At 35.2% G+C, this 113,414-nt stretch carries 92 protein-coding genes, 1 other RNA gene and 1 pseudogene (1 of these 94 only partly in view); 34 read left to right on the top strand and 60 right to left on the bottom strand.

Annotated features, from left to right (window positions below; genetic code table 11):
* From EV142_RS11110 to EV142_RS11090, 5 genes are all read right to left on the bottom strand, one after another.
* On the bottom strand, window positions 1-701 hold a 701-nt coding region (locus tag EV142_RS11110), incomplete at its 3' end, for a 6-phosphogluconolactonase (RefSeq protein ID WP_209443529.1).
* 462 nt (window positions 702-1,163) lie between these two features.
* Window positions 1,164-2,537: a sugar MFS transporter gene (locus EV142_RS11105; RefSeq protein WP_132035526.1), complete on the bottom strand. Its 1,374-nt coding sequence runs from the start codon at window positions 2,535-2,537 to the stop codon at window positions 1,164-1,166.
* A 34-nt stretch (window positions 2,538-2,571) separates the two neighbouring features.
* Window positions 2,572-3,498: an NAD-dependent epimerase/dehydratase family protein gene (locus tag EV142_RS11100; protein WP_132035523.1), complete on the bottom strand. Its 927-nt coding sequence runs from the start codon at window positions 3,496-3,498 to the stop codon at window positions 2,572-2,574.
* Window positions 3,499-3,503: 5 nt separating this feature from the next.
* A complete protein-coding gene (locus tag EV142_RS11095) occupies window positions 3,504-4,607 on the bottom strand; it encodes a phosphotransferase enzyme family protein (protein ID WP_132035520.1) in 1,104 nt (367 codons plus the stop codon).
* A gap of 1 nt (window position 4,608) precedes the next feature.
* A complete protein-coding gene (locus tag EV142_RS11090) occupies window positions 4,609-5,517 on the bottom strand; it encodes a sugar phosphate nucleotidyltransferase (protein ID WP_132035518.1) in 909 nt (302 codons plus the stop codon).
* A gap of 319 nt (window positions 5,518-5,836) precedes the next feature.
* Between EV142_RS11090 and EV142_RS11085 the strand changes: the two genes are divergently transcribed.
* On the top strand, window positions 5,837-6,877 hold the full coding sequence (locus EV142_RS11085; RefSeq protein ID WP_132035515.1) for a LacI family DNA-binding transcriptional regulator: 1,041 nt from the start codon (window positions 5,837-5,839) through the stop codon (window positions 6,875-6,877).
* 193 nt (window positions 6,878-7,070) lie between these two features.
* Here EV142_RS11085 and EV142_RS11080 read toward each other — a convergent pair whose 3' ends face one another.
* The 4 genes from EV142_RS11080 to EV142_RS11065 form a co-directional block, all read right to left on the bottom strand.
* Window positions 7,071-7,706, bottom strand: a complete 636-nt coding sequence (locus EV142_RS11080) for a carbohydrate-binding family 9-like protein (protein WP_132035512.1) — start codon at window positions 7,704-7,706, stop codon at window positions 7,071-7,073.
* Window positions 7,707-7,782: 76 nt separating this feature from the next.
* On the bottom strand, window positions 7,783-9,642 hold the full coding sequence (locus EV142_RS11075) for a T9SS type A sorting domain-containing protein (protein WP_132035509.1): 1,860 nt from the start codon (window positions 9,640-9,642) through the stop codon (window positions 7,783-7,785).
* A gap of 672 nt (window positions 9,643-10,314) precedes the next feature.
* Entirely contained in the window at window positions 10,315-11,007 is a 693-nt protein-coding gene (locus EV142_RS11070) for an SIMPL domain-containing protein (protein ID WP_132035506.1), read from the bottom strand.
* Window positions 11,008-11,060: 53 nt separating this feature from the next.
* Window positions 11,061-11,699 carry a rhomboid family intramembrane serine protease gene (locus EV142_RS11065; protein ID WP_132035503.1) on the bottom strand — a complete coding sequence of 213 codons (639 nt, stop codon included), beginning with the start codon at window positions 11,697-11,699 and terminating at the stop codon, window positions 11,061-11,063.
* Between the two features lie 111 nt (window positions 11,700-11,810).
* Between EV142_RS11065 and EV142_RS11060 the strand changes: the two genes are divergently transcribed.
* Window positions 11,811-12,686, top strand: a complete 876-nt coding sequence (locus EV142_RS11060) for a lysophospholipid acyltransferase family protein (protein ID WP_132035500.1) — start codon at window positions 11,811-11,813, stop codon at window positions 12,684-12,686.
* Window positions 12,687-12,882: 196 nt separating this feature from the next.
* Window positions 12,883-14,367, top strand: coding sequence for a glycosyl hydrolase (locus EV142_RS11055; RefSeq protein WP_132035498.1), 1,485 nt, complete (start codon window positions 12,883-12,885; stop codon window positions 14,365-14,367).
* An 88-nt stretch (window positions 14,368-14,455) separates the two neighbouring features.
* Here the strand turns inward: EV142_RS11055 and glmM are convergent, their stop codons facing one another.
* Entirely contained in the window at window positions 14,456-15,844 is a 1,389-nt protein-coding gene (gene glmM / locus EV142_RS11050) for a phosphoglucosamine mutase (protein WP_132035495.1), read from the bottom strand.
* Window positions 15,845-16,093: 249 nt separating this feature from the next.
* On the opposite strand from glmM, the gene EV142_RS11045 reads away from it, so the two are divergent.
* The 5 genes from EV142_RS11045 to uvrA all read left to right on the top strand — a co-directional run bounded on the left by EV142_RS11045 (window position 16,094) and on the right by uvrA (window position 24,167).
* Window positions 16,094-16,678, top strand: coding sequence for an acyl carrier protein phosphodiesterase (locus EV142_RS11045; RefSeq protein ID WP_132035493.1), 585 nt, complete (start codon window positions 16,094-16,096; stop codon window positions 16,676-16,678).
* Window positions 16,675-18,360, top strand: coding sequence for a gamma-glutamyltransferase (ggt, locus tag EV142_RS11040; RefSeq protein ID WP_132035490.1), 1,686 nt, complete (start codon window positions 16,675-16,677; stop codon window positions 18,358-18,360). Before EV142_RS11045 ends, ggt begins: the two co-directional genes overlap by 4 nt.
* 74 nt (window positions 18,361-18,434) lie before the next feature.
* Window positions 18,435-20,219, top strand: coding sequence for a chloride channel protein (locus EV142_RS11035; protein WP_132035487.1), 1,785 nt, complete (start codon window positions 18,435-18,437; stop codon window positions 20,217-20,219).
* Between the two features lie 62 nt (window positions 20,220-20,281).
* A complete protein-coding gene (locus tag EV142_RS11030) occupies window positions 20,282-21,235 on the top strand; it encodes a Fic family protein (RefSeq protein WP_132035484.1) in 954 nt (317 codons plus the stop codon).
* 100 nt (window positions 21,236-21,335) lie between these two features.
* On the top strand, window positions 21,336-24,167 hold the full coding sequence (gene uvrA / locus EV142_RS11025) for an excinuclease ABC subunit UvrA (protein WP_132035481.1): 2,832 nt from the start codon (window positions 21,336-21,338) through the stop codon (window positions 24,165-24,167).
* A gap of 22 nt (window positions 24,168-24,189) precedes the next feature.
* On the opposite strand, the gene EV142_RS11020 is transcribed toward uvrA, so the two are convergent.
* The 3 genes from EV142_RS11020 to EV142_RS11010 all read right to left on the bottom strand — a co-directional run bounded on the left by EV142_RS11020 (window position 24,190) and on the right by EV142_RS11010 (window position 25,861).
* A complete protein-coding gene (locus EV142_RS11020; RefSeq protein ID WP_132035480.1) occupies window positions 24,190-24,852 on the bottom strand; it encodes an ATP-binding cassette domain-containing protein in 663 nt (220 codons plus the stop codon).
* Window positions 24,853-25,130: 278 nt separating this feature from the next.
* Window positions 25,131-25,541 (bottom strand): hypothetical protein, encoded by a 411-nt coding sequence (locus EV142_RS11015; RefSeq protein ID WP_132035477.1) that lies wholly within the window; start codon window positions 25,539-25,541, stop codon window positions 25,131-25,133.
* A gap of 71 nt (window positions 25,542-25,612) precedes the next feature.
* Window positions 25,613-25,861 carry a hypothetical protein gene (locus EV142_RS11010; RefSeq protein ID WP_132035474.1) on the bottom strand — a complete coding sequence of 83 codons (249 nt, stop codon included), beginning with the start codon at window positions 25,859-25,861 and terminating at the stop codon, window positions 25,613-25,615.
* Between the two features lie 190 nt (window positions 25,862-26,051).
* Between EV142_RS11010 and EV142_RS11005 the strand changes: the two genes are divergently transcribed.
* The 5 genes from EV142_RS11005 to EV142_RS10985 all read left to right on the top strand — a co-directional run bounded on the left by EV142_RS11005 (window position 26,052) and on the right by EV142_RS10985 (window position 33,647).
* Window positions 26,052-26,393, top strand: a complete 342-nt coding sequence (locus EV142_RS11005; RefSeq protein WP_132035471.1) for a helix-turn-helix transcriptional regulator — start codon at window positions 26,052-26,054, stop codon at window positions 26,391-26,393.
* Between the two features lie 300 nt (window positions 26,394-26,693).
* Complete coding sequence (locus tag EV142_RS11000; RefSeq protein WP_132035468.1) at window positions 26,694-27,053, top strand: cupin domain-containing protein; 360 nt, start codon at window positions 26,694-26,696, stop codon at window positions 27,051-27,053.
* A 213-nt stretch (window positions 27,054-27,266) separates the two neighbouring features.
* The gene (locus tag EV142_RS10995; RefSeq protein WP_132035465.1) at window positions 27,267-27,995 is read left to right on the top strand and encodes an LOG family protein; all 729 of its coding nucleotides are present in this window, start codon (window positions 27,267-27,269) and stop codon (window positions 27,993-27,995) included.
* A gap of 272 nt (window positions 27,996-28,267) precedes the next feature.
* Window positions 28,268-31,048 (top strand): gluzincin family metallopeptidase, encoded by a 2,781-nt coding sequence (locus EV142_RS10990; protein ID WP_238698695.1) that lies wholly within the window; start codon window positions 28,268-28,270, stop codon window positions 31,046-31,048.
* 187 nt (window positions 31,049-31,235) lie between these two features.
* Window positions 31,236-33,647, top strand: a complete 2,412-nt coding sequence (locus EV142_RS10985; protein ID WP_132035463.1) for an alpha-ketoacid dehydrogenase subunit alpha/beta — start codon at window positions 31,236-31,238, stop codon at window positions 33,645-33,647.
* Between the two features lie 99 nt (window positions 33,648-33,746).
* Here EV142_RS10985 and kdsB read toward each other — a convergent pair whose 3' ends face one another.
* The 3 genes from kdsB to EV142_RS10970 all read right to left on the bottom strand — a co-directional run bounded on the left by kdsB (window position 33,747) and on the right by EV142_RS10970 (window position 36,999).
* A complete protein-coding gene (kdsB, locus tag EV142_RS10980; protein ID WP_132035460.1) occupies window positions 33,747-34,481 on the bottom strand; it encodes a 3-deoxy-manno-octulosonate cytidylyltransferase in 735 nt (244 codons plus the stop codon).
* A 110-nt stretch (window positions 34,482-34,591) separates the two neighbouring features.
* The gene (gene ygiD, locus EV142_RS10975) at window positions 34,592-35,422 is read right to left on the bottom strand and encodes a 4,5-DOPA-extradiol-dioxygenase (RefSeq protein WP_132035457.1); all 831 of its coding nucleotides are present in this window, start codon (window positions 35,420-35,422) and stop codon (window positions 34,592-34,594) included.
* Between the two features lie 152 nt (window positions 35,423-35,574).
* Window positions 35,575-36,999: an ATP-dependent DNA helicase gene (locus tag EV142_RS10970; RefSeq protein ID WP_132035454.1), complete on the bottom strand. Its 1,425-nt coding sequence runs from the start codon at window positions 36,997-36,999 to the stop codon at window positions 35,575-35,577.
* A 253-nt stretch (window positions 37,000-37,252) separates the two neighbouring features.
* Between EV142_RS10970 and EV142_RS10965 the strand changes: the two genes are divergently transcribed.
* Together EV142_RS10965 and EV142_RS10960 are read left to right on the top strand one after the other, a co-directional pair.
* Window positions 37,253-38,074, top strand: a complete 822-nt coding sequence (locus EV142_RS10965; RefSeq protein WP_132035451.1) for a DUF3822 family protein — start codon at window positions 37,253-37,255, stop codon at window positions 38,072-38,074.
* Window positions 38,071-38,676: an RsmD family RNA methyltransferase gene (locus tag EV142_RS10960; protein WP_132035448.1), complete on the top strand. Its 606-nt coding sequence runs from the start codon at window positions 38,071-38,073 to the stop codon at window positions 38,674-38,676. Before EV142_RS10965 ends, EV142_RS10960 begins: the two co-directional genes overlap by 4 nt.
* Before the next feature lie 52 nt (window positions 38,677-38,728).
* Here the strand turns inward: EV142_RS10960 and EV142_RS10955 are convergent, their stop codons facing one another.
* Complete coding sequence (locus EV142_RS10955) at window positions 38,729-40,843, bottom strand: outer membrane beta-barrel family protein (RefSeq protein WP_132035445.1); 2,115 nt, start codon at window positions 40,841-40,843, stop codon at window positions 38,729-38,731.
* Between the two features lie 136 nt (window positions 40,844-40,979).
* On the opposite strand from EV142_RS10955, the gene EV142_RS10950 reads away from it, so the two are divergent.
* Together EV142_RS10950 and EV142_RS10945 are read left to right on the top strand one after the other, a co-directional pair.
* Window positions 40,980-42,338 (top strand): sensor histidine kinase, encoded by a 1,359-nt coding sequence (locus EV142_RS10950; protein WP_132035442.1) that lies wholly within the window; start codon window positions 40,980-40,982, stop codon window positions 42,336-42,338.
* An 11-nt stretch (window positions 42,339-42,349) separates the two neighbouring features.
* Window positions 42,350-43,030, top strand: a complete 681-nt coding sequence (locus EV142_RS10945; protein WP_132035439.1) for a response regulator transcription factor — start codon at window positions 42,350-42,352, stop codon at window positions 43,028-43,030.
* A 12-nt stretch (window positions 43,031-43,042) separates the two neighbouring features.
* Here EV142_RS10945 and EV142_RS10940 read toward each other — a convergent pair whose 3' ends face one another.
* Complete coding sequence (locus EV142_RS10940) at window positions 43,043-43,702, bottom strand: hypothetical protein (RefSeq protein WP_132035436.1); 660 nt, start codon at window positions 43,700-43,702, stop codon at window positions 43,043-43,045.
* Window positions 43,703-43,705: 3 nt separating this feature from the next.
* Window positions 43,706-44,254 (bottom strand): hypothetical protein, encoded by a 549-nt coding sequence (locus EV142_RS10935; RefSeq protein ID WP_132035434.1) that lies wholly within the window; start codon window positions 44,252-44,254, stop codon window positions 43,706-43,708.
* A gap of 172 nt (window positions 44,255-44,426) precedes the next feature.
* On the opposite strand from EV142_RS10935, the gene EV142_RS10930 reads away from it, so the two are divergent.
* Window positions 44,427-44,621, top strand: coding sequence for a hypothetical protein (locus tag EV142_RS10930; protein ID WP_132035431.1), 195 nt, complete (start codon window positions 44,427-44,429; stop codon window positions 44,619-44,621).
* Here the strand turns inward: EV142_RS10930 and EV142_RS10925 are convergent.
* From EV142_RS10925 to rnpB, 3 genes are all read right to left on the bottom strand, one after another.
* Window positions 44,618-45,556: a ketopantoate reductase family protein gene (locus tag EV142_RS10925; protein ID WP_132035428.1), complete on the bottom strand. Its 939-nt coding sequence runs from the start codon at window positions 45,554-45,556 to the stop codon at window positions 44,618-44,620. The two genes, EV142_RS10930 and EV142_RS10925, sit on opposite strands and share 4 nt — an antisense overlap.
* Before the next feature lie 145 nt (window positions 45,557-45,701).
* Entirely contained in the window at window positions 45,702-46,952 is a 1,251-nt protein-coding gene (locus EV142_RS10920; RefSeq protein WP_132035425.1) for a cation:dicarboxylate symporter family transporter, read from the bottom strand.
* 31 nt (window positions 46,953-46,983) lie between these two features.
* Window positions 46,984-47,299, bottom strand: an RNA gene (gene rnpB / locus EV142_RS10915) — RNase P RNA component class A.
* Between the two features lie 124 nt (window positions 47,300-47,423).
* Here rnpB and EV142_RS10910 point away from each other — a divergent pair.
* Entirely contained in the window at window positions 47,424-47,717 is a 294-nt protein-coding gene (locus EV142_RS10910; RefSeq protein WP_132035422.1) for a hypothetical protein, read from the top strand.
* A 217-nt stretch (window positions 47,718-47,934) separates the two neighbouring features.
* Here EV142_RS10910 and EV142_RS10905 read toward each other — a convergent pair whose 3' ends face one another.
* The 5 genes from EV142_RS10905 to EV142_RS10885 all read right to left on the bottom strand — a co-directional run bounded on the left by EV142_RS10905 (window position 47,935) and on the right by EV142_RS10885 (window position 50,716).
* The gene (locus tag EV142_RS10905; protein WP_132035419.1) at window positions 47,935-48,306 is read right to left on the bottom strand and encodes a LysM peptidoglycan-binding domain-containing protein; all 372 of its coding nucleotides are present in this window, start codon (window positions 48,304-48,306) and stop codon (window positions 47,935-47,937) included.
* 6 nt (window positions 48,307-48,312) lie between these two features.
* On the bottom strand, window positions 48,313-48,792 hold the full coding sequence (locus tag EV142_RS10900; protein ID WP_132035416.1) for a BON domain-containing protein: 480 nt from the start codon (window positions 48,790-48,792) through the stop codon (window positions 48,313-48,315).
* 223 nt (window positions 48,793-49,015) lie between these two features.
* Complete coding sequence (locus EV142_RS10895; protein ID WP_132035413.1) at window positions 49,016-49,738, bottom strand: endonuclease/exonuclease/phosphatase family protein; 723 nt, start codon at window positions 49,736-49,738, stop codon at window positions 49,016-49,018.
* A 1-nt stretch (window position 49,739) separates the two neighbouring features.
* Window positions 49,740-50,189, bottom strand: a complete 450-nt coding sequence (locus EV142_RS10890) for a GNAT family N-acetyltransferase (protein ID WP_132035410.1) — start codon at window positions 50,187-50,189, stop codon at window positions 49,740-49,742.
* A gap of 77 nt (window positions 50,190-50,266) precedes the next feature.
* Window positions 50,267-50,716 (bottom strand): nuclear transport factor 2 family protein, encoded by a 450-nt coding sequence (locus EV142_RS10885; RefSeq protein ID WP_132035407.1) that lies wholly within the window; start codon window positions 50,714-50,716, stop codon window positions 50,267-50,269.
* A 283-nt stretch (window positions 50,717-50,999) separates the two neighbouring features.
* Between EV142_RS10885 and dnaX the strand changes: the two genes are divergently transcribed.
* Window positions 51,000-52,085 carry a DNA polymerase III subunit gamma/tau gene (gene dnaX, locus EV142_RS10880; RefSeq protein WP_132035404.1) on the top strand — a complete coding sequence of 362 codons (1,086 nt, stop codon included), beginning with the start codon at window positions 51,000-51,002 and terminating at the stop codon, window positions 52,083-52,085.
* 398 nt (window positions 52,086-52,483) lie between these two features.
* On the top strand, window positions 52,484-52,771 hold the full coding sequence (locus EV142_RS10875; protein WP_238698694.1) for a DNA polymerase III: 288 nt from the start codon (window positions 52,484-52,486) through the stop codon (window positions 52,769-52,771).
* Between the two features lie 169 nt (window positions 52,772-52,940).
* Here EV142_RS10875 and EV142_RS10870 read toward each other — a convergent pair whose 3' ends face one another.
* The 13 genes from EV142_RS10870 to pyrR all read right to left on the bottom strand — a co-directional run bounded on the left by EV142_RS10870 (window position 52,941) and on the right by pyrR (window position 64,095).
* Entirely contained in the window at window positions 52,941-53,519 is a 579-nt protein-coding gene (locus EV142_RS10870; RefSeq protein ID WP_132035399.1) for an NAD(P)H-dependent oxidoreductase, read from the bottom strand.
* A 57-nt stretch (window positions 53,520-53,576) separates the two neighbouring features.
* Window positions 53,577-54,137, bottom strand: a complete 561-nt coding sequence (locus EV142_RS10865; RefSeq protein WP_132035396.1) for a Crp/Fnr family transcriptional regulator — start codon at window positions 54,135-54,137, stop codon at window positions 53,577-53,579.
* A 32-nt stretch (window positions 54,138-54,169) separates the two neighbouring features.
* The gene (locus tag EV142_RS10860) at window positions 54,170-54,727 is read right to left on the bottom strand and encodes a hypothetical protein (RefSeq protein ID WP_132035393.1); all 558 of its coding nucleotides are present in this window, start codon (window positions 54,725-54,727) and stop codon (window positions 54,170-54,172) included.
* Window positions 54,728-54,825: 98 nt separating this feature from the next.
* A complete protein-coding gene (locus EV142_RS10855; protein WP_132035390.1) occupies window positions 54,826-55,401 on the bottom strand; it encodes a TMEM175 family protein in 576 nt (191 codons plus the stop codon).
* A 310-nt stretch (window positions 55,402-55,711) separates the two neighbouring features.
* On the bottom strand, window positions 55,712-56,602 hold the full coding sequence (locus tag EV142_RS10850) for a Ppx/GppA phosphatase family protein (protein WP_132035387.1): 891 nt from the start codon (window positions 56,600-56,602) through the stop codon (window positions 55,712-55,714).
* A complete protein-coding gene (ppk1, locus tag EV142_RS10845) occupies window positions 56,602-58,716 on the bottom strand; it encodes a polyphosphate kinase 1 (protein WP_132035385.1) in 2,115 nt (704 codons plus the stop codon). The genes EV142_RS10850 and ppk1 overlap by 1 nt, the downstream gene beginning before the upstream one ends.
* A 5-nt stretch (window positions 58,717-58,721) precedes the next feature.
* Window positions 58,722-59,207 carry a SixA phosphatase family protein gene (locus EV142_RS10840; RefSeq protein ID WP_132035382.1) on the bottom strand — a complete coding sequence of 162 codons (486 nt, stop codon included), beginning with the start codon at window positions 59,205-59,207 and terminating at the stop codon, window positions 58,722-58,724.
* Window positions 59,208-59,537: 330 nt separating this feature from the next.
* Window positions 59,538-60,041, bottom strand: coding sequence for a CAP domain-containing protein (locus EV142_RS10835; RefSeq protein WP_132035379.1), 504 nt, complete (start codon window positions 60,039-60,041; stop codon window positions 59,538-59,540).
* 174 nt (window positions 60,042-60,215) lie between these two features.
* A complete protein-coding gene (gene pdxH, locus EV142_RS10830) occupies window positions 60,216-60,860 on the bottom strand; it encodes a pyridoxamine 5'-phosphate oxidase (protein ID WP_132035376.1) in 645 nt (214 codons plus the stop codon).
* A 121-nt stretch (window positions 60,861-60,981) separates the two neighbouring features.
* Complete coding sequence (locus EV142_RS10825; RefSeq protein ID WP_132035373.1) at window positions 60,982-61,890, bottom strand: ribonuclease Z; 909 nt, start codon at window positions 61,888-61,890, stop codon at window positions 60,982-60,984.
* A gap of 100 nt (window positions 61,891-61,990) precedes the next feature.
* Entirely contained in the window at window positions 61,991-62,323 is a 333-nt protein-coding gene (locus EV142_RS10820) for a ribonuclease Z (RefSeq protein WP_132035370.1), read from the bottom strand.
* A 204-nt stretch (window positions 62,324-62,527) separates the two neighbouring features.
* Complete coding sequence (locus EV142_RS10815) at window positions 62,528-63,454, bottom strand: aspartate carbamoyltransferase catalytic subunit (protein WP_132035367.1); 927 nt, start codon at window positions 63,452-63,454, stop codon at window positions 62,528-62,530.
* Between the two features lie 101 nt (window positions 63,455-63,555).
* Window positions 63,556-64,095, bottom strand: coding sequence for a bifunctional pyr operon transcriptional regulator/uracil phosphoribosyltransferase PyrR (gene pyrR / locus EV142_RS10810; RefSeq protein ID WP_127338774.1), 540 nt, complete (start codon window positions 64,093-64,095; stop codon window positions 63,556-63,558).
* A gap of 232 nt (window positions 64,096-64,327) precedes the next feature.
* Between pyrR and EV142_RS10805 the strand changes: the two genes are divergently transcribed.
* From EV142_RS10805 to EV142_RS10780, 8 genes are all read left to right on the top strand, one after another.
* Window positions 64,328-64,957, top strand: coding sequence for a class I SAM-dependent DNA methyltransferase (locus tag EV142_RS10805; RefSeq protein WP_132035364.1), 630 nt, complete (start codon window positions 64,328-64,330; stop codon window positions 64,955-64,957).
* A 20-nt stretch (window positions 64,958-64,977) separates the two neighbouring features.
* Entirely contained in the window at window positions 64,978-65,571 is a 594-nt protein-coding gene (locus tag EV142_RS10800; RefSeq protein WP_132035361.1) for a dihydrofolate reductase family protein, read from the top strand.
* A 65-nt stretch (window positions 65,572-65,636) separates the two neighbouring features.
* On the top strand, window positions 65,637-66,182 hold the full coding sequence (locus EV142_RS10795) for a PH domain-containing protein (RefSeq protein WP_132035359.1): 546 nt from the start codon (window positions 65,637-65,639) through the stop codon (window positions 66,180-66,182).
* Window positions 66,183-66,318: 136 nt separating this feature from the next.
* Window positions 66,319-66,492 (top strand): hypothetical protein, encoded by a 174-nt coding sequence (locus EV142_RS24150; protein WP_164502527.1) that lies wholly within the window; start codon window positions 66,319-66,321, stop codon window positions 66,490-66,492.
* Window positions 66,493-66,842: 350 nt separating this feature from the next.
* Entirely contained in the window at window positions 66,843-69,920 is a 3,078-nt protein-coding gene (locus EV142_RS10790) for a SusC/RagA family TonB-linked outer membrane protein (protein WP_238698693.1), read from the top strand.
* An 11-nt stretch (window positions 69,921-69,931) separates the two neighbouring features.
* Complete coding sequence (locus EV142_RS24385; protein WP_238698692.1) at window positions 69,932-70,234, top strand: hypothetical protein; 303 nt, start codon at window positions 69,932-69,934, stop codon at window positions 70,232-70,234.
* Window positions 70,235-70,252: 18 nt separating this feature from the next.
* Window positions 70,253-71,332: a RagB/SusD family nutrient uptake outer membrane protein gene (locus EV142_RS10785; RefSeq protein WP_262710765.1), complete on the top strand. Its 1,080-nt coding sequence runs from the start codon at window positions 70,253-70,255 to the stop codon at window positions 71,330-71,332.
* Window positions 71,333-71,458: 126 nt separating this feature from the next.
* Entirely contained in the window at window positions 71,459-72,703 is a 1,245-nt protein-coding gene (locus EV142_RS10780; RefSeq protein ID WP_132035356.1) for an amidohydrolase family protein, read from the top strand.
* A gap of 150 nt (window positions 72,704-72,853) precedes the next feature.
* On the opposite strand, the gene EV142_RS10775 is transcribed toward EV142_RS10780, so the two are convergent.
* Window positions 72,854-74,473 (bottom strand): ABC-F family ATP-binding cassette domain-containing protein, encoded by a 1,620-nt coding sequence (locus tag EV142_RS10775; RefSeq protein ID WP_132035353.1) that lies wholly within the window; start codon window positions 74,471-74,473, stop codon window positions 72,854-72,856.
* A 370-nt stretch (window positions 74,474-74,843) separates the two neighbouring features.
* Entirely contained in the window at window positions 74,844-75,761 is a 918-nt protein-coding gene (locus EV142_RS10770; protein WP_244606815.1) for a TlpA family protein disulfide reductase, read from the bottom strand.
* A 418-nt stretch (window positions 75,762-76,179) separates the two neighbouring features.
* Between EV142_RS10770 and EV142_RS10765 the strand changes: the two genes are divergently transcribed.
* Complete coding sequence (locus EV142_RS10765; protein ID WP_127339308.1) at window positions 76,180-77,442, top strand: site-specific integrase; 1,263 nt, start codon at window positions 76,180-76,182, stop codon at window positions 77,440-77,442.
* A 5-nt stretch (window positions 77,443-77,447) separates the two neighbouring features.
* Here the strand turns inward: EV142_RS10765 and EV142_RS10760 are convergent, their stop codons facing one another.
* Entirely contained in the window at window positions 77,448-77,654 is a 207-nt protein-coding gene (locus EV142_RS10760; protein ID WP_127339307.1) for a hypothetical protein, read from the bottom strand.
* Window positions 77,655-78,113: 459 nt separating this feature from the next.
* Here EV142_RS10760 and EV142_RS10755 point away from each other — a divergent pair, with 459 nt between their 5' ends.
* Both EV142_RS10755 and EV142_RS10750 read left to right on the top strand, forming a co-directional pair.
* Complete coding sequence (locus EV142_RS10755) at window positions 78,114-78,506, top strand: single-stranded DNA-binding protein (protein WP_127339306.1); 393 nt, start codon at window positions 78,114-78,116, stop codon at window positions 78,504-78,506.
* Between the two features lie 45 nt (window positions 78,507-78,551).
* Window positions 78,552-78,950: pseudogene (locus tag EV142_RS10750) on the top strand (DUF932 domain-containing protein); the annotation flags it as partial.
* 125 nt (window positions 78,951-79,075) lie between these two features.
* Here EV142_RS10750 and EV142_RS10745 read toward each other — a convergent pair.
* From EV142_RS10745 to EV142_RS10670, 17 genes are all read right to left on the bottom strand, one after another.
* Window positions 79,076-79,471 (bottom strand): DUF4861 family protein, encoded by a 396-nt coding sequence (locus tag EV142_RS10745; RefSeq protein WP_132035350.1) that lies wholly within the window; start codon window positions 79,469-79,471, stop codon window positions 79,076-79,078.
* Window positions 79,472-79,483: 12 nt separating this feature from the next.
* Window positions 79,484-80,275 (bottom strand): gluconate 5-dehydrogenase, encoded by a 792-nt coding sequence (locus EV142_RS10740; RefSeq protein WP_132035347.1) that lies wholly within the window; start codon window positions 80,273-80,275, stop codon window positions 79,484-79,486.
* A 50-nt stretch (window positions 80,276-80,325) separates the two neighbouring features.
* Window positions 80,326-81,588 carry an MFS transporter gene (locus EV142_RS10735; protein WP_132035344.1) on the bottom strand — a complete coding sequence of 421 codons (1,263 nt, stop codon included), beginning with the start codon at window positions 81,586-81,588 and terminating at the stop codon, window positions 80,326-80,328.
* Window positions 81,589-81,744: 156 nt separating this feature from the next.
* Window positions 81,745-81,894 (bottom strand): glycoside hydrolase family 2 protein, encoded by a 150-nt coding sequence (locus EV142_RS24680; protein ID WP_158286324.1) that lies wholly within the window; start codon window positions 81,892-81,894, stop codon window positions 81,745-81,747.
* A gap of 74 nt (window positions 81,895-81,968) precedes the next feature.
* Window positions 81,969-83,561 (bottom strand): hypothetical protein, encoded by a 1,593-nt coding sequence (locus tag EV142_RS10730; protein WP_132035341.1) that lies wholly within the window; start codon window positions 83,559-83,561, stop codon window positions 81,969-81,971.
* A 230-nt stretch (window positions 83,562-83,791) separates the two neighbouring features.
* Window positions 83,792-86,338, bottom strand: coding sequence for a beta-mannosidase (locus EV142_RS10725; protein ID WP_132035338.1), 2,547 nt, complete (start codon window positions 86,336-86,338; stop codon window positions 83,792-83,794).
* A 125-nt stretch (window positions 86,339-86,463) separates the two neighbouring features.
* Window positions 86,464-87,864: a right-handed parallel beta-helix repeat-containing protein gene (locus EV142_RS10720; RefSeq protein WP_202978501.1), complete on the bottom strand. Its 1,401-nt coding sequence runs from the start codon at window positions 87,862-87,864 to the stop codon at window positions 86,464-86,466.
* A 131-nt stretch (window positions 87,865-87,995) separates the two neighbouring features.
* Window positions 87,996-89,741, bottom strand: a complete 1,746-nt coding sequence (locus EV142_RS10715) for a RagB/SusD family nutrient uptake outer membrane protein (RefSeq protein ID WP_132035335.1) — start codon at window positions 89,739-89,741, stop codon at window positions 87,996-87,998.
* A gap of 25 nt (window positions 89,742-89,766) precedes the next feature.
* Window positions 89,767-92,658, bottom strand: coding sequence for a SusC/RagA family TonB-linked outer membrane protein (locus EV142_RS10710; protein ID WP_132035332.1), 2,892 nt, complete (start codon window positions 92,656-92,658; stop codon window positions 89,767-89,769).
* A 46-nt stretch (window positions 92,659-92,704) separates the two neighbouring features.
* Window positions 92,705-94,507, bottom strand: coding sequence for a RagB/SusD family nutrient uptake outer membrane protein (locus tag EV142_RS10705; protein WP_132035329.1), 1,803 nt, complete (start codon window positions 94,505-94,507; stop codon window positions 92,705-92,707).
* An 11-nt stretch (window positions 94,508-94,518) separates the two neighbouring features.
* Window positions 94,519-97,809 (bottom strand): SusC/RagA family TonB-linked outer membrane protein, encoded by a 3,291-nt coding sequence (locus EV142_RS10700; protein ID WP_132035326.1) that lies wholly within the window; start codon window positions 97,807-97,809, stop codon window positions 94,519-94,521.
* Between the two features lie 529 nt (window positions 97,810-98,338).
* On the bottom strand, window positions 98,339-98,554 hold the full coding sequence (locus EV142_RS10695; RefSeq protein ID WP_132035323.1) for a hypothetical protein: 216 nt from the start codon (window positions 98,552-98,554) through the stop codon (window positions 98,339-98,341).
* A 630-nt stretch (window positions 98,555-99,184) separates the two neighbouring features.
* Window positions 99,185-101,998, bottom strand: coding sequence for an AraC family transcriptional regulator (locus tag EV142_RS10690; protein WP_132035320.1), 2,814 nt, complete (start codon window positions 101,996-101,998; stop codon window positions 99,185-99,187).
* A 385-nt stretch (window positions 101,999-102,383) separates the two neighbouring features.
* The gene (locus tag EV142_RS10685) at window positions 102,384-104,438 is read right to left on the bottom strand and encodes a DUF2264 domain-containing protein (RefSeq protein ID WP_132035317.1); all 2,055 of its coding nucleotides are present in this window, start codon (window positions 104,436-104,438) and stop codon (window positions 102,384-102,386) included.
* A 58-nt stretch (window positions 104,439-104,496) separates the two neighbouring features.
* Window positions 104,497-105,783 (bottom strand): polysaccharide pyruvyl transferase family protein, encoded by a 1,287-nt coding sequence (locus EV142_RS10680; protein WP_132035314.1) that lies wholly within the window; start codon window positions 105,781-105,783, stop codon window positions 104,497-104,499.
* A gap of 7 nt (window positions 105,784-105,790) precedes the next feature.
* Window positions 105,791-106,957: a glycoside hydrolase family 88/105 protein gene (locus EV142_RS10675; protein ID WP_202978500.1), complete on the bottom strand. Its 1,167-nt coding sequence runs from the start codon at window positions 106,955-106,957 to the stop codon at window positions 105,791-105,793.
* Window positions 106,958-107,007: 50 nt separating this feature from the next.
* Window positions 107,008-108,801, bottom strand: a complete 1,794-nt coding sequence (locus tag EV142_RS10670) for an endo-1,4-beta-xylanase (RefSeq protein WP_132035311.1) — start codon at window positions 108,799-108,801, stop codon at window positions 107,008-107,010.
* 1,210 nt (window positions 108,802-110,011) lie between these two features.
* Here EV142_RS10670 and EV142_RS10665 point away from each other — a divergent pair.
* Both EV142_RS10665 and EV142_RS10660 read left to right on the top strand, forming a co-directional pair.
* The gene (locus EV142_RS10665) at window positions 110,012-111,982 is read left to right on the top strand and encodes a glycosyl hydrolase family 95 catalytic domain-containing protein (protein WP_158286323.1); all 1,971 of its coding nucleotides are present in this window, start codon (window positions 110,012-110,014) and stop codon (window positions 111,980-111,982) included.
* Window positions 111,983-112,038: 56 nt separating this feature from the next.
* On the top strand, window positions 112,039-113,414 hold the 5' portion of the coding sequence (locus EV142_RS10660) for a glycoside hydrolase family 30 protein (RefSeq protein ID WP_127340744.1). The gene runs 28 nt beyond the window's last position; 1,376 of the gene's 1,404 nt are visible here — the first part of the coding sequence; it begins with the start codon at window positions 112,039-112,041; its stop codon lies beyond the right edge, outside the window.

Below are 113,414 nucleotides of genomic sequence, written 5' to 3'. Positions count from 1 at the left end.
ACTGATCTTTTTACCACATTTGCTTTTCCTTCTCCCCAGGCCAGCAGGATGACTCTTTTGGCTTCCATGATTTTTTTCACTCCCAGTGTAATCGCAGTTCTGGGCGTATTGCTTAGTCCGAAGAAATCTTTACTGGCGGCAACTCTTGTAATATGATCTAAAGCTACCAAACGTGTTTTGGAGTTTTGAAGTGAACCGGATTCGTTAAAACCGATATGTCCGTTTCCGCCAATTCCCAGAATCTGCAAATCGATTCCGCCAAGCGCTTCAATTTTAGCTTCGTAATCGTGGCAGTAATCGGCTATTTGTTCTTTTGATAAAAGTCCGTCCGGAACATGAGCGTTTTCAGGTAAAATATCGACGTGGTCAAACAACAATTCTTTCATAAAACGAACATAACTGTTGATCGAATTGGGTTCCATCGGATAATATTCGTCCAGATTGAAACTGATTACGTTTTTGAAACTCAATCCTTCTTCCTTATGCAGACGAACCAGTTCCGCGTACAATCCTTTTGGGGAAGATCCTGTGGCAAGACCTAAAATACAAGGTTTATTTTCTTTTTGTTTTGCCTGAATTAAGACTGCAATTTCTTTGGCAACTGCTTTTGAAGCTTCATTTGAATTTTCGAAAACAACGGTATTAATATTTTCAAATCGTTTTTCGAAACCTGTTGCTTTGTCTATATTACTTTTTATCATTTTGAAATATATTTTATTGTGTTTTTCTTTATTTTAAAACAGCCTTTTGGCTAAAAAAAAGCATAAGTTGCCCCGGAGCACATCAAATAGTAATTGGAGTACTTAGTTGTGATCTGAAAATCAGATCGATGAATAAATATTATGTTTATCTGAACTTTGTCATTTTTGAATAGCCTCCCGCTTTAGCCGGAGGTTTAAAAAAGGTAGTCAAATTGGCTTTAGCCGAATTAAAAGTTAGGCTAAAGCCAAGACAGATCAAATGTAATCCGTTAGTTAAAAAAAAAGGCTATTCAAAAAACTTAATTGAATTCCTTTGTCGATTTTCTAGTATGATCTTTCGACTTGTTTCAGGAGGCCAACTTTGGCGAAACTTCTAGAAACCTGAAACTTGAAACTTGAAACCCAAAACTGAAAACTGAAAACTGAAAACTGAGACTGAGACTGAGACTAAAAACTTCCCCCTTACCATTTCCTGTACTTATGCCCTTTGAAGGCAAAAAATACGATCATAAGATAGGCCGGTACTAATATTAAATAGGCCAGTTGGTTTCCGCTTTTTGCTGTTGCTACGGTACCTGCCGCTATATTTGCCGTATTGATATTATCTGCCAGCAAACCATAGAATAAAGGAAAAACCGCACCGCCTATGATTCCCATAATCAGTACTGCACCACCAATTTTAGTAAATCCACCAAGATCCTGAAGTGCCATTGGCCAGATGGCCGGCCAGCAAAGTGCATTGGCCAATCCTAAAAGTGCAACCAAAATAATGATTAACGGTAATTGTGGAATTCCAGGTAACTGAATCATTATTTTTGGAGAAAGTATCACGATTAAGACCACTAAAACAAGACCTAAAAACCCGGATACTTTTAAGGCAAAAACCTGCGAAACATATTTGGGAATAAGTGTAATTCCTAAAATATAACCAATAACCATTGCAGTCATGGTAAATGACGTCAGTTTTAGGTAAAAAGAACCATTCTCTCCATAAACGCCCAATTGTTTTCCGAAACCTCCAATTGAATCTCCGGCCAGAACTTCGGCAGCAATGTACACCATTAGCGTAATCACACCAAAAACCAGTTGCGGATGTTTGAAGGCTTCTTTTATTTGTTTGAAAATACTCAGATGTGCTACTTGTCCCTCATTGTCCAAATTGATTTCGGGAAGCGGGGAAAACTTTACCAAAACTGCCAGAACCAGCATAATTCCCGCCATGTACATATAAGGTGTCTGCAGTTGCAAAGCCAGTAAATCGAGCGCGCTTTCTTTTTGAACCGAAGTCATTACGGCAATTTTATCTGCCGAATAATCCCCAATATTTGACAAAACCAATGACGTCAATAGTAACGGAGCCAGAAAACCTGCCAGTTTATTGGCAATTCCAAGTACGCTGATTCGTGCCGCAGCACTTTCGCGCGGGCCAATGACAACAACATACGGATTGGCTGCTGTCTGTAAAACGGCCAAACCGGTTCCCATTACAAATAAGGCGATTAAGAACAGCCCAAAAGTACGGGCTTCGGCTGCCGGATAAAACAATAATGCTCCAACGGCAATCACCAGTAATCCTAATGAGATTCCGTTTTTGTAGCCTACTTTTTCGATTAAGAAAGAAGATGGAATTGCCATGACGAAATAAGCAATATAAAACGCAAAGGTCACGAAATACGATTGTGATTCGGTTAACTCACAAGCTAATTTAAAAAATGGAATTAGCGGTCCGTTGAGCCAGGTTACGAATCCGAAAATAAAAAATAAGGAGGTTAAAATAACCATGGGAATCAAAGTACTGCTTTGTTCTTTTTTTAAAGTAATATCGATTTCTGACATAGTATTGGTTTTTGGGTTAGTGATCTTCTGCTGCTTATTTACGCACCAATTCCTGATGGTAAAAAAGAATGGTTTCTTCTAAGGCTTTATCAATGGTATATTCCGGTTTGAAGCCCAATTGATTGAATTTTTCAGGATTGGCTTTCGAATGTTTGATGTCTCCGGGTCTTTCTTCGAGAAATTTTATCTGCGACTTTGAATTGGTAATTTTTATGATTTTTTCGGCCAATTCTAAAACCGAAGTGCTGTGTCCCAGTGCTACATTGTAGGTTTCAGTTCCTTTTTGGGAAGCCAGGATATTCGCTTTTACGACATCTTTAACATAAATAAAATCTCTGGTTTGCGAGCCGTCGCCATAAATAGTGATGGGTTCGTTCTGAAGTGCTTTATTAATGAAAATAGGCACTGCCGCCGCATACGCCGATTCGGGGTTCTGGCGTGGACCGAAAACATTAAAATAACGTAATGATGCCGTTGGAACCTGATACTGATCGAGATACATTTTTAAATAATATTCTCCATCGAGTTTTGTAATGGCATAAGGCGTCATGGGTTCCGGAAACATGGTTTCTACTTTTGGCAAAACAGGATTGTTGCCGTAATTCGCTGCCGATGTTGACAACACCACTTTACAACCTGTATTATTTCTCGCGGCCTCCAGAATATTGATGGTTCCGACAGTATTGATTTCGATACATTCTTTAATTTTCAACAACGATTCAGGAACGCTGACCAATGCTGCCAGATGAAAAATTCCGCTTGCTCCGCTTACCACTTCATTTACTACATTTTCATCGCGAATATCTCCTTTTACAAAATCAACATTTAATCCGTTTAGGTTGTGTTCGAATCCAGTTCTTAGGCTATCAAGTATCGTAACCTGATGTCCTTCTTTGGATAAATACTCGGCGATGTGGCTTCCTATAAAACCGGCACCTCCGGTAATGACATATTTTTTCATTTGTATTATTTTAATGATCCGATAAAATTCAGATTGTAATCTTCCATTTCCTTAAATTGTTCCGAAAGACTTTCAATCAGTTTGAATTGATTTTTGGAGCGATCCAGATTGTGTTCCGGATATTCGGTTTTATAGTATATATCGTCATTTAAGAAGTCTGTCAGAAAGCGCAGGGCCATGATAAATACCATCGTCTTGGCACCAAGCGGCAGATATTTTATCTCTAATAAGGAGAGGGACGAATTTGTTTTTTCCAGAAAACCTTTTACATAGGCTTTATAATACTGTAAATTGAAATTAACAAGTTCCAGGTTTTTTTCATCTTCGGCAGCCGTATTACAAATGGTTCGTATGGCATCTCCGAAATCATAATGAATAATTCCCGGCATCACCGTATCAGTATCAATGACACATAGTCCTTTTTTATTGGTATCAAAAAGTGCGTTTGATATTTTGGTATCGTTATGCGTTACTCTCAGTTTTATTTTCCCGGTATCTTTTAAGTTTTGCAGAACATGCATTTCCTGTTTAAGTTCATGAACCAGATTAATGCAGGTTTTGGCTTGTTCTATTCGTTGTTCTGAAGCTTCTTTTAAAGCAATATCAAACTGCGCATAACGAAAAGCCATATTATGGAAATTCGGAATTACCTCTGTTAATTTTCTGGCATCAAAATCACTGGTAAGATTTAGAAATTCCCCAAATAATTTTCCGCCTTCATAGGCAATTTCTTCATTATTCACGGTTTCAAAAGTCAAACTGCCTTCTATATAAACCATCACATTCCAGAAATTCCCGGCTGCATCCTGATAATAAAAAACACCTTTTTTGGTGCCGATAAAAGTTAAAACACGACGTTTTAGTTCTTCTTCAGATAAATGTTTTAATTTTTTCAGCAAATGTTTACTTACGCTCACCTTATTGCCAATAAGGCCGGGAACGTCTTTAAAAACGCCATCGTTAATACGCTGCAGAATAAACTGTTTACGGCTATCAGTTGTTATCAAATAAGTATCGTTGATGTGACCGGAGGCCAACTCTTCAAAATTTTTGAAAACCTCGATATGGTCGAACTGGTCGAATATATATTTTAAATGTTCTGCTGCCATATTACCAGAGATTTGTTGGATAAACTTTTTGGGCTCTTAATTTTTCGATTTCTTTTTTTACGATTTCCTTATCTTCCTTGTAAGTAACTCCAAACCATTTGGCATTCGACTGAAGTACTTCAAGCGAGGCGTTATCTGATTTTAGAATTTCATTTACAACCGATGTAATAAAGAATTCAGCTTTTAGATCGTGTTCGTTTTCTTTCAGGAATTCTTCAAAAAGAGCACCTCCAAATTCAAAACATTTTGGTGTAAAACCCCAGAAATTCATCGAAACAATTGTGTTTTCATCAATCGGGATAAAATCACCATTATCCTCTTTTCGCATTAGTCTGCCCTTAATTTTTTCGATGTGCGTACGTTCGGTAACATCTGTCAGATAATTATTTTCATCGACCTGACATTCTCCTCTGGACACAAAACCATGATCGGAAACCGTATTTTTAAGCAAATAAGCCATCATATTAAAATGATAAGATTCTTTGTCCATTTCGGTTAAGGCTTTTGCCATGATCTCAAAAGCTTCTTTTCCGTAAAAATCATCGGCGTTTATGATCGCAAAATTTTCGGTTACCTCATCCTTTGCCATTAGCAAGGCATGCCCGGTTCCCCAGGGTTTTTTTCTTTCCGGATTTTGATATTGTTTCGGTACATTATCAATTTCCTGAAAAACATAGCCTACATCTGCTTTTCCTTCCAGTTTTTTATTAAAGATTTCTTTGCATTCTTCTTCTATATTTTTACTTATAATAAATACAAATTTTCCAAAGCCTGCCTGCAATGCGTCATATATCGAAAAATCCATAATGGTATCTCCTTCCGGAGTAAACGTATCTAACTGTTTTAATCCTCCATATCGACTTCCAATACCTGCCGCCAAAATCACGAGAGTAGGTTTACTTTTGCTCATTTAAATAGTATATTAATGGGTTTATTATTTTAATTGTTTTGGTCGTGTTTTATTTTTTCAATTCGTTCTAAAAAAGCAATCTTCAAAAATGGAATTCAATATTAAAAACTTCTCTTATAAATTGAAAAATAAATATTAATCTGACAATAATTACGTTAATATCATAAACTATATGATTAATATTCGGCTAAAATATATATTAATATTCTATAAAAAAAGAAAATTGTGTTAAAATGTGCTCGAACACAATTAAAATGTTTTCGAACACATTAAATTTAATATTTTCTCATATTCGATTTTTATATATATTTGTTTTTATATGGAAAAAATTTATACAATTAAGGATATTGCAGAACTTGCAGGTGTTTCTAAAGGCACTGTAGATCGCGTTTTGCACAAAAGAGGAAAAGTCTCGCAGGATGCTCTTGACAGGGTGAATGAAGTTTTGGATAAAATTGATTATCAGCCCAATTTAATGGCCCGAAGTTTAAAAAAGACACAAATTTATTCCATATGTGTTTTATTGCCGGATTCTCAAAACGATCCGTACTGGCAGCCGTGTATCGATGGTATCAATGAAGCCAAAAAAGAGTTTAAATCTTTTAATGTTAAGGTTGAAATTTTCTTATTTGATGCCACAAGTACGGCTTCTTTTGTAGAAACGAATAAAGCGGTTTTAAATGCATCTCCGGATGCGGTTCTTCTTGTTCCTTTATTTCATAAAGAAGCTATTGACGCCATTGAAACCTATAATTCTAAAGGTATAATTTCCAGTATTTTTAATAACCAGCTTAAATCGAGTTCCATAAAAAGTTTTGTGGGTCAGGATTTATTTCAAAGCGGAAGAATTGCCGCAAGGTTATTGGATTTATTGCTTCAAAAAGGAACCATCGCTATCATTCATATTGATGAAGATTATGAAAATGCGATTCACATGCAGGAAAAAGAAAAAGGGTTCAGGGATTATTTTGATCAGCTGGAAAACAGAGCATTCGAAATCAAAACTTTTAAAGTAAAACATCCTCAGTTTAAAACGACCCTTAAAGAGTATTTAGAGTCAAATCCAACTATTAGCGGACTTTTTGTAACGACTTCGAAAGCTTATCAGGTGGCAAAAATTATTGCTAAAAATCCCGAAAGAAAAATTGCGCTTGTGGGTTATGATTTATTAGAGAATAATCTTGAATATTTAAATAATAAGACCATTGACTTCCTGATTCACCAAAATCCGAAACGACAGGCTTATCTTGGAACAACAAATTTAATAGAACACTTTATTTTCGAAAAAGAAATTACTGCCGAAAAGCTTTTGCCAATTGACATTATAAATACCGAAAACGCCAAGGATTATTTTTTATAAACTATTGAGCGTAATTTAACCGCAAAGTGCGCTAAGGTTTACGCAGGGTTTGCAAAGCTTTAAAAAAAAATCTCGCAAAGGCGCAAAGAAAAACTAAAAAAAGAAAAACTTTGCGACTTTGCGAGAAATAATATAGCCTGCTTTTGCGTAAACTTTAGCGCACTTTGCAGTTCAATCAGCATTCAGCTAATTTTTAAATTAAAGTCAAAGTACCAAAAGAACTGGCAATATGAAAATTAGGTGTTTCGGTATTCGGATTTACCCATGAAATCCAGATGGGTTCAAAAAGATTATTAGCGGCTTTTATATACTTTGCCCTGTAAATTCCGGCTTCGATATTATTGTCTTTAATCAAATGAAAGTTTTTTAAAGACTGAATGCTGATCGCTATTTCAACAACAAAATAATTTTCCTTGATATTTGATTTTACAGTAATATCATTTTCAGGCCAATTCCAGTCAAAATCAAATCTTTTCGCCGGAGATGCTTTGAAATCCATAATTCTTGGCGTTGGGTCAATTTCTAAACAATAGTAGGGATTTAGGGTTGCGTCTGTCCTGAAAAAAATCTCTACCCGGTCTGATTCTCCAATACTGTCAATAGAATCATCTTGCCTGTCAATATGAACATTATCATCATGAACAATGTAACAAAAATAAATATTTTCAGTATCCCATAATGCTCTAAACTCCATCCTGTCAGCACTTAACTCATTCCAGGGCGAAGTAAAATCGGTTAGAATTTCTGCTTTATCCCAAAAAGGATTATCTCCCAGGCCATTTATTTGCAAAATGTTTTTTTCGATACGGTTTACTGCATAATTTTTCATTTTAAAAAGGTACGGATTTTTTAAAAATAAAAAGGGAGCAAAAGAAGAATATCTCCCTGCTCCCTAAAAGTATTAATTATTTAAGGTATATCTTATTGTTGCTGATTTCGTTATCGGCATTAATTTGAAGAATAACCAATTGTGATTTTTTCAGATCCGAAACATTAATGGTTGCTGTACTGGTAGCATTATATTCTTTTCTTACAAGTACCCGGCCATTTAAATCTAATACTGAAATACTTGCTGAATTGATATTTTTTCCAAAGTTAACATTGATTTCTTCTGACGCCGGATTAGGATAAATAGAAAAGCTTGGGGCAATTTCCTGAGCTGCTTTAACTACAGCTACTGATTTAGCCGTTGATCCTGTTTGCAGTTCTGAGCATCCTATATCAATTCTTCCATTTCTCTTGCGAATATCATCATCAAAATCTAAGGTGCCGGAATATGTGCTATTATAAGTTGGATCGCCTTTATCAGTAGCAAAAGCGCCTGATGCTAAAGTGAAATTAAAAGCAGCAGCATTTACAAATCCCGGTAATCCAACTACAGAATTAATATCCTGACTCGTTGCTGTTGCAAATTGTGCTGGATTATAAGAGCCTGTTGCTGAACTTCCGTTGAAACTAACTCCCGTTAAATCGATAATGAAATCTGTATTTCCTTCTCTGTAAAACAAATTATAATTAGATACAAAACCCGAAACGGTGTAACCATAAGAAGCTAAAAGTGCTTTTTTACCCGTTGTAGCATACAAAATATTGTTTTTGAAAGTAATTCCGGAACTGTTTTGCAAATGCACTTCACCACCGTAAATATCAGCAATCGTTCCCACAGCAACACCGGCAATGGTAGTAACACCATTAATAACGGCTCCGGTTCTGTTTTTATAAAAAGTGTTATTGTAAATTTTTGTGTTGCCAACGCTTGTTGTATAGCCGCTTCCGATCACACCGCCAAAAATAGCTCCCGTGACAACATTATTATAAACCGAATTATTGTTTACGATATGTCCGGTAGACTGACCTCCATTTCCGGTAGCTGTATTTTGTTCAGAGCCTACAGCAATTCCGACGCCACACTTATACACTTCATTTCTTTGTACCTTAACATTTAAAGCGCCATCTACATAGATACCGGCGCTATTGGCAACAGCGCTCATACAATTAAAAACTTCATTGGAAGTGATAACTCCATTCCTTGCCTGGTTGTTACTTGTTGCTCCTGTTGAAGTATAGTTTCCGGCAGCTACAATTCCGATATTGGCAATATCATAAACCGTATTTCCTGAAACCGAGAAACCATTTACATTTCCGGTTACGGTCACCGCTTCTCCCCAGCCTGTGGCACAATTCGCTACTTCATTGTTTTCAATTTTAACATTAGTAATTGCATACGTGGCATTCCCTCCGTCTACTTTGATCGCGTTGGCTACAATTCCGCTATTGGCAGGAATTGACGAAAGATTGTTGCTGATCCATCCGATATTTTTTACAATACAGTTTTTGATCGTGATGTTGTTCAGATTAGCCGTTGCTCCGGAATTGGCTAAAATCCATATTCCCTTACTTCCGTTTGCAATTTTGTTTGAAATAGTCAAACCATCAACGGTCACGCTGCTTGTATTGACAATTCCCAATACATAAGTATCCGTACTTGTCCATCCCGAAGCGTTGATTACTACAGCAGCTGAACCACTTTTTTGAATAGTCAGGGGTTTCCCGACAAAAATAGGTCCTGTAACAGGATAAGTTCCTGAAAGCACCAATACCGTTCCGCCAGATGGGGCCGCCTGAACTCCTTTTACAATTGTTTTAAATGGTAAAGCAGCCGTTCCTGTTCCTGTTACGTCATTTCCGGTTGTCGAGACATAGGTCTGAGCAAAGCCCTGTACAAAACACAATAAAGTAATAAATGTAATTTTCCTGATTTTCATAATTTTAATAATTTAGGTTAGTGATTAAAAATATTTTAAGACTATATACAATCGAAATAGAAATCGTTCAAGATTACATTGCTGTTTTTTATTAAAATCAAACTGCGCAGTATGTTATTTATGGTGGAAAATTTCAAATTAAAAAAATCCCTTTTTTGATAAAAAAAGCTTTTAAAAATCTAATTTGAAACTAAAATAAATAATGTAATTCGAATAACAATAAAAAATGTGCTCGAGAACAAAAATATATTACTATTTTGCATTTAAATAAGTTTTTACTTATTTTAAACGCGTTTTAAAAAATGTGCTTGAACACAAATACTAAAAATAGTACATAAATTTAAAAAAGATATTTTTGTGTGAACCTTAAATCAAGTTGAGCCGGAACAGCTGTAAAAGGAATTATGAAGACTCTTAAGGTACAAACCAGAGTACAAACATTTTTTAAAATAGAGTAAAAAAATAAATTCTAAATTCCGGTTTTAACCGTAAAGCACACAAGGAAAAAAACGCAAGGTTCGCAAAGTTTACTATTTAAGCTTTGCGAACTTTGCGTATCAGGATAACTACAGTATTGTGTGCATTGCGGTTAAACACGACACGATAATAAATAAAAAATCCCAAACTCCGGATTTGGAATTTGGGATTTTTAACTATTGTTATTTTAAAACTTTAGTCCAGAATAAAACTAACCGTTACGTTTGCTAAAATCTCGATTTCACCAATTGCCAAAGTCTCGTTTGCCGCTCCGGCTGTATCTGCAGATTCTTTCATTCTCATGGCTGCATACATAGGTTGTGGATGATATACCTGAGAATTATCAGAAATCGTATAGGCTTTACCTACTTTTTGACCTAAAACGGAAACATAATCTTCAGCTTTTGCTTTTGCGTCTTTAATGGCCAATTTTCTGGCTTCTGATTGGTATTGTGCTAATTTAGACGATTCAAAAGAAACGTTGTCCAGACGGTTAATACCCTGGCCTACCAAACCTTCCATTAATTCATCGTATTTTGCTAAATCTTTCAATACAATTTCTACCGTCTGAGCAGCATTGTAAGTGGTTTTCTTTTTCTCGTAATCGTATATCGGATTCAGAGCTACTTGTTTTGTTTTGAAATCTGCTGTTGGAATATTCATTTTTTTGATGAATTTCAAAACAGCATCCATTTTTTCGTCATTTTGCTTTTTGACGTCTTTAGCATTATTCCCTTTTGTTTCAACCGTAGCTGAAATACAAACCTGATCAGGTGCTACTTTTACTTTTCCTTCTCCATTTACATTAATTTGCGGAATTTGTTTGATTTCCTGGCCGTAAGACATAGTCATAAACATGATTGTTAAAAATAATACTAGTTTTTTCATTTTTGTTATATTTTAAATTGTTTGATAGTTGCATTTCAAAAGTTATGCCAGCATTATAATTTACCCAATTTTGCCATTCCGAAAAGTATTACAATCGGAATAGCCAACAGAATCACCATTAAGGTATGATCTGCAAATAACGCAGGCACTTTTATCAAAGTAATCAGATAACCGCCTATTGCGCCGCCAAAATGTGCCGTATGCCCGATGTTATCATTTTTAGCCTTCATTCCGTAAATAGAGTATAATAAATATAAAATTCCGAAGAGATAGGCCGGTATTGGAATGACAAAAAAGATACCCAGCATCATATCCGGCTGTAATAGAATCGCAGAATACAAAACACCCGTTACGGCTCCGGAAGCACCGACAGCCCTGTAGCTGTAATCATTTTTATGAAAAAGCATAGTAAGTAAACTTCCAAAAATCAAACTTCCAAAATAAACCAGAACAAAAGAGAAATTCCCCAGCCAGTTCAAAACTACAGGAGCAAAAAACCAAAGTGTCAGCATATTAAAAATCAAATGCATCATATCTGCATGCAAAAAACCTGAGGATAACATTCGGATTTGCTCTCCGGAACGAATACTTCCGACATGAAATTCGTATTTTCTAAAAAAGGCAAAATCATTAAAACCTTTGTAGCTTATAAGTGCATTGGCAACTATTATCCCAATCAAAATGGTATTCATAAAAAATATTTAATGTGAATTGTAAATATAATCATTCTTCAAGATAAGTCAGTAACAAACCAAAATATCGGTCGTTATTCATTTTTACTTTATATTTGTAAAAAAATTTACATGCAATTTCTCGTTTATATTTTAGCCTACCCTATTCTTTGGCTTATCTCTATACTTCCTTTCCGAATATTTTATTGGTTTTCTGATTTTGTATTTTTTCTGGTGTATTATGTTTTAGGATACAGAAGAAAAGTGGTACGTGAAAATCTGGCTTTGGCTTTGCCGCATTTAGATGAGGCTGAAAGAAAAGTAATCGAAAAGAAATTCTATCAGCACATGTGTGATATGTTTCTTGAAACAATTAAGACGATGGGTATTTCACCGGAAGAAATGGATAAAAGATTTCAAATTACCAATCTTGATATCGTAAAGGAATATGCAAAAAAAGGCAAAAGCGTTATTCTAGTAGCGTCACATTATGCCAGTTATGAATGGCTTTTAACAATGAACACTAAAATTGATTTTAAAGGAATTGCTGTTTATAAAACACTTGCAAATCCTTATTTTGACAGATTGGTTCGAAGAATTCGTTCCAGATATGATACTGAATTAATTGAAACCCGAAAAGCAATTCCATTGATGGCCCAAAATCAACGTGAAGGAATTTTAAGCATGTACGGTTTAGCCAGTGATCAGTCTCCAAAACTGGACAGGATTTTTCACTCGATGAAATTTATGGGTGTTGAAGTTCCAGTGCATACCGGCGCTGAAATGCTGGCCAAAAAATATGATTTAAGCGTTATAATGGTAAAGGTAAAAAAAGTAGCAAGAGGTTATTATGAAGCTACATTCCTGCCTATTGCAGAAAACCCACACGATTATGCCAATTTTGATATTACCGAGAAATATTTAAGGGAAGTAGAAAAACAAATTCTTGAAACTCCTGAATATTATTTATGGACACACAAAAGATGGAAACACAGAGTTGAAAAATAATTCTATGATGAAATTAAAAATCCAAAAAGCGACAATTGCTTTTTGGATTTTTTTCGTTTAAAGCAATTCAGAAAACCATAAAACAGATTTTGATGGGTTTTTGTACTGTTTTTTTTGCTAAGATAATGATGACAAATCAGCCAACAACAATATCTTTGAAGCTGATAAAAATTTTCCCAAATCTAATTATCTACCTATGACAAAAAACCTATCTTTTACAGTATTGCTGTTATGTTTTTCAATGGCTGTTTTTGCTCAAAGTCCAAAACGCGGAATCGCTTACGGCTATCACTCCCAGGAAGATTTACTTGCGCTCAAACCAGGTGTTTCCTGGTGGTACAACTGGAGTCCCTCGCCAGACCAGGCTATTGAACCCAATTACGAATCTATCGGTGTTGAATTTGTACCCATGGCCTGGGGTAAAATTTCAGACGCCGATGTCCAGACCTTCATTAACAAAATAAAAACCGGTGCTAAATATTTATTGGCTTTTAATGAACCTAATTTTAATGATGGCGCAAGACTAACCCCTCAGGAAGCAGTAAATGCGTGGGCCAATATCGAAAAAATTGCAACGGCAAAAAATCTGGAAATCGTGAGCGCAGCACCAGCGTTTAATGGCTCCAATAATTATGGCGGATACACCAGCCCAATTGCCTGGCATGATGAGTTTTTTCTTTTATGTCCAAATTGTAAAGTCGATTATATTGCTTTTCATACGTATGATGCCACATCAGGATCTGTTATTGGCGTTACGGGGATTCTGAAAAAATACAATCGCCCGGTTTGGGTTACAGAATTCGCTAACAGGGTAATTCAAACCGCAGAGCAAAAAACTACGTTCATGAAAGAAATCATAACCAGTTTTGAAAACGATCCTGACATTTACCGCTATTCCTGGTTTAGCGGGAGAGTTAACCCGTTATGGACAGACATGTTGGAAGGACAATTGTTTGCGCCGGAAAGCGGTGTTTTAAAACCAATAGGTACAGCGTACGTAAACACATCTTATACCACAAAAAAAATGACGGTTCCCGGAAGAATTACCGCCAATAAACATTATCGCAGAAAAGGAACCACTTTATCAAACACTACAGATTCCGGAACCGGTCAAAATGTTTCTTCGATCAGCAACGGAGACTGGAATGAATTTATGCTAAATGTTGCTGATGCCGGAACCTACAAACTTACTTTTCGTGTGGCTTCTGCAAGTATTCCCGGAAAATTCGATATTTACGTCAATGACGTAATTGTAAAAACAGATGAAACTTTTTCAATTACAGGAGGAGCACAAACCTATGTTGATAAAATTGTAAACGGAATTGTACTGCCAAAAGGCGAAGTGTATCTGAAAATTAAGTTCAAATCAAACGATATGAATTTTAACTATATTGATGTGGCAACGAAAACCTTAGGCGTAAATGATCCTGCATTAGAAAAAGATTCTTTTACCGTTTATCCCAATCCGATCAAGGACCAGGCAACACTTCAGATAAAATCGGAAACGACAGAACCGTTAAGCCTGAAAATTATCGACTCAAAAGGAAGTATTTGTTATGCTTCATCTGCTTATTTTACCAATGAAGAGATCAAGATTGGTGATAAGCTTTCCAGCGGAATCTATATAGTAACCGCTCAATATGGAGCTATTAAGAAGTCGATCAAAATCATCAAAAACTAATATTTTAATTCTTTCAATATCGTTCAAAAAAAAATACCTCTTTCGAATAAAGAAAGAGGTATTTTTTATTTTATGAAACAGCTGAAAATCAGATTCCCGCAATCGCTTTGATTTCATCAATGATACGAAGTGCCAAAACATCGGCTTTTTCCTGAGAAGGAGCTTCTGTATAAATTCTGATGATTGGTTCTGTGTTTGATTTTCTTAAATGAACCCATTCTGTTGCGAAATCAATTTTCACACCATCAATTGTAGTAATATCTTCGTTTTTATATTTTTCTGTCATCGCAACCAAAATAGCATCAACATCAATTTGTGGAGTCAATTCAATTTTATTTTTACTCATGTAATATTCCGGATAGGAAGCTCTCAAAGCCGAAACTGACATTTTCTTATTTGCCAGATGTGTTAAGAATAAAGCTACTCCTACCAAACTATCACGTCCGTAATGAGATTCAGGATAGATAATTCCACCATTACCTTCACCACCAATAATGGCGTTATTTTTTTTCATCAATTCCACTACATTCACCTCACCTACCGCGCTTGCTTCGTAGTTTCCGTTATGTCCAACTGTTACGTCACGCAATGCACGTGAAGACGACATATTAGAAACGGTATTTCCCGGAGTTTTACTCAATACATAATCTGCACAAGCGACCAAAGTATATTCTTCTCCAAACATTTCTCCATCTTCACAAATAAATGCTAAACGATCTACATCCGGATCTACTACAACTCCTAAATCAGCTTTTTCTTTTACGACCAATTCAGAAATGTCTGTCAGATGCTCTTTTAAAGGTTCAGGATTATGAGGAAAATGTCCGTTTGGTTCGCAATACAATTTCACTACTTCAACGCCCATTAACTCCAGCAATCGCGGAATAATAATTCCCCCTGATGAATTCACCCCATCCACAACAACTTTAAACTTTGCCGCTTTTACGGCTTCAACATCTACTAAGGCTAAGTTTAAAACCTCGTCGATGTGAATATCCATGTATGCATCGTTTATTGTGATTTCTCCCAAGTTGTCTACATCAGAAAAGTCGAAAGCTTCGGCTTCAGCAATTTCAAGAATTTTCGCCCCTTCAGCCCCGCTTAGGAATTCGCCTTTTTCATTTAGTAATTTCAGGGCATTCCATTGTTTTGGATTGTGAGAAGCCGTCAGGATAATTCCGCCATCTGCTTTTTCCAAAGGCACTGCAATTTCTACCGTTGGTGTAGTCGAAAGTCCAAGATCAATTACATTAATTCCTAAACCAATTAAAGTATTTACTACAAGATTATGAATCATCGGGCCTGAAATCCGGGCATCACGACCAATTACAACCGTCAGTTTCTCTTTAGAAGTATTATTTTTAAGAAAAGTTCCGTATGCCGATGCAAATTTCACAGCATCAACAGGAGTCAGGTTATCTCCTACTTTTCCACCAATAGTTCCACGTATACCTGAAATAGATTTTATTAAAGTCATTTTTTTGAGTTATGGTTACCAATTACAAATATAGAAAAGTTAGTAAGGTTCTTAGGTGCTTAGAGGTTAAGATTTTCTGAAAAAGTTGCTGAAGGCTAAGTCTCTGACGTACTGAGATTTTAATGGAGCATTAAATCATTGTTTAAATGATATAAAAAAGTTTTCATACATTTACTACAATAAACTTAGCGTCTTACTACCTAAGAGCCTTGGCACCTTAGTACCTAAGAAACTTAGCACCTCAAAAAAATGAATTTTCTAGCACACATTTATTTGTCAGGAGACAATGATCTGATCAAAATTGGTAATTTTATGGCCGATGGAATCCGCGGAAAACAATTTGAACATTTTCCGGAGGATGTCCAGAAAGGAATTATTTTGCACCGCTCTATAGATACTTATACCGATTCGCATGATATTTTCAGACAAAGTACCAAGCGGCTACACGAAAAATACCATCATTATTCCGGAGTGATTGTAGACATTGTTTACGATCATTTTTTAGCTAAAAACTGGACGAAATATTCTGATGAAAAACTGGAAAATTTCATTGACCGGTTTTACAGATCTCTTCATGAAAACTACGAAATCCTGACGGAGAAAACACAGGATTTAATGCCGTATATGATTCAGAGAAACTGGCTTTTGAGCTATCAGACTGTTGAAGGAATCCATCAGATTTTAACGCAAATGGACCGAAGATCAAAAAACGAATCAAAAATGCAGTTTGCCAGTGCCGAATTAAAAGAATATTACGTCGAATTCGAACAAGAATTTACGCTCTTTTTTGAAGATATAAAAGAGCATGCAAAACAAAAACTACTCTTACTATGAGAAACATTACGCTTTTATTTACCTTCATTTACATTAGTTGCGCAGCGCAGCAAACCCCGGCAAAACCAACAGGATTAGTATTTACAAAAGCTATGGTTGTTTCTGCCCGTGAAGAAGCATCGAAAATTGGTGTTGAAATCATGAAAAAAGGCGGTAATGCTTATGATGCGATGGTAGGTACTGAACTGGCTCTGGCAGTTGCTTTTCCGTTTGCAGGAAATATTGGCGGCGGCGGATTTATGGTTTACAGAAAAGCAAATGGCGAAGTCGGTTCTTTAGATTATCGTGAAAAAGCGCCGTTAGCAGCTACAAAAGACATGTTTTTAGATAAAGACGGGAACGTTATTAAGGGAAAAAGCACCGAAACAGCTTTGGCAATTGGAGTTCCGGGCACTATTGCAGGTGTTTTTGCTGTTCATAAAAAACTGGGATCATTGCCTATGTCCGAGATTTTAAAGCCTGTAATTGCCCTCGCAGAAAGAGGTGTGATTGTAACGAGAAAACAGGAAAAAAGCCTGAAAGATTACAAGACAAGTATTGTCAGAATAAATGGAGACCAAACACTTCTGGCAGCTGACTTCAAAGAAAATGATACGATTAAATATACTGCTTTGGCTGAAACTTTAAAAAGAATTCAGAAAAATGGAAGGGATGAATTCTACAAAGGCAAAACTGCTAAAATCCTGGTGGATTATCTTAAGAAAAAAGGAGGAATTATAACGCTTGAAGATTTGGCTAAGTACGAGGCGAAATGGAGAAAACCACTTCAATTTACCTACAAAGATTTAAAATTAACTTCAATGTCTCCTCCCAGCAGTGGCGGAATTTGTCTGGCGCAAATTTTAAAAATGGTAGAACCTTACGATTTATCTAAACTGGGTCACAATACACCTGAATCTATTCAGATCATTGTTGAAGCCGAAAGAAGAGCTTATGCGGACAGAAGTCAATACTTAGGCGATCCTGATTTTGTAAAAATTCCGATTAAAGCTTTAATGGCCGACGCTTACCTAAAAGACCGAATGTCTACTTTTAATCCTGAAAAAGCGAGTTTATCCTCTGAAATAAAAGAGGGAAAAGTGACGTACAATGAAAGTACTGAAACTACCCATTATTCTATCGTTGACCAATTTGGAAATGCTGTTGCGGCAACCACAACTTTAAATGATGGTTATGGTTCTAAATATTATTGCGACGAACTAGGTTTCTTTTTAAATAACGAAATGGACGATTTTAGTGCAAAGCCGGGATCTCCGAATATGTTCGGCTTAGTAGGAAATGAAGCCAATAGCATAGCACCACAAAAACGGATGTTAAGTTCTATGACACCCACAATTGTGGAGAAAAATGACAAATTGTTTATGGTAGTCGGTACGCCGGGCGGTTCAACTATTATTACCTCTGTTTTACAAACTATTCTTAATGTTTACGAATACAACTTAAGCATGCAGGACGCAGTAAACGCACCACGCTTTCACCATCAATGGCTGCCTGACCTCATTAATTTTGAACCTGATACTTTCGATGCTAAGACTATCGAAAAACTAAAATCAAAAAATTATCTGATCAACGAAAAATCGAGTCCTATTATTGGTAAAGTTGATGCCATTTTGGTTCTTCCCAATAAAAATCTGGAAGGTGGCGCAGACTTCCGTGGTGATGATAAAGCAGTAGGCTTTTAATTTAGTTCTCTTTTTTTAATAGTTTTTTAAAGATTATAATTTAAATTTGTGGTATCCGTAATTTTTAAGACAGAATGCTAAAAAAATATTTCAGAAGACTCGAAAGCATTATTGCTTTGGCGCAATCCTTAATGACACCAAAGCAATTTATTTTTTTATCAAGTGTTTTAATCGGCATTTCCTGTTCTCTTGCCGTAATTATTTTAAAGACGTTTGCACACAGCGTTTTTTCGTTTGCAACCTATATTAATGGAATTCTAAAATTAAGTTTCATTAATAGTTTACTTCCCATCATTGGAATTTTACTTACTGTTTTGGTTGTAAAAAAAGTACTAAGCGGAAGTATTCAAAAAGGCACCTCTCAGATACTTTATGCTGTTGCCAAAAAAGCAAGTATAATTCCTAAAAAACAGATGTATGCACAAATCGTGACCAGCTCGCTAACCGTTGGTCTGGGGGGGTCTGCAGGTTTAGAGAGCCCGATCGTGATAACAGGAGCTGCATTTGGATCTAATTTTGCCCAGAATTATAAATTACCTTATAAAGACAGAACATTACTGATTGGCTGTGGCGTTGCTGCCGGAATATCAGCAGCATTTAATGCGCCCATTGCAGGAGTTCTTTTTGCAATTGAAGTATTATTGGTGGATGTCAGTATTTCAGCTTTTACACCGATTATGATTTCTGCCGCAACCGGTGCTATCGTATCTGCCATTTTATTAGACGAAAGTATCTTATTATCTTTCAGACAACAACAAACTTTCAATTATCACAATACTCCGTTCTATGTAATATTAGGCATACTAACCGGACTAATGGCGATTTATTATTCCCGAAATTTCCAGAAAGTAGAACATTATTTTTCAAAACTGGAAATGGGACCTTATAAAAAAGCATTAATAGGATCTTCAATACTGGCCATTTTGATTTTTATCTTTCCTACTCTTTTTGGCGAGGGTTACGAAAGTATCAAAACCCTGTCAGAAAATGATCCCGGAAGATTATTAGACAACACCTTATTTAGCGATTACAGGGACAATAATTGGGTTTTACTGGTTTTTGTGGGATGTACTTTAATGATAAAAGTTCTGGCTACAGGTTTAACAATAGGAAGCGGAGGAAACGGAGGAAATTTTGCCCCTGCCTTATTTATTGGTTCTTATCTGGGCTATTTTTTCTCTAAATTGATTAATATGACAGGACTCACCAATCTGCCTGTCAGCAATTTTACTATGGTTGGAATGGCAGGAATTCTTAGTGGTTTGTTTCACGCACCATTGACAGCCATCTTCCTGATTGCCGAAATAACGGGAGGTTACGGCTTAATGATTCCGCTGATGATTATTTCCTCTATAAGTTTTGCGATTTCTAAAAAATTCGAAAAGCATTCCCTTGATGTAAAAGGACTAGCCAAGAAAGGTCATGCTTTTACCAGTAATAAAGATTCTAATATTCTTTCGACTTTAGACATTGATTCCATTATCCAGACTGATTATTTAACTGTTCATCCTGATGAAAATCTAACCAAACTGGTTGATCTTATCTCCCATTCCAATCAGGTTGTTTTTGCAGTTGTCAATAACGACAGGGATCTTGTTGGAGTAGTTCATTTTAATGACATTCGGGAGATTATTTTCAATTCGTACCGGGTGAAATATACCGTAATCAGAGACGTAATGAAAACGCCTGCCGCCACAATTTCATCCTACGACAGTATGGAAATCGTGATGAGTAAATTTGAAAATACCAAAACTGCCTTTATTCCTGTTTTACGAAATGAAAAATATTACGGATTCATTTCCAAATCTATAGCACTAGAAGCCTACAGAACCAAACTGCGTGCCATGACCATTGAATAAAATTAATATCGGATAGGTTAAAATTTCATATATCCGATATTAAGAAGTACATTTGTGGGGAAATGTGGAAAATAGACCTTACATACAGAACCGAATTTCAATCAACTTTTGAGCGATTGTACAAAAAAAGACAGGATTTGCAAACCAGCAGACCTCTGCCCAATATCGCTTTGCATAAAATTCGCGAAAGTCTATCGCTGGAATGGACCTACAATTCTAATAGTATAGAAGGAAATACCATGAGTCTGCGTGAAACTCAAATGGTTATTCAGGAAGGTATTACCATAAAAGGAAAATCATTAAGAGAACATTTTGAAACTCATAATCACGATAAAGCGATTGATTATTTATACAAGATTGTCAATGACGAATACCGACTCAGAAGTATAGACATACTTTCGATTCATGGTTTAGTATTACGTTCTATCGAAGATGATTTTGCGGGGCGTTTACGAAATGGCGGCGTTCGCATTTCGGGAGCCAATTTTATGCCTCCAAATGCCAATAAAGTTTCAGACTATCTGGATGAATTAATTGATTTTATCAATACAAATCCGTTAGGGCTTAATGATATTGAGCTGGCCACTATTTACCATCATAAATTAGTCTGGATACATCCTTTTTTTGATGGAAATGGCCGTACAGTTCGTTTAAGCATGAATTTATTATTGATGCGTTGTGGTTTTCCGCCTGCCATTATTCTTAAAAATGACAGAAAGAAATATTACGAAGCGCTGAATCAGGCTAATAATGGCAATTATCAAAAATTAATCCTTTTGATGTGTCAGGCATTAGAACGCACGCTTAATATTTATCTGAATGCCATGCCGGATAATGATAACGACTTTCAAAAAATATCTGATATTGTCAGTGAGCCTGAAACTCCTTATGGTCAGGAATATGTTAGTTTATTAGCACGAACAGGGAAAATAGACGCTTATAAAGAGGGTCGAAATTGGTATACCACCAAAGAAGCCATTGAAGAATATATGATCACCCGAAAAAGAAAACGCTAATTTATATTAGCGTTTTTTGTTACTAATTGTAACATAAAGTTTTGTACTCTAGTACTAAAAGAACAAATCAAAGTGGTAACTTTGCGTTTTGCTCAAAATTATGTTAGAAAAAGACAATACTATTGAAGTTCTTGGTGCAAGAGTTCATAATCTAAAAAATATAGACATTTCAATTCCGCGTGAAAAACTGGTTGTTATTACCGGTTTATCGGGCTCAGGAAAATCATCATTAGCATTTGATACCATCTATGCTGAAGGGCAGCGTCGCTATGTTGAAACTTTTTCGGCGTATGCCAGACAGTTTCTTGGCGGTTTAGAACGTCCGGACGTTGACAAAATCGACGGACTTTCACCCGTAATTGCGATTGAACAAAAAACAACCAGTAAAAGTCCGCGATCGACTGTAGGAACTATTACTGAAATTTATGATTTCCTGCGACTTCTGTATGCCCGTGGCGCAGATGCTTTCAGTTATAATACCGGCGAGAAAATGGTTTCCTATTCTGACGACCAAATTAAAGATTTGATTATTCAGGATTTCAACGGGAAACGCATCAATATTCTTGCTCCTGTAATTAAAGCCAGAAAAGGACATTATGCCGAATTATTTCAGCAAATCACCAAACAAGGCTTCCTGAAAGTCCGCGTAAACGGAGACGTACAGGATTTGGTTTCAGGAATGAAATTAGACCGTTATAAAACACACGACATCGAAATCGTAGTTGACAGAATGCTAATCGAAGATAGTGCTGACAATCAAAAACGACTGGCTGAAAGCATCAATACCGCGATGCATCACGGTGAAAATGTATTGATGATTTTAGATCAGGATACGAATGAAGTACGCTATTTCAGTAGAAATTTAATGTGCCCTTCAACGGGAATTTCATATCAAAATCCGGAGCCGAATTTATTTTCTTTCAACTCTCCAAAAGGAGCTTGTCCGCATTGTAACGGATTGGGAACGGTTCATGAAATCAATGTAAAAAAGATTATTCCAAATGCTAAATTATCTATTAAAAGCGGTGGTTTTGCTCCGCTTGGTGAATACAAATCATCCTGGATTTTTAAGCAATTAGAAGTTATTGGAGAAAAATTCAGTTTTAAGATTACAGATCCAATCGAGAAAATTCCGGAAGAAGCGATGCAAATGATTCTTCATGGCGGGAAAGATAAATTCACTGTAAATTCAAAAGACTTAGGCGTTACGCGAGATTATAAAATTGATTTTGAAGGAATTTCAAATTTCATTAAAAACCAATACGACGAAAGTGCTTCAACCACTATAAAACGCTGGGCAAAAGATTTCATGGACGAAGTAAATTGTCCGGTTTGTGAAGGCTCCCGTTTGAAAAAAGAAGCCTTATTCTTTAAAATCAATGGCAAAAATATCACCGAATTGTGTGATATGGATATTTCAGATTTAACCACCTGGTTTCAGGATTTAAACAATCATTTGTCAGACAAACAGCTTTTGATTGCTTCTGAAGTGGTCAAAGAAATCAAAGACCGTCTGAACTTTTTGATGAACGTTGGATTGGATTATCTGGCTTTAAGCCGAAGTTCAAAATCTCTTTCGGGAGGTGAAGCACAACGTATTCGTCTAGCCACTCAAATTGGCTCGCAATTGGTTGGCGTTTTATATATTCTGGATGAACCTAGCATTGGTTTACACCAGAGAGACAATGAAAAACTGATTCATTCGCTAGAACAATTACGTGATATCGGGAATTCGGTTATTGTTGTTGAACATGACAAAGACATGATTGAACGTGCGGATTATGTTATTGATATTGGTCCAAAAGCCGGAAAATACGGCGGAGAAATCATCAGTATCGGAACTCCGGCAGAAACTTTAAAATCGAATACGATTACTGCTCAATATCTGAATGGTACCATGAAACTGGAGATTCCTTCAGCCCGTCGTAAAGGAAATGGTAAATTTCTTAAACTAACAGGCGCAACCGGAAATAACCTTAAAAATGTTTCGATAGAATTGCCTTTAGGACGATTAATATGCGTTACAGGAGTTTCGGGAAGTGGTAAATCGACTTTGATAAACGAAACCCTCTACCCTATTCTGAATGCTTATTATTTTAACGGCGTAAAAAAACCACAACCTTACAAAAAGATAGAAGGTTTAGAACATATTGACAAAGTAATTGATATCGACCAAAGTCCGATTGGAAGAACACCGCGTTCGAATCCGGCGACTTATACCGAAGTTTTCACAGAAATCAGAAACCTGTTTACGATGACTTCTGAAAGTATGATTCGGGGTTATAAAGCAGGACGTTTTAGTTTTAATGTAAAAGGCGGACGCTGCGAAACCTGTGAAGGTTCCGGTGTGAGAACAATCGAAATGAACTTTTTACCGGATGTTTATGTTGAATGTGAAACTTGCCAGGGAAAACGCTTTAACAGGGAAACTTTAGAAATCCGTTACAAAGGAAAATCTATTTCGGATGTATTGAATATGACGGTGGATGAAGCGGTTCCGTTTTTTGAGAACATACCTAAGATTTACCGAAAAGTAAAAACGATTCAGGACGTTGGTTTAGGCTATATTACACTTGGTCAGCAAAGCACAACGCTTTCGGGTGGTGAGGCACAACGTATCAAACTGGCAGGAGAATTGTCTAAAAAAGATACCGGAAATACGTTTTATATCCTTGATGAACCGACTACAGGTTTACATTTTGAAGACATTCGTGTTTTGATGGATGTGATCAACAAACTGGTTGATAAAGGGAATACCATTCTGGTTATCGAACATAATATGGATGTAATCAAACTTGCCGATTACATTATTGATATTGGCCCTGAAGGCGGAAAAGGCGGCGGAGAATTGATTGCCAAAGGAACTCCGGAAGAAGTGGCAAAAAATAAAAAAAGTTATACGGCTCAGTTTTTGAAAAAAGAATTGGAATAAAGAGATCTTAAAATGTAAATTTTTACTGAGATAAATATCCATGATAAACTAAATCATTTTTGTCATGAATATTTATCTTATCCCCTTTCTTTATTAAAAATATTTTGTTTGCAATTTGCATAGCATCTTCATAATAATGATCCGTCAAAATTATTCCTTTCGTTTCTTTTATATTATTTAAAAAATCTTTAATTATTTCAACAAATAAAGGTTCAACCATAGAAAACGGCTCATCTAATAGTAAAAAATTATGATTTAAATTACCTAGTAAAATAATTTCCAAATACCTTCTTTCTCCAAGAGATAATTCCCAAATTTTACGATTTTGTATATTATTAATTCGAGGAGCATAAAATATTTTATCTTGTTTATTTTCTTCATTAAAATACATGAAAATTATTTCTGAGACTTTTAATCTTTTAGGTAAGAAATCTTTTTGTGGTAAATAACCAATTCTATTATCCAAAATTACGTTATTCTCTTTTATGAACTCTCCATTGATTCTAATCTCTATGCTATCCGATTTTAAAGTTCCATAAATAAGTTTTAAGAGAGTCGATTTACCACTACCATTTCGTCCAAAAATTGCATTTATTTCACCTGTACAAAATTGAAATGACAAATTTTTTAAAATTTGTTTTTCTTTAAAAGATTTATTTACATTTTTAATTTCTAAAACATTCATTTTATTAGCTGATAAGTTATGGAGACAATAATCGAAATAAAAACATTCAAAAACAGAACAATCAAATTTAATCTCTTTTTAGTAAATCCTTTATTATGATAAAAATAATATTCATTACCATAAAAATACTGAAAGCTTAAAACACCCAAAATCGTTCCAATGCTGGCAAAAATAATTGGCATGAAATAAAAATTAAAAAATAATAGACTTAGTAGAAAAGAATAAATAAGGTTAAAAAAATTAACATCAAAATAGTACTTAAATATCATTTTTACCATCTATTTTAAACGATTAAAAATATATAATTGGCTTTGAGAGTTTTTATTTAAAGAAAAAGCCCTGGGCTGTTCTTCAAATTCACCATGAAAAAATTCTATTTTCATTTTATCCGAGTTAATAAAATGCAACAGTCCTAGTATTTTAGCTTCAATACCATTCTTCTCAACCTTCATATTTATCCGGACTGGTTCTTTTGTAAAATCTGTAATAAATAAAAACGGAGGGGACTGCTTTTCGCCTTGAAATAATATTGCTATACTATCATTTTTAAATTCTATATAATTGATATCTGAGTAATCTTCATTATTTACCCATTTTCCCATAAGTCTGCTGTCTTGTGAAAAAACATTATAATTACATAAAGTAATTAAAAGTAGTAAAAAAAATATTTCTTTTATTTCAATTTTCATATTTAGAGTTTTTATTGACAAAAAACAGCTATAATGAATTATAGCTGTTTAAATAATTCTTTTTAAATAAATTAGATCGGTTGGCAATGCATATTAAATAGCCAGCATACAAACCCGGCAAAATCACTTTTTTCTCTATAACACTTTTCATTAAATTTTAAATCTACATTCTCAGTTTTATCAGAATATTTTAATCTGATTATCTCAGTATTTTTATTTTCTTTTAAAGTTAGAATTCGAATATGATTTTTTTTAATGTTTCCCATAGAAACAGTTATAAATAACATCATAACAACAGTTGAACAAATCATTTTTTTCATTTTTAAAATTGTTTAAATTAATAATTTAAAATATTACACAAACTCCCGCGAAAAATTTTGTAAGACAAATTTCACTTTTTAAATTCTAATTAAAAATGTGAACATACAAAATAATATGTGAATCGAACCATAAAATATAAATATAATCCTACTTTATTGTTAATTTTGTTAAATTAAAAATTTTGGATAAATGATAAAAAATAGATTAAAAGCCGAAAGAAAGGAGAAAAAATTATCTCAGGAACAGATTGCAGAACTACTATTTATGGATCAATCCCAATACAATAGAAGAGAAAAAGGTCTTATAAAAATTTCAACAGAAGAATGGAAAAAAATGGCAAAAATATTAAATGTTAAAGTTGAGGATATTTTTGAAAGCGATGATACTTTATTTAGTATCAACACTAATGATAGAGAAAAAGGTAAATCCAAAAATGGTATAAAAATCAAGATTATAATACCACCGAGCGATCTAAATGAATTATACAAAAAACTTGAAGAATTATTAATTATTTTAAAAAACAAGATTTAATAAAAAATCTCTTTAAACCAAAAAAAAATAGAGATTAAATACATACTTATCTTTAAAATTAATTAAACACAACCCTAAACTGGCAGAAGATCCTGCGACGTGACAACAGATATTAATTCGTATTCCTTACAATAACTTATTCTATTGATAATGAAACCCCAACCAAAACCAAACCTTTAAAAATGTTACAATTCAATTAATAAACCCACATTTTTATAACAATTCTCAAAAAAAGGATTAATTTAGTACGCCCATTTTGTCAACGTTTTTTTGATTTTGACAAGTACTAAGATAAAATCTATGAATCTAAAAGAAAAATTCAGTACTGTAGACCACTATTTTTCGCCTAAAATAATTGACGAAGTAAACGATCAGTATATTAAAGTGGCTAAAATAAAAGGTCAGGAAGTGCCGTGGCACAATCATGAAAATGAAGACGAATTATTTTATATTGTCGACGGGGAACTTTTAATGGAAATTGAAAACAAACCATCATTCATCATGAGAAAAGGCGATTTATTCGTTGTGAAAAAAGGCGTAAATCACCGGGTTTCATCAGTTGAAGAATGTTCTATAATGCTGATTGAATCTAAAACCACAGAACATACCGGAAAAGTTAAAAGCAACATTACCAAGTCAATTGAAGAACAGTCGTATTAAATAAAGAGTTTCTTCTTTTTATTAAACGATGTTTCAATTGAAAGCGATTGCCCTAGCCCTGATGGGAGCGGCATCCTTTTTCTGGCTTCTTTAGCCAGGAAAAGATACAGCGGACAGCAGGATTAAGCTCCTCACTTCGAGTATGTTCAGTGTGACAACCTGATTCAAAAATAAAGACACAACTTAAGAATATAAATAATTAAAATACCTAAAATGAGATTAGAAGATTTTGATAATGATGAGGATAAAGTAATTCAGGACCGTTTGAAACAAAAAACGTGGAATGAAATCAGAACCAATGACAGCTGGGCGATTTTTAAAATCATGGCCGAATTTGTAAATGGTTACGAAAGCATGGGACGTATCGGTCCGTGCGTATCGATTTTTGGATCAGCAAGAACAAAACCAGAAGATAAATATTATTTACTGGCGGAGAAAATTGCCTATAAAATTAGTAAAGCCGGTTACGGTGTAATTACAGGAGGTGGTCCCGGAATCATGGAAGCCGGAAATAAAGGCGCGCATTTAGGAGGCGGAACTTCGGTTGGACTGAACATTGAATTGCCTTTTGAACAACATTTCAACCCTTATATTGATCACGATAAAAACCTGAATTTCGATTATTTCTTTGTGAGAAAAGTAATGTTCGTAAAATATTCGCAGGGATTCGTAGTGATGCCGGGTGGTTTTGGAACTTTAGATGAAATGTTTGAAGCGATTACTTTGATTCAGACGAAAAAAATTGGAAAATTCCCAATTATATTAGTGGGTGTTGAATTTTGGTCGGGACTGATCGAATGGGTAAAAACGGTACTTGTTGAAAAAATGCAGACGGTAAGCCCGGAAGACCTTAACTTATTTAAGATCGTAGATACTGAAGATGAAGTTGTTGAGGCTCTGGATAAATTTTACAAAAAATATGATTTGAGTCCGAATTTCTAAAATATTTTTAAACCGTTTAAGCTATTTGAATTCATTTAAGTCTGAAGCAACAAAAGTAAAATTTATATGAACTTAAATAACTTAAATGGTTAAATTACATCAACATATTGCAAAAAATTAAAGCTGTTTTTTTTAACAGCTTTTTTTATACTATTTTTACAAAAATCCAAAACAGTTCAAAGCTCGTAAATAAAGATATATTCTAAAAACATAAGCACCTATTGAGATCATTTTATAAAATAATCTTTTTCCTTTTCGTTTTATTCAGTTCAATGAAACCATACGCGCAGCATCATTCAAAGATAGAAGCTGCGGTAAATTTTGAATTGAAAACACTGAATATCAAACAGGACCTTACATTTTATAACACTTCTAACGATTCTCTGGATTCGATTGTGCTAAATGACTGGAACAATGCCTTTTCAAACAAAAATACTCCGTTAGCCAAACGTTTTTCAGACGAATTTTATCGTGGTTTTCACCTGGCCAAATCCGAAGAAAGAGGAAACACCACTATTCTGAATCTGACAGATTCTGCTGACTTCGCCCTTGAATGGGAACGGACCGATAAAAATCCGGATTACATTGTCATAAAACTAAAACAAAAGCTTCCTCCGAATCAAAAAATGGAACTGCACATAAATTATATTGCCAAGATTCCGAGTGATAAATTCACCGATTATGGTTTTGACCAAAATGGCGGAATGAATTTGAAAAACTGGTATTTAAGCGTTGCCCGTTTCGAAAATCATACTTTTATAAAATATAATAACTTCAATCTGGATGATATTGCAAATGCGACGACTAATTATGAAATCGCAATAAAAATTCCGAATGGTTATTCGATTACAACCGATTTAAATTCGGTTTCTACAGATCTGACAAATCCACAGTCGGCCATTTATTCTTTTTCAGGTAACAACAGGACTGATTTCAACTTATTTATCGAAAAGCAAAATAGTTTCAAAAGCTATCAAAATGGGTCAATCGAAGTTCTTTCCAACCTAAAGAACAAAAAACTCAGTGATATCCAGCAGGCAATCATCATTAATAAAGTGGTCAATTTTGCCAGTGCTTTTATCGGAAAGTATCCTCATGAGAAAATTACGGTTTCACAGGTCGATTATGACCGGAATCCTTTTTACGGACTAAATCAATTGCCGTCGTTTATTAGTCCGTTTTCAGATGATTTTATATTTGAAATTACTTTTTTAAAAACCTATCTCAACAATTATTTAAAGAACAGTCTGCGTTTAGATCCCAGAAAGGATAACTGGGTTTACGACGGGATTCAGATTTACAGCATGATGAAATTCATGGAAGAAAATCATTTGGATCAGAAGATGCTGGGAAGTCTTTCGAACATGAAACTCTTCAAGAGTTACAATATTGCTAATCTGACTTTTAACGAGCAATACAGTTATTATTATATGCTCATGGCCAGAAAAAATCTGGATCAGCCTCTTGGAGACCCCAAAAACACCCTGATAAAATTCAACGAACAGATTGCAAGTAAGTACCGTGCAGGTTTAAGCCTGAGTTATTTAGATGATTATCTAAACCATGATATTCTTCCGGAGAGCGTTCAGGAGTTTTATGATTTAAATAAAACCCAACAAGCCGACAGATCTGATTTCGAAACAATACTAACCAAAAACAGTCCAAAAGATATCCGGTGGTTCTTTAAAACCATTATTGATTCCCGTGATATTATCGATTACAAATTTTCAAATGTATCCAGAACGAAAGACAGCATACAATTTTCGATACGAAACAAGACCAATGTATTTACTCCAATTCCGGTGTATGGAATCAGAAAAAATGAAGTTGTTTTTAAGAAGTGGATTGAACCTAAAAACAATGATTCAATTTATGTTTTTGACCGAAAAAAAGCGGATAAAATAGTTTTGAATTATGACAATGAAGTTCCGGAATATAATTTACGAAACAACTGGAAATCATTGAAAAGTCTGGTCATAACAAATCGCCCGATAAAATTTAATTTCGCCAAAGATCTCGAAGATCCTTATTACAATCAGATATTATACATTCCGACTCTTACCTATAATTATTATGATGGTCTGACTCCGGGAGTACGTTTTCACAACAAAACTATTTTAGAGAAGCCCTTTACTTTTGATATTAACCCTGCCTATTCTATTAATGCCGGTACGATATCCGGTTCTTCTGCCTTTTCGTTAAGTCATTATTACCGCAATAGCAGGCTTTATAATGTAAAATATTCCATTAGTCAGAATTATTATCATTACGCACCCGACGCGACGTATTTCAGATTGAATCCAATGGTGCAGTTTAGAATTCGGGAAGAAAATTTCAGGGATAACAGAAAGCAGCTTTTCCTGATGCGTCAGGTAATTGTAAATCGGGAAGCAAGCCAATATATAACGGACAATTCAAAACCCAATTATTCTGTTTTTAACGCACGCTACATGAATACCAAAACGGAATTGGTCGATCATTTTAATTTTATGACCGATGTTCAATTTTCGGGTGATTTCGGAAAACTGGCCGGAGAAGTGGAATACAGAAGGTTATTTGAAAATAATAGAAGGCTAAATCTGAGATTGTATGCCGGAAGCTTCCTATACAACACTACCAATTCAGACTATTTTAGTTTTGGTTTAGACAGGCCGACAGATTATTTGTTTGATTATAATTTTCTGGGAAGATCTGAAAGTACCGGAATATTCAGTCAGCAATTTGTCATGGCTGAAGGTGGTTTTAAGTCTAAGATCGAACCGCGATACGCCAATCGATGGATGACGACTTTGAATGCCAGTTATTCGATCTGGAACTGGATTGAGGCTTACGGAGACCTTGGTCTTATGAAAAGTAAACAGCAAACAGCTGATTTTGCATATGATGCCGGAATCCGACTGAACCTCGTTCCGGATTACTTTGAACTCTATTTTCCGGTGTACTCTAATAATGGCTGGGAAATTTCTCAAAAGAAATACAATGAAAAAATACGATTTGTGGTTACTTTTTCTCCTAAAACATTAGTCAATCTTTTTACCCGAAAGTGGTTGTAATTGAATAAATTTTAAACAAAAACGTAAATTATATTCATCAGTAACTCAAATACATTGAATATTCAATAAAAAAAGTACGTAGTTTTAGCAATTTACTTGTAAATAATTAAATTATATTTATTTTAATGAATTATGATTATTGATACTTTTTAAGTAATTTTGCCGCATAACATGACCATTCCAGATTATGATTAAAGAAAAAAACAATACAACATTGACTTTCGAAGATTTCAAAACTGAGGTACTGAACGACTATAAAATTGCTGTAACCAGCCGCGAATGTAGTCTTTTAGGACGTAAAGAAGTATTGACAGGAAAGGCCAAATTTGGAATATTTGGTGACGGGAAAGAAGTGCCACAGCTTGCTATGGCAAAAGCTTTTAAAAATGGGGATTTCCGTTCCGGATATTATCGTGATCAGACTTTTATGATGGCTATCGGAGAACTTACTCCAAGGCAATTTTTCGCCGGTTTATACGGTCATACCGATTTAGATTTTGATCCGATGTCTGCAGGAAGACAAATGGGCGGTCACTTCGTTACACACAGTTTAAACGAAGACGGTTCCTGGAAAGACTTAACAAAACAAAAAAACTCAAGTGCAGATATATCTCCTACAGCCGGGCAGATGCCAAGGTTGTTAGGATTAGCGCAGGCTTCTAAAATTTACAGAAATGTTGACGGGATTACAACCAAAGATAAATTTTCTGTAAACGGAAACGAGGTTGCCTGGGGAACTATTGGAAATGCCAGTACTTCTGAAGGATTATTTTTTGAAACCATAAATGCTGCCGGAGTTTTACAGGTTCCGATGGTCATGAGTGTGTGGGATGATGAATACGGAATTTCGGTTCATGCAAAACATCAGACGACGAAAGAAAACATCTCTGAAATCCTAAAAGGATACCAGCGTGACGAAGATTCAAAAGGGTATGAAATTTTCAGGGTAAAAGGCTGGGATTATGCCGAACTGGTTTCTACCTACGAAAAAGCTGCAGCAATTGCACGCGAAGAACATGTACCGGTTTTAATTCACGTAAATGAGTTAACACAACCGCAGGGGCATTCGACTTCAGGATCACACGAACGTTACAAAAATGCAGAAAGACTGGGCTGGGAAAGAGATTTCGACTGTATTCGTCAGATGCGTTTATGGATGATTGCCATCAATATTGCATCACCTGAGGAATTGGCTGAAATTGATTTTGAAATCAAAAAAGAAATTCTTGAAGCGAAGAAAGATGCCTGGAATTCATTTATCAATCCAATTATTGAAGACCAGAAAAATCTTTTGGTTTTATTGGAGCAAATTTCAGCTGCCAGTATCAATCATAAAGATAAAATTCAAAAATACATCTCTGAATTAAGTGCTATAAAATCGCCTTTAAAAAAGGAGATGCTTGTTATAGCCCGAAAAATATTGCGTTTTATTGAAGTTCCAAACAGTAAAGTTTTATTATCAGAGTGGATTACCAATTATATCGGTGACACTCAGGGAAAATTCAGCAGCAATCTATTTTCTGATTCGGCTGAAAATGTATTTTCAGTACAGAAAGTACTTCCTGAATATGCCGATAATGCCAAGGCTGATTTAGACGGAAGAATGATTCTTCGTGATAACTTCGATGCGCTTTTCACAAAATATCCGGAAACATTGATTTTCGGTGAAGATGTTGGAAACATTGGTGATGTCAACCAGGGGCTTGAAGGGATGCAGGAAAAATACGGTGAACTCCGCGTTGCCGATGTTGGTATCAGGGAAGCTACTATTCTTGGACAGGGAATTGGAATGGCCTTAAGAGGTTTACGTCCGATTGCTGAGATTCAATATTTAGATTATTTACTGTACGCGATTCAAATCATGAGCGATGATTTGGCTACCTTACAATACAGAACTGTTGGAAAACAAAAAGCGCCGTTAATCATCAGAACCCGTGGACACCGTTTGGAAGGTATCTGGCATTCCGGTTCACCGATGGGAATGATTATTAATGCTATTCGCGGAATCCACGTTTTGGTTCCGAGAAACATGACACAGGCTGCCGGTTTCTATAATGCGCTTTTAGAGTGTGATGAACCTGCCCTTGTTATTGAATGTCTGAACGGATATCGTTTAAAAGAAAAAACACCTCTTAATTTTGGGGAATTCAAAACACCTATCGGAGTTGTTGAAACGCTAAAAGAAGGTGCTGATATCACTTTGGTTTCTTACGGGTCTACCTTAAGATTAGTAGAACAGGCTGCAACCGAATTACTGGATTTAGGAATTGATTGCGAAGTGATCGATATCCAGTCTTTACTTCCGTTTGATGTGAATCACGATATCGTAAAAAGTGTTGCCAAAACAAATCGTCTTTTGGTAATCGATGAAGATGTTCCTGGTGGAGCTTCAGCTTTTATTTTACAGCAAATCCTCGAAGAACAGGATGCGTATAAATATCTGGACAGTAAACCGCAAACACTGGCTGCAAAAGCACACCGACCTGCTTACGGAACTGATGGTGACTATTTCTCTAAACCTTCTGCTGAAGATATTTTCGAGAAAGTGTACAATATGATGAATGAAGTGAATCCAACTAAATTTCCAAGTTTATATTAAGAGTTTTATATATATAACAAGTCCCCGGAAAAATTTCTTTTCCCGGGGACTTTTTTTTGCTTCACATTTTACATCTTACGTTTCACTTTCACATTTATACTATATATCTCTCAAAATAGCTCTCGCTTTTTCTAAATCTTCAACGGTATCAATTCCGATTCCTACATGAGTGGTTTCAACCATTTTGATGCGTTTTCCAAATTCGAGATAACGAAGCTGTTCTAATTTTTCAGAAGCTTCAAGGGATTTCATTGGAAGACTGTAAAAATCCAGCAATGCCTGTTTTCTAAAGGCATAAATTCCGATATGCTGAAAATAGTGCACTCCAACCTCTTTATCTCTCGGATACGGAATTACAGAACGTGAAAAATACAAGGCAAACTGTGACTGATCGACAACCACTTTCACATTATTCGGATTATTAATTTCCTCCTCATCTGTAATTTCACGCATCAACGAAGCCAAATCTACTTTATGATCCGGATCGTTCTTAAAAACAGCCAAAACCTGCTCTAATGGGCCTGCTTCCGTAAAGGGTTCATCACCCTGCACATTCACCACAATATCAACGTCTAAATTGGCAATTGCTTCTGCAATCCGGTCGCTTCCGGATTCGTGTTCTTTGATGCTCATGATGGCTTTACCGCCGTTCGAAACAATTTCATTAAAAATCAGATCAGAATCGGTTACTACAAAAACGTCGTCGAATAATCGGGTGGCAACTGCTGCTTCATATGTTCTTAAAATAACGGTTTTACCTCCTAAATCCTGCATTAGTTTAGCAGGAAAACGTGTAGAGGCATATCGTGCCGGAATTACAGCTATTATTTTCATTTTAATATTTTAAAGTTTTCTTTTGCGAATCTCTGTGAAATCTTCGCGCAGCTTTGTGTAATAACTTTCACAGAGATTGACAACGTTGCACGGACTAACACAAAGCTATATTACATTATTTTTACGGAGGTCATGCTCAGGGAACCTGCCAGTAATTTATCATTAAACAGACTCAATTCTTCTGATTCCTGCTTTAATCCTAAAGTATACAGCAGCGGTAAATAATGATCCGGAGTTGGTATCGCCAACTGAACGGCTTTATTCATTTTTTCGAAATGAATCAGGGGCTGAAAATTGCCATCGAGTAAATAATTATTAACGGTTTCACGGGCTTCAATCGCCCAGTCAAAACCATAATTGTCTTTATCAAAATTTCTAAAATCTACTAAACGTAAATTGTGGACAATATTCCCGCTTCCAATGATCAAAACTCCTTTGTGACGCAATGCCTGTAATTTCTGCGCCAGCTCAAAATGATATTGCCCGGATTTGGTGTAATCAATACTCAACTGAATGACCGGAACATTAGCTTCAGGATATAAATGTTTGATGACACTCCATGCACCATGATCTAAACCCCAGTGCTCATCTAAATCAACATTTACAGGTTCTAATATTTTTTTGGTTTCCTGCGCCAGTTCAGGGCTTCCTTTTGCCGGATATTGCACATCAAAAAGTGCCTGCGGAAAACCTCCGAAATCATGGATTGTTCTTGGCATTTGCATGGCTGTTACTTTGGTTCCATTGGTAAACCAGTGTGCCGAAATACATAAAATAGCATTGGGCTGCGGTAATGTTTTGGCCAGATTACGAAAACCGGCTACAAACTGATTTTCTTCAATCGCATTCATCGGACTGCCGTGTCCCAAAAACAAAACCGGCATTTTATCGGTATTCGAAAACGTAGATGAAATCGAATGTAAATCGTTTAGTGTTGTCATTTTTTAAAATGTTTTCTTTTTGCCACGAATTATTAGAATTTCTACCAAAAAAAATCTGCTAAAACTTCTTGCCACAGATTAAGGGATTAAAAAATATTTTCTAATCTTCTGCATTTATATCTGTGAGAATTATTTTAATCTGTGGCTAAAATTTATTCCTCAAAACTTTCGTCTTTAAAGCCTATCAAATATAACTTATTTTTAGCACGTGTCATCGCAGTGTAAAGCCATCTGATGTAATCACGGTCGATTCCGTTTGGTAAATATGGCTGCTCAATAAAAACCGTATCCCACTGCCCTCCCTGCGATTTGTGACAGGTAATGGCATAAGAAAACTTAACCTGCAAACCATTGAAATACTCGTTATTCTTTACCTTTTGAAACTTCTTGTATTTGGTCGTCTCGTCTTCATAATCCTTCATCACTTCTTCGTACAAACGATTGGATTCTTCATACGTCAAAGAAGGCGATTCGCTTTTTATGGTATCTAAAATTAAAACCGTTTCGAAAGGTTTCTGATCCGGATAATCGACCATTCTGATTTTAACTTTCGCAAAATTGAATCCGTAAAGCTCTTTGATTCCAAAAAGCTCCAGCACTTCAATAATATCTCCGTTGGCAATAAATCCGGCTTCGTCGGTTTCCTTTAACCAAAAATAATTATTCTTGACCACCATCAGGAAATCGCCAACTGAAAGTTCACTTTCTTTAAAAAGGATTCTGGTCCTGATCTGCTCGTTGTACTGATTGGCTCTTTTATTGGAACGCACTATAAAAGCCGTATCTTCAATACTATAATTGCTGTAAGCGGTATTTATGGCGTCCTGAATATCATATCCATCGGTAAGCCTGACAATATCTTTGAATTTTTTTACATTGAATTTAAATTCCGTTATAAAAGATTCCTTTAACAATTCACGTAATTCGGTAGCATTATACAAAATTCCCGAACTTTCCTCCTGACGCATTACTTCGTCAAGTTCTATATGTTCGATTTCTTTATCGTAATGGGCACCCAAAGTATGGGTATCAAGCGCCGGACTAATATCTAAATTAACGGGAGGCAGCTGCGCAGTATCTCCCAAAAGAATCATTTTGCAATTGGTCCCGGAATAAACGTAGGAAATCAAATCGTCTAACAACGACCCGTTATCGTACAATTTCGAATCTGAATTGCTGTCTGAAATCATCGAAGCCTCATCGACAATAAAAATAGTGTTTTTATGCTTGTTGATTTGTTTCGTAAAAGCAACTCCTCCGCCGGATGATTTTTTAGGAAAATATATTTTTTTATGAATTGTAAAGGCAGGCGTATTCGAATAATTCGCGATTACTTTTGCGGCGCGTCCGGTTGGGGCAAGCAAAACAAACTTCTTGTTGATATCGCCCAAATTATTTACAATCGTAGAGATCACAGTCGTTTTACCTGTTCCGGCATATCCTTTCAATACAAAAATGGTCTTGTTGTCCGGTTCTGTCAGGAAAATAGCAATTTTCTGAAAAAATATATCCTGTTTATAGGTTGGGGCAAAAGGAAATTTTTTTTGTAAAACGCTATAAAACAGTGCTGAATTCATAAGATAAAATTGAACTGCAAAGTACGGTCTTTTTAGCGTTAAAGGCAATTTCAAAAATCAATTTTAATCATAATATTTTCGAAAAGGAACCAACTGAAATTAAAGAATTAATAAAAATATAATAAGCCCATAACTTTACTAAAATGTTGTTTTTGAAATTGCAATTATTATTGTTGCTTTTTAATTTGTAAGTTTGTGTTTAAATTAAATTCTTTCTTGACACTACAACAGGTAATGAATTGTAAATCAGATTATGGCATTTCAAAATACTAATATAACATCCAAAAAATACAAAAAACTTTCTATTCAGGTTTCGCTGAACGGATTTTCGTTTTGTTGTTTTGACACGCTTAATAACAGCATTACTTCTTTTAATGAAGTAGAATTTACACCAACACAAAAAGGATCCAAAATAGAAGAATTGTACGGTGATGCTTTTAAAAAACATCCTGAACTAAAAGACACTTATGACGATATAATCGTCATTCATAATAACAATCTTTCGACTTTTGTGCCTACTGCTTTATTTGATGAAAATTATCTAGGCAGTTACCTGCAATATAATACCAAGGTTTTTGAAACTGATTTTTTTACCTATGATCAGATTTCAAATTACCACATGAATACCGTTTATATACCCTATGTAAATATCAATAATTTTTTAATTGATCAGGTGGGTTCGTTTGATTACAAACACGCTAACAGTATTTTAATTGAAAAAATGCTGGAAGCTTCTAAAAATAACGACGATAAAAAAATGATCGTTAATTTTAATCCGGATCACTTTGAACTGATTGTGGTACAGAACCAAAAACTGCTGTTATTCAACTCATTCGAATATCAGACACCGGAAGATTTTTTATATTATCTGCTTTTTACAGCGGAGCAATTAAGTTTAAATCCTGAAAGTTTTCATCTCGAACTATTGGGGACAATAACTAAAAATGATCCTTTTTATACCATTGCGTATAAATACATTCGTAACGTTACATTTTTGGATGTAAGCAGGTTACAAGAAAAAAACAACTACTCCACTGCTCAGAATCAAAAACATTATATCTTATTTCAATCATGAGAATCATTTCAGGAAAATTCAAAGGACGCCGCATTTTTCCACCCAAAAACCTTCCTGTACGACCAACAACTGACATGAGTAAAGAAGCATTGTTTAATGTTCTGAACAATCATTTTAGTTTTGAGGGTTTGAAGGTTCTGGATTTATTTTCAGGTACCGGAAATATCAGTTTCGAATTCGCTTCACGAGGAAGTGCGCCAATTACCTCCGTTGATGGGGATTTTGGATGCGTAAAATTCATCAAACAGGTTTCGTCAGAATATGATTTTGAAATCGCTGCAACAAAAAGCGATGTTTTTAAATTCCTTGAAAATTGCAAAACTTCTTACGATATTATTTTTGCAGATCCTCCTTACGCTTTAGATCAGGCAACTTTTGAAAAAATTGTCCTGACGGTTTTCGAAAGAGATTTGCTTCACGAGGACGGAATGATGGTGATCGAACATTCTAAATACACCAAACTGGAACATTTGAGTAATTTCTCGTTTCAGAAAAGTTATGGAGGTTCCTTTTTTACTTTCTTCGAATTGAATTCTACGGACGACGATGAAGAACTTAGTAATGAAACATCCAGTAAAGCTACAGAAGAAGACGAAGGATAAATTCTCTTTTAATCATAAAAAAGTCTCTTGAAATTCAGGAGACTTTTTATTTTTATCTAATTCTGTTTTGATTTTCGTCAATATTTCTCTCTTTAAATTCGGTTTCTTTTATCTTCCCGAAAGCATATTTTATGGAGATTAAAATTTCATGATTGTCCACCACATATCTTGCTTTAGAATTAATAGCATTGATTGTAAATTTTTCTGTTTCAATATTATTTTTAAACATATTATTACAGCTCACCGTAAATCTCCATTTTTTTAAGAATGCTTTTGAAACTGCCATATCAACAATAAGTCTGGGATTTGTTTCAAAAACACCTGTATTTTGCTTTGTTAATCCCCAAAAATTCAACGTGAAGACATATTCTTTGGGAAGTTTAAATTCATTATTTGATGAATAATACAAATAGGGTTCTGAAGCCACAAACGCTGCAGATTCATCTTCAATCTTTTCTAAAATAAAAGCTAAAGAATTCGTTGTTGTCCAAAATTTGTACGTAAACGGCAACGTAAAATCAAGCGATAATCCAGAGCTTTTATTAAAATTGATATCTTTAAAAGTCATGATATTTTTTTGATCATCAAAAGAAAAACTGTTATAAACCGGATTACTGCTTTTGGTAAAACTTAATTTGACTGATTTATCATGATACTGAAAACTCGCAGCAATCTCATCTGTAATCGTCGGAATTAAATTAATATTTCGAGTGTATAAAAAATACGGGTTAATATAGGTAGACCCCTGACTTAAAGACGAATAATTAGGCCTTGAAATACTTTTAGCGTAGTTTACAGAAATACTTTTAACACTATCTATTGGAAATGAAAACTGCATTTTCGGAAAAAAATTAGTGTATTTTTTATCCAGTAAGGGTAATTCGTCTGTTTTAAATTTACCTGTTACATTTGAGTTTTCAACTCTAAATCCAACCGAGAAATCGATTTTTTTAATTTTACCGGACAATTGTGTATATCCGGATAAGTTTCCCTCTTTAAAATCGTAAAAACTTAATTCGTTTTCATTGGTTGCTGCATAAAAAACAGCAACATCAGATTTAGAATTTGCTGATGCATACAAGCCTCCAAATTCAAGTTTCATTTCATTTTTAAATTTTTTATCGATATCAATTCTTCCCGAAAAATAATTAATTTTAAATTTCTGATCCCTGATTTGTGTCAATCCAAATTGCGTATCATTATAATTATCTTTTACCGCGGTAAACAATCCCTGATCAAAATTAGAATATTGCAGACCTGTAAAAAACTGTGTATCAATCGATTTTATTTTTTTCTGATAATTTAAAAGGGAGTTTACAAAATTCTTTTTACTTTGATTATCAGTCCATGTGATCACCTTATTTTCCTCATTATTGTTTTTGTTATAAGTGGTGGTATTGATATCAAAAGAATCATTTTGCAATTTACTGTTCATACTAATCGAAAAATAATCATCCTCATTTATTTTATAGAATAAACCTCCTCCAAAAACAAATTGGTCTCTTTTAGTAAAAGCAGACACATCATAATCTGACGCAATGTTAGCTTGCGGAATTTGATATTTAATACTGTGACTTTCCCAGGGCTGAAGTTTATTGTAATTGAAGTTGGCTTTCCATTCCACTTTATTTTTTTTGAAATTGGAATTGAATCCAAGATAATTGTTATACCGTTTTTTGAAAGAAGCCACTTCGGAAATTTCGGTTCTGAAACTATCTTTTTTACTAAATTTCCTTGTAACTAAAATTACGGCGCGACCTTCGGCTTCGTATTTGGAAGATGGATTTTTAATAATTTCGATAGTTTTGATATCGGCTACCGACAAAGCATTCAGATCATTTATTCCCACTTTTTGATTATCGATATAAATGAGCGGACTTCCTTTTCCAATAACTGTAATACTTTCTTTATCTGAACTGATCTGAACGGTTGGTAATTTTGCCAATAAATCAACTGCATTTGGAATTGAATTATAAATCGAATTTGCAACGTCAACTTTTATATTTCCGTTTTGATTTGAAAACGCTTTTTTATCAGCAGTAATCAGAACTTCATTCAGTTGATTGGAAATACTGTCTTTAGGCGTTTCAACCTGTGCATATCCGGCTATTGAAAAACAAAAAAGCAATACAAATAAAATGATTTTTAAGAAAAAGTAAATTTTCATACGGTAAGAAGATTTTGGTTTGAGAGGTACAAAAATGCTTCTAATAAAACGTTCCGGAAGTTAATTGGAGGTTAATGGGACGTTAATGCTTTTTTGTTTGATAAAAGCTTTATTTTTGATCTGAATTTACAATCGAATGAAACAAAGAATCAATTTATTAATCACACTTTCTGTTTTTGCACTGCTCATATTATCGGCGGTACAATGTTATTTAGTAAAAACGGCTTACGATTATAAAGTAGCACAATTTCATACCGAGATCAAGAATGAAATTGCCCAGGTTTCCCATAATTACAGTGATATTGATTCGGTACTGGTCAGCAAAAAAGAAGCGCTTTATAAACTATTATCGGAAAACTATCTTCAGGGAAAAAAGACCAAATCTGAAATCAGAAACAGCATTCTGGAAAACGAATATCAGAATGCTTTAACACAGAAAATTCAACGCAAGTTTGCACGGGAATTGCCCGATCTTAAAATTGATTTTGCCATTGTCCTGAATAAATTCATACTGTATCAAAACGCAAAAAAAACAGACACCATTTTTTCTCAAAAACCTTTTATTCAGAATAAATTATACGGTAATCTGGCTTCATTGAATCATGCTTTTTTAGTTCGGAATTATGTCGGAACAACGAATGGAACATTTGAAAATCAGGATTACAAATTACTAACGGAAGATTCGATGTACATTTCGGTAATCGACTGGGAACTGATTATTTTAAGGCGTATGGCAGTTGTGCTGACTTTGTCTTTACTTTCTGTTTTTACTTTAATAACGCTTTTTATAATTGCGATCAAAGCTTTGATCAAACAAAAAAAAGTAAGCGATGTAAAGACTGATTTCATCAACAATATCACACACGAACTCAAAACGCCTTTGGCCACATTAGGAATTTCAACGAAAATACTGGAACAGAAAAACATTCGGGAGAACGACGAAAACTTCAATGCGATTATCAATACAATCTCGCGCCAGAATAATCGTTTGCAGAGTTTGATTGATCAGGTTTTGGCGAACTCACTGGCTGAAAATGAAATCGAATTACAAAAAGAAAAAATAAATACCGAAACTTTCCTGCTTTCGATTATAGAAGATTTTAAAATTGGTAATCCGAAAATTACAATTGAAACCGATTTTCAAACGCAAAAAACAGTATTGGTTTTAGATAAATTTCATTTGACTACGGCTATTTTAAATGTGCTGGAAAATGCCGTAAAATATGGCTCCAACAATATCTCCGTCAAAACAAGAAAACATCAGGACCAGTTTTCAGTCAGTATTGAAGATGACGGAATAGGGATTTCAAAAAACAAACAGGCCTTGCTTTTTGAAAAATTCTATAGAGTGGAACAAGGCAATTTACACAATGCAAAAGGCCTTGGACTGGGTTTATATTATGTTGATCAAATTATAAAAGCGCATCAGGGTTCGATTGCCGTGATAAGCGATTTAGGAAAAGGAGCTGTGTTTACGATTATGTTTAAAGTTTAAATCATTTCCCATTGAAAAGAATACTTTTAGCCGAAGATGATTTTGATTTTGCCAATGTGCTCAGGCAATATCTGGAGCTTTATCACTATGAAGTAATTTGGGCGGAAGATGGTGAAATGGCACTGGATCTTTTTAAAAAGCAACGTTTTGACATTTGTGTTTTTGATGTGATGATGCCTAAACTGGACGGTTTTTCATTAGCGGAAAAAATAAACAAAATAAACCCTGAAATTCCTTTTATTTTCCTGACAGCCAAAAAATTAAAAGAAGACAAAATCATTGGACTAAAACTCGGTGCAGACGATTATATTGTAAAACCTTTTGAAGCTGAAGAACTAATTTTACGTTTACAAAACATCTTAAAAAGAAGCCTGCAAAAAAACCTTTCAACGGACAACGAAGAAATTCAGATCGGATTGTATTGTTTTGATACCAAACGGCTGACTTTGAAACTCAACCACCAAAATCAGCAACTCACTGAAAAAGAAGCTGCTTTGATTCAGTACTTTTACTCGCATAAAAACCAATTGCTAAAAAGGGAACAAATCCTGAAAGCCATTTGGGGCAATGACGATTTTTTCTCCGGCAGAAGTATGGATGTTTACATCAGTAAAATCAGGAAATATTTTAAGGAAGATGCTAAAATCAGTATCGAAAGCATTCGAAATATTGGTATTGAATTTAAAATTTAAGAATCTAATGCTTTAATTTTTCTTTTTTTCAAATCCCAGATAATAGCTTATTCCCATCCCAACCGTATCTGTATTAATTCGTGAATTAGAATGATTTACTTCCGTTAAGGCTTTTCCCATATTCACTCCGTTGTAATACAAATTAACCGAAAGTGAATCATAACTTTTATCCGAAAGTACAATATCGATTCCTAATCCTATTCCAAATGACTGATACCATTCGCTGACTGTTTCTTTTGTAGTAACAGAAGCCGATGGTTTAATTGGATTGATAACAGTGTAATACCGATCTGCGCTGATTTTTGAAACATTAAATCGGGGCAATATCTGAATAAACACATCTCCGGAATTTACTTCTTTACTATATAACGAAATTTTAGGTGTCAGGTTGAAATTAAGAGCATATACCTTACTGGTTCTGAGATCGAGTGTATTTCCCTGTTGGTCAACTTTACTGTAATCCTCCAGACTTCCGATAAAATAACTGACTCCTACTTCGGGTTTCAGAAAGCGATGCACTTTTACCTCTAAACCAGTTCCAAATTCGGAAAAAGAATTATTCTGAAAGTCAGAATGCAAATAGGCTGAAATATTTGCAAATACTCTGGCATGCTGTGCATTTGATTTTATACAGAACAAAACCAACAAAAAGAAAAGTATTTTTTTTATCATAGCTTATTTTCCAATTACCCAACCTAAAGTAAGATTACCGATAGGAGTAAATTCAGTATCGAATTTATCTACATTAATCCCAGCTCCCAGATGTACTTCTAAATTAAATTTTCTTTTATACGTGCGCTGAAATCCCCAAAGTGGAGCTATAGTGAAAGACGGGGAATATTCTCCATATTTTTCATTGGTAGCGATAGATTTAAAATTATAGTAAGCAGATAAAGCAACAAAATTAGCGGAGTTATGAGCTGTTCTTTTTCCTTTAGCAGCTCTCTTTGCAAAATTATAGTAATGACGAAACTGCTCATTGATAGAAGGAAAAAAATACACCGTTGATTCGTCATAATAACTGTTATAACGATATCCCAAACCAAGATTAACTTCGGAATAAAGCGTGTTTTTATCTGAAAAACCGTGCTCGTAAACAAAGCCGGGATATAACATGTTAATCTTAAATTGATTTTTTACGACAGTAGCCGGAGCCTCTTCCTGTGCCAAAAGAGTATTCGTTAAAAGAAGCGATAAAAATAAAAACAGGTAGTTTTTTCTCATTTTTTTTCAAGTTGATGGCGCAAATATAGTCTTAAAACAATGCCATGCTATAAAAAAACAGATTATTTTCTTACATATTCAGCTGTAAATCTTATAATCCATACCCATAATTGTATAACTATTTGATTATTAATTCAAATACATTTGCTGTTAACATTTAAAAACACAAATCATGAATCTAAAAAGATTATTTGGAGGATTACTTACAGTCCTGGGTATTATCGGACTAATTTACACAGCAGTTATTTTCGCAGGCACTTCTGGCGAAACCAGAGATATAAAATCCCTAATTATTTACGGAATACTTGGGATCGTCTTTTTTATGTCAGGAATCAGCTTGGTTCGCGGGACAAAAGACGAATCTTAGATTATTGATTTATTTGGGTTTCCTAATTTATCTAAAACCAATTGATACGTTGGGGTTTCAACTTCATATTTCTGGCCTTCATTAACTACAAATTCGGTTAATGAAGCCAATTCTATATTTCTTCCGGACAACAAATCGCGATGCATCGATGAAGTTGTTTCAGGTGGTGTTTTTTCGAGTTTTAAAATCGTTTGAAGAATAATGTCCTCAGGAAGATTTAATCCCTTTACGGCTGCAATCATTGTAATTTCATTCATTAGGGAGACATATATATTTCTGCCTGTCCGGCTTTCTAAAATTTCTCCAATATTAAAATTCAAATAACATGTTGCTGAAGCCAGTACGGATATAAAAACAAATTTCTCCCAAACCGTATCTTCAATATTATCTACCAGATGACTATCGATTGCTGCGTTTTTAAGGATGTTTTGCAAGGCTTTCATTTTGTAAACGGAAGCACTTTCAGAACCAAAAAATAATCTTTGCAACGATCCTACATTATGAATCACACCAGGCGATTCAATCATCGAAAAAATATAGACACAGCCTTGCAGCACTTCATTATCCGGAAAAAGTGTACTGATACGTTCCGTCGCATCAACTCCATTGTATAACGGAAGGATTACTGTGTTTTTTGTAATGCATTTAGTTAATGCGAGAAGACTTTCTTCAATATCATAGGTTTTAGTGGCACAAATTAAGTAATCGAGTTTGCCAATGACCACCGGATCGTCTGAAACTACTTTCGGAAAAACAACTATTTCTGAATCCCTGGTAATAATCTTCAATCCAGATTCTGAAACTACTTTTAACGTTTCGCCACGAGCAATAAATACAATTTCTATGTCTTCAGATTCCTGATACGCTTTCGCTAAAATTCCGCCAAAATAGCCGCCTACCCCACCTAAACCTAATATTCCAATTCTTGTTTTCATGTTAAATGTTAAATGTAAAATGTCTGAGTTAAATGCCAACTTTAAATATTACCCTCCATTTCAATGTAAATAAAAAAATCTGTTTAAATCCGCGTTTTTGCTTTAGCGAATCCGTGCAATCCGCTTCCCATACTCGCAAGGGATGCTACTCTTCTGTAACAGATTCCAGATTCAGCTCCGTAAAATCATGTTCACTTTTAGAAATCACAATTGTCGCTACTGTATTCCCGATTAGGTTGGTTATGGCTCGGGCTTCACTCATAAATTTATCTACGCCTAATAAAAAAGCCAATCCTTCAACCGGAATTTTATGGATTGCTGTCAACGTCGACGCCAGGACAATAAAACCGCTTCCGGTCACACCGGCGGCACCTTTTGAGGTAATCATCAAAATACCAATAACGCTCAGAATTTCAAAGAAACTCAGATGAACGTCATACAACTGCGCCAAAAAAATCACCGACATTGATAAGTAAATCGAGGTTCCGTCAAGATTAAAAGAATATCCGGTCGGAATCACCAATCCCACAACCGATTTACTGCAGCCCATTCGCTCCAGTTTCACCATTATACTGGGTAAAGCAGCTTCGGAAGAGGAAGTTCCGAGAACCAATAAAAGCTCTTCTTTTATATATTTTAAAATTGAAACAATACTTATTTTATAATATTTCAGGATACTTCCCAAAATTAAAAACACAAACAAAATCATCGTCAGGTAAACGCAAAGCATCAGCTTACCAAGCGGAATCAAAGTCTGCAGGCCAAACTTACCAATGGTATATGCCATTCCGCCAAAAGCACCAAGCGGAGCGAGATACATTACATATTTCAAACCTTTAAAAACTACTTTTGAGAAGCGCTCCAAAACCAAAATAGTTTGTTCTCTTTTCTGATAAAAATTCAATGCAATACCACAGACAATTGCTGCCAGTAAAACCTGAAGCGTAAAATTAGAAAGAAAGAATTTCAGCCAGGAAAAGTTTTCCGCAGCATGATTGGTATACTGACTGGCGTCTTGCAGCGCCAATCCAGTCTTATCGATTTTACCGGGTTTGAAAACATAAGCAATCGTAACACCAATTGACAAAGCAATGGTCGAAACAATTTCAAAATACCCAAGGGCTTTTACACCAATACGGCCTACTTTTTTGAGGTTTCCCATTCCGGAAATTCCCAGAACGATTGTAAGAAAGATAATAGGACCAATAAAAAGCTTGATAATGTCGACAAAGGTCTTGCCAACGATTTCCATTTTCATACCGTTTTCAGGAGAAAAATGACCGAGCAGAACACCTGCAATAATGGCAATCAGAACCCAAAAAGTAAGATTGGTTATAATTATTGAAAAAGTACTTTTTTTAGGTTTATTCGGGAGTTTGGGGGTAGTAATATTCATGAAAATTAATTAGATGGATTCACAAATATATAAAAAATGCAGACCTATAAGCCGGATTCTGTCCCTGATAAATCAGAGCCTTATCATTTATCTAGGCTTACAATTACTCATAAGCTCGAGCTACCTACCCTTCAACAACGAACGAGAAGCCCTTAAATGCTGATATACTTGGTATTTCACCGCATAGAGTTTACCTGGTTTCACTACAGCATTACCTGTACATACTTTCTGTTGCACTTGTCCTTGCCTTATTACTAAGACCGACGGGTGTTACCCGCTATGCTTCTCTGTGGTGTCCGGACTTTCCTCCCTCCGCCGAAGCGAACGACGATAAGGCGGTCTGCGCGGCAAAAGTAACGATTTATATACTAAGAATAATGATTTTAAATTTTAGATTTTCGCTCCGTTTTCATAACAATTTAATTTTAAAATAGTTATCTTTAAAATCCATAATTTTAAAATACGATTATTATGACTAGAATGTATCATTACGCAACCGTTTCAAAAGCTTTAGATCAATTGAATGAAAAAGGATTTACCTGCGATTTTAATTTAAACTCTGACGCAATTAAAAAGAATCCTGAAAAATTTGAAATTGTACATGTGTATCGATACGAAGGGGAATCAGACCCGGGCGATGAGGCAGTGGTATACGGAATAAAATCAATTTCAGGCAAAAAAGGAGTTTACGTCTCGGGATTTTCGGCCGATTCAGATTCTGAAACTGCACAGATATTATTGGATTTGAGTATAAAGGGAAGGTGAATTTTAAATTCCAAATTTTTAAAATTCCAAATTCCAAAAATAAATTCAGGATTATCATTTCGGGGAACGAGGAATTTTCGTTGGTTACTTACGTCGCGAGATTCTTCGTTTCTCAAAATGATACAAATTAAACGCAAAACCCTTGCGAATATCTTTGTGCCCTTTGCGGTAAAAAACTAAAAAAGTCCATCAAAAGACGGACTTTACAAATTAAAAATTATACTGTTGGTATTTTCAGTTTCCAACCCACCTGAATCAGGTCCGGATTTTTGATGATGTCTTTATTGGCTTCGTATATATCCTGCCAGGAAACTCCGTATGCTTTTCCAATTTTAGAAAGTGAGTCCCCGTTCTCAACTGTATATTCTTTTGAAACTTTTTCAATTACTTCTATATTCATCACGACATCAGCCGATCTGTAATCCGGATCTATTTTGTTGTAAGCATCCCAAAGTTTGTCTTTGTCTGATGCAGCATTGGCTGTACCATCAATATACAGTACATTATCTTGTTCTCTGACCTGCAAATTTGTTATTCCTAAGTCAGAAGCCAGATTGGTTACTTCTCTGTATTTATCTTGTAAACTCATCACTTTTTATTTTATCGTTAATTTGTTTTCCACTTTTTTGGGTTTCAACTCCTGCACACTTTGCATTAAAGGCTGTAATTCATTTCTTTTGATTTCTCCGGAAAGTGTTACTACACCATCTGCAACGGTAGCACTTACCCCATTATAAGCTTTTACGACCTCATTTACAGATTTATCTAAAGTAGTGTCAGAATTGATCACAACAGCCGCTGGATCAGGTGCCGCATCCGGCGCCGGAACATCACAGTTGTTCACTACCGATTTTACTCCTTTAATTCCTTTTACGGTACTTTCTACATTTTGTTTGAAAGGATCATCTTTGCAAATTCCTGAAATTGTTGCAACACCATCTTGTACAGCAACGCGGACTCCGGGCATATCTCGTAATTTTGCATCTATGTCTTTTTGAATGTCTGCATCTTTAGGACCACACGCCACTAAAGAAAATGCCAGACACATTCCCAATAAAATTGATTTCATTTTCATAATGATATTTCTTTAAATTAAATATCTAAAATTAAATGAATTGAGATCTAAAATTTTACAAGATGATCTTATCGTTTTTATATTTTTCCCAGTATGGAAAAAATTAATATTTATAAATGAAGAAAATAACACCTGCTAAAAAAAATGCAAATATTCCCAATAGGATAAGTGTCGTGACAAGGAATTTTTTAAGCATTTGTACTTATTTTTAAATTATTGCTGTTTAAGAAATCACATTCCCAAAAGTAACAATTAAAGGTTTGTGATCACTATGCATCTTCCAGTCTTCGTAAGTGCCGACTTCAACGTTTTCTAAAACTTCAATAAAATCATTTGAAGCAAAACAATAATCGAGATGATACGGTTTATTTTCATGGCGATACAAAAACAAAGTTGGGTGGATTTCTTTTCCCTGCTCCTGATTGAAAAATTTATGATAGACACTATATATCTTTTTCTCTGCCAATTTACGCACTACGGCAGAATGATTTCCTTCTCTTCTGGGTTTATCCCAAATGGTATTACTGTTAAAATCACCGATTAAAATGGTCTTCGTTTCAGAAAGCAATTTTTCGTAATAATGGATCGCTTTCCAGACCTGAGTTACATACTGTCCGTCTTTATCCTGAGGATTATTGGCCCATACCGCGAAGAGAGTAAAATCTGTTTTTCCTTGGGTAACGGCAATGGGCAGTACGTTTTTAAAATCAGGATTATGACAATCCATAAGTTCAAACCTGTAATCGCTATACGAAAAAACACCAAGTCCTTTGTGCTGATTGGTACCGTACCAAAGTGCCGCTGCTGGCAACGGAACATCTGGAGGAAATTGGAGTTTTTCGATATTTTCACATTCCGGAACGATCAGAATATCCGGCTGATGGGCCAAAATAAACCGGGCTTTTTTTCTGAAAGCCATATTACAATTCCAGGTTATGATTTTCATTTTAATCTGATGCTATTTTCTGATTCAATTCAAACAAAATATAAGGGCCGTTTTCGTTATCGCCGTGCCCTTTCTCTATAAATCCAATCTTTTTATAAAATGCTACAGCAACGGTATTTCTCTCCAGGCATTTCAACAGTACCGGAAATTTAGTTTGCTCCATAACAGCTTTTAAAAGCATTTTTCCAATTCCGCGTTTGTGATATGCTTCCTCAATATACAAATGGTGAATAAAATTATCCCGCATCCAGACCGATATAAAGCCAATTACTTTTTCATCATAAAGAGCCGTCAGGATATATTCTCCTTTTGTCTGAACATCGAAATCGAACAAATCAAATGTTGCCACATCAGCCCAGATAAAAGTACTTTGACGCACTTTTAGAAATAGTTGACGCAATGCATTCAAATCGCTTTCTCTGAATTCGATAATTTTTAGTTTATCATTCATACACCAATATTAATCATCAAAATAACTACTTTTGAAGATAGATTTTAAACCTATTTATTTACACAGAAATGCTAAATCTATTCGTGTTGTGATACATCATTATATTGCCAAAGTACATTGATTATTTTCCATTCTCCATTCGTTTTTACAATGTGCATATAATCGATCCAGGTATCGGCCAGTAATTTTACAGACGCTGTTCTCGCTGAAACATCTAATAGCTTCACTTCTTTTCGTGGATTCTTCGGGAACTTATCTCCTTTTAGGTTATAAGTCTCCGCCAGAATAACCATGTTTTCAGCGAAATATTCAGATACATAATCTTTTTGAGTTTCCTTATTTCTAAAAACGGATCTTTTGACCAATCTCGGATGCAAAGCACTTTCCATCAATTTAGGATTAGGATTGTGCTGTGCTTCAATATAAGCAAGGGCAACACGTTTGATATCAAGTGTATCCTGAGCCGTTTGAGCCTGCATCTGAAAAGAACAAAATGCAATTGCAATTAGTAACAGATATTTTTTCATGAAAAGTTGAGTTTAAGAAATGCACCAATCATCAATTTTTGAACGATTTACGTAATTTTTCAGGTGTTGCTACTTGCTAAAATAATACATTTTTCATAACAAAATAATGAATCGTTATTATAAATTAAAAAAACAAAAAGCACCTCTTAAAAAATTAAATTTAACTAAAACAGCACCTTAGTTTCTCCTATTCAAAACACTCAAAATACACTCCAATATTTATCAATTTCAGATTTGTGATTTGGCAATTTTCAGCCTATATTTGCTATCGAATTAAAAGATTATGGAACAATTTGTAGTATCGGCCCGTAAGTATCGCCCACAGACCTTTAAGGATGTTGTAGGCCAGAAAGCTATTACCAACACTTTGTTGAATGCCATTGACAGCAATCACCTGGCTTCTGCCCTTTTGTTCACAGGACCGCGTGGAGTTGGAAAAACCACCTGCGCCCGTATTCTGGCTCGAAAAATAAATCAGCCCGGATATGATGATCCTAATGAGGATTTTGCTTTTAATGTTTTTGAGTTAGATGCCGCTTCCAACAACTCGGTTGATGACATTCGAAGCCTGATCGATCAGGTTCGAATCCCGCCACAAACCGGGCAATATAAAGTCTATATTATTGACGAGGTTCATATGTTGTCTTCGGCAGCTTTTAATGCTTTTCTGAAAACATTGGAAGAACCGCCAAAACACGCTATTTTTATCTTAGCCACCACAGAGAAACACAAGATTATTCCAACGATCTTATCCCGTTGCCAGATTTTTGATTTCAAAAGAATTACGGTAAAAGATGCTAAAGAACATTTGGCAGAGGTTGCAAAAAGCCAGGGAATTAATTTTGAAGACGATGCCTTGCACATTATTGCTCAAAAAGCAGATGGTGCCATGCGTGATGCGCTATCTATTTTTGACCGTGTCGTTTCTTTTTGCGGAACCAACTTAACACGTCAGGCTGTAACAGAGAATCTAAACGTCTTAGATTACGAAACTTACATTAACATTACCGATTTACTTTTAGAAAATAAAATCCCGGATCTATTACTGGCTTACAATGAGATTCTTGCAAAAGGTTTTGACGGACATCATTTTATTGCCGGACTGGCTTCACATTTCAGAGATTTACTGGTAAGCAAAACTCCTGCTACCATCGCTTTGCTTGAAGTGGGTGAGCAGGCACAGCAAATGTATGGTGTACAAGCGCAGAAATGCTCTCAGGATTTTTTATTGAAAGGAATTGAAATTGCAAATGACTGTGATTTAAAATACAAATTGAGTCAGAACCAGCGTCTTTTAGTCGAATTATGTCTGATGCAATTGGCCTCTATCAACTTTGATGGAGAAAAAAAAAAGCTGAGCAATTCATAATTCCACCTGTTTACTTTAAAAATGGGGGATATTCTATTGTAGAAATTCCAAATAATAAAGTCCAAATTCCAAACGAAAAGGAAAATAACAATGTCAATGTCAGTCAAAACGACAATGACAATTCCAATATTGAGAATAAAGCAAATACAGCTGCTGAAATACCAACTGCTGAAATTCCTAACTCAAAACCCCTAACTCAAAATTCAGAAACAAGCAGCGAACCCAAAATTTCTGCTTTTTCCCTATCGAGTATTCGCAAGAAAAAAGAATTAGAAGCGAATAGCAGATCTTACGTAAAACCGACCTCCGTTTTACCAACTGAAGAATTTACGGAGACAGAAATGTTAGTGGAGTGGAATAAATACGCACAACGTTTGGGGGATAAAGGCTTAAAAATCATGGAATCGTTATTATTGATTAACGACCCGACTTTAGACGGAACGGTGATTACGCTTGAATTACCTAATGAAGGTTCTAAACTGGATTTTGAAAGTCAGATTAACGGGCTTTTAGGACATTTAAAAGGACATTTACACAATCATGACATTACGATTCAGGTTAACGTTAATGAAACTATTGAAACCAAACGCAGCTTTAACGATCAGGACCGATACAACCGTCTGATGGAAATAAATCCAAACATTGAACTTTTACGTTCTACATTTGGATTAGATTTACATACTTAAGATTTTTTAGCCCGCCGCAATTAACCGCAAGGCCGGCAAAGATTTTCGCAAAGTTCGCAAAGGTTTTTTAGCCATGAATTACACAAAGTAGCGCGAATTATTTTATACACTTTGCATCAAAAATTCGTGCAGATTCGTGTAATTCGTGGCAAAAAAAAAACCTTACCCTTTATTTATTCTGAAGTCCTAAATTATAGACTTTGTGCAGCCATTTTTCTCTTTGAAAATCACCAGAACCCTTTATAATTCCGATATAGGTCACTTTTACCGGTTTTACGCCACAGAATTCCAAAACAGATTTCCTGAGCTGATTGACACTTGGTCTTGCAAAAAACAAGCGGTAATACCAGTCAGGCTGATCCAAAGTGGTGATAATATGGGCGGTTTTTCCTTTTAGTAATTTGTCCCACCAAACTGAATTTTCGCGGTATTGAAAAGCCATTCCCGGCAAAAACAACCGATCGATAAAACCTTTTGTAATCGCAGGTAAACCACCCCACCAAACGGGATGAATCCAGACTAAATGATCTGCTCTTTTAATTTTCTGCCACGCATCTAATAAGTCCGGTTCTAATTCGGTGCGTTTTTGATAACCAAATTGCAGATTCGGATTAAATTGTAATTTGGCAATTGTTATCGTTTCTACCATCGCACCAGAGTCAAGTGCTCCATGTGCGTATTCGTTTGCAATTGCAAAATTGAAACTCTCCGGATTTGGATGGCCGTTTATAATCAGTATTTTTTTCATATGTTTTCTTTTTTACAAAAATACTATTCCGATAAAAATGAATACCGGACAAATGTCCTATAAAACTGCTTTCCGGATGCGGCTCAAATGTCGGGGCGTAACGCCTAAATACGAAGCTAAATAGTGAAGCGGAATCAACTGAAGGTATTTCTGGTGGTTTTGATAAAGTTCTTCGTAACGTTGTGTCGCTGATAATTTCTGAAAAGAGATCATTCGTTTTTGAAGTGTGACATATTCCATTTCAGTGAGTTTACGCCCAATTTCCTGCCAATGAATCCCCGATTGATAAAGTTTGTCTAAACTCTCCCTAGTTATAACCTGCAATTCTGTATCTGCAAGTGCCTGAATATTTTCTTCGGCGGCATTTTGGGTGATAAAGCTGGAAAATGAAGCCATAAATTCGTTTTCGAATGCAAAACAATTCGTGATTTCATCCTCCTGGTGATTGAAAAAATAGGACCGCAAAATTCCTTTTTTGATAAAATAGATTTCGTTGCAAACCTGATTTTCTTTCAATAAGAGTTCTCCTTTTTTGAGTTTCCGAAATGTAATTAAAGCGTCTAATTGCTCTAATTCGTTCTGAGGTAAAACCTGAATAGATTGAAAAACGGTTTTCATTTGAAGATTAATTTTAAGTATTGAGAAACCTTTTATTCAAATGTTACTTCTTCAGTTGTAGCTTTTAGAATTTCGTGGTTTGATTTTTCAATTTCTATTGTAAACCTGTGTTTTTTAAAAGTTTCAGGTTTTAAAGCTATTTTCAAAGTATACGTAATCAATCTGGCAGGATTTAAATTAGTAAGAACATCTTCCACTAGTTTGTTATCACTATCATAACTACTGGCCCTGATAATACTATTTAATTCAGACCCAGCTGGAAAATTGCTATTAAAATCAGCATCACTTTTAACTGAAATTCTAATTACCGGATACTTTTCACCTTCATACCCTTTTTCACACTTGGTTGTTGCATATAGCGCATTCGAAAAGTTGAAATCTGTCTTTTTTTCAGCCATATATTTAATATTAGCCCAATCGATATCATATCCGAAAGTTAATTTTTCATTTGCTAAAACTTTACGATAACCTACTCTTGCTATTATAGCATCGTAATCATAATATTTTTCTAACGGACAATCAGGAAAACAAGCACTTAACAATCCCAAAATATTAAAAGTCAAAAATATAGTAAGTATTCTTTTTTTCATCTTTGTCAAAACGGATTTATAGAAAACGAACTTACAAATATATTTTTGCAATTCATCTTCTTTTACTTTAAGAAAATGTATCTGTGATAGGTCAAAAGTTATTTATTAAAAACCCTTTCGATTCTTTTGTCCGGTATCAGCCATAACATAGCGACGATGAAATAGGCGATTCCTGAAATCCATTCGCTGTAAAACGAAAAAGCGATTCCTATAGTATATAAAACAGAAGATACATTCCCTTTGACATCTTTGCCAATTGCTTTGGCTATTATGGAGTTTTTCCCTTCACTGATAATGATAATTCGCTGCAAAATAAAGTACGCTATCGAAGACAATAACAATACGACGCCATATAAGGTCATGGAAGCTTTTGCGAAGTTATGTTCTCCCATCCAGCCGGTTGCGACCGGAATTAAGGATAACCAGAAAAGTAAATGCAGGTTGGCCCAAAGGATTTTGCCGTTGATTTTGCTCAGACTGTGAATTAGGTAATGGTGGTTGTTCCAGTAAATTCCAACATAAATAAAACTCAGGACATAGCTTAAAAACTTTGGAATAAGCGGTTTTAAATCGGCAAATTCGTGTCCTTCCGGCACTTTAATTTCTAAGATCATAATAGTTATGATAATCGCTAACACACCATCACTAAAGGCTTCGAGTCTTGTTTTATTCATTTCAAAAATTAAGTTTAGCTAAAAATGTTAATTTTATTTTTGCCACAGATTAAAAAGATTTTCACAGATTTCTCTATTCTAAATCTCCTGTTATTTTACTTAATCTTTAGAGATCTTTCCAATCTGTGGTATTATCTTCAGGTTTGCCATTACTTTTACGGTGAAAAAGTTTGCCGTGAATTACACCAATTTCCACTAATTCTTATGTATAATTTAAAAATACTAATTCGCGAAAATTCGTGTAATTGCTTCGCCTGTTCGCTCACGTTCGGGTCGTGGCAAAAAAAATAGTATCCTAAATGTTTAAATACTAAATCTTACCGTAATACATTGCTTTTACAATTCCATCGGAAAGTCCGATTTTTGGAACGTAAATCTGGCGTGCGCCACTCCATTTCATTGCATTCAGGTAAATACGGGTCGCGTGAATAATTACGTCGGCACGATCTGAATTCAAACCTAATTCTGTAATCCTTTGCTCGTAAGTCAATGAATTCAAATAGGCATATTGTGAATTGATATAAATATAGGAAAGTGGTTTTTCCTGTTGTTTTCCGGACATTTTAAACAACTTATTGATGTTTCCTCCGGAGCCAATCAGTGTTACTTCTTCGTATCCCTGTGTATTGGTTTTGATCCATTTTTCGATTTCATCCCAGACTACATCGTGTACCATGTTATTTAATAAACGAACTGTTCCGGCTTTGAAAGATCTTGAATTAATCAATTTTCCGTCAGAAAAGAGCGTAAACTCGGTACTTCCGCCACCAACGTCTACAAAAAGATACGTTTCATCTGTTTTCAGTAAATGATGTAAATCCGTTGAGGCAATAATAGCGGCTTCTTTTTTACCATCAATGATTTCGATTTTTATATCGGCCTTTTTTTTGATTAGAGCCACAACTTCTTTCGCATTATAGGCCTCACGCATTGCAGAAGTGGCAAATGCCATGTAGCGTTCTACTTTATGTACTTTCATCAAAAGGTTAAATGCTTTCATGGCATCCACCATTCGATCTATATTTTCTTCTGAAATTTCTCCAACTGTAAAGGCATCTTGTCCCAAACGAATCGGCACACGAACAAGTGAACTTTTATTAAATTGCGGTTCTTTGCCATCTTGTTCTACAACATTCGATATCAGAAGCCTCATGGCATTTGATCCGATATCTATTGCTGCAAGCTTTTTTATATTAATCATTACTCCCTTATGATTTGAATTTGGTTTGTTATTGCTTTATTTTTTGCAGCATCTTTTTCGATTGCCTCGATTTTATTCTGGTAATACTTATAGGTTTCAAGCTGGGCTCTAAAAGGGGCATGATGATTTCGTGGCTTGTATTTATTGTCTAATTTATAGGAATGGTATCTCACTTTAACATTCCCTTTCCATGCAATATCAAAATTATCGATTAATTCTTTTTTGATTTCAAGATCATAAATCGGACAGGTAACTTCTACTCTTCCGTCGAGGTTTCTGGTCATAAAATCGGCTGAAGAAATATATACTTCTGTTAATCCGGCATTCCCGAAAATATAAACTCTTGAATGTTCCAGATAATTATCTACAATACTTATTGCTTCAATATTCTCACTCATTCCCGGTATTCCGGGAATTAAAGAACATATTCCTCTTACCTGAAGCTGGACTTTTACTCCTGCATTACTGGCTTCATATAATTTATCGATCATTTTAAAATCTGATAAACTATTCATTTTTAATTTGATATGTGTTTTTCTGCCCGCCAGAGCATGCAAAATTTCACGGTCTATCAGTTTTATAAATTTTGTTCTCGTATAATGAGGAGATACAATTAAATGTTTGTACCTGTGCACTCTGTAATTGATATCAAAAAATTCAAATATTTTAGAAATGTCTTTTAAAATCTGCTGATGACAGGTAAACAGGGTTACATCGGTATAAATTTTAGCGGTTGATTCATTGAAATTTCCGGTAGAAATAAACCCGTAACGACGCGTTTTATCATCTTCAACTCTTTCAATCACACAAATTTTGCTATGTACTTTAAGGCCTTTTATTCCAAAAATAAGTTCAATTCCTTCTGTTTGCATTTGCTCTGCATAGGAAATATTTGTTGCTTCATCGAAACGCGCCTGAAGCTCAATCTGAACTACTACTTTTTTACCATTTTTGGCTGCATTGATCAGAGAACTAATAATTTGTGAGTTCTTCGCCAGACGATATAAAGTGATTTTGATACTCGTCACTTTCGGATCTAAAGCTGCTTCACGCAAAAACTTCGTTAAATAGGAAAATGACTGATAGGGTGCATGTAATAAATAATCTTTTTTATTGATTTTCTCCAAAATACTTCCTCCCATGCTCAGGCCTGGAATTGGTAGCGGGTCATTGGTTTTATAAAGTAAATCATATCTTCCTAAATTCGGAAAACTCATGTAATCACGGCGATTGTGATATCTTCCACCGGGAATAATGCTGTCTGTCGCTACAATTTTCATTTTATCCAAAAAGAAACGCAGCGTATCTTCTTCGATTAAACTGTCATAAATAAAACGAACCGGCTCTCCTATTCTTCTGTCTTTTACCGATGTCGCAATTTTCTCCAGCATACTTTTACTCAAATCGCTGTCGATATCCAACTGGGCATCACGCGTAATTTTGATCATATGGGCGGATACGCTTTTATAATCGAAAATATTAAAGATGTTCTCAAGGTTATGGCGAATCACATCATCAATCAAGATAACATATTGTTTATCATCATCGGATGGCAGTACCACAAACCTGTTTATTGTTTTCGGAATTTCTATTACAGCATATCGAACTTCATCATTTGTATTCATTTCCAAACGAATCGCCAGATATCCCAGAGTATCTTTCAATACCGGAAATTCTGCCAGATCATTCAAAATAATAGTCACTAATTCCGGACTTAATTTTTGAATAAAAAAGTCCTTTAGAAAACGTTCCTGCAGTTCTGTGATCTGATTTTCATTGATGATAAAGATATTTTCAGCTTCTAATTCGGCTTCGATATTCCCTAAAATACGTAAGCTTTCCGATTGTTGCTGAATAACAATTTCGGTAATATCCTTAATCAGCTGATGAGCAGAAACTCCACCCAGGTATTTTTCGCCAGAAATGCCGGATAGGCTTAATCTCCTGATTGCAGCATAACGAACTCTGAAAAATTCATCTAAATTATTCGAAAAAATTCCAACAAAACGCAACCTGTCTAAAAGCGGAACGGTGTTATCTGCGGCTTCCTGAAGCACTCTTGCATTAAACGCTAACCAACTTTTTTCTCTATCGATATATTTCTGTTCGTACACTTTATTTATTTTAAATCTTTGGGGAAAATTGTTTTTTGTGTTTTGCCTTTATGGATGTTGTCCCAGCTTTCTGAATCAAATTTTAGAGACACAAATCCGGAGGTAGGTACATTTTCTATAAAAACATCCCCAAATTTATTAACAAAATTTGTAATAGCCTCGTTATGTCCGAAAAGAATAACGCTTTCGAAACTATTATCACATGATTTGATAACTTTTTCGAGTTGTTTATCGTCAAAAGTATAAAGATCGTCTTTGTATATGATACTTTCGATTGGATACGAGATATTTTGCGCAAAAATAAGAGCAGTTTCTGAGGCACGGGCGGCAGTACTACTCCAAATAATATATGTTTTTGGCAGAAATTTTGAAATATTTGTGGATACTTCATGGGCATCCAGAATTCCTCTCTTCATCAAAGGTCGATCAAAATCTTTTAAAGGAGCTTCCCAACTGGATTTCGCATGTCGTATTAAAATTAAATTTTTCATAAGCAAAAAGGATTTAGAAACATCGTTGAAAGAAGTTCTTTTTTATTGAAGTTCTAATTTACAAAAGAAATTGTAATAGTTCCCTTTTTTTTAATTCTGTTAACATTTAAAGATTTTTTTAACAGAAATAAACCAGTAGTACTTTTTGGCTTCAGATGATGATTCTGAAACCGGAGCAGCTTTATCGGAATCAGAAATCGCCTTGTGACTGGTTTTGAAAATGCAGCCGGATTCCGGACGGTATTTTAAAATAAATAAAAATAAAAAAACGTTGTAACTCCCAGAATTACAACGATCAATTAAATAAAAAAATAAAAAAAAATGTTTTTATTATATTCTTGCAAATATATTGGTATAATATTTCTTTCCTGTTGCAGGATCTATAGTAACTGAAATTCCAAAATGCGTATACTTTCCTTCGATATTTTTTTTGTGTCCGGGAGATCCAAGCCAGGCTTTAAGAACGGCTTCTGAAGTTTTATAATTATAAGCTACGTTTTCTGCCACATTTTTAGCAGCAAGAACTTTTACAATATTTTCAGATCGGGAAGCAAAATCTTTGTGGTCGACTACATTGTTTGCTATCATATACTTATTATGTTCTTCACATCTGTTCGAAATATGATTTACTTTTTCTAATGCATTCAAACCAATACTAACACGATACTCATTTATAAGTTGCATCAATTCCAACTCAGCATCATTGTAGCTGTAATTTTCATCCACTGTTTCAATTATAACCCTGTTATGAGTCTTTTTTCCTGTTTTTGCAAAACATGAGTTCATTGCGATAAGCATCACAACGAACATCATGGTGCGCAAAATCTTCTTCATAGTCACTAGCATCTCTAAGCGTTTAAAGTAAATGTTGGGGCAAATCCTTTAAATATTATATTTTAATATATTATTGTCATTTTCCGGGTCAAACTTATCCATTCTGTAGTTAAACAACAAAAATAATCGACGAAATACAGTACAAATCTTTTATACTAAATAAATTTCTTACAACTAAGAAGACAATCTTTCTATTTTCCATGAAAAATCAGATTGGCTGCTGTATCTGATTCTGTCGTGTAATCTGTTGGGTCTTCCCTGCCAAAATTCTACCTCTAAGGGCGTTACCAGAAATCCTCCCCAATTTTCAGGTCTCGGAATCGGCTTTCCTTCAAATTCTTCTTCTAATTTTTTCAGGTTTTCTTCTAAAAATGTCCGTGACGGAATTACGTCACTCTGATTGGAAACAATGGCACCTAACTTGCTTCCGTCGGGACGGGAATCAAAATAGCCGTCCGAGATATTTTCAGACGTTTTCTGTGCAATTCCTTTTATAATGACCTGACGTTCCAGCTCCTGCCAGAAGAAAGACAAACAAACATGCGGATTGGCAGCTATAGCTTTTCCTTTCTCCGAATTATAATTGGTATAAAAAATAAAACCTTCCTCGGAAAATTTCTTCAACAGAACGACTCTGGATTTTGGAAAACCATCCAAACCAATTGTAGCTACCGTCATAGCATTCACTTCTCCGCCTGCTCCGAAATCTTCCACCTCATGAAACCATCGGTTAAAAAGATTAATGGGATCTTCAGGAATACTACTTTCTAGCAATTCGCTTTTTTCGTAAGATTTTCTATAGTTACTTAAATCATTCATTTTTTAGATTTTTAGATTGTTGGATTTCTTAGATTGTTGGACTTCTTAGATTGTAGATTTTAGATTTACCGGAATATTAAATTTTAAACTTAGTAACTCAGAACCTTAGCATCTCAGCCAATTAGTCAAACTCAAAACTTCTCCCGTCATCTCCTAAAAGTACATTCGGGAAAATTTCTTCTGCTTCTTGTTTAAAACGCTCAATACCATCATATCTTGTTGAATAATGACCTAATACCAATTGTTTTGCATTGGCTTTCAGGGCAATTCTTGCTGCTTCTTTTGCTGTGGAATGTAATGTTTTCAAAGCCAAAGGAGCTTCTGATTCTAAAAAGGTCGATTCATGGTATAAAACATCTACGTCTTTTATAAGCGGAATGATATCTTCCTTGTAAACAGTATCGGAGCAAAAAGCATAACTCAGTGCCGGAATTGGATCGAAAGATAATTTTTCATTTTCGATTACAGTTCCGTCATCAAGTGTGACATTTCCTCCCCCTTTTATTTTCTGATAATAGGCGGTGTGAATATTGTATTGCTGAACAGCGTCAACATTTAGTTTCCGGTCTGCCGGTTTTTCCTGAAACAGAAATCCATTCGTATAAACGCGGTGTTTCAACGGAATTGTTTTTACAATAACTCTGTTATCTTCAAAAATAACCTCGCTTTCCTTTGATTCCAATTCATGAAAAAACAACTCATAAGTCGTCCATGAATTCGAAAGTCTTAATTGCAAAGTGATGATTTCCTTTATACCTTTTGGACCATAGATATGTAGATCGGTCGTGCGTCCTAATAGTGCAAAAGTGGAAATAGTACCAATCAGTCCGAAGAAGTGATCACCATGCAAATGCGAAATAAAAATGTGATTAATCTTTGAAAACTTGATTTTATTCTTCCGCAATTGCACCTGAGTTCCCTCGCCGCAATCGATCAGAAACATTCTGTTCTTAATTTCTAAAACCTGAGAAGTAGGATTGGTAATCGTTCTTGGAGTCGCTGCATAACAGCCGAGTATGGTAAGCTTCATTTCAGATTGTTGATTTTAGATTTTAGATTGCTGACTGAGTAAAATTAAAAGATTCGTCCTGATTTAAAAAAATCTGAACTCTAAAATCTGAACTTTGAAATTAAAATCCGAGGTCTCTTTCAATTTCTTCCATTTCTATAATATCGTGTGCTTCCAAAAGAGAAGGAACAACTGTTAATTTATCTGAAACAGCATTAAAGTCAAGGTTATCAACTACAATTACAAAAGATTTTTTGTTTTTTTTCTGCTGTTTGGAAAGTGGCAAAAACAGCTTTACCTCTTTTTCAGATAATGCAGCATGTGATAATAAATCTAGTATAATATTTTGTTTTTCAAAGGTTTTAAATTGCTGCGTTACTTTTTCCAGGAAAGAATTAAAATCTCCCTGAGTATCTTTAATGGTAACGGTATGTCCTTTTTGATCTACTTTCATTTTATAATTTATAGCGCTTTAATATGAGACTAAGGTACGAAGTTTTTTTTAGTGTTTGTTTTCAGGTTTCAGGTTTCAAGTTTCAGGTTTGTCAGGATGAGCGAAGTCAAAGCCCCTCCCTCCTTTACGCATAAAAAGTCCTTCGACTTCGCTCAGGATGACAAATGAAAACTGAGACTGAGACTGAAAACTGCGACTAAAAACCTACTGAATTTTAGACGCTAAAAGATAAATCACCGCCATTCTGATTGCTACACCATTCTCTACCTGATTTAAAATCACGGATTGACCGGAATCGGCAACTTCACTTGTAATCTCTACTCCTCTGTTGATTGGTCCCGGGTGCATGATTATAATTTCTTTACCAAGTGAATCCAATAATGGTTTGTCTACTCCGTATTGCTGTGCGTATTCCCGTGTTGAAGGGAAAAAGTTAACATCCATACGTTCGTTCTGAACACGCAGCATATTGGCCACATCACACCATTCCAGTGCTTTACGCAAGTTAGGTTCAACCGTAACCCCAAGCGATTCAATATATCTTGGAATCAATGTTTTGGGTCCGCAGACTTTTACCTCAGCGCCTTGCATTTGCAAAGCATAAATGTTAGATAATGCAACTCTTGAGTGTAAAATATCACCAACAATAACTACTTTCTTTCCGGCAACGTCACCTAATTTTTCTCTGATGGAGTAACTGTCCAATAAGGCCTGAGTCGGGTGTTCGTGTGCTCCGTCTCCTGCATTTACGATACTGGCTTTGACATTTTTAGATAAAAAATAAGCCGCTCCGGGATTGGAGTGGCGCATTACTACCATATCCACTTTCATAGAAAGGATATTATTTACGGTATCGATCAGCGTTTCTCCTTTTTTAACAGAAGACTGTGCTGCCGAAAAACTAATCACATCGGCCGATAATCTTTTTTGGGCCAACTCGAAAGAAAGTTTTGTCCGGGTACTGTTTTCGAAGAAAATGTTGGCAATGGTAATATCTCGTAATGAAGGAACTTTTTTAATTGGTCGGTTAATGACTTCTTTAAAATGATCGGCAGTTTCAAAAATCAGGTTAATATCATTCTCGTTGATGTATTTAATTCCTAATAAATGATTTACGCTTAATTCTTTCATTTTTTATTGTTTAATTGTTTTGTTTGTTTAATCGTTTTTGTTGAACTATTTAATCGTTTGCTGTTCGATTAAACAAGTAACCGATTAACCGATTAAACTTTTTAATTTGTAATCAGGTAAACGGCATCTTCGCCTTCATTTTCCTTCCAGCTTACTTTTACCTTTTCATCATTAATGGCATCTACCTGACGGCCGCGATAATCGGGCTGAATAGGCAAATTGCGGCTAAAACGTCTGTCTATTAACACTAACAATTCAATTTCCGAAGGTCTTCCGAAAGACTGAATCGCGGTTAAGGCAGAACGAATGCTGCGTCCGGTAAACAAAACGTCATCAATAAAAATGACTTTTTTGTTTTCAACTATAAAATTTATTTGTGTTTTATTGGCTTCAAGCGGTTTATCAGTTCGGCGAAAGTCATCCCTAAAGAAAGTGATGTCCAGATAACCCAAAGAAATTTCAGGTGTCTGGTATTCGTTTTCCAGTATTTGTTTCAGACGTTCTGCTAAGAAAACTCCTCTTGGCTGAATTCCAACTAAAATAGTATCCGAAAAATCCAAGTGTTTTTCAATCAACTGACAAGCCAAACGATGGAGTATAATAGTAACTTCTTTTGAATTAAGTAATACTTTTTGGCTCATAATGTAGTGACATATTTAGTTGGGCAAATATACGAAATCAGATTTTATTTGTTGGGGTGTTGGGTGGGGAAATATTTTTTTTGATTTGGAATTGAATTTAAAAAACTGTTTTCAGGATAACTTTGTCTTTTTTTATAAAAATATCTATTTGAAAAATTATATATTTATTTAAAACTATGATTTTAGCACAAATAATAGATTTAGCAATAGAATAATTATCATCAATAAATCTATGGATAAATACAAAGAAACTTTTGAAACCTGGAATAAAATTGCAAATCTCTATGAAGATAAGTTTATGAATTTAAGTTTGTATAACGAAACTTATGACTTTTTTCTTGACACTCTAAAACAGGATCAACTACATATTTTTGAAATTGGCTGTGGCCCGGGAAACATTACCAAATATCTTTTATCGAAAAAACCCAACTTAATAATTAAAGGCATCGACATTGCGCCGAAAATGATTGAGTTGGCTAAATTAAATAATCCATCTGCTAATTTTAAAGTAATGGATACAAGAAAATTAGAAGAAGTAAATGAAAAATTCGACGCTGTTATTTGTGGCTTTTGTTTACCCTATCTTTCGGAATCAGATTGTTCCAAATTAGTATACAATATGAATCAAATACTTACTGTGAATGGTATTTTATATCTCAGTTTTATTCAGGGGCAGCCTTCCCAATCAGGTTATATTTCCGGAAGTACCGGCGATCGTACCTATTTCTATTATCACACTTTAGAAGAAATAAAAAATCAACTTTTTAAAAATCATTTTAAAATTATTAAAACATTCGAAGTTAAATATCCAAAAGCTGATGATTTTGAAATGCACACCATACTAGTTGCAAAGAAAATTTGATAAACACAAAACACAACATCATGAGAAAAATAATCGTATTATCAATGATTACAATCGATGGCGTAATGCAGGCTCCGGGCGGACCTGAAGAAGATCCATCAGGCGGATTTGAATATGGAGGCTGGGTGGCTCCATTTGGTGATGAGGAATATGGCAAGGTCATGCAAAAACAAATGGAGCCAGCAGATATTCTTTTAGGCAGAAAAACATTTGATATTTTTGAAGACTATTGGCCCAAACATGCAGAAGGCTGGCCCGGAATTAATGACGTTACCAAATACGTTTTGTCTTCCACCAGAAAAAACTCTGATTGGGAAAACTCCAAATTTCTTTCAACCATAGAAGACATCAAAAAACTCAAAAATTCTGAAGGCGGTGACATTAAAGTCTGGGGAAGCGCAACACTTGTTCAGCTATTGCTCCAACATGACTTAGTTGATGAACTGGCGCTTAAAATTCATCCTGTAATTCTGGGTAAAGGGAAAAAATTATTTGATGATCAGGCAATTGCGGCTTCCTTTATATTAACAGAAAGCACTACTACACCAAGTGGCGTAATTGCTGCCAGCTACAAGCGAAGTGGCGATGTTAAAACAGGTACTATCGGAGAATAAAAAACAATTCCATACATTTTAAATTACTGCAAAAAATACAATAAATCAACACACTTAAATTAAAAATGGAATTTAATACCGCGCATGAACTTCAACAGCATTTAGACCACAACGAGAATCTAATATGGACTGGTAAACCCAAAAAAGGAATCATCTTTAGACCATCAGATATTTTTTTAATTCCGTTTAGTATTCTATGGTGTAGTTTTGCTATTTTCTGGTTTACTACAGCACTCACTTCCGGAGCACCTTTTTTCTTTGCGCTATTTGGAATTGTTTTTGTGATATTAGGACTTAATTTTGTCTTTGGACGCTTTATTATTGATGCAAAACACAGAGCAAATACTATTTATGGTTTGACAGAACATAGGGTTATTATAAAATCCGGTATTTTTACATCATCAATCAAGTCATTAAATATCAAGACGATTTCTGATATCCAATATGAAGAAAAAAGTGATGGGAGCGGCACCATTACAATTGGCCCAAGAAATCCCATGGATAATTGGGGAAGCGGAATAAATTGGGAATCCCGTAAAACCCCTTCCTTAGAATTCATACCAGACGTAAGAAAGGTTTATAATAAGATAACAGAGATTCAAATATCCTAAGATGTTTCTTTAAATGCCAAAATCATGGAACTTTTCAACCAAATTATGTAAAAACTTTTTTCGCTGTTTGAAGTAATTTTATACTACGATAATTAGAATACTAAATTCTTTTTAAAACAATTAAAACAGCAAAATCATGCAAAAGAACATTACACGTTTGTTAATGGTATTCGTAATACTATTTTCATTTACAAGTTGCGAAGTTATTGGAGACATTTTTAAAGCCGGAATGGGATTCGGAATTTTTATCGTGATCTTTATTGTTGCGATCATCATTTTCATTTTCGCTAAGCTTTTCGGCAGAAAATAAAACATAAAAAAAATCCCGTTACAAAGAGTAACGGGATTTTTTTTATCTCTCTAATTTCACAAAGAACATCTCTCCTTTCGCAGTTACCTCTTCTTCCCTCTTCATTTTTATTTTTTACTGTGCAAACAGCTATCAAAAATGGTATACCGGTAAGAAACTTACTAATACCACCTGACCGCTTACAATATACTTTTTAGTTAAAAAAAGTCCCCTAATTCATACTTTTTTCTACAGTTATCAATTAGAAACCACCACTTATCAATCGGTTTATGTTTTTTTATTTATCGTTCCTAAATTCAAATCACAAATTTACTAACGAAACTAAAATAATTGTAAAAAGTATGAAAAAAATGACAACAAAAAAAGTCCGAATGGTACTTTTATTTTCTTTAAAAACATCCTTAAAGAAAAAACTAGCCGCTCTTTTTCTTATTGCTTCGGTACTGGATGTACAATCCGGAAATTATGCGAAGAAGTTAAAAACAGCGAACAAGCCGGTTGTTACTATCACACGTGAAATTTCAGTTCAGCAGAAAATTCATGGTGTAGTTAAAGACCAAAACGGCCTTCCTTTAATTGGAGTAACCATTTTAGTAAATGATGACAAACAAGGCACAACTACTGATTTTGATGGTAAATACGAGATAGCAGTAAATGATGGCGATGTTGTGAGTTTTAGTTTTTTAGGCTTTATGACCAAAAAAATTAAAATTACCAATCAGGTTTCACTAAATGTTACCCTGGAACCCAGTACCAATGAATTGAATGAACTTGTCTTGGTGGGTTATGGAAAAACGTCCCGGGACAAAATAACAGGTGCTGTAACAAAAGTCGATACCAAAGTATTACAAAACACACAAAATGTATCTTTTGCAGATGCTTTAATTGGTGTAGTCCCCGGTTTATTTGTCCAGGAAAACTTTGCCTCTCCCGATGCGCCGCCCTCCATCTTATTAAGAGGTGTTGGTTCTATAAGTGCCAGTACAGAACCGCTGATAGTTGTGGATGGTGTACAAATGCCAAGGTCGGGACTGGGAGCATTTTCTCTAAATGCTGCAGACATAAAAGAAATCAGTATTCTGAAAGACGCCGCTTCCACTTCTATTTATGGATCTAAAGGAACTAACGGCGTGATCATAGTTACTACAAAAAGAGGTTCGAGAAATGCAAAGCTTCAGGTTAGTTTTAATACCAGACTGGGGGTTAAAAAAGCAGATCAATCCTTTACCGATGATTTAATGAATGGTTCTCAAAAATTAGATTTTGAAGAATCATTGGGGTTTTATAAATCTAATCCGGCATTACTTCAAAAAAGAAGGGACTCCAATACGAATGTAAATTGGGCAGATCTTCTTTTAAAGAATGAAATCAACAGAGAAAACGACATTTCTTTTTCGGGAGGTTCCGACAAAGCCAATTATTATACCTCTGTTACATATAATAATGTGGAAAATATCTTTGGCGGCCGCTACAAAAGATATACTGCCACGACGCGGGTTGATTTTGATTTGGGTACTCAGTTAAAAGTCGGATTTTCAGGAAATTTCGGAAATGTAAACGAAGAGGACAAACGAACGATTGGATCTCCGTTTTCTAATGCCTTTTTATTAAATCCGTGGCTGACTGTTTTTGATGATAATGGAGATCCCTTAAGACTTCTGGATGTTGGTAATTCTTCCGGAATTCCTTACAACCCATTGTATGTTCGCGATAATACCGAGATAAGTGCCAACCGAAAAAATATTGGAGGAAGTGCTAATCTAACGTATACACCTTTTAAATGGTTAAGTTTAAACGGCGTTTTAGGAGCGAATTACAATACTTCAAAAAGCAGCAGTTTCGAAAAAGTCATAGTCAACGGAGGCACATTAAGTTATGCTAACGGTGACAATAACAACTATACCGGAACGCTAACAGCAACGATAGCCAGAAAAATAAATAAACACAGTTTTGATTTTATACTGGGCAACGAATTTAATGAATACGAAACGAACAGCCTGTCTGTATTTGCCAGAGATTTCAATTCCGATGCGATACAAACCATAAGTGCCGCTAAAACTTTATCTACGATTAGTGAAAGTAAATCGCAAGCCGGTTCCTTATCTTATTTTTCAAGATTAAATTATTCGTTCGATAATACGTACAATCTATCTTTATCCTACAGGAGAGACGGGTCTTCCCGTTTTGGGGATAATCATAAATATGCTAACTTCTGGTCTGTTGGTACTTCCTGGAATGTATACAATGATTTCTTTAAAGAAAGTATCACTATAAGCTCTTTAAAATTACGAGCCAGTATTGGAACTTCGGGCAATGATTTTATTGGGGATTTTGCTTCTCAATCCTTATACGGTTACAGAAGCCAGATTAATTATGCCGGCAGCACAGTACCGTACTTGACAAGAGGAGAAAACGCAGATTTAACCTGGGAAAAGAATAACAACAAAAACTTCGGTCTGGATTATGGCTTTTTCAAAAACCGTATTTCCGGAACAATTGATTATTATATCAGAGACACCAAAGATTTATTAAACAGTAAACCACTTCCATTAACTTCCGGTTTTAGCGAATTGATTTCCAATATTGGAGATTTTAGAAATGAGGGTATTGAGATAGGCCTTCACTTTGTAAATTTTAAAAACAAAGATTTTTCATGGACTACTGACTTTAATATTGCCTTTAATAAGGGAACTGTCTTATCCTTATCGAACGAAAAGGATATGCTGGTAAATTCAGGATATACGGTATTTAAAGAAGGGAACGCCATACGATCTTTTTATATCGCGGACTGGGCAGGCGTAAATCCGAAAACCGGCTTTAATCAATACAGGACACAAGACGGAAAATTAATAGATTATAACACCAACAGAACGACCTCTAATACCAACGAAATTAATGGTCTGAGACAAGTCATCAATAAGACCTCTATACCTAAATATCATGGTGGTCTCACCAATACTTTCCGGTTTAAAAGTCTTGACATGTCGTTCCTGATTTCTTATGCCGGAGGACATTATGTATTAAATGACGGAATTTATAATTTATACAACAACCCTGCTTTTAACCAACATGTCAATGTATTGAATGCATGGAAAAATGCGGGCGATCAGACAGATTTAGCCATAAGACAGGTATATCTTACCCGACCAACTTCGCCTTTGGTTTCCGATTACAAAGCTTCCTCTCAATTTCTTCAGGATGCCAGTTACATTAAATTGAAGAATATTACCCTGGGATATACCCTCAACAAAACTATCTCTGATAAAATAGGGATTCAGCGTTTACGAATTTACGTTCAGGGGCAAAACCTTCTCACAAAAACAGCCGTGTCTTACATAGATCCGGAATATGCGACTGCAAGTGGCGGTATTGGGCTTTCCTCGTCAATTGTAAGAGGGTACTCGTTTGGTCTTAATGCTAATTTTTAATACAAAAGATTATGAAAACAAATATAAAATTACTTTTTACTGCAGCAATGTTTATTTTTTTAAGCAGTTGTTCTGATGATATTATAAACAGACAACCGCTGGACGAATTAGCTCCGGGTACGCTGCTTCAGACTGAAGGAGGTTTCAGAAGTGCTTTGGATGGCGTTTATGGTATCATGAAACACGACTTCAATGGGTATTCGTTTGGCATTTATACGATTCCTGAGGCCATTAGTGATGATCTTCTGGCCTCTTCAAGCCCAAATGATTATTCTTTTGACAATAGTGTTGAAACCTTATATCCGCTGGCGTAAAATGGTTCAACGGCAGGAATAGAAGGATTCTGGAGAATTTCTTATCAGGCTATTAATAATGTCAATACGATTATTAAGCAGGCGAGATCAAGTTCATTAAAAAATAAAGATGCCTTTTTGGGTGAGGCCCTGGGATTACGTGCTTTATTATACTACAATTTATATCGGTTTTACGCTCCGGCTTATAATACCAGTACAACCGCACTGGCTGTTCCTTACAGATTTGAAACTGATGCTTTGCTGACAATCAAGTCCAGAAACAGCACTCAGGAAGTTATAGGATATGTCTTAGCAGATTTAAAGGAAGCTGCGTCATTAGCGAACAATACGGTTAATTCATACCGAATATCCAAAACAGCTATTTACGCATTAATGGCCAGAGTGTATCATGAAACTGCTGATTATAAAAATGCTATTCTTAGTGCCAACCTGGCATTAGCAGACAGCAGATATAAACTAGAAAACACTTTAAGTGCTTTAGAAAAAGAATGGGATAAGGATGATTCCAGCGAAATTATCTTCAGAATCCGTTTTGAAAAAACCGAGACCGGACAAACTGCCGCAATTCTGGCCATACCTGTTTATTCGAGTTATCCGTATTCGGTATCCACTGATTTAATAAATCTGTACGATAAAACGAAAGACATTCGATTTACGGTATATTTTAAAAATCATCCCACTGTAAAAGGCAGTTATTATCCTAAAAAACAAGCAGGAACAAGAACTACCAACGCCGCTGCATTTGATCCGGGAAACATAGATTTGAAACTAATCAGAGTACCTGAATTATATCTGATACTGGCAGAATCATATCTAAAGGAAAACAGTAACACCGCAGCATTAACCAATCTCAACAAACTAAGAAATGCCCGTGGTTTGGACAATTATTCCGGAAACGATCTTAACAGCGAAATTTTAAAAGAACGAAGAAGGGAACTAGCGTTTGAAGGTTTTAGATTTACAGACCTTAAAAGACTCGGACTAGGCTTTACAAGAGCAGATGGTACCGGTTTACCCGCTCATGCAAATCGGTTTGCGTTGCCCATTCCGCAAACAGAAATAGACCGTTCGGGCATTACACCAAATCCCGGATATTAAAACAAATAATTGATTTGGAACTACTAGTCATTTCCGGAGCCAGAGTTTATATATCCATAAATCTGGTTTCCGGAATGCTATAAATTTGCTCGACGAATAATTTCTAAAACTATAAAACCTTCCTAAATGAAAAAAGAAATAGTTCTGTTTTTTATGTTTTCTTTACTTACCATAATAACAGCACACTCCCAACGCAAAGAAGTCCCTAAAGTCACTATACTAAAGAATGGATTTATCTTTGACGATAAATTTGAATTACACAAAGGCAGCTTAGTAATTACTGACGCTACAATTACAGCAATTTTATATGACAATAATCTAAGTGAATATGTCGGAGCAACTATCATTGACATTACCGGAAAGTACGTACTACCCGGATTAACAGACACGCATGTACATTTGGCAACAGTACCTGATCCCGACCGGGAAAAGAATGCTAAGTATATGAACGACCAACTTTCCAAAATGATTGATGCCGGTATCACAACAGTCAGGGATATGACCGGTAACGCTATTATTCTCGCCGATTATAAACGTGCCGGTAATCTGAACCAAATACCTGCTCCCTCTATCTTTTATGCCGCGCAATTTGCAGGACCAGCCTATTTTAATTCAATCAGAAAACATTCTAAAGAAAATAAAGATTCTCCCTGGGAACGCACTATTACAGATACAACAGATGTAAAAATGGCTGTCGCGGAAGCTAAAGGCGCAGGTGTAACGGGAATAAAAATATATGCCGATTTAAGTGCCCGTCTGATTAAAAAAATTGTAAAAGAGGCCAAAAGGCAAAGATTACAAAGCTGGAGCCATGCAGCAGTATTTCCTGCTACTCCTACCGACGTTGCCAGTGCAAAAGTAAATTCCATGTCACATGCCTTTGACATTCCGTATGATTTTTCGGAAGGAAAGATGGATCATCATAAAAAACCACCTGCTATCGATGATAAAAAACTGGATAAACTTTTACTTCTCATGAAGGGCAACAATATTATACTCGATGCCACCAACTATATGGCTCATAACAACAAGTTTTTTGATGGTATGAAAATAACCAAAAGAGCTCATGAACTCGGCGTAAAAGTATCTGTTGGAACAGATTGGCCTTACTTATTTGAAGAGGTCAACAGTACTCCATTATTCAAGGAAATAAAAATATTGATTGATGACTGCCATTTTACCAATAAGGATGCATTGATAAGTGCTACTAAAATTGGAGCCGAAAGTATTGGACTGGAAGACAGAGGTGTTCTGGCTGTGGGTAAACGCGCAGATATTTATATCACCAATTCAGATCCTGTAGAAAATATCGAAAACTTAAAAGATAGTTTTATCACTATTAAAGCAGGGATTATCTATACTAAAAAATAAGCGCTGAATAAGTTCTGAGGGTTAGGATAATAAAACGAAATTGTTTAAATAGGAAAACCTGTAAAAAAAAACACTTGCAAAACGTTTTTTGCAAGTGTTTAATAAATATTTTTATCTCGTAATCAATATCGTTTATTTACGACAAATGAATTACAGATTGTACATCTTCTTTCTTTGTTCCTGAATTTTTTCATCATCCAGATATTCATCAAAAGTCATATAACGATCAATAACTCCGTTTGGTGTTAGCTCCACTACTCTGTTACCAACCGTTTGTGCGAACTCGTGGTCATGAGTGGTAAAAATTACAGAACCTTTAAAGTTTTTCAAAGAGTTATTAAAAGCGGTGATCGACTCCAGATCCAGGTGATTTGTAGGCTCATCCAGCATCAGGATATTGGCGCGCTCCATCATCATTCTCGAAAGCATACAACGTACTTTTTCTCCTCCTGATAATACACGGCTTGTTTTTAAGGCTTCTTCTCCGGAGAAAATCATTTTCCCTAAAAATCCTCTGATAAACACCTCGTCACGTTCTTCTTCTGTTTTTGCATATTGACGCAACCAGTCTACTAAACTCAAATCATTTTCAAAAAACGAATGATTTTCAGCCGGTAAATAGGCCTGGTTTGTTGTAATTCCCCAGTCATAAGTTCCTGAATCTGCTTTTTGCTCATTATTTAAAATCTGGTAGAAAGCGGTTGTAGCACGTGAATCTTTCGAGAAAAGAACGATTTTGTCGCCTTTTGCCATATTCAAATGAACATCTTTAAACAAAATTTCTCCTTCTACAGAAGCGCTTAAATTTTCAACATTTAAAATTTGATCTCCGGCTTCACGATCCTGATCAAAAATGATCGCAGGATAACGACGGCTGGAAGGTTTGATATCTGAAATATTCAATTTAGATATCATTTTTTTACGGGAAGTTGCCTGTTTCGATTTGGCAACATTCGCACTAAAACGACGAATAAATTCTTCTAATTCCTGTTTCTTTTCCTCTGCTTTTTTGTTTTGCTGTGCACGTTGTTTTGCCGCTAATTGGCTGGACTCGTACCAGAAGGTATAGTTTCCTGAATAGTGGTTTATTTTTCCGAAATCAATATCAGATATATGGGTACAAACCGAGTCTAAAAAGTGACGGTCGTGTGATACTACAATTACTGTATTTTCATAATTAGCCAAGAAGTTTTCCAACCAGGCGATGGTCTCAAAATCCAGATCGTTGGTAGGCTCATCCATAATAAGTAAATCGGGGTTTCCAAAAAGGGCCTGCGCCAAAAGCACACGAACTTTAAATTTACCTTCAAGATCACCCATCATCGTATAATGATGTTCTTCGTTGATTCCTAAGTTAGACAACATCGATGCTGCGTCAGAATCTGCATTCCATCCGTTCATTTCTTCAAACTGAACCTGAAGCTCCCCTATTCTGTCGGCGTTTTTATCGTTGTAGTCCAGATAAAGTTCATCCATTTCTTTTTTAACAGCGTACAGAACTTTATTCCCCATCAAAACGGTTTCCAGAACAGTATGCTCATCGAACATATTGTGGTTTTGGGTTAAAACCGACATACGTTTTCCCGGTTCTAAATGGATATGTCCCGAAGTTGGGTCCATATCGCCTGAAATGATTTTTAGAAAAGTAGATTTTCCAGCACCATTGGCTCCAATAACGCCGTAAATATTTCCGTGTGTGAATGTAGTATTTACTTCGTCAAACAAAATTCGTTTGCCAAATTGAACTGATAAATTATTGACTGTTAACATGAATGTCTTTTTAATTAATTTGGTGCAAAAGTACGGAAAAAGGTTCTAAGTTGCAAAGGTGCTGAGGTGCTAAGTTTTTTCCCTGAAAAAGATTTTCATGCAAAGAAGCAGAGAAACAAAGAAAACAAACTTTAGGAGGAAATTTTCTGGTTATATAAGTTCACTTAAACTGAAGCTATTAATTTCAAAACCATTTAAAAGGAAAAAATCTTTGGGTAAAATATTTACCATATAAGTTATATCAGTTCATTTAAGATTGAACTTATTAACTTGAAAAAAAACTTTGCCCTTTCCGGGATTAATGAGCCAAGGCCTTATTATGTAACATAAACTTATATTACCTTATATGACTTATATGTTTAAAAAAAAACTACAATTTACTCTCTTTCGCCAAAGCCACTTCCAGGCTTTCAAAATTAGGCAATACGTTCGAAATCAAACCTTCTTTATTCAGAATAAAATGCGTTGGGAATGAGTTGAGTTGCAATGCTTCGTTCATATACACTTTCATATTTGGAATTACAGCATATGCTAAAGGTCTTTTGGCTAAAAAAACTTTTAATTGGTCCGGAGCATCTTCGGCAAGACTTATAAAAAGAATATCTTTTCGGTCTTTGTAAGATGCCGCTAATTTATTTACCTGTGGAAATTCCCTTATGCAGGGTGTGCAGTGAATGTACCAGCATTTTATTACAATTATCTTTCCTTTCATCGATTCATTGGTAACCGGATTTCCGTTTAAATCTTTAAAAGAAAATTCAGGAAAAGTCGTGCCTTCCATTTTATAATTCTTGTAGGCATCAAAACCGATCTGATTGATTGTCGCTTTTATGCTTGTATCTGAATTAGGCTGAATTTCGAACAATTTATAATAGTAGCCTGAATCTTCTGATTTTAGTCGAACTGGAATATAATTTCCATTGGCCAGTTGGTCTAAAAACGATTCTTTTGAAATTTCTTTTGAAAGAACATCAAGTGCCACAAAATCTCTCGAAAGCATGATATTTTTACTTTGATAAGCTGACCAGTCGCTGAAATTCTTTTGAATCTGATTGGGATCAACTTCCGGGTTTTCAAAATTGGTTTGAGCGAAACCAGAGTTGAAAACTAAAAAGAGAAATATAATTCTGATTGATTTTTGCATGAAATTATTAATACGATTGTGGTGTTCAAAATTAGTCAAAAAAATAAATGTAACCGCGAAGGTCGCGAAAATCGCACACGGATGACACGGATTGCTATCGCAAAGCATAGATTTATACGGATTTCCATTTATTTTTATTCTCATTTTGTCAGGCTGAGCGAAGTCGAAGCCCACGTTCTACTTCACTCCGGATGACAAGAGTGGGATTACCATATTCAAGAAAATATTGTATAAAAATAAACTTCTTATGAAACTAAGTGCCTAGCCCTGATAGTAGTGGAAATCCTTTTATTTTTTTCCTTTAAAAGAATTAATAAAAAGCAAAAATAGGTAAAACGGTGAAAACCGTTACTATAAAGTGGTTTATAAAATGGTGTTCTAAAGTTGGAAGGTTGTGTACTTTAGTTTTTGGGATTGAAACGACAAAGTTAGGTTACTAAATCGTTACTGATTACGGCTTAGCGTAGTAGTTTTAAATAGCTATATTTCAGTTATTTGCGTTATTTTTCATATTTACTTGTAACTCAATGAAAGTTAATTTTAAACATTAAATTTTTGAGTTATGGAGAAGACAAAAAAGTCCACGTTCAAATTACTTTACTACCTAAAGAAAAATGAACCGAAGAAGAATGGAACAGTTGCAATTATGGGGCGTATCACCATAGACAGTAAGCCAGCCTGTTTTAGCACCAAATTAGAGATAAATCCTAATACTTGGGATTTAAAACACGGTAGGCTTTTGGGCAAGAGTGCCCAAGCATTGGCAATCAACATTAAATTAGATAAAATAAGATTACGTATAGACCATCATTATGACGAAATAATGAAAGATGAAGGTTTTGCAACCGCCATTAAATTAAAAAACACTTTCCTTGGTATTGGAGTTATGGAAGACTCTCTCCTAAAAGTCTTCAAAAAGCATAATGAAGAATTTGAGAGGTTGGTTTCAAAAGGTGAACGTGCTAAAAACACTTACAGAAAATACATTATTGTGTACAAACATCTTTGTGATTTTATAAAAGAAAGGTATTATCAAGAAGATATGGCATTTCGTGAACTTAACCCAGATTTTATTCGTGAGTTCGACTTCTTTCTGCGTGTAGATAAGGAATGTACTCATAATACAGTATGTGTTTATACAATGCCAGTCATCCGAATGGTACAGCTTGCTATTAAGAAAGGACTAATCAGAAAAAATCCTTTCGAAGATTACGAGATTAGGATGAATGAAAAAGACCGTGGCTATCTGCTTAAAGAAGATGTTGAGAAGATTTTGGTTCATAATGCAAATAAAAGGTTTGAGTTAGTCCGGGATTTATTTGTGTTCAGTTGCTTTACCGGTTTATCATATTCAGATATTAAGAAGTTAAAGCGAAGCAATATACAGTCATTCTTTGACGGTCATCAATGGATTATCAGCAGACGTAAAAAAACAGATAATGCATCAAATGTACGCTTGCTTGAAATACCTAAAAGAATAATTGATAAATACGTGGGTGTTATGCGGAATGAACTTGTTTTTCCGACACCTTCTAACCCTACTTGCAATACCCACATCCGCAAGATTATTGAACAGGCAGAGATTTTTCCTGAACACAAAATCGGCTTCCATACAGCCAGACATACTTTCGGTACTATGTTTCTAACAGAAGGAGTTCCTCTTGAAAGTCTTAGCAAAATGATGGGGCATAAAGACATTTCCACAACTCAGATTTATGCAAAAATTACGAGTCAGAAAATCAGTAAGGATATGGATTTGGTGTCAAGTAAATTTCAATCTATGGAACTTGCATTTATAGCTACTGAAAAAGAACTTACTCTTTAATAATTTTATAGTCTTTTGGGTGAGATTTTAGAAGCAGAACTTAAAGGTTCTGCTTTTTTTATGTCCACACTTCTTATACCCAAAGCACATTTACCTCCCGCACTATACCCTTTCCATAAAAGAGCTTTGGTTGTAAAATACTGAAAAGCATATTGAAAAATTCCGAGCAAATCCCCCACAATATTTTCCAATACTCTTTTGGTGGCTTTCATAGCCACAAATACTTAAAATGATTAAAAATTCTGATAGATAAATGCCTATTTTCTAATCACATAGACCATTTGCCAAATGCCTTTTCCATTGGCTTCCACATAAGTTTTTAACCAGGAAGCCAGTATGATGTTCTTCTCATTTCAAGAGCAAAGGAATTTCCGTGTTCTTAACGCAGGAACAAGGTCAAGCCCTTCGGGTTTGCAAAAAAATCTCCACCTATTCAGGTTGTATTTTTTTGACAAAAACTTGTTCCTCCTAAACACGAACCTTTTATGCTCGTGAAACGAAACAAAGCATACTCCGGCTCTTTAGACGAATAAAAAAAATGTCAGAAATGAAAAAATATAGCATTGAAAATGGTAAAAAAGGGAAACGAAACTTCAGCACCTCCTCTCATTTCCGAATAAATTAAATCAAAAAAATCAAACAGGAATTTAATAATGTAAAAATCAAAAATCATGAACATCACAGGAAGACTGACAAGAGATGCGGAAGTACGCACAACGTCACAGAACAAACAAGTCGTAAATTTTTCAGTAGCAACCAACGACAGCTACCGTAACCAGCAGGGCGAACGCATAGAGCAAGCGACCTTTTTCGACTGCTCCTATTGGATTACCCCAAACGTAGCCAAGCTACTTACCAAAGGCACTTTGGTTGAACTATCGGGCAGAGTAAGTACAAGAGCGTGGACAGGCAATGATGGAGAAGCAAGAGCAGGACTCAATTTCCATACTTCGCAAATTAAACTACACGGAGGTAGCAGAAAAATAGAAAGCGTACAGGCTACTGCACAAGTCGAAAACAACAAAGTTACAGTACAAGGAACAGCGGAAGACCTCCCATTTTAACAACGATTATTCAAACAATTTTCAAACTTTTTAAATCATTTTATTATGTCACATAACATTAATTTCAACGAGAGAACAGGACGTTATTCATTTTTTAGCGTACAACAAAAGGCATGGCACGGTTTGGGGCAAATCGTGGAGCAATACCCAACAAGCGAGGAAGCTATCAAACACGCAGGTTTAGATTACGAAGTCGTAAAATCTCCCCTAATTACCAAAGGTTCGGGCATTATAGAAACGGCAAACGGTATAGAGATAGGCAGTAACGAATTGGAAGTTCCTAACTATTTCGCCAACATACGCACCGATAATAATGCCGTATTGGGTGTAGTCGGTAAAGATTACCACATTGTACAAAACCGTGAAGCCTTTAATTTTTTTGATGCTATCGTAGGCGGTGGCGAGGGTATTTTGTACGAAACCGCAGGAGCATTGGGCAACGGTTATGGAAAGTAAAGAATAATGTAAAGTAGAATATGACTAACCATTACTTTTGTGATAATTAAGACATTCTACTTTACATTATATCTTATTTAAAATTCTTGAGCCATTCTAAAAGATTTTCATTTTCAATCCATATTGGGGCTTCTTTTTTCACAACACCAACATATGCCTGAATAACAAAAGATTTCCGTTTTTGGGCTTTCATGTTCCGAAATTTGAAAAACTGTGTATTCTCTTTTTGACTTTGGGCCCATTTTGGGTTGAAATAGCAATTCATCCAAAGTGCCGTCACCATCAATATCCACTGTTTGGCTTATTTGTATTTCTCCAGATTTTTTATCTCGAATTCCAAGAGAGTTTAGATCATTAATTTTTAAAAGCTTCTTTGTCACCGCTACTGTTTCATTTGACCTTTCCGCATTTAAAGTATTTTTTACTGTAATTGTAATGGTATCTTTTGAAGTAAAAGAAGATAATGAAATAGCAATTATTCCAAAGGATATTATTTTTAATAAAGTCATAACGAGTAGGTATTATGATTCGTTAGATGGTTTTCCAATTGTGGCAAGAATTCCTCCATCAACATAAAGAATGTGACCGTTTACAAAATCGCTTGCCTTTGATGACAAAAAGATGGCCGCACCCTGTAAATCATCTGGATCTCCCCAACGGGCAGCTGGTGTTCTGCTAATAATAAAATCATTAAATGGATGACCATCTACCCTTATAGGAGCGGTTTGACTGGTCGCAAAGTAACCCGGACCAATTCCATTGATTTGAATATTAAATCTGGCCCACTCAGTAGCCATATTTTTTGTTAACATTTTAAGACCGCCTTTCGCAGCGGCATAAGCGCCTACCGAGTCTCTTCCCAGTTCGCTCATCATAGAGCATATATTTATTATTTTTCCTCCGCCACGCTTAATCATACCTTTTACAACATTTTTAGAAACAATAAAAGGACTAATTAAATCTACTGTTATAACTGCGGTAAAATCCTCAACTTCCATCTCAATAAGTGGAGTTCTTTTGATAATGCCTGCATTATTTATCAATATATCGATAGGACCAACTTCTGCTTCAATTTTAGTTATAACCTCTATTACCGCTTTCTCATCTGTAACATCAAATACATATCCATAGGCTTCAATTCCAACTGACTTATACTCTTCTACTGCTTTATCCAATGCCTCTTCTGAAAGATCATTAACCACAATTTTTGCCCCTGCTTGTCCCAAGCCTTTGGCCATAGCCATTCCTAAACCGTGTACGCCTCCAGTAATCAAAGCCGTTTTTCCCGTTAAATCAAATAAGTTTATTGACATAATACTATTTTAAATTTTCTTATATTTTTTTATCTTGAATTTCAACTGCACTACACGCTCTCTGAGTAATCTAGATCTACAGAAAAAGTTTCCTTTAATTTTGATAAAGAGAATAGAGAAATAAACGATATTACAGAGCCTACTACCATTCCGGATATTAGAATATCACCATCAAAAATCGAATCTCTAAAATAGGAATAGACCAAAATCATTAGCGGAAGCGAACCCCGAACAAAATTAGGAACCGTTGTAGTGACAGTTGCCCGGATGTTAGTGCCAAATTGTTCTGCTGCAATGGTTACAAATAAAACCCAATACCCAACAGATATACCCATCAAAAAGCACAGGAAATAGAAAAGACTATCTGATAGGCCGAAAGCATTTAAATAGACAAAGCTCATTATGAAATTAAAAATCAGAAAAATGTACATGATTTTTTTACGGCTTTTAAACCATTGACTCAACAAACCACTTGCTATATCACCAAAAACCAATCCCCCATAACAAAAAGCAATAGCCTTTCCAGCTTCAATAGAATCTCCTCCTTGAATTCCTAATGCTTTAGCAAATTCCGGTGAAAACGTAATTAATATTCCCACTAAAAACCAGAGGGGCATCCCAATCAGAATGCAGTTTAAATATTTGAAAAATCTTTTTTTGTTTGTAAACAAAGACAAAAAATCTCCTTTTCTTTCATTGTTCTCAATCGTTTTTTTAAAGATTCCTGACTCGGTAATACTAATTCTTAAAAACAACAATAAAATACCTAAAACGCCTCCCGCATAATAGCATAAGCGCCAATCTTGAAAAACTTGATAAACTAAATAAGCCGCCACCGCTCCCGAAACCCCGACAGAAGCCACGATCATAGTACCGTAACCCCTTTTTTCTTTGGGTAAAGATTCTGCCACTAGTGTGATTCCAGCTCCTAATTCACCTGCAAGACCAATTCCGGCAATCAATCTCCAAAAAGCATATCCATCTACCGTAGTTACCATACCGTTGGCAATATTGGCAACTGAATAAATCAAGATGGAGCCAAATAATACCGAAATTCTGCCTTTTTTATCTCCTAAAATTCCCCACAGAATTCCGCCGAAAAGCATTCCAAACATTTGCATACTTATAAGGTACTCTCCTTGATTTCGTATAGCATCGCCAGTGATTCCAAGATCCGTTAAACTATCAGTACGTACAATCCCAAAAAGTAATAAATCATAAATATCCACGAAATATCCTAAAGCTGCTACAATTACTGCTGCATTGAGAATTTTCGTTGGTTTATCTGGGTTTTCTAAAATTTTTGTATTCATTTTTTGTTATTTTTTCTCATTAATTTTAAAACCAATTTCCAAATAAGTCTGTCAAAACAAAGGCATATAGCCCATTAATCCAGATATAACGTCCTTTGTTGGAAATCAAAAGCAGTTCGGCCTGATTGCCACTATTTGCTATAGAAGCTAATTTAATTAGTAAGCGTCAATCAATGTCTTGATTTCAATTCTTTTTAAATCAGATTTCAAATTTTTAGTTTTTACCTCTATTATTTTTTTCTCATTGGGCAACAAATCGAAATAATTATCACTAAATGCATTATCTACATTAGGTAAAAAAAGCAGTAGAGCGTAATCAACTGCTTTTAGTGCATATTAAAATAGTAATAGATCTATGTCTGTTTATTTCAAATATTAATTTACTGGAACACCTCACCGGTTACGTTGCCATTTTTACTAATGTGTGCTCCACTGAGACTCATCATTTTAGTACCACCCATATAAAGGTTGGTAAATTTTAATCCTGTAACACTTAAAGCAGGCGCCAGGATACCTTCACCATCAGCAGCAGAGTTTTGATTAGGCAGCCGAATGTTATTAAACAAAAAATTAGATACGGAATACTTACCTGTACCAGTCGGGGCATACAGACTAAAGAACCTGTTTTTCCAATACGAGCTTGGTGCAGTACGTTCTTCTACAAACAAATTCTTAATTGTTATATTATTGAATGTTCTATTTAGTGGCTGTGTAGCTTTTAAAAGCACTGTTTCCATAACATTATCCTGTCCAATAAGATCTATGTTATCATAGGTGATGGTGTTTGAAGAACTCCAGTTATCTAACAAAAGTAGATGTCCGCCATTTCCACCCTGCCAGATTACTAAATTAGTCAAAGTACAATTATTGGAACCATGAGAAGTTACATCATCGTTAGCGAAAAAGAAACAGTCGTTAACAGTATTATAATCCCCGTCAAACCACATTGGATCTGTTTCAGGGTTCCAGTGTACTTGTTTCAGATCTCTAAAAGTATTATGGTGGCTGGAGTGCGTTTCGTTGTTTGTACCTTCATTACCGTAAGTACAGGCAAAAACCCATTGTGCTGCATTTACAATAGTAAGCCCCTCCCAGCTAACATTGTTAACGCCGTTCCAGGCGCGATGACCCGGATCTGGAGCAAATGTTGAATTGTCCCATTTGATATCACCCGTAGAGCTGAAATTAAGATTACCGCTGGTTATGATTCCATGTCCAAGAAATTTTACATTGTTAGCACCTTTTGGCAATACAAAATTTCCCTGAACAATAGCTCCCGCGGGAATATTTATTCTGGCACCTGAATTAATAACCATATGATCAACATTTGTAATAGTTCCCGGTGCGAAGTTGATTGCTCCCGCAGCAGAAGTTTCTAAAGTTGGTTCCGGAGGGTTGCCAAAAATGAAAAGAGGGTTCAGCCTATTGCCGTTCATGTCAAGAGAAAGCTTTTGGTTGGTATTTATTCTGAAAGAATATTGGTAAGTATTTACCTTAGTCGAAGTAATTCCTAAGCGTCTAGGTCGAATTACGCAACCTGTAAGGGGTTGAATGCCCGTTACGCGGATATCTATTGTATTTCCGCTGGTAAAAGAAAAGTTAGCAAAAGAAGCAGAGTTTTGAGGCCGTCTGTCAGAACCCTTTGCTATGGCATAATTATCTGTCTTAAAAACCTGCACTTCCTGATAAACATTGGAAGTACTTAATTTCACTTCAACCCGATAATCATTAGAAATGGTCAAATGCTTAAGCGGGTTGGAACTGTTTGCTGTGTTAAAATTATTAATAGTAGTCTGGCTAATTATTGGCGGGACTGTAAGTCCACCTGCAGATGCTAAGACAGCGCTTTTTTCTACACTGCTGATTTTTTCAACTTCTCCTCCTTCATTTTCTTCAAATTTTTCGCAACTGGTAAACACCGCAACCAGTATCGTTGTAACGTAAAATACTTTTTTAAATGTGTTGATTTTCATAATGGGTTTTCTTAATAGTTACTAATAGTTTTATAGCTTGCGGCCGTACACATGCCAAATTGTTGTGGTTCTTTGAATTTATCGGCTTTACTATTTTACATTTATGGCAATTTTTAGAACTTTAATTTTAAACTGAATTTTTTCCACGTCTTACTAATAACAACTGTGATTCATCAACAAAAACTAAATCTATGAACTAAACAGCACTGCCGGGAAGTTTGTTACTAAATTTAATAAGCATCAATCAAAGTTTTTATCTGAATTTTATTCAGACTGTGTTTTAAATTATTTGCTTTTACTTTTATGATCTTTTTCTCACCGGGAATTAAATCATAATAATTATCACTAAAAGCATTGTCAACACCCGGTAAAAACAACCAGACACTTTTTGCCATTTTGGATGCACTTACTTCGATAGTATTTTCGTTAAGTTGTCTGAGCTTCACTTTCACTTTAGAAAGTTCCAAATTTTTAGGCTTTTCAAAATAAAAATTATTTTGAGAAACTTGCTTATTATCAATCAGCAACTTCATACTAAGCACCACATTTTTCCTGTTACTTAAGCTAACTAATTCATTTTCCTTAAAGGACATAATATGAGTACTGCTGTTTTCAGGCAATAGCACCTGTTGGTTTTTAGATTTTAAAACTTTACCATTAAAGTCCATAAGCGAAATTTGCACAACGGCATTTACAGATTTATAAACATCTGATATTGCAAATATTTTGATACTATCTTTCTCTTTAACTGCCGATATTAGGTATTCATTAAAAGCATGTTTAGTCATATACTGCTGTGCTTTCCATCGTCCATAATAATCCATGCTGCTCCAGGAGGCTACTGGCCAACAATCATCTATCTGCCAATTAAGTGTCCCCATACAGTAAGGTTTAGCGCGACGATGTGCTTCCAATGCTATTTTTATTCCTTCCGCCTGAAGAACCTGACCAACATAGAGGAAATTTTCAAATTTTTTCGGAACGGTAAACATCTCTTTCATATAATGTGTAATGGTTCCGTTTCCAATTGTAGAACGCTGGTGGGCGGTCATTACTTCTGAATTTATATCATAATCCGAAGGAATTGTATATTTTTTTACTGTTTCAAGTTCTGGAAATGACTGAAATCCATACTCGCTCATAAATCTGCCAACCACCTCATTATACTTTTCAAAGGGTTCTTTCCCCCACCAGACACCCCAATAGTGAATGTCGCCTGAAGCAAGGTTAAATTTATATTTCATGGAGTAATTTTCATAATTTGGTGAAGAAGACCAATAGAATTTTTCTTCATCATAAGCTTTAAGTACACCCGGAAGCAAAGTATGAAAGACCTCATCATAGGTATTAAAAACAGTAGCAGAATCCTTTGCTGTCTTAAAGTTATCTTTTGTATGTCCCCAAAATTTTTCGTTAATGAACTGTGTGGCTTCATTATTACCACACCAAAGCGCAATAGAAGAATGATTTCTAAGACGTTTTACATTGTATTTTGCCTCGGCAATAATATTCATTTTTACATTTTCAAGCGGTGCAACCATAGTACAGGCAAACATAAAATCTTGCCACACTAAAATTCCCTTTTCATCACAAAGATCATAAAACAGATCATTTTCATAAATTCCTCCACCCCAAACTCGTAGCATGTTCATGTGTGACGAAACGGCCGTATTAATAACATGTTCATACCGTTCTTTAGTAACCCGAGGTAAAAAATTATCTTGTGGAATATAATTCGCCCCTTTGATAAAGACAGGTTTTCCATTGACTTTAAAATAGAATGATTTACCTTTTTCATCTGTTTGGTTTACCAATTCAATTGTACGCAGACCACGCTTTACTTCGCTACTTCCAACTTCAGCATTTTTATCTAAAATGACAGCCCTGAACTTATAAAGTTTTTGACTGCCCATACCATTTGGCCACCACAGTTGAATATCATTCATTTCAAATTTTGCAGCTATATTATTCTCTCCTTTAAAAACCATTATATTTTTAGTCACTATAGGAGTCTGGTCATCATCAACAAATAGCTGCACTATTTTTAATCCTTCAGAACTACTTGACAGGTTCATTTGAGCTTCCAGACTGGCTTTATTTGCCTCTAATTTTAGCTGTTTTATAAATAAATCTTCAATATGAACCTTCTTCCACGCCACTAGTTTTGCTGGTCGCCAAATACCCGAAGTTACAAAACGAGGTCCCCAGTCCCATCCATAATGATATCCAGCTTTTCTGGTAAAGGCGCTTAATCGTTTATCTGATTGATCATTGTTGCTTATCGGCACTACATAAGGAAGGCTATCGTAGATAGGCATTGTTCTATTTATAGGAGAATAAAATGTGATAGATAAATTGTTCTGCCCCTTAATTAAATATTTTTTTATATCCGCTTTCCATGATAAAAACATATTATCAGCGGTAATTACTTTAGTGCCATTTATAAAAACATCTGCATAAGTATCAATACCTTCAAACTGAATTTCAATTACATCATTGTTTAAGAGTTGATCATCTGCCTGAAATTCCATTTTATATTCCCAATCAGAAGTACCAATCCATTGCAAGTTTTTTTCGTTATTACGAAAAAAAGGATCTTCAATTTTCTTGTTTTGAAGCAAATCAGTATGTACAGTACCAGGTACGACAGCTGCCATCCATTGGCTGTCTCCTTTTTTTCTGAACTGCCAGTTGTTGTTAAGTTCTACCTTTACTGTCTGGGCTGAAGCGCTACTAATTAGCATTAATATTGCTAAATAAATTCCTGATTTGAGCATTTATTTGGAGTTTAAAAAAAAAATTATAACTGTGCTGTTAATACCCTTAAATATCAAGAAGATAATTAACGTTTGGATGCATAGAATTGATTATTATTCAATAATGCCTAATTGTGAAAAACTGACTATTGTTCAAAAGCTCCTCGATCGCGACGAATATTAGAACGTTTTTTTCCATCAATATCGGTGGATTGTGGCAGATCATTACTAGCTGAGTCAATACCGGAGCTCTCCTTTGCCTGCTTAAAATTTCCTTTTGTCAAGTCAGTATGAATGTCGATAAATTCTGGATCTGCAACAATATCATGCTCTCCTTTAAAAACCTTTTGTTCTACCGGATATAAATTGTAATCCCAACGTATATTGGTGTTCTTGTTGTTTGAGGTTACCTGCCCTCCAGGACGGGGAACAATTACATTATTCAAAATAACGATATCATCGCTATTGTTAGGAAAAAGTTCCTGATAACCTACTATTGTACCATTCCAAAAAGTCGTATTATTAATAATATCGACGTGACTGGTTCGAAAAACATGTATGCCTGAACCTCCATTGTATGCACTTAGATTATTAGCAATCAATGCCCTACCTTTCCATACAGGACGATTTACCTTTATCGATGGCGTTACAGCTTTAGGAATTGCTTGAGATGTCGTTGAAGTACCTATTAAATTTTGATTTTCATTAGGTTTTACGACAGCGTCAGCATTTGGATTAGTTGCTCCTTGCTTTTTTTGATCTGTAACATCAAGAAGAATTCCGTTTCCATCGCTTAACTTTTGAATTTTTTCCCATGGCACCATAGTTTTGTTGTTCCAAACATAATTACGCTGAATTATAATATGATAACCCGCTGCATCATCAAATGCCCAGTTATTTAATGTGGTTATTCCTGAACCGCCATAACGCATAAACCAGGCATTGTTATAAACTTTGCAATCTTCAATGGTCATGTAATCTATTTCCAAACCTACAATTCCGCCTCCTGCACATTTAGCCACTTCACAGTTGCGAATAATCAGGTGGTGTGGCTTTTGATCTGCAGGCATTTTTCGACCTTCAAAACAAATACCATTGCTGTTAAAATAAGGATTTGGAGTTGTCAGCTTGGCATCTTCCTGAGCCTGAAGTAAAAAAATGGAATCGTTATTTCCAATTACATTAATTCCGTCAATAATATTGTACGAAGCTGTAACCTGAATTCCAGCCCATCCTTTAGGATTAATAACCGGTTTTTCTCCTTTAATAGCTTTCCATGTAATCCAGGCATTAGCATTACCAGAGTTTCGTATTTGTAGAACCGCACCTCCATCTGAGATGTCGGAGTTTGTGTAAATCCCATTTCCTACAAAAACTATATCTCCAGGCTGTACCAAATCAGCTGCTTTTTGTAAAGTAAGGAATGCTTTTGAAACAGATTTTCCATCGTTAGAATCATTTCCTAATCCGGTCACATACCAATTGTTAGCCGATGCTAAAAAAGTACTGATAAACATCAATACGATTAAAAATTTTGATTTTTTCAAATTTTATAATTTATAGATTAATTTTTTATAACAGTAGAATAGTTTTACAGAAAGCTAATTGTATAAATCAAGTGGCCGGTAAATTCCGGCCACGGTTGACTATTTTGTATCAATGAATATTTTTTATTTTTCTACCACAGCGGATTTTGAATAAGTCCTCCTTTACTAATGTTCAAATCACTTTGAGGAATAGGATATAAATACATTTTAGCATCAAAAGTTCTGTTTTCTACAATTACCGGAGTATAGCTAAAAGTCGTATTTATTGGATTTGTACTGATGACTTTAACACCTCTTAATGGTTTTCCTAAAAATTCAGGACCTTGCATCCATCTACGAACGTCCCATAAACGGTGATCTTCAAAGGCAAATTCCACTCTTTTTTCATTACGGATTCTTTCTCTAACTTGTGCTGGAGATAAACCTGCTGGTAGACCTGGCATCGCAACACCAGTTCTAGACCTAACCCTATCATAATAAATTTTAATGTCCGCATTACCAGGACTCCATTCATTCAAGGCTTCAGCATAATTAAGATAAATTTCAGGAAAACGGAAAAGAATCCAACTTTTTATACCATCAGCATTATTTGTAAGATTAAAACTCTCGAATTGATATTTTCTTAAATAATAACCCGTTCTAGATGCATTTATGATTGGTTTGCCATCTAACCCTCCTTCCCATAGCTGTACAGGACGAGCAGGTGTACCAAAATTAGATTTATTAACCACAATTGAAAAATCCAAACGCGGGTCTCTATTAGCATAAGGATTAGCTGCCATTGCTGGATCATTCCAGTTAAACATCACTGCGGTAGCACTAGCACCAGATCCAACTCTTACTTCATATGCATCAACGAGATCTTGAGAGGGTGCATTACCACCTGTGGCAGTGTTAAACCCAATAGGTGCATTAATTTTTTCAAACGCATTACTGCGACCACTGGTTCTTGCTAAAATAATTTCGGCATTATTGTTAGTGTTAAACAATGCTTTATATGCCCCCAACACAGGTAAAGTTCCAGCATCAATTACAGCTTTTGCTGCATCCGAAGCCGCTTTCCATCGATCATTACGATTACCAGAGGGTAATGAGATTAATTCTGGATTAGGGTATCCGGCAGCCCAAGACGGAGTATTGAATAAATCACTTGCTGCATACAATAATACACGGCTTTTCAGCGCTAACGCTGATAATTTTGTTACCCTGCCTAAATCATTAAGATTTGCGTAAGGCAATGTAGATGTATTTAATGGTAAGTTTTGAGCAGCTATAGTGCATTCTGAAGTAATAAAATTAATACATTCTTCTAAAGTATTTCTCTTATAAGATGTAAAATCATCATTTAGAGATAGTTCTGTATTTAAAAGAGGAACACCACCGTATCGTTTTACCAATTCAAAATAAAAATACGCACGTAAAAATCGGGCTTCATATTTCCATCTTGCAATAGCGGCAAGGTTTTGTTCATAAATGATTTGCGATGAAGGGTCTAATTTCCATCGGTCAAGATTAATTTTATCTGTTGATACTAAAAACTGATTTATTTTACGAATACCCCTATAATAATTCCCCCAAACAAATGACTCTGGGTTACTAACTGCATTCCATCCACCAGTATTAAAATTCTGTACACTGTTAGTTGGAATGCTAAATTCAGCTTCGTCTGATGCAGATGCCATCATGGCTGCTCCACCTATGGGCGTTAAACCATCGGGAAGCTCTGAATATATGGAGTTTAATAAAGAACTAACATTCTCAAAAGAAGCATCGATTTCGTCACGCTGAAGTGTTGTAACAAATTCTCTATCAAGATCTTCACAGCCATTAAATGCAAGGCTAATTAAGGCAATTATAATATACTTATATTTTTTCATAATAATTTTTTTAAATATTAAGGAGTTACAATTGTAAATTGATACCCATGTTAATAGTTCTCATTACGGGATAACCTGCTAATGATTCTGGATCACCATATTCTATCTTATCTATGGAAAAAATATTTGTTCCTGTGAGGAAGAATCGAACTGAATCCATTTTTATTGATTTGGCAACATTTGTTGGAAACGTGAAACCAATTTCTGCACTTCTTAATTTGATAAAGCTTCCATCACGTTGCCAAAAATTTGAATACTGATAATTGTTTAGGTTATCTCTTGAGGATAATCTTGGATAATCAGCAGTTGCAGCTGTCTCGGGAGTCCATCTATTCAAAGCAATTGGACCAACTTGTCCATTACCTTGAAAAGCGTGAAATGTATTACCACCCAAATAAACAGTATTACCTGTTACACCTTGTAAAACAAAATCGGCATCAAAACCTTTATACTTAAATCCTGTGTGCAAACCCATGGTGAAATTAGGCATGCTTGGATTTCCTATTGCCATAACATCATTTACGTCAATGATGCCATCAGGCATTCCATTTGGCCCTCCAATGTCTTGGTATTTAATGTCTCCCGCTTTGATTACCTCAGTTACTACACCTGGTACGCTGGCAGGATCAGTCTGACGTAAAAGAATGTCATCAGCACTATAAAAACCGATGGCATTTAATCCAAATGGTTGTCCAATTACTGAGTTTGTTCTAAGTGATTGAGTATTTAAATTTGGTGCTTCAGCATTGAAAACGATTTTATTTTCAAAATAGCCTCCATTTATTTCAGCAAAAAATCTAAATTGTTTTTTACTATTAAAGTTATAGCGTAATGACATGTCAAAACCTTCACTTTTAGTTTTTCCTTGGTTTAAGTTTGGTGATGGAATACCAGTAAACGCAGGAATTATACTATTAGCAGAAACTAAAATGTCATAGCGATCACGATTAAAATAATCATAAGAAATGTGAAGGTTTTTAAAGATCGTAAAATCTAAACCTATGTTCAGGGTTTTTTCTTTTTCCCAGGTAATGTTTGGATTGGCAATGGTATTTTCCTGAAAACCACCAAAGCCAGAATTTCCAGTTCCAAAAGTGTAACCTGGACCACCATAAGTTTGAAAATAACCATATCTAGTACCTGAACCTAATGTTTGAATGACATCATTTCCAACAAGTCCATAAGATGCGCGTAATTTTAGGAAATTAAGGGTGTTGTTGTCTTTCAAAAATGACTCATTTGAGATGATGTAACCTACTGAACCCGCTGGAAAAAAACCATATCTTTTTCCTGGTGCAAAAGTTTCAGTTCCCATATACGATCCCGAAAATTCAGCTATGAATCGATTATCATACATGTAAGTAAGGCGTCCTGAAAAACTATTATGTTTATAAGGATCTGTAGCATTGGCAGTAGTACCATTAAGCGTGATATTGTCTGTATTAAACATGGTCATTGCAGAAATGTCTGATTTCCCAAAAGTTCTGTTATAGTTTAAAAAAGCTTGAATGGTAATGTTTCTATATTGATCTAAAGTTTCATCAGTATTTGTTAACGGAGATAATTGTCCAGTTGCTGGACTATAAATTACTGCGTCATTAGCACCTTTTGTGATAGAGAAGCGTGGATACGTCTTCGTTTTTATAGTACCTGATTCAAAATAATTATTGTTAGCGATTGCTCCTGACACACTCAAGCCTTTGGTAATTACATCTAGTTTTTGAGTTATTTTCAATGAAGCTAGAATCGTTCTTGTATTGGTTTCGGCAAAACCTGTTGAAAGTAAATTACCTACTGGATTTGCATAAATATTAGTTCCACCATAACTTCCGTTTGGGTTAAATACAGGGAACGCATTTGGTGGTAATTGTTGCAACAAGGTAAACGTTCCACCAACATTATAGGTGCCAGGATTTCTAATTCTTTCAATTGCTCCACCAATTTTAAATTCAGCTAATAGATTTTTTGTTATGTTAAGATCTAAATTAGATCGAAAATTATATTTTTCATACTTCGAATTGGAACTTTCCTCATCTAAATCACCAAACTCTTTTATTAAACCATTACTATTGATGGCGTTTGCCATAACGAAATATTTAATAAATTTATCACCACCTGTAAATTTTATGTCATAGCTAGCTACTGGTGCTATCGGTTGTAGAACTTCATCATACCAATTTACATTGGGATGGAATAAGGGATCACTACCATTCTTGTAAGCTTCCAAATCGCTAGCAGTATATTTTTGAGCTAAACCATCATTGGCTAAAGCTTCATTATATAAAAGGCTATAATCATATGCTCCAAGAAACTTAGGTAACGATTGTGCTTGATTAAAACCTTGTCTAGTAGTAAAACTAACTTTCATAGGTCCTTCTTTTCCTGTTTTAGTGGTTACCAATACAACACCGTTTGCTGCTCTTGCTCCATAAACGGCAGTTGCAGAAGCATCTTTTAGAATTGAAATGCTTTCAATTTCTTCAGGTACTAGTTGCATGAAGGCATTAGAAGTACCTGACCCACTAGTAACAAAGCCATCAATGACATAAAGTGGTCCACTACCCGCATTACCAAAAGTATTTAAACCTCTAATGGATATGCCTGGTGCTGAAATACCTGGTTCAGAACCTCCCTGGGTTACCGTTGCCCCCGCTAAACGACCATATAATGTGTTTCCTAAATTTAGATTAAAATTTTGCTCTAAATCTTTACCTTTTACCGTTGAAATAGAACTCGTAACCTTTTCTCTTCGTTGTTTGTCATACCCAATATCCATATGATTTTCCTCTATGGATATACCAATGGTATCTTGGTTTATTAAGGCTTCATTATTTACCTCTTGTGCTTGTAATGCATTATTTATAAGCAAAGACAAGAGGGTAATGAATATATATATGTTTTTATATTGTATTTTCATAATTATTTTTTTCGGGTTAAATTGATAGTTAAAATCGCCAATGCATTTACCAACCTGGATTTTGTATTAAATTCCCTTTTTGTACTTCATTTAGTGGCAAAGGGTGTAGATACATTTTATCTGGAAAAACTCTAGTTTCAAATTTATAAGGCACCCATGAGTATTTATAGTTGGGTGCTGTACCTGTTCTAGTAATCTTTATTCCATGAAAATCTCCTTGCATTACACCTTCCTCTTGAGCTATTAACCAACGTTTCACATCCCAAAAGCGATGATCATCATTAAGCATTTCTATTGCAATTTCATTTCTAACACGCTCTCTAAATTGATCTTTGGTTAGTCCCGCTGGAAGATTAGGCATGGCTGAGCGGTTTCTTATGGCGTTAACAGCATTGTAAGCCTCTATTGGAGGAACTCCTGATGCTTCATTAAGTGCTTCGGCATAATTGAGGTACAGTTCGTTAACTCGAAAGATGACATCCATTGGAAAATATGCATTATTCCCATTTCTTGGAATGTATTTTCGTAACCACATCCCACCATTACAGAGCGGATAGTCTCTTCCTCCTTCGTAAATTTCAGCAAAATTAAAACTACTGAAATGATAGGCAGTTGTATATGTCATTGATTGTTTAAATCGAGGATCTAATTGTGCATATTTTGCAATTAAATCTGTACCACCAGTAGCCTCCCAAGTTTGAGGTGTTCCATCCAATTTCTCATATTTCTTAAAAAAGTTTAAGGGAACAGTTATGCCACTCCAAAAAGAGCCGAAACTTCTAGGGTTCCAAAATGCCAATGGATCCCAATAATTGGCAGTTACACCATTAGCTCTATTAGCTCCCCCTTGATACATCATAATTACTTCTGAGTTATTAGGAACTTCCCAAGAAACACGATAATTACCTAATGGACCTAATGTTCCATTGTTTAAATCATTTGGATTTCTATTGGCTACTACATCAACTAATAGATAATTATTTGCTGTCGCTAAGTCAAGTGCTTCCTTTGCAGCATCAGCTGCTAGCTTCCAGCGATTGGCGTCATAATTACCATAACATATCAATTTATTGTCTGCTGCATTAGCCATGGATAATACAGGAGTTGCCGTATTGTACTGAGGACTAGCCGCATATAGTAATACCTCAGATTTTAGTGCCGCTGCGGCTACTTTGGTCGCTCTTCCTGTCTCAGACGCAGAATGTGTAGCTGGTAAATTTATGATGGCTCCTTCTAAGTCTTCTAAAATAAAATTAACACACTCTTCGAAAGTAGCTCTCGGATTAACAATTGGTGCTCCTGCTTCATATACTTCAGTAACAATTGGCATGCCACCATAGCGCTTAAGCATTTCCATGTAGTTCAAAGCTCTAATAAACTTAATCTCGTTAATTACTCGATTTTTGTAATTTTCATCAAGGTCTGGCACTTCATTGATTCTTTTCAAAACCAAATTGATTTGGCGTATGGCTATCCAACGAATGTAATAACGAATATCTTCGGTAGTATGAATGTTTGTTGGTAATATATTACCTGAGTTCCAAACGTTGTTTCCTTCAGTACCAGGTTGTTGTGAGGCATCACCTTCATCGCTAATACTAGAACTTGGATGAATGCTACCAGTATTTGTTGTTTTTGAAAAAGGATAACTACTCGCATAATTTCCATAACGAAAATTAGAGTGGACACCATATCTATAAATTGTATTTATGAATACATCTAAGTTAGCTTTATTGGTAAATACGAAATCTTCCGTTAAATCTACTCCTGGGGCTTTTTCTAAAAAATCATCATTACAGGATGTTATTAATAAACATAATAATAACCCAAAACTATATATTTTTTTCATGATAAAAGAATTTAAAAATTAATGTTAAAACCTGTATTTATTGTACGTGTCAAAGGATATGGCTCCTCATTGGGACTAACTGCTGAAACATTCTCCGGATCAATACCTGGCAACATTTTAGACCATGTAAATAAGTTGTTTGCATTTACATAAAAACGTAAGCTAGTAATTCTAATTTTTTTCAGAAAACTGCCCTTAAAATTATATCCAACATCTACACTTTTTAAACGTATATAACTAGCATCAGCCAACCAGAACGATGATGCTTCTTGGTTTGGATTGGCAGATGTAGTAAAACGAGGAAAGTTAATAGGTAACCCTGCATCGTATCTTTCTTGAGTCCAGCTTTCATTCATATAACTTGCAGAACCCTCATTTGGGGTTTGATTAAAACCAGTACTTCTTTGAAAACGAGTATACTCGTGAGATACATTACCTACGCCTTGAAATAAAACAGTTGCATCAAACCCTTTGTAATCTGCTCTAAGTGTTACCCCAAATGTCGATTCTGGTATTCGTGAATACCCAATTGGCACGGAATCATCATAATCAATTACGCCATCTTGATTTACATCTTTGTATCTAATGTCTCCAGGCTGAATTTTGTTGTTAGCAAAAGAATAAATAGGTCTATCAGGGGCGTTTACTTCATCCCACGTATTAAAAAGACCTTCGGCAACTAGACCAAAAAATTGACCTGTACTTTGACCAGTTCTTCTTTGATAATCAAATTCTCTAGGAATTTCATCTTGGTATAGAATTTTATTTCGCGCAAAACTATAATTACCTGAAATACTGAAACCAACTTGACCTATTTTATCACTGTATGATATTTCTGCCTCAAATCCCTTGTTTGCCATAATTCCAAGGTTAGTAAAAGGTTGTTCCAATCCTGATATTGATGAAATTGTTTGAGTTGCCGCTAAAATACCATCACGATATTCATCAAATAGATCACCATTAAATTTTATTTTATTATCTAAAACATTTAATTCAACACCAATATTTCGTTTAACGGATCTTTCCCAAGTTACATCTGGATTCCCAGTAGCACCTTCTCTAACTCCTTGAGTAGTGGCAAGAGTTGAACCTATATTTCCAAAATAATACGCATTTGGAAATGTACTATAGCTTGTTGGTCTATACAAGAAGCGATTACCTCCAATATTATCATTCCCTCCTTCTCCATAAGAACCTCTGATTTTCAGAAAACTAACAAAAGCATCTTTTGGAAAAAAAGATTCTTGTGAAACTACCCAACCTAATGAAAAAGCTGGAAAATAACCAAATCGTTGGTCCTCTGCAAAATTTTCAGTACCAGTATAACCAATGTTAAATTCTGCTAAATAACGACTATCGTAGTTATATTCTGCACGACCAACATAACTTTGATATCCTTTTGGTATGTCGAAAGCTAAATCCGGGTCGAAGGTTTTTTGCTCATTGTAAAGCAATAAGCCCTTTACATTGTGTTTTCCAAAACTTCTTGAATAATTTAAAGCAGTTTCGGCAGTAATTTGTCGATAAAAGTTTCTTGTTTGTGCAAAATTAAATTGACTAGCTTCATCACGACTTGGTATAAAATTTATTCCAGTGGCAGGTGGAGTTTGTCTAACTGCTAAGTAGGTAACAAGAGTTCTAGCATTTGTAACGGTTTGGTCATTATAGGTTCGAACGCCAATGTTCGCTTGGGCAGAAAGCCCTTTAGTAATAAAGCCTAAATCATAATCGAAACGAATGAGACCATTAAAATAATTACGATAAGAACGTTTTAACCCTCCAGCGTTATTTGGTAAAAGTAAAGACGTGTAAGGATTGTTTTCAACAGTAGTAAGATTAACTATTTTACCATCTATTATTCCCGGCGAACTTAATGGACTAGCACGAAAAATATCTCCAATTACTCTCTCAGTATTACTTGCGTTATTACCGGTTCTGGCTTCTGTTTGAGAGGACAAATCAATTTTCATTTTTAAGCGATCAGTAATGATAAAATCAAAATTGGAACGAAGGTTATATCTCTTGAAAGTGGATTGTGGGGAAAATGCATCAACAATATCTTTGGTATCCTTAAACAATCCTTCTTGAGAGAAATAGCCTAAAGACACTAAGTATTTTGTTTTCAACGAACCTCCACTTAACTGTAGGTTGTGGCGTGTTTGAGTGGAGTTTTTACTAAACATTTCATCAGGCCAATTTTTATTTGGGTAAAATACAGGATCGCTTCCATTTCTATACAATTCAATTTGAGCTTCGGTAAATTTTGGTACATAAACTGCCCCAGTAACAAAAGAATCATTTTCTAACGCACGATTAAAATTTGAAGCATAATCGGCACTATTCATGCCCTCGCGCATGTCGGTAAATTTATTTACACCTATGTTGAATGTGTAACTGATTTTTGGCGGACCTGTTTTACCTCTCTTAGTGGTAACAATCAATACACCATTTGCTCCTCTAATTCCATATACTGCGGTAGATGATGCATCTTTCAAAACTGTTATGGATTCAATTTCGTTGGGATCAATGTTATTGATGTTGTCAACTTGCATTCCATCTACTAAATAGAGAGGATCTGTGTTTCCTGTAAAAGTACCTACACCCCTTATTCTAATTTTTGACGCATCATTTCCAGGTTCACCTCCGCCTTGTGTAGCGAATACACCCGAAACACGACCAACTAATGAGTTACTAATGTTTGCAACAGGTGATTGAGTTAAAGCTTCTCCTGATAAAGTGGATATAGCTCCCGTCGCATTAATCTTTTTCTGTTTACCAAAACCTACCACGATAACCTCACTTAAAGTTGTATTGGAAGGCTGGAGCGATATATTCAGTAACGTTTTATTTCCTACTGCCGCTTCAATGGTATCATAACCTATAAAACTGAAAATCAATATGGCGTTGCTGTTATCTACATCAATTTGAAAGGTTCCCTCAAAATCCGTAGAAACCGCCTTTTGGGTTCCTTTTATTAAAACAGTTACCCCGGGAATACCTAATCCGGTGGCAGGATCTATTACTTTACCTTTTACGACTATGTTTTTTAAACCTAAGTCAGAGTCATTTAAATCGAATGTTTCATTAGAAGAATTGCCTTCAATTGGTATTAAAGTAATACAATAATCTTCAGCAGCAGGACGGGATACATTTAACCCATTGCCGATTTCGGCAGTAACTTCAGTTGTTTTTGAACTGTTACCTTTTATCGCACCAACATTGTTGGCAGCGATTTCAGGTACTAAAGAAAAAACACTTAAAGTCATTACGAGGTAATTAATCTTACAGAATACTATTTTCATAGAGTATATTTTTTTTAAAGGAATCGAAATCCCTTATGGTTTAAAATAATGGACTTTATTTAAATGTAGATTTTAATTAAATCTTCTACAGTAATTTAAGCCCAAATGCTTGGTTATAGTTGGTTGGATTCTTAAATTTTAATTGTTAGTTTTTATAAATAAAATTTAAGTCAGTGTCATTTATCTTTTAAAAACACTTCATTTTAAACATGTTTAAAAAAGTAATTCTTTCATTGTTGATTTTTTCTAAAGTTTATTTCAGCTTTAAAACTCAGCACTATTTTATGAAGCTAATACCTTTTTAAATTTTAATAAAAATCTTAATTAACAATCACGCAAAGAATTCAGCAAATGCAAAATATTGATGTTAGGAGCTTCGTGAAATTGTTTTTTAAATTTACCTGGGTATGACCTGTCAATTTTTTTCTTTACTGTGCCATATCCGCTCCTATTTCTTTTGAAAAAGAAACTTAGTGTTTCATTTATATTCAAAGAATTGTTTTGAGACATAATCAATAATTGAGAAAAACTAATATTGATTCAGATTCTCCAATCTTAATACTACAGCTCCTGAAATAATAGGAAGAAGAAATGTTAGCAGTATTTTTTCTCTAAAATTCGATTTGGGAATTGCTCTTCCAGATTGATCATAAATCAATCCGCTTACAGTTGTTGATTGTGCACTTATAAGTTGAGTTGCCAACAACAGTGGAAATGAAATTAATAAAGTTAATTGTTTTTTCATTGGTTAATTTTTTTAGTTAGTATTTTGGTGGTTTATAGAAAACGAAAAAAAACACCTATAAAATTTCACGAAATATTTATTTATTGGAATATATTGATTTTTTCGTAATCTTCCATTTCATTTTCTTGCTACAAATGTATTATCACAAGGGTTGTATGGATAGAATATATCGCTCAATAAATGGAAAAAATCGCTCATTATAAGCGGTAATGCAATAATATCGATTTACAATTAAAGAAGTATGTTGAAATTGTAATCAACTATTATAAGAATATTGATTAGTCGTATAATTAAGAAATACCAAACTGAATTACATCAATAACATTTTAAAACTGTGTCAAAATATTTAATTCATACAGCCAATTGCAGGTCAGGACAAAAGTGAATTAGGAATTAAAATAATATGAAGAAGAATAAAAACCAGGAGGTTTTGCACGGGGATCGAAATTGTTTTTGAAGCAAGTAATAATCAATTGACCTTGAGAAAATCCCTAATGGTGAAGATTAATCCATGTTATTACTCAGATATAAATTTATACTTTTCAGGTTATGCTACGTAAAGAAAAATCACTCATCATGCATACAAGGCATTAATGAATGATTTTAAATACAAAAGAAAGATGTTTACTTTTAATCATCAGTATTTTGTTGATCTAAATGATTTACAATATAGTTTGCAGGAGTAACACCATACTGTTTTTTGAAGCATTTGCTAAAATAACCAGGATTATCAAATCCAACGCTATAAGCAACATCCGAAATATTTCCTGTTTTTTGTAAAAGTAATTGAGCTGCCTTTGTTATCCGTGTCTGTTTTATAAAATCCGAAACTGAGACTCCAGTCATTGCAATCACTTTTCGATATAAGTGAGCACGACTACAATTCATTTTTTCGGCCAATTGGAGTACTCCAAATTCACTATTGCCAATATTTTCATTTATTAACGCCAATGCTTTTTTGATAAATTTCTGATCGGCTGTATCTTCTTCCTTTATAGGAATTTGAATTATTAATTCACTTGAAATGGTTCGAGAGTTCAACTCTTTTGTAATACTTTTACGTATAAAATAGAAAGTCCCCCCTACTACTGATAAATAAATAATAATAGCATACCACGACATCCAGAAAGGTCTTATTATTTTTACCACCAGTTTTCTTTGAACCGGATTCCAGACTTCATCATCGTTCGAAACCCGAACACTAAAAGTATAGGTTCCGGGAGAGACTTCAGAATAAGATGCAACCTGATTGACATCGGCCACTTGCCAATCCTCCTCGTATCCTTCCAGCTTATATTGAATTTTATTTTTTCCGGGATTAAAATAGTTTAAAGCTGCTAATTGGAATGAAAAAGAAGACTGATCTCTATTTAATACTATTTCATTCGTAAGCTCTATACTTTGTTTTAAAACTGAATTTTCAGAGACACCTACATATTTTTCATTAATTTTCAAACCTACTATCGCTGCATCCGCCATATGTGGATTATCATATATGCTGTCAGGGTGAAACCAAACCATCCCTTTTGATGAACCAAAATAAATATTACCAAGAATATCTTTTGCAGCAGATCTTGCAAGGAAAGAATCAGATAGTATTCCGTCATCCGTATTATAATTTTTAATACTTTTAAAGTCAGATGAAATTCGGGAAATACCTTTTCTTGTACTAATCCAGATTCTGTCTTTAGCATCTGTGACTATTGATAAAATCCAATTATCAATAAGTCCGGAGGTAGTCATCAATTTGCTAAATGACCCTGTTTTTACATTAAATCTATTTAATCCCGCTTGCGTACCAACCAAAAGGTTTCCTTTTTTGTCGACTGCCATGCACTCAATAAAATCGTTTGACAATTTATAATCACTTGCGGTCGCGGACGACAAATATTTTTTTTGCTTTCCTGACTTAGTCAGCTGATTTAAGCCGCCTCCTTGAGTTCCAATAAAAAAATCACCATTAGGATGCAATTGAAAACAAGTTGGAAAGTCCGAATCTGAAAGTAACCCTTTTTCACTCCGAATTATTGCTTTGACAATTTTCCAACTACCTGATTTTTCATTTTGATTAATCTGAAATGCCGCTCCATTGGCACTAATCCAAAAACCTTTAGAACCATCTGGGCTAATCATGTTAATCTCAGAATCCAAGAGATTTTTGTACGGGTTGCTCTCAAATTTCAAAGGTGTCAATGATTTAGTTTTATAATTGAATATCCGCAATCCGACGGAGCGTATCGCTACAATAAATTCATCCTTTTTTCCTCGAATTTTAAAAAACGAATACCAAAACTGCTGTGGCAACGATGTTAAATTTGCTTTCCTGGTGATAGGATTGTATGCTACAAAATGGTTTTGAGAAGAGAAATACAATGTATTAGAAATAGTGTCAAAAAACATGGACGAAACAAAATTTTTAAGTACGTCATTGGCTGAAATTGAATGAAACTGCTTGTTAAACGAATTGATTTTTCCAACCTTGCCATTTGAGTTCCCGACCCAGAGCGTTTGTGTTTTATCTAAAAAGAAACACTGTATGGAATTGAATTCGAAGGATAACCGTGGTTGCGAAGTTACAGAGGCAAAGTAATATAATCCTCTGTTAGATGCAACATACACCTCACCTTTATTTGTATTAATTATGTTATGTAAAAAAAAAGCTTGGCCTTCAGGAATCACGGTAGAAAATGTTTTGGATTTTATGTCAAAAGAAATTAATCCTTTGTTATCTGTCGAAATCCATAGCGTTCCAGGTTTTACTTCTTTTATAAAATAAATATTGCTGCTCTCATAATTTGTCCCTTTGCCCATTTTTTGAAAACAGTTGGTCACTGAATCAAAAAGATACAGACCTCCCGCCCATGTTCCCAGCCAATATTTATTTTTTCCGGCAGGCTCTATGTGAATTATCTTATTGCTGTCTAGATTTTTACATTTCTTTTTGCCCACTTTAAAAGCGGTGAATTTACCTGTAGTTTTGTTGAAAAAATTTAAACCGCCACCATCTGTTCCAATCCATAAATTACCAACAGCATCAGGCAAAATAGTACAAACCTCATTAAAACTAAAAGAGTTTGGATTGTTCTCATCATGTATATAACGCTTAAAATTACCACTTTTTCTATCCAAACAATTCAGACCGCCACTTCTTGTACCAACCCATAAGTTCCCCAATGTATCTTCATTTATTGCTACAATATTATCACTGCTAATAGAATTTACATCATTTGGTTTTGACTTGAAGCTCCTCAACTCATGTCCATCATAACGGTACAATCCTGTTTCTTTTCCTATCCAGATAAAACCCATTTTATCCTGAAACAGGCAATTAACTCTTCCACTATTTCCCTCTGTATTGAAAATCTGAAGAGGTACAATTTGTGCATAGGATGGTTGCAGTCCTAACAGAGAAAGGAAGATTAAAATACTTATAAATTTTTTCAAAGCAATATGATGTATCAATTAAATAGTAATAGTAGTAGTGGGAGTAGATACAAAGATATTTAAATATTTTATTTAAAACGTTTTAAATAAAATAACGCCATTTTTTTTTATTATATAAAAATTAAAGTCAGTTTTGATGAATATAATTCAAAAAAAAATATTTTCACTCCTAAGATTTCATTGATTTAGCTTCCTTATTAGCTACTTTTCAATTAAAAAAACAGTCTTTTACAGGTATGGAGAAAGTTACATCCTCGACCATCGAGACAACATTTAAAACTATACTTTCGCTGGTTTTGCTAGAGTGATAATAGTAATAGGCTAAAAATAAATACAGGAGATTTAGAATCTCCTGTATTTGATTTCAAAAATTAAATGGACTTAATTAATTGAATGAAACTGTTTTTTTGTCACCTCCAATGATATCAAAACTAACGTTATTATTATCGTTGGATACTGTAAGGTTTTTTATTGGAACTAATTCATTATTAGTCCATTTCTCACCCGATTTTTTCCAAAGCATCAGGGTAATATAAAGAGGGTTTTTAGTTGTAACAAATTTATCGGATACATTTATAATAGAACTTTCATTACTCACTGGATTCAATCCTTTTGTATCGATCACTTCCATTGAGTTGCCCCAACCAGAAATTGGAATCATTGCCAGTTGATAAACTCCATTATCTATGATTTGTACATTGTATCCATTTATGGCACGATTCGAACGTTTAATTTTATTTTTAACTACTGGCAACGAATAATGCCCCAATCGAAGGTCAACAGTTTTAGTGCTTACATTTTTATCCACTCTCAGAATTCCATTAGGCAGCGTAATATCAGCTAAACGCATACTTATTGCTGCATCACTTTCCAACACCACATCGCGATAATAAATTCCATTTTCAAATTTTTTGAAAGTGTATAAAGTAACTGCTTCCCATTTCTGGGTATTGTTTTTGAACACGTAATTCATGGCCACTTCGCCATTTACACCATCTGCCTGCCACGGGAAAGCACTGTTGTATGCAAGGCGGTTGTAATTTTCATTTGAGCGATAAAAATCATTCGGATCGCCGGTGCCTTTTATTGCACTACTCCAAGCACGGATTTCGGCCGCACCAATGTTGGGATAATCGGTTATTAAAACCTCGGATTTCTCTGAAAATTTATTATATACCTTACCCTTAATCAATTCATTTTCCCAAGCACCATCATTTTCTGTAGCAGTCCAGAATGGATTCTCGGCAGGAACCAATAAGCCTAAAAACGCTTTTGCCATCCAGAAAGCACTGCCACGACAACTGTATCTTTGCACTGCCGGTTCAAATTCACCATAGAAACCCAGTGTTGGAACATTATCCTTTAATAAATTTGGATTCTTTAAAAACTGAAGCAAAACGCCGGAAGATATTCTGCGCATCCAGCCATAATTAGTTTGTGGGTCGTTTTCGAATCCCATCAATGGAAATGGAGAAATTGAACCAAAACGATAGGTTATACTTCGTCCCCACATAATCATCTCCCCATCACGGCTGAACATGTATGGATAATTATTTTTCAAATCCTTGAAATTAGTTTTAAACTGTGCTGCGAATTCTGGATAATATTTTTTTCCAAAATACTCCGACCAGATTGAACCATACATTTGAAATGCCCACATGCTGTAATAATCGTAACATGGAGCATCATTATACCAACCATCGCCACGATAATGTGCCAACGATTTTTTAAGATAGCCTTCTAAAAGAGTTTCATCCATAGCATACCCTTCGCTTTTAAAGAAGCTTAATACAAAAATATTAAAGAATTTCCAGTTAGAATCTACTGTCGGCCCGTCGCCATAGCTAAGCATAGTAATTGCCAGTGCATCTTTCTTCTCTTGAGACAGTGGTTTCCAAAGAACATCAGGGGCTGCAAAAAGACATATCGATAAAGCACCAAATTCTACCAAATTCTGACTAGAATAATTACCTTCCCTGCGCTTGATAAAAGTAGCACTTGTTGGGTCAGTCAATTTTTCTATTTGATGACGATAATAGTCAGCCACACTAATATTATTTATTTTTAATGATGGATTTTCTTTCAACAGCGGCGCTGCAATGAACATCGTCCGACAAAGCCCTTCCAGCATTTCAGTCTCTGAATCTTTCCCGTCACGCGGATATGATTTTCCTTCTTGTTTCGGGAAGAGCATCGGGTCGTCCAGCGTTTTGATATAACTAAATGCTCCTTTTAATAAGTAAAGGCCGGCATCTTTCCAGTGCTCGCGAGTCATCCCGGTATAAGGGCTCAATAAGTTGTCAGGGTTTTTTATTTGAAAAACTTGTGATTTTTCAGATACAACTTGGTGTGAATTAATCACATTTTGTTGTGCAATCATATTGGCTGAGTAAAATAAAGCAACTAAAAGTAATGGCTTTCTCAATAAATCTATTGTCATATGTTATTTGATTTTTAGCTTTGATTGGCTATTTTTAAAATAAGCAATCAATAATACCTTATTTTTTTATATTAACCCAACAACTGTTTTCTACCACTTTCATCGTTTCTTTCTGTTTTTCTTGAACAAACTTCCTAGCCTTATTGGCTTTTGCTTTGGCGGCTTTGGGATTTTTGACCATATCAAGTACTGTCGGAACATAGCGCTTGATGTCGGCCTCTTTATCGAAATCAAATAGCCAATCTTGAAGCCCAATGGTATTCCACATATATCCTTTGGAGCTTTGCTCCTCCCAACGAACTAAAAGGGCAGGTATTCCATGGCCAATACACATTATCGGGCTATGTTGCTCGTGGCTTACTAGCCCGGCAGATCGTTTATATATACTTACAGCTTCGTCAGTAAGCCATCCTGTATTTCTCCACACCACCCGTGGCTTTACATCTTCAGGAAGCTTGTCAAAAATCCAATCCTTGCCTATGGAGATTTGCGTTTCATCTTCGGACACTATCAGCACTTTGAGATTTGTTTGTCGAACTACAGCCGTTATTGCCTCAATCATTGGTGCATGGTCATGTTCTTTCATTGCTTCATTGCGTGCATTGCGATCTGCATCAAAGTGTTTGTTTTTGTGTTCGTGTAACCAAACTGGAGTCATCCGATGCTTGGGAATGAAAGAAACAAATTTACCTGTTTCAAGATTATTTTCCTTTAGAAAAGCTTTAGCTTTGGTTTCATCTTCTACATCGGTAGCAAAAGCGGCATCAGGTCCCCAAGTCATAATCTTGGCATCTATTCCCTCTTTTTTAGCCTTATCTAAAGAAACAGTATCTCTAAAAAAAACAAATTCTGTTTCGCTCAATATTTCCTTTTCCGGCATACCATACAAACCATAAGTAACACCATAAACACCGATTGGCTTTCCTGTTGCTTTTTTGTATGCTTTTAAATCTGCCCATCCTATTGTTGCTGGACCCGAGTTATTAATGAGAATATCTGATTTACTTATCGCTTCAGCCAATTCTGGAGTCGATGCCACTCCTTCTGGAGATAATTTTCCTAGCACTATTTTCATCTTTGGAAAACGTTTTTTTAGCATTGCCACTTCATTTTCAGGCAAATAATGATAATATGGCCAAAAGATTACTTCTGCTTTAGGGATATACTTTTCTGTCAAAGCTAAAAAACCAGGTGTATGGGCGATGTCTCCGATATTTTCCACTTGCCAGCCCGATCGAAGTAAGATTACTGGTCGTTTTGCTTTGGATCCAGCAAATAGTGTATAGGAACTGAAGAGTCCTGTAATTAGTATTGTAAGTACAATAATTTTTCTTACGATATTCATATCAATTCTAATTTTTAGCTATTTTTGATTTTTTTGTGTATTTATACATCTCTGTTCCAGCGAGCAAAAAAGCTCCAACGCCAAAAATTGCCGTGCTACTTTGAGTTGCCGCTGCAGGCTGCCAACCGATTGGCTGCACATATCCTAACATTCCATTAGGCTGTATGGCAGATTCTAATGCTTTCCAAGCTTTTAATGCTACAGGCAAATAGGTTGCCTTATCTAATGTACCATTGTTTAATCCCCACAATATTGCATAAGTATAAAACCCAGTCCCACTTGTTTCAATCACATCAAAACGCTCAGGATCTAACAAAGAAGTATGCCAACTTCCATCGGGCTGTTGAATGGAAGCCATTTTTGCCGCCATTTCTTTGTAAAGTGAAATATATTTGGCGCGAGTTGAATAATTCTTTGGCATATTATCAAGCAATAAAACTAAACCTGCCATAACCCAGCCATTACCACGAGACCAAAACACTTTTTGTCCGTTTGCTTCACGTTTGGTAAAATTACTTCCATCTCTGTAGTACAAATGCTCCTCTTTATCATACAAATAATCATACGTTTTCCACCAAAGTTTATCAGTAATCTCCAAATATTTCGGGTCTTTAGTAGCGATAGATAACATCGATAGCGCTGGAGGCGCCATAAACAATGCATCGCACCAAGCCCATTCTCTATGATTAATTTCATTTTTCCACTCTAATGATTCAGTATGTGGTTGCGCTACAATACTATCTGCCAACAACCGAAATCGAGTTATCATTTTCGGGTCTTTATGTTTTAACGAAAGCTTTGAATACGTATAACCTATGCAATAATCATCGGCATAAAATCGTTCAGGACCCGTGTTCCAATCCAATTCTTTGCTTATCGACAATAAAATATCATGATAATCTGATTTTTTGCTAATAGTACCCAAATGATACATACCAACATACCCTGCCGCATTTGTCCAGTCCCATTTTGGATAAATCATACCGTCTTTTTTCCAAGAATTAAGTTGCCAATCGGCTACTTTTTCAACTGTTGCTAATATTTGTTTTGGGTTATAATACTTTTTTTTATTTTCTGTATTGTTTGAAGCAAATAGGCTTATGCTTATCAAAAATAACACAGATAAGAAAGTGAATTGACGTTTCATATATTTTATACTATTTATATTTATCATTAAATTTAATTACAACCTGTCCTTCAATCGAAGTGTATTATGTTCCCAATTTATAATTTCACAACAATTGGTTCAGCATTTTTCGACAACTGGTAAATTACGTTCTTAGTTTTTTTTCCTTTGGTTACAGTGATTTCATATTTGCCAAAATGCCCACGTGATTCAACTTTACCTATTTGGGTAGTAGTTTCTGACAGCGATGTTTTCCACTTTCCTAATACCCATTCCCGCCATATAGCGGCACTTGGCTTAGCTGTCCAATCGGTGCGAAACATAGCGGCATCAGGTTTCCAATGTGCATTTTGCCAAAATCCCCATTTAACAAAACCGCTAACAGTAGGATGACTGTAACAAGCTATCAAAAAGTCACGTGTATAATCGGCCTGCAATTCTTCGTCGGGAGTATTCACGTCAAATTCGGTAATTTGTACTGGCAAACCAGTAGAATTAAACATATCCAAATCGGTAATTACCTGAGCCGGATTTCGGGGCTGGCGTCCCACATGTCCTTGAATACCAATGGCATCTATCGGCGCACCTTTTGCACGCATTGTTGCAATAGTATCGAGATAGGTTTTAATATTACGTGGACTCTCGATACTGTTGAGCATTGCGTACTCATTCATAAAAAGTTGCGCTTTTGGATCGAGTTCTTTTGCCAGTTTATAAAACTTTATGGCAATATCTTTTGGTAAGTATTTTAAAAAATCCTGCTCATGATTGTATTCATTAATTACATCCAAAGCAATAACACGACCTTTGGTGTAAGCCATTTTTTCTTTAATATTTTTGATAATATAAGCTTCAAAAGCCGCAGTATCTGTCAAAGCCAACTCTTTCACTTTTGGATCATTGAATTTCCAACCCATCCAAACCAAATTATGACCTCGCTGACGCAGTCCTTCTTTTTCCAGCCATTCAAAAGCACGTTTAGTTTGAGGTTGCAAAGGCGAATCCCAGCGAAGACACTTAAAACCATTTTCAACGACAGCTGTATTGAAAAATTCTTTTAAAGTCTGTTTATATTTAACTGAGTTTGGTAAATCTTCTGCAAGTAAATCTTCTTTGGCAGCCGTTCCCCAAATAAAATCAGACTGTACAAGTCGGGCTTCTACTTTTGCCCCTTTTACGGGTTTACCGTCTGCACTCACAACTTGAATATTAAGTGGTGTTGTTCTAATTTCTTCAATCCTTTTAAGAGCAGCTATTCTCCATGCCGCATTTTCTTCACGCCCTAAATAGGTAAATCGGGTAATCGGTAACTTTTCTAATGTTGTTTTATTTTCAAAATTCAAAACTTCAATATTAGTTATTTCAACTTTTTGAGCAAGTGCGCCAAATGTAATACCGATTAAAGCTTCCCCATCAGGTATATCCGCATTAACAGTAAAAGGAATATTGTAACTTTTCCATTCTGGACCCGCTGCCAGAAATATGGCGACACTTCTGCTACCATTTTTCGAATCTATGTAAAAATTAACATTCGATTCCCCTGATTCCTGTTTAGCATACACAGCACGCATGGACATTCGCGCCATTAAAACAGCTCCTTTCTTAATTTTTCCGTTACTTTTCCATCTTGCTTGTATATTGAAATGTGATTTTGCAGTTGAAAAAACTTCTGCTACAAATACAGGTGAGTTCTTATTACTATTGACCTCAAATGTGGCTGGTTTAGTTCCATTACTGGTATCGGTAAAACTAAAACTTTTAGTAGCGTCTGCCGGAAAAATATTTGATGGTGCAAGTGCACTTAGTGATTGATTCAGCGGCTGATATTCCTGAGCAGAAAGCATATAGCTGGCGCTAAAAAATAAGCTTATTATAAGTATTCTAAATTTCATTACTATGTTTTATTTTATAATTATTTTTTCATTAAATATTTTGTACTCATCGCAGTCGGCTTGGAGATTTCTATAATTTAGCTACGTTAAATTCTGATTTAGGGACTATTTATGATTTTCATTCTGCTGATGTTCAAACATTTGAAAGGCACGTAAATAAAGGTAACTATAGTTTTATCCAAATGATATATAAATTTCGAAACCACTAGGTTTCCTGCACCAAATTTTGCTTTTGCGGATACCGGAGTGATACATAAATCCAGAATAGAAATTTGTTATTCATTTTTTATATTTAGTTAATTATTATAGAATTATGTAAAAACAATTTTGAGACACCAAATATATTATCGATAGATTAAGAGTTATAGGATACATCGCTCAATAAATAGAAAAAATCGCTCATGATACTAACTAATCATTGCTAAACAATACTTAATTAAAGAATTACGACTTAATCGGTAAATTAAGCTTTTAATGATGACATATTCTACAGCCGTATTGGTCTCATATAAGTAACCGCTCAGAAAGTATAGATAAATGGTTAGGTTAAAAATTTTCCCTCCCAAGTATAAAGCCTGATTTTCTCTATGTTTGATTTTTTATATAAGGTCAATTTTATAAAGTGAAGTTGATCAAATTCTAAAACTCTTATTTCGAAAATTTTAAATGCAATAAATGATCTGGTCAGCAGGTATTAAAACTTAAGGCTTGGCTCAAAGATTTTACTAGAAATTTATCAAAAAAGGCATGAGCGTGTTGAATATTATTTGATGTAGTTTCGGTTAGCTACTTCTTAATTAATAATACAATCAATATTCTTATAGTGGTGGTTACAATTTAATATACTTTTTTTTAATTGTAAATCAATATTATTGAAGTACGCACAGAATGAACATTTTTTTCTATTTATTGAGCGATGCATTCTATCCCTACAACTTTTACGATAATACATTTGTAGCAAAAAAATGATTAACATAATGCTAAAAAGTCAATATCCGGGCTGGCATTGAAATAAAAATTCTCCTTTACAACTACCACTTAACTATAAACCATTTTAATTAGTAAATAAATTTATACACATAAGTAAACAATGATAACAGTAAAAAACTATTCACTTAAGCAAGTACTTAAATTAACAACTGTATTTTTTCTACAAAGCCTTTTAAATCTTTCAACAGTCTATTCTCAACCTCGAATAAAAGATTTATGGATGGTAGAGACAACCGATACTATCAAGTATACTCCAGCATATCTTGGTAACGGAATGATTGGATTCAGGAGTTTAAAAACTGGATTGGGTGCAGAGCGTGTTCTGATAAACGGACTGGATGACCGTGCTCCTCTGAGCGATTATGTACGTCTGATCAATAACTTTAATCCTATTAACATAAAGGTCGTGTTTGCGAATAACAAAGAACTTCAATGTGGTTCTGAGGTAAAAAATTGGAAACAACGTTTGAACCTTAAAGAAGCCAGTCTTGAAACCTCCTATACATACGGAAACCAATTAAATATTCGCACACAGCAGGTGGCATTACGAAACCTGCCAATGGCCACAATGGGGGTATATGAGTTTGAAGCTTTGGAAGACATTGAATTTACTGTACAAAGTGTAATGAATATTCCTAATCGAGAGAAAACGTTCAGTATCTATAAGAGCCATCTTGATTATAACATGTATGGTTTAAGCACTACTGTAAAAGAAAAAATCCCTGTAATGTCTGCAGTTTTTCCAACCGAATCAGGCACAGATTGCGTTGCAGGGGCAAATACGTTCTTCTTCAACGGTCATACACCACAACTTAACTACAAAAAAAACAGTGCTACCAGTCAGCAACTTGCATTTTTAGTAAAGCTTAAAAAGGGAGAAAAATACTCTTTCTGCTCGTTAAACACCTTTACCCATTCTAAAATTACCGGAGACGCTTATAGTGATGCGGTGCGTATCTGCGGTAGGGATTACAATCTGGGATACCAACACCTTCTTGATAACCATAAAGCTGCATGGGCTAAATTATGGAAAAGCGATATTGAAATTGAAGGAGATGATGAAGCTCAAATAGATGCGCGTCTGGCGTTATATTCATTGTATTCCTCTATCACAACCGGATTTGAGTTAAGCATCCCTCCCTGCGGACTGTCAGAAACGGGTTGGGGCGGTCATATTTTTTGGGACGCAGAACTTTGGATGTATCCTCCATTACTTGCAATGCAACCTGCTTTTGCCAAATCTATGATGGATTTTCGTTTTAATACCTTGCCCCAAGCTAAAAAACGGGCTGCGCAGTTTGGCTATCAGGGAGCCATGTTTCCATGGGAATCTGATCTGAAAGGAAACGAGTCTACATCGATTTCCTACAAGCTGGACATGAATGAACACCATATAACTGCCGATGTTGCAATAGCTGCCTGGAATTACTATAAAGTTACTAATGATAAGTTATGGCTTCAGCAAAAAGGATTTCCGCTGATACATGCTATTGCCAATTTTTGGGTATCTCGATCTGTTAAGGACGAAAAGGGTTCTTACCATATCAGGAATATAGTTGGTCCCGATGAATATCATGAAGACATTGACGACAATGCGTTTACCAATGGTGCAGTGAAGGTGGTATTGGATGCAGCAATAAAAACCGCAAAGATACTAGGCCAAACAGCTAATCCAGACTGGCAGAAAGTGCACGATAAGATTGTAATTTTGAAAGATGTAAACGGAGCAACACTTCAATATGAACAATATAAGGGTGAGCGCATTAAGCAAGCCGATGCCAATTTATTAGCATTCCCATTAGATTATATAACAGACAAAGCCCAAATACTAAAAGATTTGCAATATTACGAGCCAAAAATTGATCCCAATGGACCTTCAATGAGTTATAGTGCGCTTGCTGCTGCTTATGCGCGTTTAGGCAATACACAAAAAGCATATGAACTTTTCAAAAAAGCATATCAGCCTAACAGAAAAGCTCCTTTTGGTTTTATATCAGAAAAACCCCGCCCGAGTGTAACGGTATTTTGTACCGGTTATGGAGGGATGTTACAAACCATAATTTTTGGCTTTGCCGGGATGACGATTGGCGAAAATGGTCTTTACCAGGAAAAAGCAAATTTGCCCGCGCACTGGAACAAATTAACTATTAAAATTAGTGGCAAAAAGGATATTGTTTGCAGGCAGAACTAAACCCTTTCACTCAATGCATACATGCTTAATATATACTTACCAATAAATATAAAATTATGAGACTACTTAATGCCATCGTGTTTTTAATACTGTTATCTACCAACCTCTATAGCCAAACAACTGTTCATTGGGTAAGTACAACACAAACATCACCCTGGAAAAAGAAAGCCGGTTTAACAACCACCAAAGCTACTTCGATGGCAGATGTCGAGATAGAAATTCAAAACAAATTGCAGTCGATTGATGGTTTTGGCACTTGCTTTAATGAATTGGGCTGGACTTCTTTAAGCCTGTTAAGTGATAAAGATCGTCAAAGCATTTTTAGAGAATTATTCAAGCCTGACTATGGCGCAAGTTTCAATCTCTGCAGAATGCCTGTAGCGGCAAACGACTTCTCTACAGCATGGTATTCATATAATGAAACAGACCAAGATTTTGAGATGAAGAATTTCAGCATTGCCCAGGATCTCAAAACTCTGGTTCCCTTTATAAAGAGTGCACAAAAATACAAACCGTCTTTAAAAATATGGGCCTCACCGTGGTCACCTCCAACCTGGATGAAAACTAATAAACATTATGCTCTAAAACCAAGTAAATATAACGATTTGCAGGCTGAGCAAAGCGGTTCCGAATTTCAGGATATGTTCATTCAAAAGGATGAATACTTTAAAGCCTATGCTCTATACTTTGAAAAATTTGTAAAAGCTTACCGTCAGCAAAACATCTATATCAGCATGGTGATGCCGCAAAACGAATTTGTAGCGGCGCAAATTTTTCCAAGCTGTACATGGACAGCGCAGGGGCTCGGAAAATTCATCGGTTACTTAGCCCCCAAAATGAATGCAATGAAGGTTGATGTGTTTTTCGGAACCATGAATAGTGATAATGACAAGTTTGTGGATACCATTATGCAAAAACCTGCCATTAATAAATACATCAAAGGTGTTGGCATTCAATGGGCAGGAAAAGGTGCAATTGCAGCTTTAAATAAAAACTATCCCAATCTTTCACTCTATCAAACCGAGCAAGAATGCGGCGACGGCAAAAACGACTGGAAATATTGCCTGTATACCTGGGATTTAATGAAACAGTATTTAAATAATGGCGCTAATGCTTATACGTACTGGAACACTTCCTTAAAAGAAGGGGGAATAAGCACCTGGGGCTGGCAGCAAAATTCTTTAATTAGTGTGGATACTTTAAACAAAACGTTTAAATACAATCATGAGTATTATTTAATGAAACATTTGAGTCATTATGTGAAGCCCGGTGCCAAACGCTTAAAAACCAACGGAACATATACTAATCTGCTTTCATTTATCAATCCCGATAAAAGTATTGTAATTGTGGCTCACAACCCCGAAGATTCAGAAAAAGCAATTACTTTTAAAATTGGAAATAAAAAAGTTAGTCCGGTTTTTGAAGCAAGCTC

Source organism: Flavobacterium circumlabens (assembly GCF_004345565.1).
Lineage (GTDB): Bacteria > Bacteroidota > Bacteroidia > Flavobacteriales > Flavobacteriaceae > Flavobacterium > Flavobacterium circumlabens.
This window is presented reverse-complemented; position numbering and strand designations above follow the sequence as displayed.

Excerpts from the sequence above, each read along its gene's own strand:
- EV142_RS10965 (WP_132035451.1), top strand. The coding sequence starts at position 37,253 with ATGGCATTTCAAAATACTAATATAACATCCAAAAAATACAAAAAACTT.
- pdxH (WP_132035376.1), bottom strand. The coding sequence starts at position 60,860 with ATGAATGATTTAAGTAACTATAGAAAATCTTACGAAAAAAGCGAATTG.
- EV142_RS10890 (WP_132035410.1), bottom strand. The coding sequence starts at position 50,189 with ATGAATGATAAACTAAAAATTATCGAATTCAGAGAAAGCGATTTGAAT.
- EV142_RS11060 (WP_132035500.1), top strand. The coding sequence starts at position 11,811 with ATGCAATTTCTCGTTTATATTTTAGCCTACCCTATTCTTTGGCTTATC.
- uvrA (WP_132035481.1), top strand. The coding sequence starts at position 21,336 with ATGTTAGAAAAAGACAATACTATTGAAGTTCTTGGTGCAAGAGTTCAT.
- dnaX (WP_132035404.1), top strand. The coding sequence starts at position 51,000 with ATGGAACAATTTGTAGTATCGGCCCGTAAGTATCGCCCACAGACCTTT.
- EV142_RS11030 (WP_132035484.1), top strand. The coding sequence starts at position 20,282 with ATGTGGAAAATAGACCTTACATACAGAACCGAATTTCAATCAACTTTT.
- pyrR (WP_127338774.1), bottom strand. The coding sequence starts at position 64,095 with ATGAGCCAAAAAGTATTACTTAATTCAAAAGAAGTTACTATTATACTC.
- EV142_RS11075 (WP_132035509.1), bottom strand. The coding sequence starts at position 9,642 with ATGAAAATCAGGAAAATTACATTTATTACTTTATTGTGTTTTGTACAG.
- EV142_RS10970 (WP_132035454.1), bottom strand. The coding sequence starts at position 36,999 with ATGAATTCAGCACTGTTTTATAGCGTTTTACAAAAAAAATTTCCTTTT.
- EV142_RS10995 (WP_132035465.1), top strand. The coding sequence starts at position 27,267 with ATGAGATTAGAAGATTTTGATAATGATGAGGATAAAGTAATTCAGGAC.
- EV142_RS10940 (WP_132035436.1), bottom strand. The coding sequence starts at position 43,702 with ATGATAAAAAAAATACTTTTCTTTTTGTTGGTTTTGTTCTGTATAAAA.
- EV142_RS10840 (WP_132035382.1), bottom strand. The coding sequence starts at position 59,207 with ATGAAAAATTTAATTTTAATACGACATGCGAAATCCAGTTGGGAAGCT.
- EV142_RS10695 (WP_132035323.1), bottom strand. The coding sequence starts at position 98,554 with ATGAAAAAACAATTAACTTTATTAATTTCATTTCCACTGTTGTTGGCA.
- EV142_RS11035 (WP_132035487.1), top strand. The coding sequence starts at position 18,435 with ATGCTAAAAAAATATTTCAGAAGACTCGAAAGCATTATTGCTTTGGCG.
- EV142_RS10835 (WP_132035379.1), bottom strand. The coding sequence starts at position 60,041 with ATGAAGAAGATTTTGCGCACCATGATGTTCGTTGTGATGCTTATCGCA.
- EV142_RS10805 (WP_132035364.1), top strand. The coding sequence starts at position 64,328 with ATGGATAAATACAAAGAAACTTTTGAAACCTGGAATAAAATTGCAAAT.
- EV142_RS11080 (WP_132035512.1), bottom strand. The coding sequence starts at position 7,706 with ATGAAAAATTATGCAGTAAACCGTATCGAAAAAAACATTTTGCAAATA.
- EV142_RS10680 (WP_132035314.1), bottom strand. The coding sequence starts at position 105,783 with ATGAATATCGTAAGAAAAATTATTGTACTTACAATACTAATTACAGGA.
- EV142_RS10790 (WP_238698693.1), top strand. The coding sequence starts at position 66,843 with ATGACAACAAAAAAAGTCCGAATGGTACTTTTATTTTCTTTAAAAACA.
- EV142_RS11070 (WP_132035506.1), bottom strand. The coding sequence starts at position 11,007 with ATGAAAAAACTAGTATTATTTTTAACAATCATGTTTATGACTATGTCT.
- EV142_RS10675 (WP_202978500.1), bottom strand. The coding sequence starts at position 106,957 with ATGATAAATATAAATAGTATAAAATATATGAAACGTCAATTCACTTTC.
- ygiD (WP_132035457.1), bottom strand. The coding sequence starts at position 35,422 with ATGACAACACTAAACGATTTACATTCGATTTCATCTACGTTTTCGAAT.
- EV142_RS24385 (WP_238698692.1), top strand. The coding sequence starts at position 69,932 with ATGAAAACAAATATAAAATTACTTTTTACTGCAGCAATGTTTATTTTT.
- EV142_RS10885 (WP_132035407.1), bottom strand. The coding sequence starts at position 50,716 with ATGAAAAAATATCTGTTACTAATTGCAATTGCATTTTGTTCTTTTCAG.
- EV142_RS11010 (WP_132035474.1), bottom strand. The coding sequence starts at position 25,861 with ATGAAAAAAATGATTTGTTCAACTGTTGTTATGATGTTATTTATAACT.
- EV142_RS10800 (WP_132035361.1), top strand. The coding sequence starts at position 64,978 with ATGAGAAAAATAATCGTATTATCAATGATTACAATCGATGGCGTAATG.
- ggt (WP_132035490.1), top strand. The coding sequence starts at position 16,675 with ATGAGAAACATTACGCTTTTATTTACCTTCATTTACATTAGTTGCGCA.
- EV142_RS11000 (WP_132035468.1), top strand. The coding sequence starts at position 26,694 with ATGAATCTAAAAGAAAAATTCAGTACTGTAGACCACTATTTTTCGCCT.
- EV142_RS10985 (WP_132035463.1), top strand. The coding sequence starts at position 31,236 with ATGATTAAAGAAAAAAACAATACAACATTGACTTTCGAAGATTTCAAA.
- EV142_RS10745 (WP_132035350.1), bottom strand. The coding sequence starts at position 79,471 with ATGACTTTATTAAAAATAATATCCTTTGGAATAATTGCTATTTCATTA.
- EV142_RS10825 (WP_132035373.1), bottom strand. The coding sequence starts at position 61,890 with ATGAAGCTTACCATACTCGGCTGTTATGCAGCGACTCCAAGAACGATT.
- EV142_RS10685 (WP_132035317.1), bottom strand. The coding sequence starts at position 104,438 with ATGACAATAGATTTATTGAGAAAGCCATTACTTTTAGTTGCTTTATTT.
- EV142_RS11020 (WP_132035480.1), bottom strand. The coding sequence starts at position 24,852 with ATGAATGTTTTAGAAATTAAAAATGTAAATAAATCTTTTAAAGAAAAA.
- EV142_RS10870 (WP_132035399.1), bottom strand. The coding sequence starts at position 53,519 with ATGAAAAAAATACTGATTATAAACGGCCATCCAAATCCGGAGAGTTTC.
- EV142_RS10990 (WP_238698695.1), top strand. The coding sequence starts at position 28,268 with ATGAAACCATACGCGCAGCATCATTCAAAGATAGAAGCTGCGGTAAAT.
- EV142_RS10765 (WP_127339308.1), top strand. The coding sequence starts at position 76,180 with ATGGAGAAGACAAAAAAGTCCACGTTCAAATTACTTTACTACCTAAAG.
- EV142_RS10960 (WP_132035448.1), top strand. The coding sequence starts at position 38,071 with ATGAGAATCATTTCAGGAAAATTCAAAGGACGCCGCATTTTTCCACCC.
- EV142_RS10775 (WP_132035353.1), bottom strand. The coding sequence starts at position 74,473 with ATGTTAACAGTCAATAATTTATCAGTTCAATTTGGCAAACGAATTTTG.
- EV142_RS10920 (WP_132035425.1), bottom strand. The coding sequence starts at position 46,952 with ATGAATATTACTACCCCCAAACTCCCGAATAAACCTAAAAAAAGTACT.
- EV142_RS10705 (WP_132035329.1), bottom strand. The coding sequence starts at position 94,507 with ATGAAAAAAATATATAGTTTTGGGTTATTATTATGTTTATTAATAACA.
- EV142_RS10905 (WP_132035419.1), bottom strand. The coding sequence starts at position 48,306 with ATGAGTTTACAAGATAAATACAGAGAAGTAACCAATCTGGCTTCTGAC.
- EV142_RS10670 (WP_132035311.1), bottom strand. The coding sequence starts at position 108,801 with ATGAAATTTAGAATACTTATAATAAGCTTATTTTTTAGCGCCAGCTAT.
- EV142_RS10755 (WP_127339306.1), top strand. The coding sequence starts at position 78,114 with ATGAACATCACAGGAAGACTGACAAGAGATGCGGAAGTACGCACAACG.
- EV142_RS10710 (WP_132035332.1), bottom strand. The coding sequence starts at position 92,658 with ATGAAAATACAATATAAAAACATATATATATTCATTACCCTCTTGTCT.
- EV142_RS10665 (WP_158286323.1), top strand. The coding sequence starts at position 110,012 with ATGGTAGAGACAACCGATACTATCAAGTATACTCCAGCATATCTTGGT.
- EV142_RS11055 (WP_132035498.1), top strand. The coding sequence starts at position 12,883 with ATGACAAAAAACCTATCTTTTACAGTATTGCTGTTATGTTTTTCAATG.
- EV142_RS10730 (WP_132035341.1), bottom strand. The coding sequence starts at position 83,561 with ATGAAAATCAACACATTTAAAAAAGTATTTTACGTTACAACGATACTG.
- EV142_RS10935 (WP_132035434.1), bottom strand. The coding sequence starts at position 44,254 with ATGAGAAAAAACTACCTGTTTTTATTTTTATCGCTTCTTTTAACGAAT.
- EV142_RS10955 (WP_132035445.1), bottom strand. The coding sequence starts at position 40,843 with ATGAAAATTTACTTTTTCTTAAAAATCATTTTATTTGTATTGCTTTTT.
- EV142_RS10875 (WP_238698694.1), top strand. The coding sequence starts at position 52,484 with ATGGAATCGTTATTATTGATTAACGACCCGACTTTAGACGGAACGGTG.
- EV142_RS10900 (WP_132035416.1), bottom strand. The coding sequence starts at position 48,792 with ATGAAAATGAAATCAATTTTATTGGGAATGTGTCTGGCATTTTCTTTA.
- EV142_RS10715 (WP_132035335.1), bottom strand. The coding sequence starts at position 89,741 with ATGAAAAAATATAAGTATATTATAATTGCCTTAATTAGCCTTGCATTT.
- EV142_RS10725 (WP_132035338.1), bottom strand. The coding sequence starts at position 86,338 with ATGCTCAAATCAGGAATTTATTTAGCAATATTAATGCTAATTAGTAGC.
- EV142_RS10865 (WP_132035396.1), bottom strand. The coding sequence starts at position 54,137 with ATGAAAACCGTTTTTCAATCTATTCAGGTTTTACCTCAGAACGAATTA.
- EV142_RS10740 (WP_132035347.1), bottom strand. The coding sequence starts at position 80,275 with ATGTCAATAAACTTATTTGATTTAACGGGAAAAACGGCTTTGATTACT.
- EV142_RS10930 (WP_132035431.1), top strand. The coding sequence starts at position 44,427 with ATGAATCTAAAAAGATTATTTGGAGGATTACTTACAGTCCTGGGTATT.
- EV142_RS24150 (WP_164502527.1), top strand. The coding sequence starts at position 66,319 with ATGCAAAAGAACATTACACGTTTGTTAATGGTATTCGTAATACTATTT.
- EV142_RS11045 (WP_132035493.1), top strand. The coding sequence starts at position 16,094 with ATGAATTTTCTAGCACACATTTATTTGTCAGGAGACAATGATCTGATC.
- kdsB (WP_132035460.1), bottom strand. The coding sequence starts at position 34,481 with ATGAAAATAATAGCTGTAATTCCGGCACGATATGCCTCTACACGTTTT.
- EV142_RS10895 (WP_132035413.1), bottom strand. The coding sequence starts at position 49,738 with ATGAAAATCATAACCTGGAATTGTAATATGGCTTTCAGAAAAAAAGCC.
- EV142_RS10770 (WP_244606815.1), bottom strand. The coding sequence starts at position 75,761 with ATGAGAATAAAAATAAATGGAAATCCGTATAAATCTATGCTTTGCGAT.
- EV142_RS11095 (WP_132035520.1), bottom strand. The coding sequence starts at position 4,607 with ATGGCAGCAGAACATTTAAAATATATATTCGACCAGTTCGACCATATC.
- EV142_RS11015 (WP_132035477.1), bottom strand. The coding sequence starts at position 25,541 with ATGAAAATTGAAATAAAAGAAATATTTTTTTTACTACTTTTAATTACT.
- EV142_RS10820 (WP_132035370.1), bottom strand. The coding sequence starts at position 62,323 with ATGAAAGTAGATCAAAAAGGACATACCGTTACCATTAAAGATACTCAG.
- EV142_RS11105 (WP_132035526.1), bottom strand. The coding sequence starts at position 2,537 with ATGTCAGAAATCGATATTACTTTAAAAAAAGAACAAAGCAGTACTTTG.
- EV142_RS10850 (WP_132035387.1), bottom strand. The coding sequence starts at position 56,602 with ATGATTAATATAAAAAAGCTTGCAGCAATAGATATCGGATCAAATGCC.
- EV142_RS10700 (WP_132035326.1), bottom strand. The coding sequence starts at position 97,809 with ATGAAAATAGTATTCTGTAAGATTAATTACCTCGTAATGACTTTAAGT.
- EV142_RS10795 (WP_132035359.1), top strand. The coding sequence starts at position 65,637 with ATGGAATTTAATACCGCGCATGAACTTCAACAGCATTTAGACCACAAC.
- EV142_RS11090 (WP_132035518.1), bottom strand. The coding sequence starts at position 5,517 with ATGAGCAAAAGTAAACCTACTCTCGTGATTTTGGCGGCAGGTATTGGA.
- EV142_RS11065 (WP_132035503.1), bottom strand. The coding sequence starts at position 11,699 with ATGAATACCATTTTGATTGGGATAATAGTTGCCAATGCACTTATAAGC.
- EV142_RS10910 (WP_132035422.1), top strand. The coding sequence starts at position 47,424 with ATGACTAGAATGTATCATTACGCAACCGTTTCAAAAGCTTTAGATCAA.
- glmM (WP_132035495.1), bottom strand. The coding sequence starts at position 15,844 with ATGACTTTAATAAAATCTATTTCAGGTATACGTGGAACTATTGGTGGA.
- EV142_RS10925 (WP_132035428.1), bottom strand. The coding sequence starts at position 45,556 with ATGAAAACAAGAATTGGAATATTAGGTTTAGGTGGGGTAGGCGGCTAT.
- EV142_RS10860 (WP_132035393.1), bottom strand. The coding sequence starts at position 54,727 with ATGAAAAAAAGAATACTTACTATATTTTTGACTTTTAATATTTTGGGA.
- EV142_RS10735 (WP_132035344.1), bottom strand. The coding sequence starts at position 81,588 with ATGAATACAAAAATTTTAGAAAACCCAGATAAACCAACGAAAATTCTC.
- EV142_RS10780 (WP_132035356.1), top strand. The coding sequence starts at position 71,459 with ATGAAAAAAGAAATAGTTCTGTTTTTTATGTTTTCTTTACTTACCATA.
- EV142_RS11085 (WP_132035515.1), top strand. The coding sequence starts at position 5,837 with ATGGAAAAAATTTATACAATTAAGGATATTGCAGAACTTGCAGGTGTT.
- EV142_RS11005 (WP_132035471.1), top strand. The coding sequence starts at position 26,052 with ATGATAAAAAATAGATTAAAAGCCGAAAGAAAGGAGAAAAAATTATCT.
- EV142_RS10855 (WP_132035390.1), bottom strand. The coding sequence starts at position 55,401 with ATGAATAAAACAAGACTCGAAGCCTTTAGTGATGGTGTGTTAGCGATT.
- EV142_RS10760 (WP_127339307.1), bottom strand. The coding sequence starts at position 77,654 with ATGAAAGCCACCAAAAGAGTATTGGAAAATATTGTGGGGGATTTGCTC.
- EV142_RS11100 (WP_132035523.1), bottom strand. The coding sequence starts at position 3,498 with ATGAAAAAATATGTCATTACCGGAGGTGCCGGTTTTATAGGAAGCCAC.
- EV142_RS10815 (WP_132035367.1), bottom strand. The coding sequence starts at position 63,454 with ATGAAAGAATTAAGCGTAAATCATTTATTAGGAATTAAATACATCAAC.
- EV142_RS10950 (WP_132035442.1), top strand. The coding sequence starts at position 40,980 with ATGAAACAAAGAATCAATTTATTAATCACACTTTCTGTTTTTGCACTG.